Below are 114,618 nucleotides of genomic sequence, written 5' to 3' on the forward strand. Positions count from 1 at the left end.
CAGTATGAGAATGACTCCGAACGGGCAATCATGTCCAGTTTCGAACGATTGCGCCAGAGCAGTGATGCTCAGCGCAATGGTGAAGTAGATAACACCAACGAGATGGAAATGGGGCTATTGAATCATGGCAACAATACCACTCTGCAAGAAAACTCTGGTTTCTTCCAAAAATATAAAACCTCGCTGCGGGGTTATGGAGGCAACGTCTATAACGACAGGCAAAAGAGTAACTATGATTATGCCGCCAAGGCAGTAGGTGCCGTTGGCGCATTATCGGGCGCGGGGGCTACCTATGCGGCGATCGCCGCCGCTCAGGCAGCAGACACGCTGATGACCAATATCTATGTCCGCTATGCCATGACGACGATCGGCGCGACCGGTATCGTCAGTGCCGGCCTGTTGATGCTCAGAAACACCTTGTCCGAGCGTCAGCAGACGGATAATAAAGACTTGCTGGAAGCAACCAAAAGAACGGCCAAGGCGAGGATCAAGCTGATTGAGTTCGTTAACGAAACGCGGATAAAAATAATCAAGGATGAAGAAAAATGCCGCAGTAATGCCGAGCTGTATATGGGCAGACGTTATACGGACCAGGCCAGGGGCAATGCCGATCCCAATCTGGATCGCATTGAAACGCTGTTATTTACCACCCTGAACGAGCGATCCTCCCCGTTACAAGCCAAAATCCTGTTAACCAGTGAGCAGCAGTATGTCTCGGTAATCAGTGATAGCGGCACGACGAACATCTCCAAGGCGCATATGAAGTTAATGTATGAAATCGCCAGTACCTTCTAGCCAATAATATAGGGAACTGAGCCCGGTATTCGCCGGGTTCAGCCCCTTTCCTCTCCTTGACACCTCAGCACTTCCCCTTCCCTGCACCGCAAACTCAGCCTTTTTTCACCGTCTGGTAAATATCCAGGTCAAAGTAGCCATCCGCCTCGCAGTCATTAAGGTAGTGCTCATAGCTCCCCCCTTCTACTGGCAGATAACCGCTGGCCGGCAGTTCCCGCTGATAGAAATCCCCCCATACCCGCTCGAAATCCCCGTCGCTGACGCGCACGTTGTAAATCGCATATTGCCCGGCGGGCAGGGTTTGTAACGCAATCCCATCGCTGGCTGCCGTCGGCAATACGAAATCATCCGCCACGGTAAACACCACATCGGCCCGCAGTCGCTCGGGGGCCACTTCAGCCGGGTCGTCCCAGTACAGCACCAGCCATTTTCCTAATGGCACCTGGTGTTGCTGCTGCCAGGCCATCAGCCGCTGGCAACCCTGAGGGATGGTTTGTGGATAAGGCCCGACGACTCGTACCCCCACCACTTTCTCCGCTGATTTATCTTCAATTCTTAACGACATCGCCCTCTCCTCGCACTAATACGGGAAACCGTTCAGGCACCAATCTCGGTTCGCACATCCAGCAGTTCCGGGAAGAAGGTCAATTCCAGCGCCTTTTTCAGGAAGCTGACGCCGCTGGAACCGCCGGTGCCGGTTTTAAAGCCGATAATCCGCTCCACCGTTTTCATATGGCGGAAACGCCACAGGTGGAAGCTCTCCTCAATATCCACCAGCTTCTCGGCCATTTCATAGGCTTCCCAATACTTTTGCGGGTGGTCGTAAATCTCTTTAAACGCCGGCAGCAGGTCCGGGTTGCGCTGGTAAGGCTGGGTCCAGTCACGTTCGATGCACTCCTGCGGAATAGGCAGGCCGTGGCGTGACAGGTAGAGCAGGTATTCATCGTACAGGCTGGGTGCCTCGAGGATCGCCTTCAGCGCGGCGTGTTTATCTGCATCGTTGCTGAACACTGCCAGCATGGCGGCATTCTTGTTGCCCAGCAAAAATTCAATCGAGCGATACTGATGGGATTGGAAGCCCGATGAGTTGCCCAGCACGTCACGGAATTCAACGTATTCCGACGGTGTCAGGGTTTCCAGCACCGCCCATTGCTCAAACAGCAAACGCTGGATCTGTTTGACCCGGGCCAGGATTTTGAAGCAGTGGCTGAGTTTGTCCTGCTGCACCAGCATCCGCGCCGCTTGCAGCTCATGCAGCATTAACTTCATCCACAGTTCAGAGGTCTGGTGCTGCACCACAAACAGCATCTCATCATGATGCTGTGGGTTGGACAACGGATGTTGGCAGTCCAGCAGTTGGTCCAGGCACAGATAGTCGCCGTAACTCATGCGTTTGGAAAAATCGGTGACAATAGCGCTTTCTAATTCCCGTTTGTTCATCAGTTCTCTCCGCTGCGCTCACGACCGGAAGCGGCGTGTAGCGTGCTGCAAACAGAAAACATAGTACAGAACCCCCAGCCCTGAAGGACTATCAACCAGAGTTGCCACGCAGATCTCAGGCTGGGCAACAGCGCTTTCATTCATTGGTTTTTTCTGCTCATCCCCGCTGCGGTGATCAACGGGAATGAGCCAGGCATTTATTCCTGCGTGGATGAAGATTGGGCAGCAATATAATCCCGCCGCATAACCATAAATGACCGCTCAAAAGTAATCACCGTCTCACCGGTGGATTTGATACCCAGGGTTTCTACCGTGACAATGCCTTTATTCGGCTGGGATTTTGAAGGCCGTTTTGCCAGGATTTTGCTGGTGGCATACAGCGTATCGCCGACAAAAAGCGGATCTTTCAAACGCACTTTTTCCCAGCCCAGATTAGCCACGGCTCGGGCAGACAAGGCTTGCACGGTCATGCCGCTGACCAACGCCAGGGTAATGCTGCTGTTCACCAATACGCGGCCGTATTCAACCTGAGCGCCATAGGCCTGATCGAAATGCAACGGGTGCTGGTTCATGGTCAGCAAGGTTAGCCAGGTGTTGTCGGCTTCGGAAAGCGTGCGCCCCGGCCAATGTTTGATGGTCATGCCTGGTTCGAAATCCTCGTAGTCGCCACCGTGTTCTTCAACGTACTCATTTTCGCCAACTCGTCTTAGCATGGTCTCTTCTCTGTGGATGGATAGAGTGCGATCGCGGCGGCCGTGTCTTCAATCGCCAGCCCCACACTGCGAAACAAGGTTGTCTGTCCTTCCCCCGCAGCAGACTCGCCAAGAATGACAGCACCGAGCTCATTAAGATCTTCAGGCTGGAGGTAACCCTGCGTGAGAGCGGTTCGAACCTCCCCCGCGTCTTCCTTAGCGGCAGCGGCGGTTTCCACCACCACAAACGCCGTTTTCAGCAAGGCCGGATCAACCTCAATAGCCTCTTCATGGGTGCCGCCGATAATATTCAGATGTGCCCCCGGCGTTACCCAATCGGCCTCAATCAAGGGTTTGGAAGATGAGGTTGAAGTGGTGGTGCAGATGATATCCGCCCCCTGCACGGCTTCGAACACGCTATGGCAAATGGCAATCTCTGCCGTCGTCACCGTTCGCGCCCACTGCACGAACAGATCGGTCCGGGCCGGCGTACGGGAAAAAATTCGCACCTTGCGGATCGGGCGAACGGCAAGCATTGTCAGCAGCACTGCCCGGGCCTGTACCCCAGCGCCCAGAATGGCCAGGTTCCCGGCATCGGCATTAGCACACAGGTCGGTTGCCAAACCGGCCACTGCGCCGGTGCGTACTGCCGTTAGGCTTGCGCCATCAAGTAATGCCAGCATCTGACCGGTATTGATGTCGGTCAGCACCACCACACCGTGGATCAGCGGAAGACCATGTTCGGCGTTACCCGGCGTGAGCGTGGTAATTTTGACGCTGGCGACACCGCGTTTCAGCCAACTGGCCGGGCTGACCAGCATCTCTGAACGGCCATGATCCAGTAAGGTGCGCGGCGGCGATTGTTCTTTACCGCTGCGTAAATCCTGGAACACGTCACTCAGGGTCGTCATCACCTGTCGTAGACGATCAACCCCTGCCATTTCAGCGGCGTCGATGATTGGCAGGATCATGAAGCGGCCCTCTTCAGCTCGGCGACGACCTCTACAATCAGGTCTTCCTGTCCGGCAATAATTTGTCGTCGTCCCAGTTCGAAGAAGACATCGCGCGCATCCACCCCGGCGTTGCCGGCATGGTTTAGCACCGGGCTTTTGAAACCGGAAAAAACGCCGGCCAGACCGCTGACGATGCCCAGAGAGTCGATCATTGGCGGAACCACCATTAACTCTCTGGCGGCGAGATCGGCGGCATCAAGAAAATGATAGAGATCGATGCCGGTGTTGAAACCCAGGCGCTCCAATACCGGGATCAGCACTTCCAGTTGGGTATTGCCCGCCCCGGCACCGAACCCACGAGCGCAGCCGTCAATAATGCCGGCGCCTGCCTGAACGGCGGCCAGCGAATTCGCCACCGCCATGCCCAGGTTGTTATGCGCGTGGAAAATCAGCGGTACCTCTACCTGCATGCGCATGGCCGTAATACGTGCGGTGACATCCTGCGGCAAGAGACTGCCGGCCGAATCCATAATGCCGACCGCCTGCGCGCCGTAACCCACCAATAACTCGGCCTGCTCAGCCAACTCGGCCGGGCTTGCCATATGGCTCATCATCAGCACTGCATGAGCCTCCGCGCCGCGCTCCCGCAGCCAGCCCAGATGGCGTTCGGCCAGCGTAGCCTCGGTACAATGGGTACCAATGCGCACCACATCCGTGCCGTAAGCCAGAGCTTTGGACAAGTCGGCGATGGTGCCCCAGCCGGGCAACATAAACACCCCCATCTTGCTGTTTTGCAAAGACTCGCGCACGGTGGTCAGCATCTGTTCGTCACTCAATGCCGCACGGCCCACCTGATAGGAGGAAGCCCCCAGCCCGTTACCGTGGCCGACTTCAACTATCGCAACGCCGGTTTTGTCTGCCGCAGTGGCATAGCTTCGCAACTGCGCCGCAGTGAGTTGGTGTTTTACCGCATGCTGGCCATCGCGCAGGGTTGAATCGTTAATGAGAATAGTCATTGGCCACCTCCGCTTTATTTCGATAGTGCGCATACTGTTCGGCGACCAGAATGGCAGCGGAATTAATCAGGTCCAGGTTGCCCGCGTATTCAGGCATGACCTTGCTGCTGGCGGTCACCTCCAGCGAGATTGACGCTCGCCCTTCGGTCACCTGGATCGCCGTTAACCTATAGCCCGCCGAGAACTCCCGCACCGCCGCCGCCGCCGCAGTGACCACCGGGATTATCTGTTCTGCCGTCACGCCGGGGATATCGGCAAAAATAGTGACCCTGAACATGGCCGGTGGCGTTGCCGGGCTGATATTGAGGATCGCCTTGGTATTTGCCACGCCAGTGAAAGCGCTGAGCGCAATCTGGGTGGTTTCTACGTATTCGTCGATGTTGACTCGTGTCGCTCGCCCCAAAATATTGCTGGCTACGGTCGCCACCACCTCGATGTCGTTCATTTGAAAATGTCGGCTCAGGGCATGCAGGATGGGTATCGATGCCTGTCCACCGCAACTGATCAAACTGACATTGCGATCGGTCAGGGCTTCGGTACCGGTCACCGTGGGGACGATCATTTTCCCCAGGTGGCTGGGGGTCAGGTCGATCAGCAAAGTACCCAGCGGGCGAAGCAGCTCCCAGTGTTTGACATGCGACATGGCGTTAGTGGCGTCGAACACCACATCGAATGGCTTGGGAGCCGCCAAAATGGCATCTATACCCCCGGCACTGATCGGGCACCCCAGCTGAGTGGCGGCAGCCAAACCGGCTGAGTCCTTGTTGCGCCCTGCCACCAGCCCGCAATACAGCCAGGATGAGCGATATATTTTATTGACCAGATCCATACCTATGGCGCCGGTCCCTATCACTGCAACGGAGAGCGTCATGAGTTGCTCCTGTTAAAACGAGCAGCCCAGGCCTGGCCTAATCCCAGGGTGGTATGGGCCATGCGGGCGAAAGGTGGCCCCACCATATGACCATCCAGCAAGGCAATGCCCCCTTGCGCAGCCTTGACCGCCTCGGTAATGCGGCGCGCCGCCAATAACGCGCCCTCGTTAGGCCGTAAAGCTGAATTGATAGGTTCAAGTTCACTGGGGTGAACGGTAGCTTTGCCGTGGAAGCCCAGATCCCGGATGTTCTGGATTTCGTTAGCCAGCACCTCTGGTTCAGAAAGACGATAGTTGGCGGTATCAATGCAACCAATGCCGTGTCTGGCACTGGCCAGAACCATCGCCTGACGTGCCGCCAGCATCCCCGACCAGGTGATGGGCACGCCCAGCGTGGCCGCCAAATCCGCAGAGCCAAAAATCAGGCCATCGGCCACGGCCGCGACGTCATCGAGATCGGTAATGGCTTCAACGGTCTCTATCGTCAGGTAAATCTCCGGATATTTACCCGCAGAGGCAAAAGTCTCACGCAGAAAAACCACCTCGGCTGGTGACCTGACCATCGACATGACGATAAACCCCGGCGCGGTGCCGCCGCCACAAAGCATCACCAGGTCATGCAGCGCATCGACTGTACCCAGCGCGTTGATGCGCACGGCAATATTCGCCGACGGAGGGGCATTATCAAGCGCGGTGCGGCAGATGATCCGCCCTTGTGCCTTCGACGGGCCGGGAACCGAGTCTTCCAGATCGATCAGGTGGACATCGGCGTCATAAGTCAGCGCCTTGACTACCCGGTTGAGCGACAAGGCCGGCGTATACAGAATGCTGCGCGGAATAGCGCGTGTGTTATCCGTCATTGGGGAGCCCTTACTTCAGCCAGTATTTTGCACAAACGGCGAATTTGATCTTCTGTTTGCCCGGCACGCATCATGACCCGCAGACCGGCAGTGCCTTTGGCGACGATCGGGAAGAACACCGGTGAGACATAGAAACCGGCTTCAATCACCTGACGCCCTTCGCTGATCACCGTCTCATCGCTCATCGGCACCATTCGGATCGGATAGGTGTTGCCGCTCTGCTCGGTCGGGATCAGGGAGTCGAACAGCGCAATGTTGTCGTACAATTTCTTTTGCAGCGTCGGCAACTCTGCCGTGCGGTGAATTTCGGCAGAGGCCAGGCTGGCACCGATGGCCGCCGTGTTCAGATTTTGCGAATAGTTGAGCCCGCCGCCAAAGCGCTCGACCAGGCGTAACATCGGCTGTGAATAGCCGTTGAGCAGTATCGCCGCCCCGCTGGTGCCGAAAGCCTTGTTGAGCGTGACCACCATAACGGTATTCTCATTCAGAGCCGGGCTGTGTGAGCGAACGTAACCGATCCCACGTTCGCCATAGGCGGAAATAGAATGTGAATCATCGTAGAACACCATCAGCCCGTATTTGTCCTGCAGTTCGGCCAACTCTTTAACCGGCGCATAGCCGCCCAGGCTATCGCTGCCGTCAACCACGTAGCAGACCCGCTGGTATTTCTTGCAGCAGTCCTTAATGAACTCCAGATCGTGGTAATTGCAGGTAACGACCTCGGTTTCATCGGCACAGGCGGGTTTTGCCGCCGCCAACGACACATGAGCATGTTTATCGAAAATCATTAACGGCCGAACACCGTTGCCCAAATGTCCGGAGGCGATCAGCGGCAGCAACCCCCCACTGATGCTGCTGGCCGACACGCCACTGAGAACATCAGCCTGGAACAGTTCACCGAGCGATTCCTCCAGCTCTTTGAGCACCGGGAGCTGAACCCGGCTACGGGCGATGCAGTGATCCAGCACGCCGTAACGACGTACCGCATCGATAGCCCCTTCTATCACCTTGGGATGGGAGTCCAGATTCAGGTAAGAACAGCAGCTAAAATTGACAAATTGATGGCCACCCGGCGTGGACAGCAGATCGTTTTCAAGCCCGGCGACGATCCCTGCGAGTCCGTTCTGCTCTGACATATCCCAGAAGGGATTACCAATACCGATAGCTTTGTCGTTGTTGCGATATTGGTTGGTTGGCATGATCTTCTTGCGGCTGGTCATCAAATTCCTTCCTTCTTGGCAGGTTCGGGTTGATAGTTATAAATGCCTTTAAACTTACGATAGGCGGCCGTGTAGAGCGCGGAATACAAAACATAAGGCCTGCGCAGGATTTTCAGATCCCACAGCCAAAAGTTAACGTTGATATTCAGGTCGTCTAACGACTCGGCCTGATGCCACCAGCCCAGCGGCAAATACAGCATTTCACCGGGCTCCAGAATAAAATCGCGGCGCTGCGGGGATTTCGCTGCCAGCCGTGGGAAACGCTGTGGATCAATATTGTTAAAATCGAAGGCCTGCGATTTGTCGCCGAATCCCTTTAAGATAGAGCGCGGGTAATAATCGCGGCGGCCGGGTGGGTAAAGGATGAATCGTTTTCTTCCCTGCAGGGCAATATTAAAGTTTTCGAGTTCATCGAAGTGACTTTGGGTAAATACGCCGTGGTAACTTATCCATAAATTGGCCGCATTCAGACCACGACGGGAAGCCAGTAGAGAAAATGCATCGAAGCCGAGAAGAGTATTGATATCTTCTGGCCGGTGCATAATATTGGATACCACCCGGTACCAGGTGCTGTTGTCTCGCTGGTATTCTTCATTTTCCAAAAAACCACGAAGTTGAATTTTCGTGGTCTGCCATCGCTCGGTATTTTCCTTATTACTCGCTTCCCGGAATAATGTGACATTGTCATCACCTAACCGTTGAGCAATAAGATCATTAGCACTATTGCTGGTATCAAGCGGTAAATCAGTAATAATCACAGGAACGTCGGCTCGGAAAATAGCCTCCACTCCCATAGCGACAAATTGATTAAAGCTGATACGTGGAACGGGCATACCCGTGGTTAACTGGTTCACGATGGCCGTTTTCCTGTCTCGGTAATAAGAGTGAAAGAACCCGCTTAAATGGGGCTTGGCATGGATTTCTTACTGAGTAGTGATTGGCTGAACAGACTGGCTAATAAGGCGAGCATGCCGGCGGCCAGAGCGATCCAGGCGACCTGGGCAGCCCCTGTTTGATCTGAAAGTTGCCCGCCGACCGAAACGCCGAAGGAGAAACCCAGCCACCCGGCGCTTGAAAGCCAGGAAAACCCTTCGGATAAACAGCCTTTCGGCGTTAACGATTCCAACAGGTTACTGCAGGTGATTAATAACGGCGCCACCGATAGACCGGCAATAAATGCAGACAAACCCATAACGATCGGGGAACTGGTGAAAACCAGCGGAACAGTGCCTGCGAAAAGCGTGGCAGAAGTGAGCAACAGCAGCCGTGGCTGCGGGATAGACCAGTTCATGGCGCCATAGCAGAGCCCCCCTACCAGGCTGCCCCCGGCACAAATCGACAGCAGCACCCCGGCAAGAGTGGGATTGCCCACCTCTTTGGCAAAGGCGATCATCATTACATCAATCGAGCCAAGGAATATGCCTACCGCCGCATAGGAGACCATCAGGCTGCGCACCCAGACCATGCTAATAGCCCGGCGGTTTTTTTCGTCGACCTTCTGCACAATAACCGGCTCTGAACGTCGATGCAGCACCAGTGCCATCGAGCCACTGAAGGTGAAGATGGCACATAAAACCAAACCCGCAGCGGGGTGCAATACCGTGGCTAATACAATGGCGACCAATGGGCCCAACAAGAAAATAATCTCGTCGAGGACGGTTTCTAAAGCATAGGCGGTTCGCAGAGCCTCATCGGCGACCATCGCCGCCCAACGGGTGCGAATAAAGCCATCTACCGGTACTGATGAACAACCAATACCAATAGCCGCGGCCATAATCAGCCATAAATGGGCATTAAGAAACACCAGGGCAATCAGTAAAGCTATGGCGATAACGTGACAGCAACTGGTGACAATAAGCACTTTTCGCTGGCTGAATCGGTCAGCAAAGCCGCCCAGTATCGGGCTGGCCAAAGCCTGGGTAATCATTAAGGTTCCGGCGACGGTACCTGCGATCCACAGCGAATTGGTCGTGGCAGAAAGCAGCATAATGCAGCTGATAGATCGCATTGCTACCGGAAAGCGCAGCAATAAACCAAACAACGAAAGCGCAGCATGTCCGGGGCCGGACAGTAATCGGGTATAGGAGCCAAAACTGAATTTAGACTCGACGGCATTTGTTTCCATAAAGGACTCTCGTTAAAAATATCGCTTATACCCAGGCAATTAAATATACTCATTAGAATACATCCACCCACCTATTAGATTAAGTGCACGCAATAGAGATAATAATTTAATTATTCACACACAATGATCCGAGGGAGTGAAAACACGCCCCGAGATTAATTTCCCCCATACTAAATATGCACCCCAAGGTTTATAAATTTATTTAATACGATGGGCATTAAGAATTAGCAACGCTAATGAGTATTAGCAAGAGCATTTTTGCATCACATTAATGCGTTATTGCATTATCTAGATAATATAACCAGTTAGCGATAAAATAATGACCGAATATAATTTTTATTTCGTTAAACTCACCATTTTCGGCAAAACTTGTTGGCACTCTGGTGCATCGGAGTGCAAGGGCAAGAAACTGTGCTGTAATCGACAACTTTCTTATCTAATAAAGCCAAGTTTTGTTGCTGTGGTTTACTTATGATGAAGGTTTAGTGCGCAGGAACATTGGCCCTGACATTTGACACTATGCGAGGAGAAAAGCATGGCTACAGGCATTGGCGGTTGCACGACGCAACAGGCCCTGGAACAGTTGCAACCGTTAACGGACAATCCGCCTGAAATCGCCGCCGATGAGTATCGGCAACGCATTCAGCATGCACAGCGCCTGATGCGTGAAAACGGTATCGACGCCTGCTATGTCAACGCCGGCAGTAATCTACGCTATTTTACCGGCACTCAATGGTCGGCTAGCGAACGCATGGTCGGCGCGGTGATCCCGGCCGAAGGCGAAATCGCTTATATTGCCCCCTGGTTTGAGATTGGCACCTTCCAAGACGCCCAAGTGATTGAAGCAGAAATCTTTAGCTGGCATGAAGAAGAAGATCCCTACCGTTTGTTCTTCACCGTACTGGCCTCTCGCGGGCTGACGGGCGCATGCCAGGTGGCGATTTGCGAAACGGCTTCGGTCACCCTGTTCCTCGGCCTGCAACAATATGCCGGCGATATCCGGCTAATCAGTGCCCAGCCGATCACCGGCCACTGCCGCAGCCGTAAATCGGCGACGGAAATCGCGCTGATGCAAACCGCCAATAATATAACTCTGCGGGTGCAGCAGGCTGCGGCCAGCATATTGCACCCTGGCATCACCGCCAGCGAACTGATCGACTTCGTCGATAAGGCCCACCGTAAAATGGGCACCAGCGGCTCATACTTCTGTATTGCACTGTTCGGATCCGATAGCGCGTTTCCCCATGGCGTAAAGCAACCCAACCCGCTGCAAAACAACGATATCGTGCTACTCGATACCGGCTGCCGCTATAAGGGTTACCTATCCGATATCACCCGTACCTATGTGTATGGCGAGGCCAACGAACGGCAACGCTTCGCCTGGCAGGCGGAGCATGAGGCGCAGGCCGCCGCGTTTGCCGTTATCGCACCCGGTGTGCCCTGCCATAAAGTGGATGACGCGGCGCGCGATGTACTGGTCTCTTATGGCTTTGGGCCAGACTATCAGCTGCCGGGCCTGCCGCATCGTACCGGGCACGGTATCGGGCTGGATATTCATGAAGCTCCGTATCTAATCCGCAAACAGCAGCAACCGCTCGATGTCGGCATGTGCGCCAGCATCGAACCCATGCTGTGCCTGCCGGGTGAATTTGGTATCCGCCTTGAAGATCATTTTTACGTCACAAACGAAGGCGCACGCTGGTTTACCCCACCGGCCAAATCCATTGATAACCCATTTGATATAGCCGACTGATAATGCCCCGGGCGGCAATGCCGCCCGGATTTAAATATAATATTAATATCGAGCATGTTTAATAAAACCATTTAGTTATATAGCTTAGTGCAACCACTAATTAATTAAAGTTTCTCACCATTTGAGAAAAATAACTCTTGATATAAAAATAGTTGTGAGTTAAAAACTAATCGTCCCTTTCAAAAGTGAATATAACAATAAATTATACCCTCAAATGGAGTTGATGATGAAAACAATTGATATAGCTTTGCTAGACTCGATCGCCGGTGGCCGCGGTAATAATGGTGGTGACCGCACGGATAATGGCGGCAGAAACAGAGGCGGTCGTAACTCGAGAAACAATAATAATTCCGGTAATTACTATTCAAAGTATGGTAACGACGATTGTATTACCAGCATAATAGGCAACGTAGCCAAAGGTGCACTCGCAGGCCCATGGGGCATGGCTGCCGGACTGGCTTATGGGGCATTGACCGGCGGTTGCTTTAAAGAATCCGCTAAAGGCGGTGGTAATGTTGGCATGGGGCCAGGGGGCAACAAAAGCTCTGGCGGTTGCAAAGGGAAAGGCGGTTCTGATGGTTGCAGTTGGTAACCATCATTTTGTCCCCTTTTTATTTTAATTGAAAAGTTAATAACAAGCCTCATGAAAAGAACATACTGGACAATATCAGTTTTAATTGGGATGGTTTTATCCTCTATTTTATTGGCGGGTGCAGGCATCGGCGTTGATTATCTTTACTCTGCGCCAGAAAAAATATCAAAACTCATCGTTGCCGTGTTCTTTTCACTTTCCATTATTGTTTCTATATATAAAGTCATCTGTGTAGTTTTCAAAAAAGAATAGATAAAACCGCCCCATATATGAGAATATGCGTGGGCGGTTTATTTTTATGCTGAATAAATTAATGGAGCGAAACAAATGAGGAAAATAATCAGACCCGCAATTATCTTCCTGGCAATCATTGCCACGGCCCCTTTTCTTAGCGGTATCAGGGGCGAGACTTCTGCTTTAGGTTTCTCCGCTCCCTTGGGGGCCTCCACATTTGTCATTACTCTCGCCACCTTTTACGCTTTTGTCACCTTTTCATTAAAAGTCTTTGATTTTTTTGATAAAAAATAAGTTACCCCCAGGCGGTTACAGCAGCAGCGCCAGTTCCATTGCCGTGCGTTGCAGCTGTGGTAGCACCCGCTCGCGTAACTCCGCCGCCGAAATCTGCGAAGCATTGACCCCCACGTTCATCGCCGCCACCACGCCGCCCTTGCGGGAATGCATCGGTACCGCGATAGAGCGCAGGCCAATTTCCAACTGTTGATCGTTAATGGCGTAGCCTTGCCGACGCACTTTAGCCAACTGCTCACGCAGTTGATCGGCGTTGCTTACGGTGAACTCGGTCAGCGCTTCAAAACTCACCCGTGACAGATAATCGTCCAACTGTTCTTCATCCAGCGCGCTGAGCAAAACCAGCCCCATCGAAGTCGCGTAGGCCGGTAGGCGGCTGCCACGCCCCAGATCGATAGTCATAATACGTTTCACAGAAGCGCGGGCGATATACAGGATATTGTCACCGTCCAGCGTCGCCACCGAACAGGATTCATTCAGCAGCTTGCTGAGATAGTCCAGCGAGTTCTGCGCCGCTTTCGCCAGCTCGGAAGAAGAAAGATAGGCGTGCCCGATAGTCAGCACGCGTGGCAGCAGCCGGTAATGGCGGCCGTCAGGACAGTGCACAAATCCCAACGCACGCAGGGTATACAAGCAGCGACGCACTGCCGCACGGGGAATACCGGTAATTTGGCTGATTTCAGAAACCGACATTTGTGAATACTGCGGCTGGAAAGCCTGCAGCACCTCCAGTCCTCTGGCCAACGACGCCATAAAATTGGGATCGCCCTTATATTGATCGTTGCTTAACTCCCCGATCTCCTGCAACCGACGCAGTTCTCCAGCACCAGACTCCGACGCATCACTCATCCTGACCTCCGACTCAATATAGTTATCCGTATCACAGAATTGATAACCAAAAGATTAATGTTTCGATAATCGCACAATACGCTGATATTCGCACTTGTCGCTGTTTTTTTCATCCCTTAAGGTAAATCCAGGCCCATAAGCGTCACGCAGAAATGACCGTTGCACAATCAGGAGAGCAGATGATCGATAAATACGTGGCGTCCATCGATGCCGCCGTCGCCGATATTCCCGATGGCGCGACCATTATGGTCGGCGGGTTTGGCCCGGCGGGTCAGCCCTATGCGCTGCTGGACGCCCTGACCCGCCATCAGCCACGCGGGCTAACATTGATCAGCAATAATGCTGGTAACGGGGATTTTGGTTTGGCGGCGCTGCTAAAAGCCGGCTGTGTACGCAAGGTTATCTGTTCATTCCCGCGCCAGTCGGACTCCTGGGTATTTGATGATTTGTATCGCCGTGGCGAACTGGATCTGGAGCTGATCCCGCAGGGTAATCTGGCGGCACGCATTCAGGCCGCAGGTTCGGGGCTTGGCGGTTTTTACACCCCGACCGGCTACGGCACCGAGCTGGCGCAAGGTAAAGAAACGCGCGAGATCGACGGCAAACACTATGTGTTCGAGCTACCGCTGAAGGCCGATTTCGCGTTGATCAAGGCCGATAAAGCCGATCGCTGGGGTAACCTGCTATACAACAAAACCGGGCGCAACTTCGGGCCGATTATGGCCATGGCGGCCGCCTGCACCATTGCCGAAGTCAACCGCATGGTGCCACTGGGGGAGTTGGATCCTGAAAATATCATTACGCCGGGGATCTTCGTGCAACGCCTGGTGACTACGCCCAATCACTCTGCGCAACCCTCGGCTTAAGGAGCGCCCCATGACCAAACTCACTCATCAACAGCTGGCCGAACGTATTGCACGCGATATCCCGGAAGGGGCCTACGTCAACCTGGGCATTGGTATCCCAACCCAGATAGCCAACTACCTGCCGGCGGATAAAGAGATCTTCCTGCACAGCGAAAATGGCATTCTCGGCATGGGTCCGGCACCGGCGGCCGGTTTGGAAGATCCCGAACTGATCAACGCCGGCAAACAGCCGGTCACCCTGCTGAAAGGCGGCTGTTTTTTCCACCACGGCGACTCTTTTGCCATGATGCGCGGCGGTCACCTGGATATCTGCGTACTCGGTGCTTATCAGGTCTCTGAACGCGGTGACCTGGCCAACTGGAGTACCGGCGCACCGGGGGCGATCCCGGCGGTCGGCGGTGCGATGGATCTGGCGATTGGTGCCCGTCAGGTGTTTGTGATGACCGAACACCTGACCAAAAAAGGCGAATGCAAAATTGTTCGCCATTGTACCTATCCCCTGACCGGCGTCGGCTGTATTGATCGCATCTACAGCGATCTGGCGGTGATGGACGTGACTTCTCAGGGTCTGGTGGTCCGCGAAATATTCGGCGGGCTGACCCCGCAGCAATTGCAAGCAGTCACCCCGGTCGAACTGACCTTTGCCCTTCAGCATGGAGAACCGCCGCATGATCCCCGCCTACCTGTGTGACGCCGTCCGCACGCCTTTTGGCCGATTGAACGGCACCCTGGCCAGCGTTCGCGCCGACGACCTGGCCGCCCTGCCGCTCAAAGCGTTGCAGGCACGCCACCCACAACTTGACTGGGCGGCAGTGGACGACGTGCTGCTCGGCTGTGCCAATCAGGCCGGAGAGGATAACCGCAACGTGGCGCGCATGGCGTTGCTGCTGGCCGGGCTGCCGGTACAGATCCCCGGTTGTACCCTCAACCGCCTGTGCGGCTCCAGTCTGGACGCCGTGGCAATGGCGGCCCGTGCGATCAAAACCGGCGAAAGTGAACTGATGATCGCCGGCGGCGTAGAAAGCATGTCCCGGGCCCCTTTCGTGATGGGCAAGGCGGAAAGCGCCTTCAGCAGAATGATGAAACTGGAAGACACCACCATGGGCTGGCGGTTTATCAACCCACAGATGCAGGCGTTATATGGCGTGGAGTCGATGCCGCAAACCGCCGAAAACGTCGCCCTCAAGTTCGGAATTAACCGCCAGGATCAGGACGCCTTTGCCCTGCGCAGCCAGCAGCGCACCGGAGCCGCGCAGGAAAGCGGCTTTTTCGCCGAGCAGTTGATTGAAGTCAGCATTGCGCAGAAAAAAGGTGAACCCTTACTGTTCACTAAGGACGAACACCCGCGCGCCACCACGCTGGAAGCCCTGTCGAAGCTCAAACCGGTGGTTAACCCTCAGGGAACGGTTACCGCCGGTAATGCTTCCGGGCTGAACGACGGTGCCTGCGCGCTGCTGCTGGCCAGTGAAACCGGGATGACTCGCCACGGCCTGCAACCCATGGCCCGTATTATCGCCAGCGCCGTTACCGGTATTGAGCCTTCAATTATGGGCTTTGCCCCGGCTCAAGCGGTACGCAAGGTATTAAAAATTGCCGGGCTGAGCCTCGACCAAATGGACGTGATTGAGCTTAACGAAGCTTTTGCGGCGCAGGCATTGGCGGTGACGCGTGAACTGGGGCTGAGCGACGCCGCCGCGCAGGTGAATCCCAATGGCGGTGCGATCGCCCTCGGCCATCCGCTGGGTGCTTCCGGTGGCAGACTGGTGATGAATGCCGCCTGGCAATTGCAAAAGACGCGCGGCCGCTATGGCTTGTGCACTATGTGTATTGGCGTCGGCCAGGGCATTGCACTGATTATCGAACGAGTATGAAACGGAGAAACAGCATGGATATCGACTATCGCCTTGATGGCCGCGCCGGAGCGCCACTGCTGGTGCTGTCCAACTCGCTCGGTACCACCTTCGACATGTGGCAGGCGCAACTGCCGGCGCTGAGCGAGCACTTTCACGTCTTGCGCTATAACCAGCGCGGGCACGGTACCACACCCTTGCCAAGGCATCCGCTGCAGCTTGAGGATCTGGGCCGGGATGTGATCGCCCTGCTCGACCATCTGGATGCGCCAAGCGCCCACTTTTGCGGCATTTCGATGGGCGGGCTGACCGGGTTATGGCTCAACCGCTACCACCCGCAACGCATCAGGCGACTGGTGGTCGCCAATACTGCCGCCCGCATCGGCAGTGCCGAAGGCTGGCAACAACGCGCCCAGCAGGTTCGCCACTCCGGGCTGGCGCCGATCGCCGCGGCCTCTCCCGCTCGCTGGTTCAGCGAAGCTTTTTTACAGCAGCATCCTGAACGGGTTGCCCCACTGGTCGCCGGGCTGGCGGCCGGTAATGCAGAAGGTTATGCCGCCTGCTGCGATGCACTGGCGCTGGCGGATCTCCGCACGGAGGTCGTTTCCATGACGCGGCCAATGAGGGTGATTGCCGGGGAACTGGATCCGGTGACTACGGTGGCGGACGCCGAATTCCTGGTTGCCAACGCCCCCCATGCCGAACTGCAACGCTTGCCGGCTTCGCATATCTCCAATATTGCCTGCCCGGATCTCTTCAACCGCAGCGTTATCGAGTTCCTGTCTGAGAAGATTTGATACGGTGATAAGTATGCCGAAACGGCAGGTTAAGTTTTAGCTATCGAATCCATACGCCAAAGCGTCTGTTCATTATGTGCTCTTTGGTTACAATCGTTAGCACTGAAATCCACCGTTTCGAGGACTAACCACTATGTACAACTTCTCACGTTATCAGGCAAAAGAACTGGCGCTGGCTTATATGAGCGGCAAAAAACACGATCTGTCCCCGCAGGAGTTTCTGCAGCAACTGAAAAGCAGCGAGAAATCATTCGACTATCTGTTGAAGCACGGCAGCGAACAGCCGCGCGAAGTGTTGGTACAAAGCTTCTGAAAACCCACTCATAACCGCCCCCCCCGCTTCGCCGGTGGCGAGCCTTCTGGCCCGCGTATTCCCGGCTGAACAACTCAGACCAACCCACATTGGACTTCGTTTTTTCGCATTGAGAGACGAATAACTGAAGAATTCGTATCCAGATGCGAATTATTGACATATTCGTATTTAGATGCGAAATTTATCGGTAACTCTCCGCTTCAGAGCAGAAAAAACATGCCAGCCCAAGTCAGCGTGATCACCGGCGATCTGGTCAATTCCCGCCAGTCAGACACCACTCACTACCTTAGCGGCTTAAATGCCCTGCTTAGCCAACTGCAACAGGCTAAGCTTATTGAGCAGTTCGAGATTTTCCGTGGCGATGCCTTTCAGGCAGTGAGCGAACCGCAGTCTGGTTTACTGCTGGCGGTGTATATCCGCATCGCGCTCAAAGCCATGGACGCTCAACGCTGGGATGCCCGCATCGCTGTCGGTTTGGGGACAAAGCAAGCTCAGAGCGCCGGTTATGGCAGCGCCTTTGTGAATTCGGGTCAGGCGCTGGACGGCATGATGAAAAATTGCCGACTGGCTCTGAAAAATGATAACGATCAGACCAATGCCATTGTCAGCGATCTGTTGCCAATGTTAGATCATGTGGTTAGCCGCCTTTCGCAGACCGAAGCGCGGATAGTCCAGGCGCGTATCTTCGCCACCTCCAACCAGGAAGTGGCAGAGAAACTGCAAAAGGCCGCCTCTACGGTCTCCGCAACGCTCAAACGCGCGGCCTACGAGGAAATCATGCGATTTATTCACGCGATTAACAGGATCACCTGAATATGGATTTAAGCTACCTGCCCCTGCTGATCTGGTTGCTGATAGCCCACTTGCTTGCCGACTTCCCACTGCAACCGCGTAGTTGGGTTGAGGATAAAATACGTCATCGGGCAGGCTCTCGCTTCCTGCTGCTGCATGCCCTGCTGCACGGCGTGCTGGCCGCCTGGGTCGTGGCCGGTTTTGCTCTGTTGCATGGCGGGATCTCTTCTGCTCAAGTGCTGTTCGCCCTGTTGGTTATTGCCATCAGTCACTGGCTGACCGACCTGCTGAAAGTCACCCTGTTAACCCGCCTCAGCCAGGCACGCGGTTTTCTGCTCGATCAGGGCCTGCACCTGACGGTGATTGTTTTGCTGTGGCTGTTGCTGACGCCGAATGCCCTCGACCTGATTAGCGTGCTGGCTAGCGCCGCAGCGCGCTGGCAATCCGGGCTGGTGCTGCTGGCTTATTTATTGATTTATATGCCGATGGGCATTCTGATGGGGCAATTACTGGCGCGCTGGACGCCACAGATGCCGCCGTCAGCCAAAGCGGATAACGATTCACTGTTACGCGCAGGCAAACAAATCGGTTATCTGGAAAGGACGTTGATCCTGACCTTTGTGCTGATAGGGCAGATCCCGGCGGTCGGTTTTTTGCTGGCGGCCAAATCAATTTTCCGCTTTGGTGATTTACGCCAGAGTGATGACAAAATGCGTACCGAGTATGTACTGCTCGGTACGCTGTTTTCCTTTACGCTGACCATCATGCTGGGTCTGCTGGTGAAGAAACTGCTGTAGGGGCGCAGTAGACTGCGCCCGCAATAATTACAACCACTCACCAAAGCGGCGGATATAGAACCGCTTCATCAGCTGCGCGACTACGCAGTAGCTGATCAAGGTACCGGCCAGCCACGGGAAGTATTCCCAAGGCAATGGCTGCAGCCCAACCAGCGCGCCAAGCGGTGAGAACGGCAGATAAATCCCCAACGCCATCACCAAAATCGTGGTCAGCAGAACCGGCAATGCAGCGGTGCTCTGAATAAACGGAATTTTCTGGGTACGCAGCATATGTACCACCAGCGTTTGCGACAGTAACCCCTCAATAAACCACCCGGACTGGAACAGGGCCTGATGCTCCACGCTGTTGGCCGCGAAGACAAACCACATCAATGCATAGGTGGTGATATCGAAGATCGACGAGGTCGGCCCAATCCACAGCATAAAGCGGCCAATGTTTTTCGCATCCCACTTGCGCGGTTTACGCAGGAACTCTTTGTCCATCTTGTCCCACGGCAGCGACAGCTGAGAAATATCGTACATCAGGTTCTGGATCAGCAGGTGGATCGCCAGCATCGGCAAAAACGGAATAAATGCGCTGGCCACCAGCACGGAGAACACGTTGCCGAAGTTGGAGCTGGCGGTCATGTTCAGGTACTTGATGATATTGCCGAAGGTCTCGCGCCCCTTGATCACCCCCTCTTCCAGCACCATCAGGTTTTTTTCCAGCAAAATGATATCCGCCGACTCCTTGGCAATATCCGTACCGGTGTCCACCGAAATACCTACATCCGCATCGCGCAGCGCCGGGGCATCATTAATGCCATCACCGAGGAAACCGACGGTATGCCCATTCGCCTGCAACATTTTCAACACCCGCGACTTTTGCAGCGGCGTCAGTTTGGTAAAGACGGTGCGCTGCTCCACTTCGCGCGCCAATGTGGCATCGTCCATCTCGGCAATTTGCGGCCCGGAAAGCGGTTCGCCAGGCTCCAGCCCCACATCGCGGCAAATCTTGCAGGTGATCACCGGGTTATCGCCGGTTAACACTTTCACCGCCACGCCGTTTTCCTGCAGTGCGGCAATCGCTTCTTGCGCACTCTCTTTCGGTGGGTCGAGGAAGGTCAGGACACCCTGGATCACCATATCGCGTTCATCGGTCACGCTCAGCGGCAAGGCATTTTTCTGTTCCCCCAGCTCTCGGGTTGCCAGCACCAGCACGCGGAACCCATCCTCGTTATACTGGGCGGCCAGCGCCTGCAGTGCCTCACGACGCGCCGGATCCAGCGGTAAAATCTGCTGCCCTTCACGTACATGGGTAGCGATTTCCAGCATTTCCTCCACGGCCCCTTTACAGATCAACCGTTGTTGCTGGTTTTCATCCGCCACTACGATCGACAGGCGACGGCGCACAAAATCGAACGGCAACTCGTCAACCTTGCTGAAACGCCCCAGTGCTTCAATGCCCGGTTTGCCACGCCCAAAGCGGATCACCGCCTGATCCATCAGGTTTTTCATTCCGCTCTGGTGGAAGCTGTTCAGCCAGGCCAGATGCAACACTTCATTGTCTCTGACGCCACTGACGTCCAGGTGGTGTTCGAGGATGATGCGATCCTGGGTCAGGGTGCCGGTTTTATCGGTGCACAGTACGTCCATCGCGCCAAAGTTCTGGATGGCATTCAAACGTTTGACCACCACTTTGCGCCGTGACATGGCAATGGCGCCCTTCGCCAGATTGGAACTGACGATCATCGGCAGCATCTCTGGCGTCAGCCCGACCGCCACGGCCAAAGCAAACAGCGCCGCTTCACTCCAGTCGCCTTTGGTGAAGCCATTAATCAACAACACGATCGGCACCATCACCAACATAAAGCGGATCAGCAGCCAACTGACGCTGTTCACCCCGCGATCAAACGCGGTTTGTGAACGGGAACCGACTATCGACTTTGCCAGGGAACCAAAATAGGTGCGCCCGCCGGTCGCGACTACCACCGCCGTGGCGGTACCGCTGGCAACGTTGGTGCCCATCAGGCAGATGTTCGACAGTTCAAGCAGCGCATGTTCACTGGAAACTTCATCCTCGCTCGATTTTTGACTGACGTTGCCCATCGCGTCGTATTTCTCGATCGGGATCGCTTCCCCAGTCAGGATCGCCTGGCTGATAAACAGATCGCGTGAGGCCAGCAGACGCACGTCCGCCGGTATCATATCGCCGGCAGAGAGCTTAATAATATCGCCCGGCACCAGTTCGCGGATCGGTATTTCCAGCGTTAACGCCTGTGCGCTGTAACTGCTGCGGCGCAGTACCGTAGCGGTAGTACGCACCATCGACTTTAGGGTCTCCGCCGCCTTGTTGGTGCGGTACTCCTGCCAAAAACGCAGTAACCCGCTGAGTGAAACCATCACCAGTATGATGATCACGCCGGTAAGATCGGTTTCTTCACCGCGCCGGGCCGGCAGCCAGTAATCGGTAAAGAAACTGATCGCGGCCAGCACCATCAGCACATAGATAAACGGGTTGTTAAACGCGGCGAATAACTGAACCAGCGCATGGGGCGCCTTCTCATGAGCCACCTGATTAACGCCATACTGCTCCAGGCGTTCGACCGCATCGTCCTGGGTCAAGCCATTGCGATTACATTTTAAATTGGCCAGCGTCTGATCAACGCTGTTTTTCGCCTCTTGGGCGATGGCGTAAGGCGTCGTTTTTTTATCACGACGGCGTACGTTTTCATTAATATAGGTCATAACGCAATTCTCTTATTTTACTCTGCGCACAGGGTTACCCCGCCCGATTAATGGGTGAATAAACACAGAGTGGAATTTATTTAATTGACGTAATTAACGCGGTTTATTTCCACGCCAAAAACGCTGAATAATCAAACTTTCGGGGTCACCGTCCATGACGCCTCCTTATCACTGAATACAGTGAATATTAATCAATAACTAAACGGGTAATTCAGAAGCAATGCGCCAGCGCACGGCACTCACACTTTTTTCCAAACTGACACGGCAGACAATGCCCTCAATTTCTTTTTGCACCGAAGGATTCGCCGTTATTTCCGCACAAACTTCAAGTTGACCAGGAATGGAAATATCTGCACTGCGTAAGGATTGCAATCTTAATGCCACGCCATTGAGCGCCTGCAATATCAGGGTACGTACCAGTATTTCATCCTGCTCGCCGCAGGTGACCTGAATGCGATAACACACTTCCAGATCGGTCGCCTGCTGCTGGGGTTGCAGGTTGATGCGCTGTGCCGCTTCGCGCAGCAGGATATTCGCACACAGGATCACCAGCGTCGCCAATACCGCATTCCAATACTGGCCAAGGCCACATAGCACGCCAATCGCCGCAGAACACCACAGCGTGGCGGCGGTATTCAGCCCGCGGATGTTCAGACCTTCACGCATGATCACCCCGGCCCCCAAAAAGCCGATGCCGGAAACAATTTGCGCGGCGACTCGCCCGGCGCTGGAAGGATCGGTAGACATGGAGCTGAGAATAAAGACCGCGGCCCCGGTTGCCACCAATGCATTGGTGCGCAGGCCGGCCATACGCTGGCGCCACTGCCGTTCAGCGCCAATAACCGCGCCCAGGCTCATCGCCAGTAATAAATTTAAAACAAAAGGAGTCATAGCCATGACTTTCCCCTTAAATAACTGCAGGAGATAAAATCATGTGCTTTTTAGCACACGCGAAATCGCGCCGATAATAAATCAGCGGTTGAGCGTGTTAATGCCTGGAGGGAAAAGGCTGTGGCTGAAAGTGGCCATAATAGCGTCCAAATCAATTCACCCGCTGCCATTGGGCAACAGGGACAACAATAAGATTCGGGTTTGCACAGCTCGGAATAACTTGAGAGGGGTGCTGCCCGCCGTTTTCGGCAAGCAACAAATCAGAAGAGGATCGGTCAGCTTGCCTTGTTTATATCACCGCAACTAAAACTGTCCAATTGTGTTTCCTCACTGAAATTTTGGCTGAGTATAGTGACGCGGGGTGATGATGTAAAGGCCAAATTATTAAACAAAAACTAAACTCAATGAATTCGTCTATTTGACTCATCACACGATTATAGATAATTGCCGTTGGGCAGCCCGTTAATTCCCGATAAACTGAAAGTTCAGCAGGACAATCATCAGCAAGGACAACTATTCGATGAACATGCTTCGCCTCTCTATCAGCCTCGCCCTGCTTGCCGGCTTCCCCGCCCAGGCCCTGCTCTTGCAACAGGGTGAAGCCCGATATGAAATCGATCCGGCCACGCTGCAGATCACCGCAGGCAAGATTCAGGTCAACCAGGCGCAAACCCGTCAACCCGTAGCCGACCTGCAAAGCACGCCTGCCCAGGCCAGTTGGCAATGGCCCAACAGCGCCATGCAGCTAACCGCCAGGCTGGAAGGCAGCGATTTGCGCCTGAGCTTCAGCAGCAGCCGGGCGCAAACGCTGGATTGGTTCAGCCTGCCGTCACAGACCACCACTCTGCTGTTACCGATTGGCGAAGGCAGCCGTATCCCGTTGGATAATGCCGTCTGGCAGCGCTACCTGATAAAAGAGATGACGCCGCTGGATACCAACTGGGATCTGAAGCTGCCGCTGTGGAGCCAACAACAGCAAGGCAAGGTGTATAGCTGGTTACTGCTTACCCCGTTCAGTAATCAGGTCAGCTTCAGCAGTGCCAAAAACCGGCTCACCATGCGCAGCAGCCACCAGTTCAACCGTTTTAATCAACAGCAGGCCTTCGAGGTATTACTGCATGTGGGGGATAACCCACTGTCCGGTGCTCGCCGTTACCGCGAGTATCTACAGCAAAACGGGCAGTTCAGCAGCCTGCGCGATAAAATCCGTATCGCGCCGGAAGGTGAGAAACTGATAGGTGCCACCCATATTTATCTGTGGGGCGACAAGCTGTTGGCACCGGCCGACGTGAAGAATTGGCCGGGTCTGCTTGCCTGGCTGACATCGACAACCGGCAAAACGCTGTGGCAAAAAATGGACGCCGATAGCCAGAAAACCGTGCAAAAATTGGCAGGAAAAACGCCAGAAGCCTGGCAGCAACAAGCACTCGCTGACGCGGTTAATCAGGCATTGGTAGCGCTGACGCCGCTCAAGGCGACACCGGATGATGCCGGTTTCCTGCAGGCACAGCGCCAGCAAGCCGTTGACATCCGGGAATGGGCACAACGACAGCTTGGAGCCTACCTGGCACCGGCGGAGAGCTGGGGCCAGGGGCTGGCGGAGAGCTGGGGCCAGGGGCTGGCGAAACCGCTGGTCGAGGCGCTGCACCAGGCCGGCCTGCCCCGTTTGTGGCTGGGTACCGATAACTGGACCGCCGAATTCCTGCATCCGCAGGCGGTAGAAAGTGCTAAAAAATCGGGTTACCTGATTGCCAGTTATGACTCTTACGACACCGCGATCCCTCGCGGAATCAATGACAGTTGGCTAACTGCCCAACTGCCGACGGCGCTACGTGAAAAGTGCGCCATAGTCCGGGCCGACGGCAGTAAAAAACCCGGTTTCGGCAAGCAGGGCTACTACCTGAATCCGGGCTGCGTACTGCCTTACTCTCAGCAGCGCATGCGTGAACTGGTGCAATTGGCCGGGCTAAACAGCCTGTTTTTGGACGTTGACGGTACCGGGATGGTTTCCGACGACTATCAGCCCGATCACCCGACCGGTGCAGCACAAATGGCGCAGGCCCGCAATGCGCGGCTGGCCTGGTTCAGCAATACCCTTAAGCTGCCCCTCGGCTCCGAAGATGGCAACGCGGTGACCGCACGCCACATTATGTTTGCCCACGGCATGGAAACCTGGGGATTTGGCTGGGGGGACAAACAGATGAATCAGGACAAGTCCTCGCCTTATTACCTGGGTGCCTGGTGGCCCAATGCCCAGCCGGCCTTCTTCTTCAGCCCGGCCAAGGTAAAAGAGCCTTATCGCACGGTGGAATTTGATCCGCGCTATCGCCTGCCGATGTATCAGGCGGTCTTTCACGATGCGGTGATCAGCAGCCACCACTGGAATTACGACAACCTGAAGTTTAGCGATGTCAAAACCACCCGCAGCCTGCTGAGCATGTTGTACAACACCGCGCCGATGTTCCATCTCAGCCGCGCAACCTTGCAAACGCGCCTGCCGCAAATCAAACAGGCAGATGCGGCCTTCCGTCCGCTGCATCTGGTGCTGTGGGATAAGGCACTGACCGACTTCCAATGGCTTGATCAAGCCGGTTGGGTGCAGCAAACCACCTTCAGCGACGGTTCAACCCTGACGGCCAACTTTGGCCAACAAGCGTTCGACGGCATTGCCGCCCATACCCTGCGCGCCAAACTGGCGGACGGTCGCATCCTGAACATCACGCCATAGCAACTCCGGTCGGGGTGAACTAGGCTAGGCACAGTCCCCCCGACCGGCAACCTGGAGTTGATGATGGATACCCTTACTCAAACACTGCTCGCAGAAATCGGGCAAAGTTTCGGCCACAGCGACAACGCGCCAGCAATCCCACTGACGGTCGGTGGTGAAGGCAGTTTGAACAGCGCATTCCCGGTCAGCGAGCTGGCAACCGCCAGCCTGGGGGCCGCCGGGCTGGCCTGCTGCCAACTGCTACAACAAAATCAGGGCGGTGAACCGCAGGTGTTTGTCGATCGCCGCCTGGCATCGCTGTGGTTCGGCTGGACCTTACGCCCACTGGGCTGGTCATTGCCGGCCGCCTGGGACGCGCTGGCGGGAGACTACGCCACCAGAGATGGTTGGATCCGCCTGCATACCAATGCCCCCCATCACCGCAAAGCCGTAGAACAAGTGCTGGGCCCGCATCAGGATAAAAACGTACTGGCGCAAAAGGTGCTGACGTGGAAAAAAAGTGAACTGGAGCTGGCAGTGATCGAGGCCGGCGGCTGCGCGGCTGAAATGCGCTCGGTCGAGGCGTGGCGGCAACATATTCAGGGCAAGAGCGTTGCGCTGGAGCCGCTTTGCCATCAGCAACAACAAGCGGAAGCTCCGCCCCCCGGTTGGGCGTTACCTGCCGCCAGACCACTGCACGGCGTGCGGGTGCTGGACTTGACGCGAATTATCGCCGGGCCGGTAGCCACCCGTTTTCTGGCAGGGTTGGGGGCCGACGTATTACGCATCGATCCCTACGGCTGGGATGAGCCCGGCGTCGAACATGAAGTGATCCTTGGTAAGCGCTGCGCACGGCTGAATCTGACAAACCCCCACGATCGCCACACCTTCGAACATTTACTGAAAAACGCCGACGTTCTGGTTCATGGCTATCGCGCCGGGGCGCTGGAAAAACTGGGTTATGGTGCAGAACAACGCCGTACATTATCGCCGGGATTGATCGACGTTTGTCTCAACGCCTATGGCTGGAGTGGCCCGTGGCGAGGACGGCGCGGTTTCGACAGCCTGGTGCAAATGAGCTGCGGGCTGGCAGAGTCCGGTATGCAATGGAAAAACGCCGCCATACCCGTCCCCCTGCCGGTACAGGCTCTGGATCACGCAACCGGCTACCTGATGGCGACGGCGGTGCTGCACGGCATGCGTCAACGCCTGCGACAGGGTACCGGCTACAGCGCCCGATTATCCCTGGCGCGAACGGCACAACTGCTGTTTGATAATCCTTACCCGCAACAACATCCGTTAACGCCGCTGGCTGCAGCCACCGCGGCGGATGAAAACCCGGAAACCGAGCTGACCCATTGGGGAGCGGCGCAACGCCTTATCGCGCCGTTACAGTGGAATGGCACGGCACTGCTCTGGGCATTGCCCGCGACAACCCTTGGCAGTTCACAGCCGCAATGGCTACGCCGCTAAACTCAGGCCAATTGCCGCTGCAACCAGTGCAATAATGCTTCGACCGCCGGTGTCAATCCGGCGGCCTGCGGCCAAACCAGATAAAAGTCTATCTGATCAAGATGCCGTGCCGGTGCCAGTGCGGTCAACCGCCCCTCTGCCAGCGCATCATTCACCAACAGCTTTTTCACCAGCGCGATGCCAAACCCTTGCTCAGCCGCGCGGATCAACAATCCCGCATCATTGAATAACGCCAAGGGGCGGCCGGACTCCTTCTGCTGCTGAGCAGTGAACCAGCTACGCCACGGCGTAACGTCGTGTTCCAACAGCGGTATGCCTAACGCGCCACGGTCAAAGGCTGCCTGCCACTGTTCGGCCAGCGCCGGGGTAGCCACCGGCACCACCTCTCCGGAGGCTATCCACTGTGTCTGCATATCGGGCCATTGGCCATTGCCGAGGCGAATGGCTGCATCAAACCCTTTACGCACCAGATCCTGTACCGCCAGCGAGGCATCGATATCCAGTGCAATGTCGGCACAGGCCGCATGAAAAGATGGCAGACGCGGCATTAACCAGTAATGCGCGAAAGAAGGCAGCACGCTGATACGCAACGCCTGACTTTGCGCAATCCTCCTGACCCGACCGACGCCCTGCTGCAATGCCTGCAGCGCCGGTTCGGCAACGGCCAACAGCTCACGCCCGGCGCTATTCAGGCGCAGCCCGCGCCCCTGCCGTTCAAACAGCGGGCAGCCGATGGCCCGTTCGAGCTGTTGGATCTGCTGACTGACGGCACCATGGGTAAGATGAACTTGCAGGGCGGTAGCGCGCAAATTCTCTAACCGGGCGGCAATCACAAAGGTCGGCAGAATGTGCAGTGGAATCGAGTCATTTAACATTGGTTATCCAGACTATCCAAAAAGGCCATTTTTCATCGATTTTCGCCACAAAGCAAATGTTCTAGGCTGTCACTCATGCCCTTTACATCTGGAGTCAGTGATGCACCCACGTTTACAGCAGGACCTTGAGCAATTTCCACAGATACTCGACCGCACCCGGCAGTTGGCCAAAGGCTTCCTGACGGGTTTGCAACAACGCCCGGTTTGCCCTCCTCTGGCGGCTCAACAGCTACAGCCGGGGGACAATTTACTGGCAAACGGCGGCGATGGCGCACTGGCGGCACTGGACGATTTCTGGTTACGTTATGCCGAGGGTCTTTCTGCCAGCGCCGGACCGCGTTATTTTGGCTTTGTTACCGGCGGCTCGACCCCTGCCGCATTGGCCGCAGACTGGCTGGTTAGTGCTATCGACCAAAACAGTCAGCTGAGCCACGATACCGTGGCCGCGGCAATTGAACTGGCGACCATTGTGCAGCTAAAAGACTTGTTGGGCCTGCCAGAGGCATTCAACGGCAGTTTTGTTAGTGGGGCAACCATGGCCAACTTTGTCGGCATGGCTATCGGCCGCCAGTGGCTGGGGCAGCAGCGCGGCATCAATGTCGCGGAACAGGGGCTGACAGCGTTGGGGCCCATACAGGTGCTATCGGCGAATGCGCACTCCAGCAGCATAAAAGCACTCAGCATGCTAGGCATCGGTCGCGACGCATTGAAAATTATCGACAGCCTGCCAAACTCCGAAGCTATCGACCTGGCCGCGCTGGAACGGCATCTGGCCGCCAGCGTCGATGTACCGACCCTGGTGCTGGCCAGCGCTGGAACGGTGAATACCGTGGTCTTCGACGACCTGCAGCAACTGCTGGCGCTGCGCGAGCGTTACCCGTTCTGGTTACACGTTGATGCGGCCTTTGGTGGCGTGGCGGCCTGTTCACCGCACTATGCGCCACGGTTAGCCGGTTGGGAGCAGGCTGACTCGATTACCGTCGATGCGCATAAATGGTTGAACGTGCCCTACGACAGCGCGATCCAATTCAGCCGTCATCTGGCATTACAAATGGAGGTCTTCCAGAACCATTCGGCTTATCTGGAAGCGCCGACGCTGCGGCCAGACAACTATTTGCACCTGACGCCAGAAAACTCACGGCGTTTTCGCGCCCTGCCGTTGTGGATGGCGCTGAAAGCTTATGGTCGCGGCGGTATGCAAGATATGGTTGAGCGCAACGTGCGACTGGCACAGTTGCTGGGTGCCGAACTGATGGCCAGCGCGGGTTTCCACCTGCTGGCACCCGTCAATCTGAACGTAGTGTGCTTTGCACTCAAAAATGTCGAAGGTGACGCTACTGCGGCACGCGATCGCTTTATAGCCCGTCTCGATCGGCACGGCGTAGTGCGCTGTACCCCCACCCGTTATAACGGACAACCGGGGATCCGTGCCGCATTGGTTAATTGGATGACCGAGGAAAGCGATATCCATCTGGCGTTGAAATCGATGCGTCACTGTCTGGCAGAGCCTGGCTGATTGGGCAGGTCAAGGTAACGCCACACTATTGATTGCTGCCGGTGATTATTCTACGGCAGCAGTAACCCCGCAGCCGGGCAATGGATATTGGTGTCCTTGGGTACTGCCCAAATACTTCAGTAAAACCAATTAATCACTCGCTGACATTTATCACATTTGTCATAACAGCACGAATAATCACATCAACCCTTTGTTATAACGCCAATTTCCGTAACAAAAAGACCAACCAATGTTAACTCTGTGTGACTATTGGTTATCGCAAGTGATAAGGAATGGAAGAATTATCATTATCAAAAAACAACAAAAACAATATAACTTTATGATAATATTATTAAAAATAAAATCATTAAAACCTTGCAGCATTAGCGCTGATGAATAAATAGGCTAAGAAATGTTAAAAAAACAACACATGAATTTTTTTTAAGATTTTTCCTAGCAATCTAAAATTTCGTTTCGTGACATGATGGGCAGATTCAATGATAAAAATACCAGCGAGCACGCGGCTCAAGCACCAGTTGGCGTTGTTGCCCCGCAATCCTTGTGCCAGCAGATTATTCTGACTTAAGCTAAACTTATAGGTTCATGATGTTAATTAGTTTAGAAAGAAAATATCGTTGAGTACTACCGTATTTATTGATAGAACATTCCTAGATGTGACTCTTTTTGTTCTTTTTTGCCTTTTAGGCTTCAGGCTTTTTCTTTTTGTTACCGCGGTAAAACGGATTTAAGTGGGGGTGAGATATGCCAACGATCATTATGGATTCATGTAGCTATACCAGATTGGGTTTGACAGACTATCTGACAACGCACGGAGTAAAAAAACGCCAGATTAATGCTATTGGTGATATCGACGATCTGCATGAAAAATGCAGCAAGTTGAAGCCTAGCCTGGTGTTTATTAACGAAGACTGTTTTATACACGAAGCGAACGCGACGGAACGTATAAAAGGGGTGATTTCACTGCACCCTGACACCTTATTCTTCATCTTTATGGCCATCACCAACGTACATTTTGACGATTATTTATATGTTCGTAAAAATGTCATCATCTCGTCAAAATCGATCAAACCAGAGACTATGAATCAACTACTTAGTCACTATCTGGAAAGAAAAACGCCTCGCACTGAAAAAACTTCATTTGATCAGACACCGGTTACGCTCAGCCAAACTGAATCAAACATGCTGCGCATGTGGATGTCGGGTCAGGGTACCATCCAGATATCCGACCAGATGCAAATTAAAGCCAAAACTGTCTCTTCCCACAAGGGAAATATCAAAAGAAAAATTAAAACGCACAACAAACAGATTATTTACCATGTTGTTCGTTTGACCGACACGCTAACCAGCGGGATATTTGTCAATAGCCGCTAGGTTAAAAGCTTTGTTGTGTACTCTGCCAAACGTTGGTTTTAAATGTTGTTCAGCACAGGGTGCTGGAAACCACGCATTTAAATAACCTAAATACCTGCTCGCGACGAAAATCTCGGCCGCGGCGGGTATTCCCGCAGCAAAAAACAGATTATTCCTAGCGCCGTGAAATAATCACCCACCGTAAATCTTGCAAATTAAATTAACAAATTGGGCTATTTGGAGTCTGGAGCCTGAGAAGCGGCCTGTCGCAGTTCAACAAAGGTGCCGTCACGGCTGTCTATCTCGTTAAAGAACCAGACACCGGCAGGATAGTCAGGCAAAGAGACCAGATACATGACCCCTTCGTTAAACTCTTCTACCGCCAGAATCACGCCCTCACGCCGTTGCTCACCATCAGTTTTTACCGTTACCAGATCGTTAGCTTTCATGCCCTACCCCATCATTTATCATTGATGTCAGTGTATTACAAAATGTGGTGAGAAAAATACCCTACTCTGGCAGTAAATCCGCAGCTCACCAGCGCAGCGCCTTTCTACAAGCGTAGCAGCCCATCCGGGCTGTGGCATTTTCACTTTCTTAACGTTTTGTCCGCAGAATCTTAAGCGCGCAACGGGTAGTCTGTTCTCTGGTGCTTCCCCCCAGAGAAGTACCTGCAAATGAAGAAGTAACAAGGAACTTTTGCCCGCAGACTTGCGGGCTTTTTTTTTGCCTGCGCCGAATAACAGGCACAAAAAAACCCGCCTTGGCGGGTTTTTATTAATCAGCGAGAGGCCGATTAGATAGCGGTAACGTTAGCCGCTGACGGACCTTTAGCACCGTTCTCGATAGAGAACTGTACGTTCTGGCCTTCAGCCAGGGTCTTGAAGCCTTGATCCTGGATAGCAGAGAAGTGTACGAACACATCTTTGCTGCCGTCTGCTGGAGTGATGAAACCGAAACCTTTAGACTCGTTGAACCACTTCACTTGACCTTTGATCATGTTAGACATGTTTAATTCCTACAATATTAAATTTACGCCACCATGGGCAAGAAATAGCCGGTCATCAGTTACTTATGGAGGCACTAGAAAGGAAATTCGTCAGTGAAGAGCTATCTAGGATAACGCTTTAAATTTGAACTACTTTACTCAAAATGTCGTGCATAAATAGGTCTGTACCACAGGCCGAGAAGCATTAACTCACGATGGGACTTTAATAGCAACTCTTTTTATAAGCCCCTCATTAGAAACGAGGCTAAACGCACAGGATTTCACCCGATTCGCTTAATTCTTCGTCATTTGTGACTGTGTTTCCCGGCTAGCGGGGGTAAGGCACTGCCACAATATTTACAAAATATGGCCTCTGTCTCATGGCCACCTCTTTGACATTGCTCACAATTACGCCTTTCACGGTTACGCTGCAGCTCCTGCGACATATAGGCCGTCAGAATGCCGGTCGGCACCGCGATGATTGAATAGCCCAGCAGGATAAGCACCGAGGTCAGCAAGCGCCCCACCGGCGTATGGGGAACGATATCACCGTATCCCACGGTGGTCAGCGTCACTACCGCCCAATAGACGGAGGCCGCCAGGCTGGTAAAGCCGCCATTACCGCCCTCAATCGCATACATCAAACCGCCAAAAACGCACAGCACCACGGCGACAAAACCAAAAAACATCGCCAACTTGTGGCGTGCCAGCTTGATGCTGCGCCAGATCATGCCCATCTCACTCATGTAACGCAGCAGTTTCAGCACCCGTAGCACCCGCAATACCCGCACCACGCGCAGCAGCATCACGAATTCCACCGTCATATGCGGATACAGCCAGATGATGTACAGCGGCAACACCGTCAGCAAATCAATCACACCGAAAAAGCTCAAGGCGTAATGCTGATCGGCAGGCGTACACCACAGCCGTAGCACGTATTCAAGCGTGAAAATGACGGTAAAAATCACCTCGGCCCAGAGGAAAAGATAAACAGCCTCGCGACCAGGCGAGAACAATGCGCTGCCGCCTGGCTCAAGGAACAGCAATACCACGCTGAGCAAGGCGGTAATGACCCAAAAAGCCTCCATCCTGCGGCCGCTACGGGAGTGATTGTCGAACAACAGTCGGTAACTGCGTTGGCGTAAGCTCAACGCCGCAGTGTCATTGGTCATAGCCCGATGTCTTATAAGGGAAGTTATTCATAGAGTAGACCCGAACAAGGGCGCCGCCAATGCTTCACATTGTTATTAATTACCGGCTACAAATGATAGTAATTCTCGTCTGACTGTTTTATAGTTGCGCTGCGTAACTATAAAGGGAGATTGACCATGCTGAGATGGCATACGCTGGCAGCGTCCTGCTGCACCGCTCTGTTGATACTGAGCGCCCCCGCCCAGGCGCTGGACCTGTCCTACACCGCACCGGACCCCAGCATCAAGCCGGTGCCCGCACCGCAAACTGCCCTTGGCCCAGAAAAAAAAACCAAGCCACCGGTGGTATGGTCGGAAACAGAAGATAAAACCGGTTTTCGCGTTGATATGGAATGTGAACATCCCGGCTGCAGTCGCCCGCGCGCCAAGTCGTCTTCGTCGCTTAATTACGGCCCTAATCTCGGCCCGGTGAAAAAAACCGATCGCCGCCGCCAGTCGGATCCCTACTCCACCGATCAGGCATCTGATTACAATGTGAGCATGGGTTATCAGTGGTAACTCGGCTTTAAGAGTTATCCCTATATCGGCCGCAGCACAGTGTTCATACAATGACACTCTGTTCACCACTCCTCCTGGTGCTGAACACAACAAGCTGTGTTGCAATATTTTATGCGCCTCCCTATAGGCGCTTTTTTTATGTCTAAATATCAACCACCTGCCGACTTACAGAATGCTCTCATTGCTGCGTAACGTGATAGCTGTCACAAATAGCCACTCCTTAGCCATGCTTTATCGGAGGGTTGTCAGATGGCGACTGAATATTTATCTTTGCTGGCCGTATTAGCCGGCATCGCAGGATTCGCACTGTATAAGCACTTTAAATCACAGAAGAAAAGTACCCTGCTGCGTCCACACGATCGTTAATGCAAGCGTACAGGGGTAGGGCATTAACACCCTGCCCCTGGCCACAGAATCGCACTCTGTCATTTTTTTATCACAAAATTGTCACAATACAGCCATATCATGGTCGACGATTATCCGCACTGGCTTAATACCAAGGATTTCGTTATGACCACCATTAGAGCAACCAACCACCAGGAAGCCGAAAAGCTGATCCGCTACGGCACGGCAAAAAAAATCGAACTGGCCTATGACATCGACAGCGACGACTTTTTCCAGCTCGCCAGCCTGTGGTGTGATCGAGGCGCCAAAATCTCCAAAGGGAAAGAACATTTTATCGTCTCGCTAAAAGGTTTCCGCATCCCGCCTAATGACTGATCCCATGCCGCCCCTGCGGCGGCGCCCCACCTTTCCCCTTACGACCGCCCTATGATCCACATTCTCCCTTCGGCATTTCTGTAATATAAAACATGAATTACAGCAGGTGGTTACCTACACTGGTTACTGCGCCTGAACGCCAACTGAGGAGAATCACCATGTCAGCCAACCCAGCGCTGCCCAGCACCATGAAAGTCATCGAAATCAGCCAGCCTGGCGAACCAGAGGTTCTGATTAGCAGCCAAAGACCGCTGCCAACCCTGCAACAGGGAGAAATTCTGGTGAAGGTCGCTGCCGCCGGCGTTAACCGCCCTGATGTGTTGCAACGCCGCGGCCAATATGCACCGCCTGCTGGTGCATCGGATATTCCTGGTCTGGAGATCGCCGGTACCGTAGTCGCTACCGGTGTTGGGGTACAAAATTACGCCATCGGCGACGCGGTTTGCGCCCTGATTGCCGGCGGCGGCTACGCAGAATACTGCAAAGTGCATGAAAGCAATGCGCTGCCGGTCCCCGAGGGCTTTAGCCTGATTGAAGCGGCGGCGATCCCGGAAACCTTCTTTACGGTTTGGGTTAACGTGTTCCAACGCGGGCGCCTTAAGGCCGGAGAAACCGTGTTGATCCACGGCGGCACCTCCGGTATCGGCACTGTCGCTACCCTGCTGGCGAAAGCCTTTTGCGCCAAGGTGATCACCACCGTCGGCTCCGAAGAAAAACGCCAGGCCAGTCTGGCATTGGGTGCCGATGTGGCGATTAACTACCGCAGCGAAGATTTTGTTGAGCAGACCCAGCGCGCCACTAACGGCAAGGGAGCCGACGTGATTGTCGATTTGATTGCCGGTGACTACGTGGCGAAGAACTATCAGGCGGCGGCGATGGACGGCCGCATTGTGCAAATCGGCACCCAGAACGGCGTGGTGAAGGAACTGAACCTGATGCCGCTGCTGATCAAGCGCCTGACCCATACCGGCTCGACCTTGCGTGCACGCAGCGTGGAAGATAAAGCGCAAATTGCCGCTGATTTACACCAGAAGGTGTGGCCACTGCTGGAGCGCGGTGCATTAAAACCGCAGATATTCAAAACTTTCCCGCTGGATCAGGCCGCCGAAGCCCATGCGCTGATGGAGTCCAGTCAGCATATCGGTAAAATCATGCTGACTATCTAGCTCACGCGCCCCCCCGCAGTAGTGGTTGCGGGGGGACGTTTTCAACTGCCTGGGGTGTGTACTTCCTCCGGCGTAGAATCGGTATTGGCTAATTTCTCTTGCGCCAACGCTTCGTCTTCGCTGTCTTTCTCCAGGCTTTCCTGCTGTGCCCCCTGCTTCGGCGAGTACACCAGCTCCACCATGATCGGGAAATGATCCGAGCCGACGCTGGTTAAGCGGCGCAGTGAGCCAAGCACAAAATGATCGCTATGAAACACATGGTCCAGAGGCCAACGCAGGAACGGATAACCGGCGTGGAAAGTGCTGAACATGCCACGCCCACGGCGCGGATCCAACAGGCCGCTGACTTTCAGGAACAGCCGGGTGGTGGTCGACCAGGCCACATCGTTCAGATCGCCGGTCACAATCACCGGTAACTCCGATTTGGCCGCGCTTTTACCGACCATCACCAGTTCGGCATCGCGATCTTCCGACTCTTCATTCTCGGTCGGGCTCGGCGGCATCGGGTGCACACAGTGCAGGCGCACCTGCGGTCCTTGCGGTAAATGCACCATCATGTGCATCGATGGGATCTGCTCATCCACCAGATATTGTATTTGCGCATCGCTGAGTTTCAGCCGCGAATAGACATGCATGCCGTACAGGTTATCCAGCGGGCATTTCAAGCTGTGAGGATAGTCCTGTTCCAGCACCGACAGCTGCTGCTCCCACCAGGCGTCGGTTTCTACCGCCACCAGCACGTCCGGCCGTTCGGTCGCCACCAACGCCAGCAGTTTCTCCGCCTGGCGATTGGGCGTTAACACGTTGGACACCAAAATGCGGATACGCGGTTTCTTCTGGTAACCGGTAAAATCCAGCACCTGGGGTTTGCTCAGCCGGGTATAAGGGTAAATCCACGCGGCCTGATAAGCCACGCAGGCCAGGTTCACGGCCATCATGCCCCACACCCAGGGTGACAGCGGTACAAACAGCAGGTTAAGCAATAACACCAGCAGCGAGAGCGCCAGTATTTGCAGGCGGGGGAAATCCCACACCCGGATCCACCAGGCTGCATGCTTTGAAAGTGGCGCGATAGTCACCAGCGCCAGCAAAAGCGTCAGTATGGCAGTTATCCCTGTCACGGTTAATTCCTCATCATTGATCCGGGCCTGTCGGGGTGACGGCCTCCTGACTGCCGCTTCGTGCGGCAGCCAAAGATTGCCATAAAAAACGCCCGTCCCGCCAGCCGACTTAAGGAATTATCTTGCGACGGCGAAATTCGTCAAACAGCGTGAACAGCATCGCTTCGGTTTCGACAAATTGATGGAAGCCAAAACGGCGTGCCTTACTGCCATCGGCAAACATGTCGTAATCCCACGAGAAAACAAAATCGGCAAAACGCCAACTCGCCACCGCACGGTAATCCGTCTCGACCAAATCATGCCGTTGCGCCAACGTCTGCCACAGCTCACTTTTATCCGCCATCACCGACTCCAGCGGCATCGGCAACGGCGGCGCCACTTTCAGCTCAAAATAGCCGGCAATTTTCGGCCACAGCTCGCTCCAGCGGAACAGGTCACCGTTATTGATGTTAAATGCCTGATTAGCCGCCGCCGGCTCCGTCGCCGCCCACAAGGTAGCCCGCGCCAGTAACCCGGCATCGGTCATTTCCAGCAGGCTGTGGTAAGCCCCAGGTTTGCCGGGAAAGCGCAGTGGCAGCCCCAGCGCTTTGCTGATCGAGGCATAAACCGCCAGGGTCAGCGCCAGATTCATCGGGTTGCCCAGCGAGAAGCCGCCGACGACGCTGGGGCGAATGGCGCTCCAGTGCCAGTTTTTCCCCTGCTGGCGCTGTTCAAGATAGCTTTGCTGCTCCAGGTTGAACTCCGGCGGCATGTGCCCGGCATCACTCTCACGCGCCGGGGTTTTGAACGGCCCCAAATGGGCGCCATACACTTTATAGCCTTGCATCAGGCTAATGTGCTCCAGCCCGTGCGCCACCGGTTCCAACGCCTCCACCACGTTGCTTAACATCGCCAGGTTGGGCGCCACCAGCCCCGCCCAGTCCGGCGCATCCTGATAGGCAGCGTAGAAAATGTGGCTGACCTGGGTCAACGGACGCAAGGCATCACGCGTGGCCTGCGCATCCAACAGATCGACCGCCAGATAACGCACCTGCGACCGGTCAACGCCTCCGCGCCGCGACAGGCCAATCACCTGCCAACCTTGTTGTTCCAGCTCTTCAATCAGCTTACCGCCAATAACGCCGTTAGCGCCGACTACCAGCGCCAGTTTTTTGTTTTGCATGTTATGTCTCCGCTTCAGTATCTATTGAGACTTTCACTGTGATTGATTAGTTAAGCTTGCGGTAGAGGGGGTTTATGACTATCACTTATAAGAAAAATCTATAGATGGAGGGCCGATGGACAAGCTAAACGCCATGCAGACTTTTGTTCGGGTAGCCGAATTGGGCAGCCTGTCGGCCGCCGCTCGCGATCTGGGCCTGACACAACCGGCGGTCAGCCAACAGATCGCCGGCCTGGAGCAACAGCTGCACGCACAACTGCTGTTTCGCAGCACCCGCGCCGTTACGCTGACCGATGCCGGCGCGGGCTATTATCGGCAAATCAAACCGATTCTGGCGGCGGTGGATGAAGCGGAAGAAGTGCTACATGGCCAAAACCTGCGGCTGCAGGGGTCATTACGCATCCATGCACCAACAGGTTTCGGCCAACAACACCTGACGCCGCTGGCGATCGCCTTTCAGCAACAACATCCGCAGCTGAATATCGAGCTGTTGCTGGACGATCGTCGGGCGGATGTGATCGGTGAAGGCATTGACGTAGCGATCCGCTTTGGCGAACTGAGTTCGCCTGGCACGGTAGCGCGACGACTGGGAGAGTTACAACGTATTCTGGTGGCCTCGCCGGCTTACCTGGCAGCACAGGGTGAACCGCAAACTCTGGCAGAGCTGGCAACCCATCCACACATCCGTTACAGCGGCCTGAGTGACGCAGACACGCTGACGTTAATCGGCCCGCATGGCCCCGAGATGGTGGATCTGCGTCCGGTATTTCGTGCTAACAATACATTTTCACTGCTGGCGGCGATTGAGTCGGGGCTGGGTATTGGCGGCGCACAGCGACCGTTGATCGGTCGGCAATTGGCGAGTGGCACACTGGTGCCCATTTTGCCGGCCTGGCGTTATCCGCCGATGGCGCTGCATGCGGTTTATCCCGCTGCGCGGTTTATTCCCGGCAAGGTGCGGGCCTGGGTCGAGTATTTGCTGACGGCGTTGGGGAACATTGAAGGCATGACGTTAAACTATGCCCCCGACCAGGCGCCGGGGGCATAAATATTATTTGAACAGTTTACCGACCATATCGCCCAGTTCATTACTGTCCTGCTGCACTTCGCCATTTGGCGATGCGGCGTCAGCAACCGTTGGCAGGAACTGCGCAATAGTGGCGGATGCCTGAGCCGGATCGACGCCCAGCTTTTCGGCCAGCTGATTGATGGCATCGCTGCCCAGTGCCTGCTGCACATGGTCACCGTTAATCTGCTGGTTTTCACCGTTGCCCAGCCATGAACCGACCACATCGCCGAATTGCCCCTGACGGAACTTGTCCAGAATCGCCTGCAGGCCGCCCTGTTGCTCAACCCATTGCATGATGGCGACGTAATCGATGCCTTTACCGTTGGCGCCGCCGAGAATATTACCCAATACGCTATCAAACAGACCCATGGTAATCCCCTTCCAGTCGTCGGCTCAGGCCGCTCGACCCTTGTGATTTAACGAAAAAAGGGCCGCCGCAGCGACCCTGTCGATCAGTAACCGATTAGTTTCTGATCTTTCTGTAGACAAAAAGCACCACCAGGGCACCGATGACTGCGACAACAAAGCTGCCCAGATTGAAGCCATCGACACGACCCATACCGAAGAAGGTACTGATATAGCCGCCGACAACGGCACCTATGACCCCCAGGATAACGGTCATGATAAAGCCGCCGCCGTCTTTGCCCGGCATGATCCATTTCGCCAAAATACCGGCAATTAACCCAAAAATGATCCAGGAAATGATGCCCATTTTTACTCTCCCTATTACTTTTTGCCTTAAGAAAACCTATCACCAGACCCACGACGGCGCCTGCTCGCTACTTTCACACCTGCCCCTTCCCTTAACGGCAGAACGATACAGGGTAAATCTCGATAAACGCGCGTCTTTACACAATGACTATAGTCAAATATCAGCAGTTTACCCACTTCCGTCTGTCTGAATTTACCTGTGCAAAAATTAACCGCATTCATCTCGCTGTCATTTGCACCGGCTATAATAAAAAGAACGACAGGTGAGGCTTCACGCCGGAGACCGATCATGACCAACACGCCATTTATACTGATACTGGCCGCAATTTATGCCCTGGCTGCCGTCTGGGATGGCTCAGCTGCTCTGCTGATGTAATGTTACACATTCTTTGTCACTTTTTTGGCGATTTTAATTGTGTCTTGTTTTTACAGAACATTAATTGTCTGAAAGCCAACAAGAAATGCCACTGCGCTTGGATAAAAATCTCATTAACCGCCAGGCCTCAGGTTTCGCAAAACGGCTTGATTAACTGGCTGAACCATTCGGCAAAGGCGGTTAAACGCGCCGAACGCTGACGACGATGGGGATAAAGCAAAGCCATGCTCATTGCCGGTGGCCGGGCCTGCGGCAAGATCTCGCACAGGCTGCCGTTATCCAGGTAGTGTTGAACGTCAAAACGCGGTATCTGCATCATTCCCAACCCCACCAGGCAACAACCGATATAGTTTTCTACGTTGTTCACCGTCACCCGGCTACGCAGCGTTTTTTCAAAAAGCTGTCCATCCTGCTGCCACTGCCAGCTATCCGCCCCTGCCAAAGTCGGCTGTGCATAGCCCACAACCCAATGTTCTGCCAATTGGGCGGGATGCTCCGGCGTACCGTAACGCTGCAAATAATCCGGGCTGGCACAGTTGATCATACTCAGGCGGCCCAGCGGCTGGCTGACCAGGCTGCTGTCGCTGAGGCTACCGACACGGACCACGCAGTCGATCCCTTCCTGGATCAAATCGACTGAACGGTCGCTGGCGCTGAGAAACAGTTGAATTTCAGGGTACTGCTGGAAAAAGTCCGGCAGCGCCGGCACGATCATTCGCCGGGCGATGCGGCTGGGGACATCAACCGTCAAGCGCCCCCCGATCGGGCCGTTTTGCCGGTGAAACAGACTTTCCAATGCCTGCACGTCAAACAGCAGGCTGCGTGCTTTTTCGAGCAACAGTTCACCGTCGCTGGTCAGTTGTACCCGGCGAGTGGTGCGATGAAACAGGCGGGCGCCCATTTCATGTTCCAATTGCTGTATCGCGGCCGAAACCGTGGTTTTTGGCATCAGCAGGATTTGCGAAGCCCGGATAAAACTGCCCACTTCGGCCACCTGGATAAAGACCCGCAATCTCCCTATTTTATCCACCGGCAGTGCATCCTGTTAAACAGGCTGCGGCACCGGCCGCAGCAAAATTGATATTAACGGGTAGTATAGCCACCGTTGGCAAACAGCGTCTGCCCGGTGATCCACCAGCCGTCGGTGACCAGAAATTTGACGATCGGCGCGATGTCCTCAATGTCGGTCAGGCCGGTTTTTGAGAACTTGCTCAGCGCAGCGGCACTGCTGTGATACTCCACTGCCTCTTTGCTTTCCTGACCGTAGAAGAACGGCGTATCCATCGGGCCAGGGCCGATGGCATTCACGCTGATGCCCCGCTCGCCAAACTCTTTGGACGCGGCACGAGTAAAGTGCTCCACCGGTGCCTTGCTACCCGGATAGACGGCATAAAACGGCGTATAAGCCGCCAGCAGCGAACTGACAATGGACACAATCCGACCGTTGTCGGCCAAATGCTTGCCTGCCTGCTGGATAAAGAAGAAAGCCGCCTTGGAATTGATGTCAAAACTGCTGTCGTAATCCGCTTCGGTCACCTCGGCAATCGGTTTTTTGATCACCAGACCGGCGGTATTGACGGCAATATCCACTTTGCCGAATGCCTTGACCGCTTGCTCAAACAGCTGCGCCACGTTAGCGGGCTGAGTCAAATCGCCCTGTACCGCTATCGCCTGGGCGCCCGCCGCGTGAACCGCCTTCAGCGTTTCCTCCGCTGCCGCCCGGGTTGCGTCGCTGTTGTAATGCACCACTATCGCTGCTGCCCCACTGGCCGCCAGATCGCGCGCCACCAGGCCACCCAGGTTCTTCGCACCGCCAGCGATCAACACCACTTTTCCATTCAAAGATTGCTTGCTCATTACAGTGACTCCGTTAGTGAAGGTTGTAACGAGTATAGGAACTGTGACCGCTCAGATAATCTGTCCAAATCGGGATGAACCATCCCGGTTTTTCGGTCAATACTTCCAAGTGTACAAAAAATACCCACAGCGTGATCGGCAGCCAAACATTCAGCGGAAATCGCACTACACTTGTAAGTTTCCAACAGCAATAGTCGCAATGAGAAACTATTGTTTTCCGCCCGCCGTAGGCCGCTAAACGCCCAGACGGGCCATAACAGAGGTCAATGTCATGGTGATTCAACCCTATTTATTCTTTAGCGGTAACTGTGAGCAGGCAGTGAACTTCTACGTGCAGCAGTTGGGTGCCACGCTTGAAATGATGATGCGTTACAAAGAGATGCCCGAGGAAGCCAAACAGGGCAACCCTCAAGATGTCAATCCGGAGTCCATCATGCATGCCCGGCTGCTGATAGGGGAAACCGCGCTGATGGCCTCGGATGGCTGCCCACAGGATGGCGCCGACGCATCACACAAGGGATTTGCCCTGTCGCTCAACCCGAGTACCGTGGATCAAGGGCGCGAACTGTTTGAAAAACTGTCGCAGGGCGGCCAAGTGACCATGCCTTATCAGTCCACCTTCTGGGCCAAAGGTTTTGGTATGTTGACCGACCAGTTTGGCGTCAATTGGATGATTAACGTTGAATAGTTCGTCATCCCGCTGCGGTGTCCGCCTCTGATAGCGGGCACCCTGGCATCCATCATCCGTTGTAGTGATACCAGTCATAGGCCGCCATGGCGAACAGCACAAACAGCGCCGTCAGCAGCACCAATCCCAAACGCCAGTACGGTGATTTACGCTGCCGCCAGGCAAACAGGATCATTAACGCCAGCACTCCCAGCGTCACCGGGTAATAAACCGCCAGCGTCAGCAAAGTAATAATGATGTAGTCAGACATGCGAGCGATCCCTGTATTCTCTCCGTAGGTTTAATGCGGAGGGTATAATCGGAGCCAATATATTCTTCCTCTGCCCTCAACAACTTATTCATTTTCACCGTTTAAGGTGTAGTGGTCCAGGTGATTAACGAATAAGATGTAGGATTGTTCTTACCTCGATTTAAAGATTGTACAGCAAGGGTGACATGACACAGCAGCAACTGCAGGATGCCGAACGGCCTCGCAACGGTAAAAACTCCCCGTTATTATTTCAGGCCGGCGTGTTTGTCGTCATCGTTGCCGTTACGCTGATCCTGTTTAACGCCTGGCAAATTTGGAATGCCCATCAGCGCGACTTGCAAAGTGCCGAGTATGAATCGGCCAATTTGGCCCGTGCGCTGGCGCAGCATGCCGATGACACCTTTATGCAGACCGACAGCACGCTGTCCGACCTGAGTGAACGCATTCAGGTTGACGGGCTGGCCAGCCCACAGCTGTTACGATTGCAAAAAGTGATGCAAACCCAGGTGGGTAACCTGCCGCAACTGCACGGGCTGTTTGTGTACGATGCACAAGGCAATTGGATCGTCACTTCATCAGGCCGCTTTGTACAAAATGCCAACAATGCCGACCGGGAATATTTTAAATATCACCTCGAGCACAACAGCAATGCCGTTTATATCGGCAAGGTGGTGCGCAGCCGCTCTACCGGTGATTTGATCATTCCGGTATCACGCCGTATCAACCACCCGGACGGCAGCTTTGCCGGGGTCGTGCTGGCCACATTGTATATCAATTATTTCCGCCAGTTTTACGATACCTTTGCGCTAAACAGCGATGCTTCACTCAATCTGTTATTGGCGGATGGCACCATCCTCTACCGTCGCCCTTATTCCCTGGCGGCCATCGGCAAGAATATTTCCGAAGGCGTGCTGTTCCGGGAAATATTGCCACACTCCGAATTCGGCAATGCCACCATTACCTCGCGCTACGACAAGGTAGAACGGATTTACGGCTATTCGCGGGTTAACCGCTATCCGCTGGTGATTGCCGCCGGGTTGTCGAAAAAAGATGTGCTGGCTGATTGGCGCAACGACTCCGGCCTGTTTGCCCTGGGGGGGGCCACTCTGCTTGCCATCCTGTTGGCCATGGGGCTGGTGTTGATGCGTCAGATTAACCACAGCGTGCGCACCGAAGCCGAGCTGATGCGCACTCGCGATCAGCTCACCAGCATCAACCGGACCCTGGAAGAACTGGCCTTGCTGGACGGCCTGACCGGGCTGGCCAACCGCCGCCAGTTTGATATCGCCTTAAAGAATGAGCTGATGCGCGCCTCACGCAACTACCGCAGCGTGGCGCTGTTGATGTTGGATATCGACTATTTCAAGCAGTATAACGACATCTATGGCCACGTCGCCGGTGACCAGTGTCTGCAACAGATCGGACAGATGCTCAAGGGTATGGCCAGCCGCAGCAACGACATCATGGCCCGCTACGGCGGTGAAGAAATGGCCATCATATTGCCGGATACCGACGCTCAGGGCGCACTGATTTTCGCCGAGCGCGTCATCGAAGCGGTGCGCGCGCTAAAAATACCTCATGACGGCAACCCCCATGGCGTCATCACCATCAGCATAGGGATCTACGCCAAGGTGCCGCATATGTATAACGACACGCCGATGAGCTTTATCAATCAGGCTGACAGCGCACTGTACCAGGCGAAAGCCCAGGGCAAAAACCGCATTTACTCCGCTTGACCCGCGGGGCCGCCTTTAGCAAAAGGCGGCCCGGATAAAATCAAGCCACAGAGTAAAATCATCATGCCTATACCCTATAGCTTTCAAGTTGCAGCTAGGCGCCCAGCTCGCTCATCCCCAGGCGCTTACTTTAGTAAGTAACTGGGGTGAGCGACAAATCTGTCGGGAACAGATTTGAACGCTGCTTGCAGCGGCCCTGAAAGGGCAAGGCCCATGGATGGGCCTTGTAAGCAGGTAACAACGCTGCGGCTTGAAAGATGACGGGTATAATCGATGCTTTTGATTTATTACCAATAAACCCATTAATTCCGCTTAAATCTATTTTTACCCATTCGTGCGATTAGCACATCGTTTAATCTCTGTTTAGTGTTTGGCGAATTTTAATAATGCTACCATTATTAAAGTCAGCTTATTACCCACTAATTCAATTCGCGAATAATTCCCGCGGGTTATAAATTCCATTCAAATAAAAAAATCAAAAGAACCCTACTTTGCAAGGAGATTGGATGCTTATGGATAGCCTTATGCCGGAACAGGCGTTGATGACATTGCCACAACGGCTGTGGGACAGTGCCCCTCTGCCTGTTGCCCACACCGCCGTTGAGGCGCTGGAGCAAGGAAAAGTATTGTTTTTACCCGAATTGAAATTTCCATTGTTAGCCGATGAAATAACGTTATTGGATCCCGCACTGGTGGATATAAAACGTAAAAACATCAGCTATTGGCCAGAAAGCCAAAAATTATCTGGCGTAGCAATAGCGGCGCAACGGCCGCAGGTACAGGCATTGCTGGAACGTTATTATCAGGCCAGCCGACAGTTAATCGCCGGTTTACTGCCTCATTATCAGCAGACCTTGCATTCACCGGTTAACACGCTGCGCCTGCACCCGGTTTCAGCCTGGCGCGCGACCAGTTCATGGCGCAAGGACGACAGTCGTTTGCACGTTGACGCCTTCCCGTCACGCCCCAATCAGGGGGAACGCATCCTGCGTATTTTTACCAACATCAATCCGCACGGCGAGCATCGCCAATGGCGCGTCGGCGAACCCTTTCCCCAATTGGCACGACGTTTTATACCGCGCCTGCCGCGCTATTCGCCATTGAGCAGTTGGCTACAGCATACAGTCGGCATCACCAAGCGCCGCCGCAGCCATTACGACCACCTGATGCTGCACCTGCACGATGCGATGAAAGCCGACCAAAACTACCAACAGCAAGGCCCCCAGTTGGCACTCGACCTGCCGCCGGGCAGCAGTTGGATCTGTTTTTCCGATCAGACGCCGCATGCAGCGATGGCCGGCCAGTTTATGTTGGAACAAACCTTCCTGCTGCCGGTCAGCGCGATGAAAAATCCACGCCAGTCGCCGCTAAAAATGCTGGAAACGCTGCTGCGCAAACCCTTGATTTAATCCGCGGTTAGCAGCAGGGTTTCCCCCTGTTGCTGCGCCAGTTGATAATGCGTGACCAGGCTGTGGCGGCCAATCAGTTCGGCCAATTGTGGTGAATGGCTGGTGATCCAAAGTTGGCTGTATCGGCTGGCCTCGGCGATCAGCATTGCCAGTGCTGGCAGCAACTGCGGATGTAGACTGTTTTCCGGTTCGTTAAAGGCCATAAATGCCGGTGGCCGCGGGCTGAGCATCGCCACCGCCAGGCAGAGAAAACGCAGCGTACCGTCCGAAAGCTCGGCACTGTCCAAAGGCCGTAAAATCCCGGCCCGATGCATCAATAGCTGAAAGCGCCCCTGCGGTGCCTGTATTTCAAACTCACTGTCCGGAAAGGCCTGCCCCAGGATCTCATGCAACAACTCCCCGTTGCCTATCTCGCAAACGGTTTCAAAAGCGGCGGCCAGATTGCTGCCGTCATGCGCCAGCACCGGCGCGCGGATACCCACCTGCGGCGCACGCAGTGGCGAACCGGGCCAAACGGCAAACTCATGATAAAAACGCCACTGGCGCAGGTTTTCCCGTACCTGCGACACTTCAGGATACAGATGAGGGTCGGCAAGCTGACCAAACACCGACTCCTCTGCATGCAAACTGGCGGGATAAGTCGTGCGTTCGCCCTGAATATTGGTCAGGAATGCGCTTTGATTACGCCGCTCCAGCACCCGCGTCGACGGGCGACGGCCATGGCCGGTGATCCACAGCGATTCCTCTTTGACCAGCGGATCGAGTTGAAACAGACTGTCGGTAGGATCGGGGAACCCCAGCTGCAACTGATAATCGAAGTCCTCAAGGGTGGCAGACAGCAACATCCGTTTCGGATCGCCCCGCCGCTCGCCCGGGCGCAATCCTCCGGCCCACATCGCCTTCTGAATGCCGCCCTCCTCGGCCAACGCCGTAGACAAGCGCCCACATGCCGCCTCGTGGATCAGCCGTACCGCTTTATACAGGTTGGATTTACCGCAGCCGTTCGGGCCGCTAATCACATTCAGGCGGCCCAGTTGCAGTTGCAGGTTGCGGATAGAACGGAAGCCACTTAGCTGGAGTTGTTGGATCGTCATAGGCACAATTATTAGTCAGGGGGATGGCGCATCTTAACATAGCTGCCATCCCCTCCGTCTTTAGCTTGCCGCCTCAAAATCCCCTTGCTGGCGGGCTACCAGCGTCAGAATACTGTACAGCGCCACCGCCTGCTGATGCTGATTAAGCACCTGCACATCCCACACCACCACGCCATGCGGACGATCTTCCGCGGTTTTCTGCGGCTTGCGGATTTTCTTCTTGCAGGTCAGCCGCACCTGGATGGTATCGCCAATTTTCACCGGCTCGATAAAACGCAGGTTTTCCATGCCGTAGTTAGCGATCACCGGCCCTACCCCCGGGTCGACAAACAAACCGGCAGCGGCAGAAACTACAAAGTAGCCATGCGCGACCCGTTCGCCAAACAGGGATTCGGCGGCACCGATTTTGTCCATATGAGCATAAAAATGGTCACCGCTCAGACAGGCAAAGTTAACGATATCGGCTTCGGTCAGGGTACGCCGTGCGGTGAGCAGGCTTTCACCCAGCCGCAGTTGTTCAAAGTATTTACGGAACGGATGAACCGGATCCTCAATCACCGTCGCCCCGCGCACCCACTCGCGGCCAATCGCCGCCAGCATCGCCGGGCTGCCCTGGATCGCCGTGCGTTGCATATAGTGTTTTACCGCCCGTAACCCGCCCAGTTCCTCACCGCCCCCCGCTCGCCCTGGCCCGCCGTGCACCAGCATGGGTAACGGGGAACCGTGGCCGGTAGACTCCACCGCCGCCTGTTGATCCAAAATCAGCATACGGCCATGGGCGCAGGCCGTCGCGCGGATAAACCGCGTTGCCAAAGTTTCATCGGCGGTCACCAGCGATCCCGCCAGGCTGCCCTGGCCCATTAACGCCAGTTCGATCGCCTGTTCGGTGTGCTGATAAGGCATCAGCGTCGCCACCGGGCCAAAGGCTTCGGTACCGTGCACCGCCTGATGGGTGAAGGGATCGGCGCAGTACAACAGGGTGGCCGGGTAAAATGCGCCGTTATTCGCATTTTCGCCCATCACTGTCAGTTTATCCGCCACGGCACCGCACAAGGGTTCACAGCCGTTATGCAGCAGGAAATCGACCTTTTGCTGCACGTCATTGCGTTGTTCGTGGCTGACCAGCGCCCCCATGCGCACCTGTTCCAGTTTAGGGTCACCCACCGTGACCCCGGCCAGGCGTTGCAACAGCGCCTGCTGCACTTCTGCCACCCGCTTTGCCGGCACGATAATCCGCCGGATGGCGGTACATTTTTGCCCGGCCTTGGCGGTCATCTCGCGGCACACTTCTTTGATAAACAGCGCAAACTCCGGCATTTGCGGTGTCACATCTTCCCCCAACACACAGCAGTTGAGCGAATCGGCCTCCATGGTGAAGGCAATGGATTTTTCCAGCAGGCGCGGATGGGCCCGCAACTGCTGACCGGTCTGCGCCGAGCCGGTAAAGGTCACCGCATCCTGATAATCGAGATGCTCAAACATGTCGCCGATACCGCCGCACACCAGTTGCAGCGCGCCCTCCGGCACCAACCCGCTGTCGATAATCAATTTGACCATCGCCTGCGTTAACTGCGCGGTGGCGGTTGCCGGTTTGATGATCGCTGGCATCCCCGCCAGCCAGGTCGGTGCCAGCTTTTCCAGCATCCCCCAGCAGGGGAAGTTAAAGGCATTGATATGCAAGGCCACGCCAGGACGTGAAGTCAGCACATGGCGGGCGGCGAACTGCGACTGTTTGGACAGCGGGATCAGTTCGTCTTCCGGCCACAGGGTATCGTCCGGCAGTTCACGGCCTGCCAGACCGGCATAGGCAAACAGCGTGGCGATACCGCCTTCAATATCCACCCAGCCGTCACTGCGGGTCGCGCCGGTCTGGTACGAAATTTCATACAGCACTTCTTTATGGGCCAGCAGGTGTTTGGCCACCGCTTTCATCATCTGCGCGCGCTGCTGGAAAGTCATCTGCGCCAGCGCCTTGCCACCCCGGCTGCGCGCATACTCCAGGCTGGCGGCCAGCGGCAGCCCGTCGGAACAAACCTGATACAGCGGTTCGCCGGTAACGGCGTGATGGATTTCGCGGGCGATGCCCTGGCCGAACACCCAGCCGCCTGAAAGGTAACTGTGTAACTGCTGCATTTGCTCCTCCGGAATTCATAAATTTACACCACAATGATTAATTACGTATCAGGTATTGTCCAGTTTTCTCTTGAACGCAATTTAACAAAAACAAAACATCACGGCTTTTAAGCTCGAAAAACAGGCTATTTTTCGTTGCCAGCAATTTTAAAATATACATAAATAACAACAAAATATAAAAAACACCTGTGATTGCCATCGCAAAACCACATAAATGTCGTTTGATCTTTTTGTTATCAGTTTGTAGCCTTATGGTTAGTTAACGTGATTCACATTTTTATATTTAATGTGAAAAATACGAATCACCAAGAGGCAAGCATGACAACTGACGCGCAATATCAACAACACTTCGACGACAAGATTGCGGCGGATACCTCCATTGAGGCCAAAGACTGGATGCCGGATGCCTACCGTCAAAACCTGATCCGTCAGATTGGCCAACACGCTCATTCCGAAGTGGTGGGCATGTTGCCGGAGGCCAACTGGCTGACGCGAGCGCCGACGCTGCGCCGCAAGGCGGTGTTACTGGCCAAGGTGCAAGACGAAGCCGGACACGGCCTGTATCTGTACAGCGCCGCCGAAACCCTGGGCTGCTCTCGCCAGGACATCTACCAGAAAATGCTCGACGGCAAGATGAAATACTCTTCGATCTTCAACTACCCGACGCTCAACTGGGCGGATATCGGGGTGATCGGCTGGCTGGTCGACGGCGCGGCTATCGTCAATCAGGTAGCCCTGTGCCGCGCTTCTTATGGCCCCTACGCACGGGCGATGGTGAAAATTTGCAAGGAAGAGAGCTTCCACCAGCGCCAGGGATATGAGGCGGTGATGGCGATGGCCAACGGCAGCGAACAGCAAAAAGCCATGCTGCAGGACGCGATTAATCGCTTCTGGTGGCCGGTGCTGATGATGTTCGGCCCAAGCGACACCGATTCCCCCCACAGCGCGCAAAGCATGGCCTGGAAGATCAAACGCCACAGCAACGACGAGCTGCGGCAGAAGTTTGTCGACAATACCGTGCCGCAACTGGAAGCCCTGGGGATGAGCGCCCCGGATGCCGATTTGGCCTGGGATGAAGCCAGCGGCCACTATCGCTTCGGCGAAATCGACTGGAGTGAACTGCACGAGGTGATTAAAGGCCGCGGGCAATGCAACCACGAACGGCTGCAGGCCAAACGCCGCGCCTGGGACGAAGGTGCCTGGGTGCGTGAAGGCGCCCTGGCCCACGCGGCCAAAAACACCTCAACCGCCGCATAAAAGGAACCGATGATGACACACGTTGAATGGCCGCTGTATGAAGTGTTTATCCGCAGCAAACAAGGGCTGGCGCACCGCCACGTCGGCAGTCTGCACGCTGCCGATGACCAGATGGCACTGGAAAATGCTCGCGACGCCTATACCCGCCGCAACGAAGGCTGCTCAATCTGGGTGGTGCAGTCCAGCCATCTGATCGCCTCACAGCCGGAAGATCGTGAAGCCTTCTTCGATCCGTCCGATGACAAGATCTACCGTCATCCGACGTTTTACACCATTCCCGACGGCATCAAGAACATGTAGAGGCGGCCATGACCCTTAACGATCCTCTAATCACCTATGTCCTGCGTCAGGGCGATACGCCACTGATCCTCGCCCAGCGGCTGTGTGCCTGGTGCGGCCACGCGCCGGAGCTGGAAATTGACCTGGCGCTGGCGAACATCGGCCTGGACCTGCTCGGTCAGGCGCGCAACTTCCTCGGCTACGCCGCCGAACTGACCGGGCCGCATTGCAGCGAAGACCGCCTGGCCTTTGGCCGTGACGAACGCGAGTTTCACAACCTGCTGCTGGCGGAACAACCCAACGGCGGTTTCAACGATACCCTGGTGCGCCAGTTCCTGATTGACGCCTACCACGTGCAACTGCATCAGGCATTGAGCAACAGCCGCGATGCACAGTTGGCCGCCATCGCCGCCAAGTCACTGAAAGAAGCCCATTACCACCTGCGTTTCAGCCGTGGCTGGATGATTCGCCTGGGTGACGGCAGCCCGCTCAGCCGGCAAAAAATTCAGCAGTCACTGGATAGTCTGTGGCGCTTTACCGCCGAGCTGTTCCACGCCGATGAACTGGAACTGCAACTGGCAGAGCAGGGCATCGCAGCCGATCCACGCCAATTTGAAGCCCCCTGGCTGGCGCTGGTGAGTGACACGCTGCAACAGGCCGGCCTGCAGTTACCGAGCGAACAGGCCTTCCGTCACGGTGGCAAACAAGGGCGGCACAGCGAGCACCTCGGCCCGTTATTGGCGGAGATGCAGTTTCTGCAACGCGCCTATCCCAACGCGAACTGGTAGGAGGCCGTCATGAACATTACCCGGCTGCAAGCCGCCGAAATCCCGCAAATCTGGCACTGCCTGCAACAGATCAGCGATCCGGAACTGCCGGTGCTGTCGATTACCGATCTGGGCATGGTGCGCGACGTAGCCGCCGACGGCAACGGCTGGCGTATTACCTTTACGCCGACCTATTCCGGCTGCCCCGCTACCGAGTTCCTGCTCGAAGCGATCGAACAGCAGTTAGCCGCGGCCGGTTTCAGCCCGGTAAAAGTGGATATCCGCCTCAGTCCGGCCTGGACTACCGACTGGATGAATGCGGCTGCGCGTGAGCGGCTGCGGGAATATGGCGTCGCACCGCCACAGGGCCACACCTGCGACAAACCCCAGGCGCACGGCCCGGTGCCCTGCCCGCGATGCGGCAGCACCCACAGCGAGAAAATCAGCGAATTCGGCTCCACCGCCTGTAAGGCGCTGTACCGCTGTTGCGATTGCCGTGAACCCTTCGACTACTTCAAATGCATTTAGGAAAAGCCATGACGGTCTTCCATCGCCTGAACGTCGCCGCCATCGAGCGCGAAACGCCGGACGCCGTAGCCATCACTCTGCGGGTGCCCGAAGAACTGAAAAGTCACTATTGCTACACGCCCGGCCAGCACCTGACGTTGAAGGCACTGGTCGACGGCGAAGAACTGCGCCGCTGCTACTCCATTTGCAGCTCGCCGCAGGAAGGTTTACTGCAGATCGGCGTTAAAGCCATTCATCAGGGCCGCTTCTCCTCGTTCGTTAACCGCATGTTGAAGGTCGGCGATGCGCTGGAGGTGATGGTGCCGCAAGGACGATTCGGCTACCAGCCACAGGCGGAGAACAGCGGTAACTATCTGGCGATTGCGGCCGGTTCCGGCATTACGCCGATGCTGTCGATCATCAAGGCCACGCTGCAACTCGAGCCAAACAGCAGTTTCACGCTGATTTACGGCAACCGCAGCAGCCGCTCGGTGATGTTCAAAGAAGCGCTGTCCGATCTGAAGAACCGCTATCCCCAACGCTTTCAGCCACTGTACCTGTTCAGCCAGGAAAATCTTGATAGCCCACTGCTCAGCGGCCGCATCGACCGTGAACATCTGCTGGCAATCGGCGGCGCATTACTCAATTACCGCGACTATGACCACGCCTTTATCTGCGGGCCTGAAAGCATGATGGACGATGCCCAGAGCGTACTTGAACAGGCGGGCGTGCCTGCCGGGCACATTCACAGCGAACGTTTTAACACCAGCGGTATGGTTGCCCGGCCGGTCAATGACGCCAACCGCAACGCCACCCGGGTCGAGATTTTGCTCGATGGCCGTCGGTTGAATATCGAGGTGGGCGCTCAGGATGACAGCATTCTGGATGCGGCACTGCGCCAGGGTGCCGACCTGCCCTACGCCTGCAAAGGCGGTGTGTGCGCTACCTGTAAGTGCCAGCTAAAGGCCGGTCAGGTGGATATGGCGGTCAACTACAGCCTGGAGCCGGATCAACTGGCGGCGGGTTACGTATTGAGTTGCCAGTCGTGGCCACGCGGCGACGGTGTGGTACTGGACTTTGACGTATAGGAGCCGCCGATGGAAACCCCTTTTGTCCTGCGACAGCAACACCAGCGAGTGGTGACACTGACACTGCATCGCCCTGAGGCACGCAACGCCCTGAACACTCAGTGCCTGGAGCAGTTGGTTTATTTACTGGAACAGGCCGATACCGATGCCGGCGTTGGCGCCGTGGTGATTACCGGCGCGCCCCGCTTCTTTGCCGCCGGTGCCGACCTGCACGAGCTGCAAAAACAAGACTTGCCCGCCGCGTTGACGGATCGCCGTCCACTGTTGTGGCAGCGGCTGGCCCAGTTCAGCAAACCGCTGCTGGCCGCGGTCAACGGCTATGCGCTGGGCGCCGGTTGTGAACTGGCATTGGCCTGCGACATGGTTATCTGCGGCGAAAGCGCCCGTTTTGGCCTGCCGGAAATCACCCTCGGCCTGATGCCGGGGGCCGGTGGCACCCAGCGTTTGATCCGCTGCGTCGGCAAGTCTCGCGCCAACCAGATGGTACTGACCGGTGAGGCCATCAACGCCAATTGCGCACTGCAAAGTGGCCTGGTCAGCGAAGTTTGTGTCGATGCGCTGACGCTGGAACGCACGCAACAGGTTGCCGAACGCATCAGCCTGCAGGCGCCGCTGGCATTACGCGCCGCCAAACAGGCATTGAAACAGGCTGAAGAAACCGGCCTGAGCCAGGGGCTGGCCATCGAGCGCCAGCAGTTTGTCACCCTGGCCGCCACCGACGATCGCCGTGAAGGCATCGCCGCCTTCTTCGAAAAACGTACGCCAAACTATCAGGGGCGCTGATTTATGGATAACGCATTGATTCTCACCCATCTGGAAGCCGGGGTGTTGACCCTGACCCTTAACCGGCCCGATCGGCTCAACAGTTTTAACGACGAGATGCACCGCCAGCTTGCCGAAGCGCTGACCCTCGCCGAGCGTGACGAAACCGTACGCTGCCTGCTGATCACCGGTGCCGGGCGTGGTTTTTGCGCCGGGCAGGATCTCAACGATCGCAACGTCAGCGTTGAGCAGCAGGCGCCGGATCTCGGCCTGTCGGTAGAACGTTTCTACAACCCGCTGATCCGCCGCCTGACCGCCTTGCCAAAACCGGTGGTGTGCGCCGTCAACGGCGTGGCCGCGGGTGCCGGGGCCGCATTGGCGCTGGCTTGCGACATCGTCATTGCCGCCGATAACGCCAACTTTATCCAGTCGTTCTGCCGTCTGGGACTGGTGCCGGACTCTGGCGGCAGTTGGTTCCTGCCGCGCCTGGCAGGCCACGCCCGCGCCATGGGGATGGCGATGCTGGGTGACAAAGTCAGCGCCCAGCAGGCGCTGGCCTGGGGCATGATCTGGCAGGTGGTGGCTGCGGATGAACTGGCCACCACCAGCCAAACGCTGGCACAACATCTGGCCACCCAGCCGACCTATGGGCTGGGACTGATTAAAAAAGCCCTCTACAGTTCGGCCAATAACACCCTCGACCAACAGCTGGATTTGGAACGCGATCTGCAGCGTCTGGGCGGTCGCAGCGACGACTACCGCGAGGGCGTCAGCGCCTTCTTCGCCAAACGCGCACCAAATTTCAGCGGGAAATAACCATGAACCAGCCGAACTTAACCCTCAGGGTGGCGGTGATTGGTGCCGGGACCATGGGCATCGGTATCGCTCAGGTGGCCGCCGCCGCCGGGCATCAGGTACAGCTGTTTGATATTGCCGCCGATGCTGCCCGGCAGGCACTCGACGCACTCGCCCAGCGGCTGCATCAGCGTGTTGCGGCCGGCAAGGCCGATACCACCACCACCGAAACCCTGCTGGCGCGCATTCAACCGGCAGAGTCGCTTAATTCGCTGGCCGACAGCGGTCTGGTGATAGAAGCGGTGGCGGAAAAGCTGGCAATCAAACAAAGCCTGTTCCGTGAGCTGGAAGCCCTGTGCTCCCCCGCCACGCTGTTTGCCAGCAACACCTCCTCACTGTCGATTACCGCCATCGCCGGTGCGCTACACCATCCACAGCGGCTGGCCGGGCTGCACTTCTTCAACCCGGCACCGCTGATGAAACTGGTGGAGATCGTCAGCGGGCTGGACACCAGTGCCGAAACCGTCGCCACACTGCAAAGGCTAACCCGGCAATGGGGCAAACAAAGCGTGCTGTGCCGCTCCACTCCGGGGTTTATCGTCAATCGGGTAGCGCGGCCGTTTTACGCCGAAACCCTGCGCGCACTGGAGGAACAGGTCGCCGACGCCGCCACGCTGGATGCGGTGATGCGCGACGCGGGTGGCTTCGCCATGGGGCCGCTGCAACTGACCGACATGATTGGTCAGGATATCAATTACGCCGTGACCGAATCGGTGTTTCAGGCATTCTTCCAGGATCCCCGTTTTACCCCGTCGCTGGTACAGCAGGAACTGGTGGCGGCCGGGCGCTTGGGCCGTAAAAGTGGGCGTGGTTTTTATCGCTATGGCGATCATCAACTGCCGGTGGCTGCGGTTCAGCCGGAGTCCACGGCGGAATTGCCGCGCAGCATCACACTGCATGGCGATGCCGTCGGCATCGCGCTACTGAACGAATTACTGAGCGGAAATGCGCAGTCGATCAAACAATCTGGCCAGACCAGCGCCTACGCCCGGATCGATGAAGTTACACTTATGTTAACCAATGGTAAAACAGCCAGCCAGGTGGCCGAGGAAACCGCAACCCCTGTGGTGCTGTTTGATCTGTCTGCCGACTACTCGCAGGCCAGCACCGTCGCTATCAGCTGCGCAGCGCAAAACGAGGCCCGGCACAACGCCACCATCGTGCGTTTGCTGCAATCTCTCGGCAAGAAGGTGATCGTTTTGCCGGACTATCCCGGCCTGTTGGTGATGCGCACCCTCGCCATGTTGGCCAATGAGGCGCTGGACGTGGTCAACAAGGGCGTCGCCAGTGCCGGGGATACCGACCACGCCATGCGCTGCGGCGTCAACTACCCACGCGGCCCGCTGGAATGGGGGGCGGCCCTGGGTTGGCGGCAAATCCTGACCACGCTGGAAAACCTGCAAAGCCACTACGGTGAGCCACGTTACCGCCCGATGCCGCTGCTGCGTCATTACGCATCCCTCTCTTCAGGAGCCCGACCATGAACGCCAATACGCCACAGGCACTGGCGCAACGCTGCGCCGAACAAATGTTTCAACAGGATACCTGTGCTCAGGCGATGGGGATGCGGGTAGATGCGGTTGATGCCGGATTCGCTCAGGTCAGCATGACCGTCGGCCCGCAGATGCTCAACGGCCACCAGACCTGCCACGGCGGCCAACTGTTCAGCCTGGCGGACACCGCCTTCGCCTATGCCTGCAACAGCCAGGGGCTGGCGGCGGTGGCCTCTGGCTGCAATATCGAGTTTATTCGCCCGGCGCTGGCCGGCGATCGCCTGACCGCCAGCGCCGAGGTACGCCATCAGGGCAAAACCACCGGGCTGTATGACGTCGAGATAGTCAACCAACTGGGCAAGACCGTCGCCTGGTTCCGCGGGCGGGCACATCGCCTCGGCCATGCCATTTTAGGAGAACATCCATGAGTCAGGCGTTTATCTGCGATGGCGTTCGCACGCCGATTGGCCGCTACGGCGGCGCTTTGGCCAACGTGCGTGCCGATGATTTGGCCGCGCTGCCGCTGCGTGCCCTGTTGGCTCGCCACCCCCAGGTGGACTGGTCATTGGTCGATGACGTGATCCTCGGCTGCGCCAATCAGGCCGGGGAAGACAACCGCAATCTGGCCCGTATGGCGGCCTTGCTGGCAGGCCTGCCGGTGAACGTTTCCGGCACCACCGTCAACCGCCTGTGCGGTTCGGGGCTGGACGCGCTGGCGATGGCGGCACGCAGCATCAAGGCCGGTGAAGCCGGGCTGGTGCTGGCCGGCGGCGCAGAATCCATGACCCGCGCCCCGCTGGTGATGGGCAAAGCCGACAGCGCTTTCAGCCGTCAGGCACAACTGTATGACACCACTCTGGGCTGGCGCTTTATCAATCCGCTGATGGAGGCGCAGTACGGCACCGACTCGATGCCGGAAACTGCCGAAAACGTGGCGGAAAAATTCAACATCAGCCGCGCCGATCAGGACGCCTTCGCGCTGCGCAGCCAGCAACGTGCAGCACAGGCGCAAGAACTTGGCTTACTGGCGCAGGAAATAGTGCCGGTCAGCCTCAGCGGTAAAAAAGGCGCGGTGACGTTGTTCAGCCAGGACGAACACCCGCGCGCAGACACCCGGCTGGAACAATTGCAGGCGCTGAAAACGCCGTTCCGCCAACCCGGAACCGTGACCGCCGGTAACGCCTCTGGCCTAAACGACGGTGCAGCGGCGCTGATTGTCGCCTCCGAGGCGATGGCCGTCAGCCAGGGGTTGACACCACGAGCGCGCATCGTCGCCACCGCCACCTGCGGTGTCGAACCCGGCTTGATGGGTATCGGCCCACTGCCGGCCACCCGCAAGGTACTGGAATTGGCCGGGCTAAGCCTGGCGCAAATGGACGTGATCGAACTGAATGAGGCCTTTGCCGCCCAGGCGTTGGCGGTACTGCGCCAGCTTGGCCTGCCGGACGACGCTCCCCAGGTTAATCCCAACGGCGGCGCTATTGCCCTTGGCCACCCGCTGGGAATGAGCGGTGCACGTCTGGCGCTGGCCGCCTTGTTTGAACTGGAACGGCGTTCCGGCCGCTACGCGCTTTGCACCATGTGCATCGGCGTCGGCCAAGGCATCGCCATGATCATTGAGCGAGTTTGACCCCGAGGCTAATAATGATGACTACCAATCCACCGCCACTCGACGCCATTGAGTTCGCCTCGCGTGATGAAATTGAAGCGCTGCAGCTGGAACGGCTGAAATGGACGCTGCACCACGCTTATAACAATGTGCCAATGTATAAACGCAAGTTCGAGCAGGCGGGCGTGCACCCGGACGATCTTAAGCAGTTGAGCGATCTGGCGCGTTTCCCCTACACCACCAAACAGGACTTACGCGACAACTACCCGTTCGATACCTTCGCGGTCCCCATGGAACAGGTGGTGCGCATTCACGCCTCGTCGGGCACGACCGGCCGACCTACCGTGGTCGGCTATACCCAGCGGGACATCGATAACTGGGCCGATATCGTCGCCCGCAGCCTGCGCGCCGCCGGTGCCACGGCCAAAGACAAGGTACACGTGGCCTACGGTTATGGCCTGTTCACCGGTGGGCTGGGCGCTCACTACGGCGCGGAGCGGCTGGGGGCCACGGTGATCCCGATGTCCGGCGGCCAAACCGAAAGACAGGCGCAGCTGATCCTGGATTTCAAACCCGACGTGATCATGGTGACGCCCTCCTACTGTCTAACGCTGATCGACGAACTGGAACGCAAAATGGGCGGCGATGCCCGTGGCTGCTCATTACGTCTCGGGGTGTTTGGCGCAGAGCCCTGGACCGAAGCGCTGCGGCATGAAATTGAAAGCCGGATGGGCATCAAGGCGCTGGATATTTACGGCCTGTCCGAAGTGATGGGGCCGGGAGTGGCGATGGAGTGCGCCGAAAGCGGCGGTGGCCCGACTATCTGGGAAGATCACTTCCTGCCGGAGATCATCTGCCCGGAAACCGGCATTGCCCTGCCGGATGGGGAGCACGGCGAACTGGTGTTTACCACCCTGACCAAAGAGGCGCTGCCGGTGATCCGCTACCGTACCCGCGATCTCACCCGCCTGCTGCCGGGCGATGCACGCCAGATGCGCCGGATGGGAAAAATCACCGGTCGCTCCGACGACATGCTGATCATCCGTGGCGTCAATGTGTTCCCGTCGCAGGTGGAAGAACAAATTATGCAGTTCGAACAGCTGTCGCCGCATTATCAGCTGCAGGTCAGCCGCAGTGGGCACCTGGATACGTTAGCGGTACGCGTTGAATTAAAAGAGGCCGCGCTCAGCCTCAGCCATCAGCAGCGCTGTGAGATTTGCCACCAGTTGCGTCACCATATCAAATCGATTATCGGCGTCAGCACCGACGTCAGCATTGCCAACTGCGGCGATATCCCGCGTTCGGAAGGCAAGGCCCAGCGGGTGGTCGACCTGCGCCCCCGTTGATTCCCTTGGCGTCACGGATGACGCCTCAAGAATTTGTGGTAATGTTGTGTCTCACCGTCGGCTAACCCATGGAAAAATATGGAACATAAACTGGATGAGTTTATCCGCCATGCTATAGACGCCCAGCCGATCAGCGGCACTTCATTGATTATCTCCCTGTACGGCGATGCGCTGAGTCATCGCGGTGGCGAAGTGTGGCTCGGCAGCCTGAGCGCACTGCTGGAGGCGCTGGGTTTCGGCGACCGCTTTGTGCGCACCTCGGTATTTCGCCTGCAAAAAGAGGGCTGGCTGGAGGTCGAAAAAATCGGTCGCCGCAGCTTCTATCGGGTGACCGAACAGGGCATGCGCCAGTTCCGCCACGCCGAGTCGAAAATCTACCTCAGCGAGCCACCGGCCTGGGACGGGAAATGGGATCTGCTGTTGCTGGAAAGCGCGGAGAAAAGCGAACGGGCACGGCTGAAAAAAGAGCTGGGCTGGCTGGGTTTTGGCCAGATAGCCAATAACCTGATGGCGGCCCCTACCCATGCACAAACCGACGTCACCGCCCTGCTTGGCGAGCTTAATGCCAGCGAGCAAGTGATCTATTTTCGTGCCGACTACCCCTATAACCGCTCCGAGCAAACCCTGCAGCAGCTGGTGGCCAACTGCTGGGCACTGGGCGAAGTCGCCGCCGATTATCATGAGTTTATCGTCTCTTTCCGCCCGCTAATGGCGCTGCTGCGCGAAACCGACGATGCCCTGCTGACACCCCAGCGCTGTTTCCAGATTAAGCTATTATTGATCCACTTCTTCCGCCGCGTGGTGCTCAAAGATCCGCTGCTGCCGGACGCCCTGTTGCCCGTCCAGTGGGAGGGGCAGATCGCCCGCAACCTGTGTATCAATATTTATCAGCGGGTAGATCGCGCCGCGACCGAGTATGTCAGCACGCTGGCGGAAACCACTATCGGCGCTCTGCCCGCCCCGGCAGCCGGCTATTACCGGCGCTTTGGCGGCCTGCCGCGCGATCCTTCACTGTAGGTTATGTCCCACAATAGGACGTGGCACCGTCGCAGACCCAAAAGCCCGTAATCAAGGCGGAGGGTGCAGGGCATAGTGGGCCTATGTTCAAGCCTGACAACGCAGAGTACGGGCTTTTGGGGCGCGACCCGAAGGGCTGGGGCCATTTGAACGCGCACCTGTGTTACGAGCCGCTTATTTGGCCCACCAAACCTCACGACCCGCGCCTTGCTGCGCGCTCAAATGACCGCCAGCGGCGCTCACGTACTATTATGGGAAACAACCTTAGGAGTTTTTGCTATGCCCGTGTATCAGATTGATGGCCTGACCCCAGTAGTAGACCCCAGCAGTTATGTGCACCCGACCGCGGTATTGATTGGCGATGTGATCGTCGGCAAACAGGTGTATATCGGCCCCAATGCCAGCCTGCGCGGCGACTTTGGCCGTCTGGTGATTGGTGATGGCGCTAATATCCAGGACAACTGCGTGATGCACGGCTTTCCGCAGCAGGACACCGTGGTGGAACAGGACGGTCATATCGGCCACGGCGCGATATTACACGGCTGCCGTATCCGCCGTAACGCCATGGTCGGCATGAATGCGGTGATTATGGACGGCGCGGAGATCGGTGAAAACAGCATCGTCGGTGCCATGGCGTTCGTTAAGGCCGCCGCGGTGATTGAAGCCAACAAGCTGGTGGTCGGTAGCCCGGCAAGGGTATTGCGCGACCTGACCGAACAGGAGCTGGCGTGGAAAGTGGCCGGCACGCGCGAATATCATGATTTGGTACTGCGCTGTAAATCTTCACTGCAAGAAGTCGCCCCACTGAGCGAAATCGAACCGGGCCGTCAGCGCTTAAGTTTTGGCGACCACCTGATACCAAAAAGTCAGCTTTAAGCATCACGAAATACGCTATTTCGGTAAAAAGTGGTTTACAGTGAACACCCTGTTTAACTCTTTTTATCTGGACCGGAATAGATGCCAAGAACGGCCAAAACGGTTGAAGTCCCCGCCATCGGCGAGCTTGATCGCCAGGCGGGGCAGCTTAGCCTGCAGCTTGCTCAGGCGTTGCGGGCAGCCATCAACAGAGGCGAGCTGAAACCTGGCGATCTGTTGCCCTCCACCCGCGTGCTGGCAGCTGCGTTGCAATTGGCCAGAGGCACGGTGCTGGCAGCCTTCGAACAACTGACGGCCGAGGGCTTTCTCGAAGCGCTGCCCGGCTCGGGCACCCGCGTCGCCCTGTCACTTCATCGCCAGCCCCCGGCACCACTCAATCCGGCTGATATTTGTGACATTCCCCTTTCCAGCCAGGCGCAGGCATTGGCGCAATTTGCCGGTCAGTTACGGCCACTGCCACCGATCCCCTTCACCGTCTCGGTGCCCATCAATGATACCGCGCCCGATGACGTCTGGCGTCGTCTCGGCAACCGCATTCGCGCCCGTGGGCCAGGTGCTCCGGCAGGCTATGGCGAACCGCTGGGGGCACTGCCGTTGCGCAAGGCGGTCTGTGAATACGTCCGCAAATCCCGTTCGGTACTCTGTACGCCGGAACAGGTGATTATCACCTCCGGCACTCAACAAGGGCTGTATCTGGCGACGCAAATTCTGCTGGACGCCGGTGACACCGCCTGGGTAGAAGATCCGGCCTATCACGGCATTACCGCCATCTTTAACAGCGTCTTTAGAGACCGGCGAATGGTCAGAGTGCCGGTGGATGCCGAAGGAATAGACGTGGTGGCAGGCAGTAAAATCGCGCCACAGGCCAAAGCCGCCTTTGTCACCCCTTCTCACCAGTACCCGCTGTGTATGCCGATGAGCATGACGCGTCGGCTCGAGCTGCTGGCCTGGGCCAAAGAGAGCCGGGCCTGGATTGTCGAGGATGATTACGACAGTGAAATGCGCTATTCCGGCCACCCGTTTCCGTCATTGCAGGGGTTGGATCCGGCCAGAGTGGTCTACCTTGGTACCTTCAGCAAGATCCTTTTCCCTTCATTGCGGCTGGGTTACGCCATTGTCCCCAGGCCGCTGGTGGATGCCTTTTGCGGCGCACGCGTGCTGATGGACCGCCACCCGCCCAGCGCCGATCAGCACGTGCTGGCCAGCTTTATGGCGCAGGGGCATCTGGATCGTCATATCCGCCGTATGCGCGGCGTGTATGCGGAAAAACGGCGGGTATTAACCGCAGCAATCAATACCCATGTTTCTGCCGAGCTGGCGACGCTGCACCCCAGCGATCAGGGCATGCATATGGTGTTGTGGCTGAAGGCAGGGCTGGACGACCGACAGGTAGTTCGCCGTGCTGCCGAGGCTGGAGTGGCGGTAAGCGCGCTTTCGCCGATGTATGGCGTCGGCAGCGGGAAAAGCGGATTGATACTCGGACTGGGCGGCTACGATGATCTGCAAATCCATCAAGCCGCCCAACGGCTGAATCAGGTGCTGATGACGTTATCCGATACAGCAATCCCCTCTCCATTGGGAGAGGGTTAGGGTGAGGGGAAACATGCAACACAGAGGCTTAAGCCCTTCTCCCAAAGGAGGGAGACGCTCACTTAAGCCCGATTCAGCGCGAAAACCGTTTCGCGCCGTACACGCAAACCAACACTCCGGCCATAACCGCAATCATCGAAGGCTGGATGGTTTCATGCAGCACCCACGCGGCCAGCGCCAGACCAAAGAAGGGTTGCAGCAGTTGTAACTGGCCCACGGCGGCAATGCCGCCCAGCGCCAAACCGCGATACCAGAAGATAAAGCCAATCCACATGCTGAACAGCGAAATATAACCCAGAGAAAGCCACGCCCCGACGCTGACCTGTGGCCAGGCCGATGGTGCGGCCCAAACGGCAACCCCGGCCGTCAGTGGCAAGGCTACCACCAGCGCCCAGGAGATCACCTGCCAGCCACCGAGCTTACGCGTCAGCATCGCGCCTTCCGCGTAGCCCAGGCCGCAAAGCAGTATCGCCGCCACCATCAGCAGGTCACCCACCCAGGAAGCGCCCGCCCCCTGGCTTAGCGCAAAGGCCCCCACCAGCAGACTGCCCAACACCGAGAACAACCAGAAAGCGATTTTCGGACGTTCTCCCCCGCGCAGGACGCCAAAACAGGCGGTAGCCAGTGGCAATAGCCCGATATACACCAACGCATGCGCCGAGGTGGTGTGCTGCAAGGCCAACGCCGTCAGCAACGGGAAACCGATCACGACCCCGATCGCCACCATCACCAGCGGCACAAAATCCTGCCGCTGCGGCCAACGTTGACGCATTAGCCCCAACGCGCCAAGCGCCAGTATGGCTGCCAGCACCGCCCGCATCGCGGTCAGGAAAAGCGGATCAAATTCTTGCACCGCCAGACGCGTGGCGGGTAAAGAACCGCTAAAAATCAACATCCCCAGAAAGCCGCTAACCCACCCCTGTGCCGAATTATCGCTTCGGCCGACAACCTGAAATTTTTCTGTCTCACTGCTCATGGCAACACCACTCTATACCGGCGAAAGACCCCTTATTCTCCGGTTAAAGTGGTTTATTACCAGAGCCAGATAACGACATTATCAGCAAACCACTTTACTCTAACTCCGGCGTTTCCATCGCAGCGGGCAGCGGCTGATGGCGGCTATAGAAGAAGTAGATGGCCACCAGCAGCAGAGTGAACGGGATACCGAACCACAGCGTCATCTTGAAAAACTCGGTGAACGCCGTCGAGATCAGCAGTGCGGTCATCAGTCCGGCACCGGCCAGCGTGGTGTAGGGGAAGCCCCACATGCGGAATTTCAGGTGGGTTTGGCGATGCTGGCGGCGGAAAAACAGGTGAGTGACGAAAATCATCAGCCAGGTAAAGCAAGCGCCGTACACCGAGATCGACATCATGGCGGCAAAGGATTTCTCCGGATAAACCAGGCTCAGCACGATCGACACCACAATGCCAATGCACGACATCGCCAGCGCGCTCACCGGAATGCCGCGTTTGCTGACCCGACCCAGCGCAGCCGGGGATTGCCCGGCACGCGACAGCGAGAACATCATACGGGTGGTGATATACAACTGGCTGTTCATCGCCGACAGTGCGGCCACCAGCACAATAAAGTTGAAGATACCGGCGGCGGCGGGCAAGTGGATCACATTCATCGCCATCAGGAACGGGCTTTCGCCGGTACCCGACTGCCGCCAGGGAACGATCGCCAGCATCAGCGCAATCGACAACATATAGAAAATAAACAACCGCAAGATGGTGCCCTTGAAGGCAGTCTTTACCGCAATCACCGGGTTTTTGGCTTCACCGGCGGCCACCGCGATCATCTCAATACTCAGGTAGCTGAAAATGGACACGATCACCGCGAACCACATGCCCTTGACGCCAAACGGGAAGAAGCCGCCATTAGCAGTAAAGTTGTGAATACCGTAGGCCGGGTTGGCGGAAAACACCAAAATGCCGACGCCAATGGCGATAAAGGCCGCGATGGCCACCACCTTGATGGTCGACAGCGCATACTCCACCTGGCCGAAGGACTTGACGCCAATCACATTGATGACAATTACCGCCGCAGAAAACAGCAGCACCCAGGGCCAGATCGGCGTGGTCGGGAACCAGAACTGCATATACATACCGATAGCGGTCACCTCGGTACCCACCGCCAATACCACGCAGGACCAGTAGGAATAACGCACCAGAAAACCGAACAGCGGACTGATATAAAACTCGGCATAGTCACCAAAAGAGCCCGGCGTCGGGTGTTCTGAGGTCATTTCCGCCAGGCACCCCATCAACAACAACGCCACCACGCCGCCGATAAAATAGCTCAACAGGACGCTGGGGCCGGCCATCTGAATGGCATAGGCACTGCCGAGAAACAGCCCGGTGCCGATCGCCCCCCCTATCGCCAGCATGGTCATCTGCCCGGCGGTGAGTTGTTTCTTCAAACCGCCCTGCCGCCGCGCAATTTCTTCAAAACCTTTCATCTGTTTCATGGCAGTCCTACCTTGTTCACGCAGTACGGGTGACATCCAGAATGGCGGCAGTAACGTAGTCGACATTATTTTGATTCAGGCCGGGCAAACACATGCGGCCGGGCGCCACCAGATAGATGGCGTAATCTTGTCGTAGCCGCTCGAGCTGCTGCGGGTTCAAGCCGGTGTAACTGAACATGCCTTTTTGGTCGCGAATGCGCCGGTAGTCCAACGGCGATCCGCCCTGCTCCAGCCCGTTAGCCAGCGTTTGACGCATCTGTTTGATACGTTGGCGCATACCGGCCAGTTCGCTTTCCCACTGTTGGCGCAAGCCGGCATCCGCCAACAGGGTTTCCACAATCTGGCTGCCGTGGGTCGGCGGGCAGGAATAGCTGCGGCGGATCAAGGTTTTCAATGCGCCCTTAACGTTGGTCGCACTCTCCGGGCTGGCGCAGCGGACCGAAAGCCCCCCCAGCCGCTGGCCATACAGCGCGACATTTTTTGAAAATGAATTGGCAACCAAAAATTCCAGATCGGTTTTCAATGCCTCACGCAGCGCGAAACAGTCCTCGTCCAGACCGTCACCAAAGCCCTGATAGGCAATATCGAACAGCGGCAGCAGGCGGCGGCGCTGTATGACCTCCAGCGTGGCACGCCACTGCGCCGGGCTGAGATCGGTACCGGTCGGGTTATGACAGCAAGGGTGCAGCAGCACCACGCTGCCTTCCGGCAGGCTGTCCAGCGTATCGAGCATGGCGTCAAAACGCAGGCCGCCGTTGACCTCATCAAAATACGGGTAGGTATGCACCTTCAGCCCGGCGCCCTCGAAAATCGCCCAATGGTTGGCCCAGGTAGGATCTGACACCCAGATGTCATGGCGGGACAGGTAGTGATGGATAAAATCCGCCGCCAGCTTCAAAGCGCCGGAACCGCCGACGGTTTGTACCGTACTAATCGACGCTGACGCCGCTTCGCCGAACAGCAAGCTCTGCACCTGCTGGGCAAACAGCGCCGTACCTTCGATCGGCGGATATCCATGCGGGCGACGCTGCTCAAGCAATTGCCGTTCAGCGGTCTCAACCGCTTGCATCAGCGGGATCCGTCCCTGCTGATCGTAATAAAGACCAATACCCAGATTAACTTTCTGCGTATTTTCATCTCGTAAATAAGCTTCCATCAACGACATAATAGGATCGGCCACCGAACGGCCAATGTGATTAAACATAGCGATTCCTTAATTCATTATTTAATGAATTTGCAGGTGAGGATTGTAGTTATATATTTCAGGCAGTAGCAGTGACGGTTATTTCTATTTTCATGCCCGGCACCACCAGCTTGTCAACAATTACCGTTGAACGATTGGGGTAAGGATAATTAAAATATTGCTTATAAATTTCATCGAGTAATTTAACGTCGTTCACATCGGTGAGATAAACAATAACCTGTAGCACATTATCGCTGTGGCTATCTGCCGCCTTTAACGTCCGGGCCAGATTATCAAAGGTCAGGGTAATCTGTTTTTCCGGCTCGCCGGTTTCAATGCTGCCATCCGGCCTGACCGGGCCATGGGCGGTGAACAGCATACCACCGCCTTTGGTCGCCCAGGAAAAGGGTTGGCCAATCTCCGGCAAGCCGGTATCGATAATGGTACGCATGGTTTATTTCTCCGTAGTGGTTAACTGGCGGATCAACGCCCCATCCCTGGCGAACAGTGAGTCCAGCACGTTGTAATGGTTGGCACCGTCGACCGCAACCAGGCGGACGGGCAGCTGTTTTTCTTGTAGCGCAGCATAATAATGCCGCGACTGGCCAATCAGTTCCGGCAGTTCGGCAGCGCCGTAAAATAGCGTCATCGGTTTGATGCGTTCAGGTATATTGCGCGCCGGGCTTAACTGCGCAATTTGCTGCTGGGTCAGCTGTAATTGCCGGTTAACGTAGCTGCTTAACAAGGGTTCCAACTCGAAAATACCGCTGATCGGTAACACCACGTCGACCATAGGATGATGCTGCCAGAAACTGGCCAGATGCCCCCCGGCGGAATGGCCGCACAGATAAACCGGTGCCAGTTTATTGGGCGCAAGCCGTTGTTGAATGGCGCCTAGCGCCACACCGGTTTGCCGACAAATATCGTCAAGCGAGGCCTGTGGTGCCAGCGTATATTCCAGCAGCACCACGTCAAAACCCAATGCCAATGGCACGGTGGCAATAAAGGCAAAGTCATCCCGTGAACAAAATTGCCAATATCCTCCGTGAATAAATATTAATGTTCCCTGATGCGGCTTGTCAGAATATAACCAGTCGAAAACTTCCCTGGATGAATCCCCATAGGCAATATTACGTTCGCTGCGGACTTGCTGATAAACCGCCTGACTTCGGGTTTGGAACGAGGTCAGAATTTCATCCTCATTGTCCACCGTCGAACCGTTATCGTAACTGCCCGCCAAAAGTTTCATATATTAAACTTCGTTTATTATTTAAGATATGCGTTAACTATTAGCACCGGGAATAATATTGTCAAGAAGGGAACAACAGCAATGCGTGCAGGGTAATATAAATCTTTTTTGCGGCTCAATAAGTTTAACCAGTGAAACTTATTGAGCCTTAATCGCTATTTTAACGGTGGCTGAATTTGCGCCAACTGATTTAATTCCTGCCAGGCATAATCCCAGAAGGTACGCACCTTTAGCGGCATGCGTTGGCTATGTTGCGCCACCAGCTGCACCGGCATCGGCAAGGGTTCAAACGTCGGCAGCAGACGCACCAGCGTCCCCGCCGCCAGGTCATCTGCCACCTGATACGACAGCAACCGGGCGATGCCCTTGCCTGCTCGCGCCGCCAGCAACTGGGTTTCAACGTCATTGAGCAGCAAGCGCGGCGTCAGCCTTACCCGCTCACCGTTTTCCTGTGGGCCAAACCGCCACTCGCGCAGCGACGCCCGCTGGGTGCCGACGATGGTGTCATGATCGACCAACTGTGCCGGCTCCAATGGCTCGCCGCGTAGCGCCAGATAGGCCGGACTGGCGACCGTCACCCGGGATACCTGCCCCAACCGACGCGCCACGCGAGAAGAGTCCTGCAAATGGCCGATGCGCACCGCCACGTCCAGCCCCTCGTCGATCAAATCCAGGTTGCGATCGTTGAGCACCATTTCAATTTGCATCTGCGGATAGAGATCGAGAAATGCCATCACCACCGGTGCCACATGCTTGCGCCCAAACTGCACCGGCGAGGTAATGCGCAGCAGGCCGCTGAGCTGGCTATCCGCCGTATCCAGTACCGCCGCCTGGTATTCATGCAGCAGTAAATGCGCACGCTCCGCCAGCCGCAGTCCGGCTTCGGTCGGGGCCAGCCGCCGGGTGGTACGTTCAACCAACCGCGCGCCAAAACGCTGCTCCAGCGAGGCGATGGCCCGGGTCACCGCCGGGGCGGAACGTCGCAGTTTGCGACCGGCGGCGGCCAGGCTGCCATGCTGGATCACCGCTACAAAAATCGCCAGTTCGTCCAACCGATCCATAGACTGTTCCATAAATTGAAATTATCAATTTCCAGATTGCCGGATTTCGCTCACCGACTGCAAGAGTATGCTGATTAAAATCCTTCAGGAGTGTGATTATGCAAAAGCTAAAACTGTACGGTACCCCGCTTTCCGGCCACGTCCACCGCGTGGCGTTGCTGTTGCGGATGCTCGAGCTGCCGTATGACTTTATCGAAGCCCCCGCAGCGGTGCGCCAAAGCGAAGCCTTTCTGCGCCTGAACCCTTTTGGCCAGATCCCGCTACTGGTGGATGACGAGCTGGCGCTGGCCGACAGCAACGCCATTTTGGTGTACCTGGCCAAGCGCTATGCGCCGGATAGCCATTGGTTACCCGAAGAGCCCGTGGCCGCGGCCCAGGTGCAGGAATGGCTGTCCAGAGCTGCGGGAGAAGTCCGCTATGGGCCGGCTTCCGCTCGTTTGAACGCCCAATTCGGCGTGCCAGAGGATTATCAGACCGCGCAGGCCGTCAGCGCGCGCTTCCTGCCTCACATGGAGCAGCATCTGACCGACCGCCAGTTTCTGGCGACGGCACAGGCCACCATTGGCGATCTGGCCTGCTACAGTTATGTGGCGGTAGCGCCGGAAGGTGGCATTTCGCTGGCCCCTTACCCGGCAATCCAGCGCTGGGTCGCACGCATTGCCGCATTGCCCGGCTTCTTTGCCATGCCACCGCTGCCGTACCCCGTCGAGAGGTAAATCCGATGATCCCGCAGATGTTCCACCCCGATGAACTACGTGCCCAGACCCTGGCCGGATTTGACCAGGTGGGCGGCGGTATTTTCCCCAGCATGCCCGACCAGCACCGCAAGTTTTTCGAAGCGCTGCCTTACCTGTTTGTCGCCACGCTGGACGAGCAAGGTTGGCCGGTGGCTACGTTGTTTAGCGGCCCGCCCGGATTTTTGCGTACGCCGGATAGCACCCACCTGCGTATCAGCACTCCACGCCGCAACGACGATCCGGCGCAGGCGGCACTGCAATCCGGCCTGCCGGTGGGAGCACTGGGGCTGGATTTTAGCAATCGACGCCGTAACCGCGCCAACGGTGTGATTGGACGTACCGACAAAAACCGCATTGAGATCGAAGTCAGGCAAAGCTTCGGCAACTGTCCGCAATATATCCAGCGGCGCGAGCTGTATCCGGCCCCCGCCAACCCTGCGCCAATTGAATATCTCACCACGCTGGATGCAGCCGCACAGGCGTTGATTCGCAGCGCGGATACCTGTTTCGTGGCCAGTGCTGCCCATACCCAGCTGGCACAAGGCGGCGTGGATATTTCGCACCGCGGCGGAAAACCGGGATTTATTTATCTGGAGGGAAACACTCTGTGGATACCGGATTTTCGTGGCAATCGCTATATGAATACCCTGGGCAACCTGTTGGCGCAACCGCGGGCGGCGTTGCTGTTTATCGATTTTGAACGCGGGGATGTTTTACATTTGCTGGGGGAAACGCAGATCCTCTGGCAAGCAGAGAGGGGCCAGGGTGTGGCGGGTGCAGAGCGCTATTGGCGCTTCGATATACAGCGCGCATGGCGTTTTTCACAGGCCCTGCCGTGGCGCGGCCGCAATCTTGAGTTCTCCCCGGCAACGCTCAATACCGGGGTGTGGTCGGAATAAATCTGCACAGATATGCGGATGAACTTCCCCCTCTCCCAGGGGAGAGGGCCGGGGTGAGGGGTTTTAACATTGCTGCTGCCTGTATCCCCTCACCCTAACCCTCTCCCAAAGGAGAGGGAATACTCGGAGTTTATACGCTGTGTTCTACCGTTGTGGCCGCCTGATAAAGCTGGCGGAAATAGCTCAGGCGCTCAAAGAACAATTGGCTTTGCGACTCCGACATATTACCGGCCACTTTGCCGGCGTCTACCTCTCGCCCCTGCCACTCCATCAACGCAATGCTGGAAGCCAAAAAATCCATTTCTCCGCCGCCATAAAGATGTCTGTCCACTGATTTCATCATTTGCACACTCCTTTTAATCACATCGAAAAGGGTCATATGCCTGCTGGTTTCAGTATCGTCCCGACGGCGGATGTTTTTTGTACAGAAGGTGCTCATGGCAGCAAATTGATTAGTTGCCATGGATCGGGCAAATAGAGGCGGAAAAGTTTGCTAGGGTAAAGGGGTGCCGTTTGGGATAGGTCACCCTGTGTTGAATTCTGAAAAAGGAAGATAACCGATGAGCAATCACTTCTCTGCCACCCTCAAAGATCCTGCGCTGTTCCGCGAGGCCAACTATATCGACGGGCAATGGCTGCCGATCAAAGGCGACCAGAGCATCAAGATCCACAATCCCGCCACCGGCGAACTGGTCGGTCAGGTGCCAGCGTTGGGTGCCAAAGAGACCGCGCTGGCGATCGCCGCCGCGAAAAAGGCCCAGCCGGCCTGGCGCGCATTAACCGCCAAAGAGCGTGCCGGCAAACTGCGCCGCCTGTTCGAGTTGATGATGGAGAATCAGGACGATCTGGCGCTGATCATGACCGCAGAACAGGGCAAGCCGCTGGCGGAAAGCCGGGGTGAGATTGCCTACGCGGCGTCCTTTATCGAGTGGTTTGCCGAAGAGGGCAAACGCGTCTACGGTGACACCATTCCGCAGCCCCAGGCCGGGCGCCGCATCATCGTGCAGAAAGAGCCGATTGGGGTATTTGCTGCCATTACGCCGTGGAATTTCCCGGCGGCGATGATCACCCGTAAAGCGGGCCCCGGCTGGGCTGCGGGCTGTACCGGGGTGATCCGCCCCGCCAGCCAAACCCCCTTCTCTGCACTGGCCATCGCCGTGCTGGCCGAGCGTGCGGGCTTGCCGGCCGGAGTTTGCAACGTAATCACCGGCCCGAGCCAGGCAATAGGGGCGGAACTGACCGCCAACCCGGACGTACGCAAGCTCTCCTTCACCGGCAGCACCGAGGTGGGTGCGCAACTGCTGGCGCAGTGTGCCCCAACCATCAAAAAGACCAGTATGGAACTGGGCGGCAACGCGCCGTTTATCGTATTTGACGATGCCGATCTGGACGCCGCCGTGACAGGCGCCGTAGCTTCCAAATACCGCAATGCCGGGCAGACCTGCGTGTGTACCAACCGTTTTCTGGTGCAGGACGGCATCTACGACGCCTTCGCCGAAAAGCTCAAAGCGGCGGTAGAGAAGCTGAAGGTGGGCAACGGCCTGGACGAAGGCGTGACTATCGGCCCGTTGATTAACCCGGCCGCCGTGGAAAAGGTCAACGAGCATATCGCCGACGCTGTGCAGTTGGGTGCCAGGGTTCTGCTCGGAGGCAAACCCCATGCGCTGGGCAATAACTTCTTTACGCCGACCATTCTGACCAACGTGCCACGGCAGGCCAAAATCTTCCATGAAGAGACCTTTGGCCCGGTAGCGCCGTTAATCCGTTTCAATAACGAAGCCGAAGCCATTGAGCTGGCCAATGACACGCCGTTTGGCCTGGCCTCGTACTTCTACAGCCGGGATATCGGTCGGGTCATGCGCGTCGCCGAAGCGCTGGAATACGGCATCGTCGGCATTAATGAAGGGCTGATTTCCACCGAAGTCGCCCCCTTCGGCGGGGTTAAAAACTCCGGGCTGGGCCGTGAGGGGTCAAAATACGGCATCGAGGATTATCTTGAGATTAAGTACCTGTGCCTTGGTGGGCTAGGGAGCTAATCACCCGATGTCTTTATACGGCCCGCACGGTGCGGGCCAGTAAAAGATTATTGGAATTCGGGATCGGGTTTGCCGGTGATGCGGTTACGGATATCACGACGGAAGATCTCAATGGTCCACATCCACAGAATATGACCCAGCGTTTCGGAAAATATCTCGTCAACCGGTAGATCCCAGGCAGGTGGTGCCCAGCCACCTAACGGCAGCACCACTCCATGGAACATCAGCGTAATCAGCAGGCCAAACGCCACGCCTTGCCACAGTTTGATTTTGGGGAAAATCTCCGCCAGGAAACAATACGCCATGGCAAAAAAGATGGAGAACAAATGGTGAACGCCAGCCACGCCCCAATTGACCACATGCCCGGAATACTGATAAACCAGATCGCCGGTTTTAATGCCCAAATCATTCAGCATCTCCATCGGGGGAATGGCTCTGTCCGGCGTACGCGGCGGCAATGGGTTTTCGGTGCCCCACTTCACAAAGCTGGCGACATTTCCGCCGACAAAACCGGCGAACAACGCCGCCCGATAATTACGTACATTTTTCCTTGTCACTGCCAACCAATAGTCCATGTCATTCCCATCCCTGTTATCAATAATGTGGTTGAATGATAAACCGCGACACATTGAACCGTCTGTAGCCGAAAGACGATTATGTATTGCGATTCCTCTGACATTATAGTGGCTCTTCTGACAGTCGTTTAAGTGAGGGCCGTAATGGAATTATCCGCCGCTATCCCCATTCTTCGCATCTTCTCGGTTGAAAAAGCCAGGGAGTTTTATCTGGATTTTCTCGGTTTCACGCTGGATTGGGAGCACCGTTTCAGTGAAGACCTGCCGCTGTATATGCAGATCACCCGCTCCGGCCTGACGCTTCACCTCAGCGAACACCACGGTGACAGCACGCCGGGTTCCGCCCTTTTCATTCCCACCCAGGATATCGACGCACTGCACGCCGAGCTGTCGGCCAGGCAGTATCGCTATGCCAGGCCGGGGGTTGAAACTGTCGACTGGGGAAAAGAGCTGAACATCGCCGATCCCTTCGGTAATCGGCTGCGGTTTTGTGAGCAGATTGGCAATGCTTGACGATCGAATGCCGGTATTACTTTTGGTACTGCGCGTCGCTGACCTGCTCCAGCCAATCTACCGGGCTGCCGTTTAATGATTCGGCGATGGCAATGTGGGTCATGGCGGTGTCCGGCGTCGCGCCGTGCCAGTGTTTGACGTCCTCCGGGATCCAGACGATATCGCCCTGATTCATTTCCTGAGTCTCCTCGCCCCATACCTGGATCCAACCGCGCCCCTGGGTGACAATCAACGTCTGGCCGAGCGGATGGGTGTGCCAGGCGGTACGCGCGCCTGGCTCAAAGGTCACGGTAGCACCGCCCACGCGGGCCGGCTCACTGCCGGCAAACGGCGCATCGATCCGCACCTTACCGGTAAAATAGTCTTCTGGACCCGGACGGGAGGGTTGGGAACCACTGCGTTGAATTTTCATTTGTTGCTCCGTTTCGGCCAAAGTGGCCGACGCTAATAGGGACAGAATAATTGTAGAGGCTGCCAGTCACTTCACCGGGTAATTCCTAACGGGTGACGGGTGATGAAGAGGCGCGCTTGGCAAACACCTCTTTGGCGACCGGTACGGCGGACATGGCGTTGGGCCAACCGACGTAAAAAGCCAGATGAGCAATAGCTTCGCCAGCCTGTTGCTGGGTCAGGCCGTTGTCCATTGCCTTGTTGAGATGGAAGGTTATTTGCGCCACCTGCCCGTTGGCCACCAGTGCGCTCACCGTAACCAAACTGCGATCGCGGGGTGCCAGGGCCGGCCGGAGCCAAAGATCGTGAAACAGCACGTCCGAGGTGTAGGCAACCAGCCCAGGGAATTGCTCACTGCCGACCGCGTTTTCCACCGCACTGGCCCGCAGTCGTTCCGCCGCCTCATCCAGCGGCAGCCGTTGGGGATCCGCCGCCGGCAATTCGGCAGCGTTAATGCCGCGCCGTTGAAAAACCTCACGCGCAGCCTCTACTGCCGTCATAGCATTACCCCAGCCGGTATAGAAAGCCAGATGGGTGATAATCTCCGACAGTTCAGCGGCTTTCACGCCGTTGTCCAACGCCTGGTTGAATTGATCTGCCATCAAGGCGTTTTGGTTGCGGGCGATAACCGCTGCGACGGTGATCACGCTGCGGTCGCGCGGCGAAAGCTCCGGACGCAGCCAAAGATCGCCCTGTAATGTGTCACGCTGAAATTGAGCCAATGCCGGTGAAACGCTTTTAACCCGCTGTTCCGACTCCAGAGTTTCTGCCCCGGCACTGCCGGAAATCGCCATCGACATAGAAAGGGCTGTGGCTGCAAAATATTTCATTCATTTATCTCCCGATAATGGTGGCGCGATAGACAAAAGATAACGTCGCTCCCGCATCCGGACTAGACGGCAAAATGCGCAAGGAGCTATGAGCTGAATTCATTAATTGTCGCCACTGCCGGCAAACGGCTAGAATATCGCCATCAATTCTGCCCATGCTGTGAGGCCGGGATGTTAAAAGAGAACTTTAACGATTTGATTTCGTTTCTGATGGTCGCCCGCGAGCGCAGCTTCACCAAAGCGGCGGCGAAGCTTGGCGTATCCCAATCGGCATTGAGCCACGCTATCAGAGGGCTGGAAGAACGGCTCGAACTGCGTTTACTGACCCGAACCACCCGCAGCGTGGCGCCTACCGAAGCCGGAGAAAGGCTGCTCAACAGCATAGGGCCGCGCTTTGCCGAGATTGAAAGTGAACTGGACGCCCTTGGTGAAATGCGGGGGCGGCCAGCGGGGAATATCCGCATCACCGCCGGCGAACATGCCGTCGACTCGGTGTTATGGCCAGTGTTGAAATCATTTCTGGCGGATTACCCGGATATCAATGTCGAAATCACCCTGGATAACGCTCTGACTGACATTGTCGCGGGCCGTTTTGATGCGGGTATTCGCCTGGGTGAACAGGTCGCCAAAGACATGGTTGCGGTACGCATCGGCGCGGATATGCGCATGATCCCCATCGCTTCCCCGGCCTATTTTGCACAATACGGCACGCCAAATACCCCGCAGGAGCTGCAAAACCATCGCTGCATCAACATGCGTTTACCCACCATGGGCGGCCTTTACGCCTGGGAATTCGAAAAAGACGGACGCGAGATTAAAGTGCGGGTCGAGGGGCAGCTCACCTTTAACAGCCTGCGCCAACGCATTGACGCAGCACTGTTAGGCTTCGGTATTACCTTCGTGCCTGAAGATACCGTCACCCGTGAACTGGCCGAAGGGCGTTTGGTCCAGGTGCTCGACGAATGGTGTCCGCTGTTCCCCGGCTATTATCTCTATTACCCCAGTCGCAGGCAGCACACCACCGCCTTTGCGCTGTTTGTCGAGGCCATGCGTTACCCGCGCAAAACCTGAACCGCCTCCTGCCGACGGCTTATGGCAGGAGGCGCCGGATCAACGCCCGACGTTTTGTTGCAGATGCGCCGGGTAGCGATCGCCTTGCACCTTAATGGCAGCCAGCGTCCCTTCAATACTGTGCAATTCGTCCGCCGTCAGTGCCAGCGCCGCCGCTCCCAGGTTCTCTTGCAGGCGATGCATTTTGGTGGTCCCTGGAATAGGGACAATCCAGGGTTGCTGTGCCAGCAGCCAGGCCAGTGCTATTTGCGCCGGAGTGACCCCTTTTTGCTGCGCGATTTTCCCCAATACATCCACCAGCGTCTGGTTGGCTTTACGCGCCTCGGTACTGAAACGCGGCACGACATTGCGGAAGTCACCGCTGTCAAAAGCGGTATTTTCATTGATCGCCCCAGTCAGGAACCCTTTCCCCAACGGGCTGAAGGGCACAAACCCAATGCCCAATTCTTGCAGCGTCGGCAAAACTTCCTGTTCGGGCTCACGCCACCACAGTGAATATTCACTCTGCAACGCCGTCACCGGCTGCACGGCGTGGGCCCGGCGAATAGTCTTTACCCCGGCCTCGGATAAACCAAAGTGTTTCACCTTCCCTTCCTGGATCAGCGCTTTCACCGTACCGGCAACATCTTCAATCGGCACCTCAGGATCGACCCGGTGCTGATAAAGCAGATCGATAGTTTCGATGTTCAGACGTTTCAGCGATCCCTCCACGGCCTGGCGGATATGCTCCGGCCGGCTGTTGAGCACCTGTTTGCCATCCGGCTGCGGCAGCTCAAAGCCAAACTTGGTGGCGATCACCACCCGATCGCGTACCGGTGCCAAAGCTTTCCCCACCAGCGTCTCATTGGTAAACGGGCCATAAATTTCTGCGGTGTCGAAAAAGGTCACGCCCTGATCTACAGCGGCACGAATCAGGTTAGTCGCCTGCTGTGGGTCGGTTGCCGGGCCATAACCGAAGCTTAACCCCATGCAACCCAACCCCAATGCCGAGACTTCCAACCCACTGTTACCCAGCTTACGCTTTTGCATTTTGCCTCCGAAAGTTTCGCACCGACGGCCACTCATGCAGCGGCAGTCAAAGTGTGATTACTGTAGGGGGCCGCAGGGTAAATAACTATGCGTTAAATCCGCTTGAGCTTATGAATCAGATTCATAAAGCCAACAAAAAACCGCCGAAACAGCACAAGGTATGCAACGAAAGGATAACAATTAGAGTAACCTAGCGGCGCTTCAGGCGGAGCGGGCACCAGCCTCTCAATGAACAGGCAAAACGCTACGCCGGATTCAGTGCTTTTTACTTTCGTCCCCAATGACAGAGTTATTCAATAAGCCAAAACCAGCCTCACCATTTTAACTGCCACTGCCTTTTAGCCTTGGCGCTGGAGAGGGTTTGCCGAACGCACGGGATGGATTTTTAGGGAGAAACCGCGTGTTTTTTTGGATATGGCTTAATCTCTAAATCGGGGACTTTTCATTTTGGTAAGGATAATACTATGCAAAATAAAGCATCATTGTCGCCGCTCATCATCATCACGGCGCTATTTGCCGCGTTGAGCGGACTCTATCTGCTGGGAGGCGGCATCTGGCTGGCCAAACTCGGCGGTTCGCTGTACTACATCATTGCCGGCCTGGTGTTGCTGGTTACCGCCTGGCTGTTGGCTCGCCGCCGCGCCACTGCCCTGCTGCTGTATGCCGTATTTTTACTCGGCACCACCATTTGGGCACTGTGGGAGGTCGGCCCGGACTTCTGGGCACTGACGCCGCGTCTGGACGTCACCTTCTTCTTCGGCCTGTGGCTGGTATTGCCGTTTATCTATCACAAGCTGATTGCCAGCGGCAAGTTGGCCTACAGTGCACTGAGTATCGCGCTGGTGTTCACCGTCGCAGTACTGGCCTATGCCGTATTTAACGATCCGCAAGAGATCAACGGCACCCTTGAACCGGCCCAGGTGAAGGTTGCCCCTCAGGCATCAGACGCCGATTGGCCGGCCTATGGCCGTACCCAGGAAGGCACGCGTTATTCCCCACTGAGCCAGATCAACGACAAGAACGTCGGTCAGCTCAAGGAAGCCTGGACCTTCCAGACCGGCGACCTGAAAACCGCCAACGATCCGGGGGAAATCACCAACGAAGTGACCCCGATTAAAATCCGCGACACGCTCTATCTGTGCACCCCGCACCAGAAGCTGTTCGCGCTGGATGCGGCCACCGGTAAGCAAAAGTGGCAGTTTGATCCTCAGTTGAAGTTCAACCCAACCTTCCAGCACATCACCTGCCGTGGCGTCTCTTATCATGAGACCCCTGCCGCCGCAGGCAACGCCACCGACGCCTCTCCGGCACAGTGCGCACGCCGCATTATCCTGCCGGTGAATGATGGCCGCCTGTTTGCTTTGGATGCCGAGACCGGCAAGCCTTGCGCCGATTTTGCCAATAACGGCGAACTCAATCTGCAAAGCAATATGCCGTATGCCACTCCGGGCCATTATGAGCCGACCTCACCACCGGTGATCACCGATAAGGTGATTGTCATTGCCGGTGCGGTGACCGATAACTACTCCAATCGCGAACCTTCGGGCGTGATCCGCGGTTTTGACGTCAACAGCGGTAAACTGCTGTGGGCATTTGATCCGGGTGCAGATGATCCCAACGCCATCCCGGCGGATGAACACCACTTCACACCGAACTCGCCAAACTCCTGGGCGCCTTCAGCCTACGATGCCAAGCTGGATATCGTTTACCTGCCAATGGGGGTAACCACTCCGGATATCTGGGGCGGCGATCGCACGCCGAACATGGAGCGCTACGCCAGCGGCCTGCTGGCATTGAACGCTTCTACCGGCAAGCTGGTGTGGTTCTATCAAACGGTGCACCACGACCTGTGGGACATGGACGTACCGGCCCAGCCAACGCTGGCGGATATCACCGACAAGAGCGGCAACAAGGTGCCGGTGATTTATGTGCCGACCAAGACCGGTAACATCTTCGTTCTTAACCGTACCAACGGTGAGCTGGTAGTTCCTGCACCGGAAAAACCGGTTCCGCAAGGCCCGGCCAAGGGCGACCGCCTGTCACCGACTCAGCCTTTCTCTGAGCTGACTTTCCGCCCTGAGAAAAAACTGACCGGTGCAGATATGTGGGGCGCCACCATTTATGACCAACTGGTTTGCCGGGTGATGTTCCACAGCCTGCGTTATGAGGGCACCTTCACCCCGCCTTCTGAACAGGGCACTTTGGTGTTCCCGGGTAACCTCGGCATGTTCGAATGGGGTGGCCTGTCTGTCGATACTGACCGTCAGGTGGCCATCGCCAACCCTATCGCACTGCCGTTTGTGTCAAAACTGATCCCACGCGGCCCAGGCAACCCAATCGAGCCGCCGGTCGGCGATAAAGGCGGCAGCGGTACCGAAGCCGGCGTCCAGCCGCAGTACGGTGTGCCGTTCGGCGTGACCCTGAACCCGTTCCTGTCACCACTTGGCCTGCCGTGCAAACAGCCTGCCTGGGGTTACATTTCCGCGGTGGATCTGAAAACCAACGATATCGTGTGGAAAAAACGCATTGGTACCGTGCGCGACAGCTCTCCTCTGCCGTTACCGTTCAAAATGGGTATGCCGATGTTGGGCGGACCGGTCTCAACCGCCGGGAATGTGTTCTTTATTGGCGCAACGGCGGACAACTATCTGCGTGCCTTCAGCGTGACCAACGGTGAAAAACTGTGGGAAGCACGGTTACCGGCCGGTGGTCAGGCGACGCCAATGACCTATGAGGTCAACGGCAAGCAGTACGTGGTCATTTCTGCCGGCGGCCATGGTTCATTTGGCACCAAGCTGGGCGACTATATCGTTGCTTACGCGCTGCCAGATGAAAAATAATCGTCGAGAATAGCCCTATCACCGAGCACGCCATCCGGCGTGCTCTTTTACGATAAACACCCCGCAAAACCTTTCCCACAATAAATTTCACCTCATACATTGATAATGATTATCATTCGCAATATTATGACTGAGTTGGCCCCGGCAGTGGCTGACAATCATCTCGATATAACAGGCAGTGAACCGGCGGCCGCCTTCGGGCGGCCCTCTTTGGAGACATATGATTGAACACCGTGGCAGACAAAAAATCGCTATCGTCCCCCCCATCCCTACCGGTACGGAGGAACTTGCATGAGCCAACAACCTCTGACCGCCATGCTGATGCTGATCTATGTGCTGCTGATGGTGCCGGCGCTGTTTGCGATCGACAACCGCCTGAGCGCTACCCGCTGGGGTCAGGGCCGTCTGATCCGCAAAACGCTGCAAACCGGGTTTATCATCGCCCTGACATTGTTGTTCTTTAGCCTCTTGACGTTATTGTACTGATTAATTGGCCGCCACCGGCAGTACGCCCTCCTGTTTTACCACCGCGACCTTGCCGCTCAGGGCAAAGGCCGAGATCAGGGTAAACAGCAAGGCAATGCAGCCGAGGATCAGATACGAGGTTTTAAAGCCGTAGTTGACGTACATCAGGCCCGCCGCATAGGACATGCCGATGGCCGATAGCTGCTTGAAGAAGCAGAACCCCCACAGGTAAATCGAGGCGGAAAGATTCACGTTAAACTGGGTGGTAATGTATTTGAAAATGCCCACCAGCAGGAACGGCACCTCAAACATGTGCAGGGTTTTGAGGAAAATCACCGCAGTCACCGAGTCCGCCTGAGACGAACCGATAATCCGCACTGACATAATTACCCCGGCAATCAACAGCGCGTTTTTGCCGCCAATGCGGTTGATGATCAATGGCGCAAAGAACATGATAAAGGCGTTAAGGAACTCACCCAGCGTGGTGACATAGCCAAACGCCTGAGTCCCGGCATGTCGGTCGCTGAAAAACGAAGTGAAGAAGTTGGCGAACTGCTGATCGAACACGTCGTACACGCAGGCCACCCCAACGATATACATCACCAGGCACCAAAACTTGCGCATTTTCAACAGGCTCAAAGCCGCTTTCAACTTGATCGGTTTATGGTTCAGCGCCAACCCGTCCGCCACCGCCAGCGTGTTGTTTTGCTCAGGTTTGAACATATAAAGCAGGCCGGCCAACACCAATGCAAAACTCGACGCCAGCCAAAACGTAAACTGGTTGTTGATGGTAAACATATAGCCGACGATCGACGCGCAAATCGCCCAGCCGATGCAACCAAACAGCCGGGCACGGCCATATTCAAACTGGCTGCGGCGGCTCACCTTCTCAATATAGGCTTCAATCGCCGGCGAGCCTCCGCTGCACACCAACCCCAGGTAAATCCCGCACAATAGCGCCCCGAGCACAAAGTTGGTTTGCAACAGCGGCGAGAAGACATAAATAAACAGCGGCGCCAGAAACAGCAGCAGGAAAATGATCATCCACAGCAGGTGTTTCTTCAGGCCAAATTTGTCGGTGACAAAACCAAAAATCGGCTGGAACACCAGCGCAAACAGCGCCATACAGGCGAATACCAAACCGGTTTGTTGCTGGTCGAGTTGGTTGACGTCATGCAACCAGATCGGGAAGAACGGCAGCACCGCCCCCATGATAAAGAAATAGAAAAAACAGAAGGCACCGAAGATCCAAAAGTTCTTGTTCTTTAAATAAAACATGGCTCACCATCCCATTTATGACGGCGCAGGAAGCCCTGCGCCTTGTGCGTTTTGAGGAGGTAATACAGTTAGTTCAGCGATCAGTGGTAGGCGGGAAGCCAGTTACCGTGGGCCTCAATCAGTTCATCGCAGAGTTTACGGATATCATCAATCGAAAGCTCGGCTGAAGTATGCGGATCCAGCAGTGCCGCGTGGTAAATCGCCTCGCGTTTATGGGTGACCGCCGCTTCGATAGTCAGCAATTGGGTATTGATATTGGTGCGGTTGAGCGCCGCCAGTTGCTCCGGTAAATGCCCCACGTAACATGGCGAGATCCCCTGCCCATCCACCAGGCAAGGCACTTCAACGCAGGCCTCGGCAGGCAGGTTGGTAATTAAACCGGTGTTGAGCACATTGCCACCAATCTTGTACGGGCGATCGGTTTCCATCGCTTCAATAATGTAAGACGCATACTCATGAGTGCGGGTATGAGTCAGGTTGGCGTCATTGGTCAACGCCAGCTTGCGTTGCTGCCATTGTTCAATCTGCTCAATACAGCGGCGCGGGTACTCGTCCAGCGGAATGTTAAAGCGCTCAATCAGTTCCGGATAGTTGCGCTTGATCCAATAAGGCATGTACTCGGCGTTATGTTCCGAAGACTCGGTAACGTAATAGCCAAAGGTTTTCATGATTTCATGGCGCACCATATCATCATGCTTGCCTTGCAGCGCATTGGCACGACGCTTGATTTCCGGGTACAGATCCTCACCATGGCGGCGAACGTCCAGCAACCAGGCCATGTGGTTAATGCCTGCGATGTGGAACTGGACATCATCGGTTGGCATATCCACGCTTTTCAGCAGCGTTTCTGCACAAACCTGAACGCTGTGACACAACCCCACCGTTTTCACTTCGGTATGGCGCAGCATGGCACCGGTTAAGGCCGCCATCGGGTTGGTGTAGTTCAGCAACCAGGCATCCGGACATACCGCTTCAATATCCCGGGCGAAGTCAAACATCACCGGAATGGTGCGCAGTGCCCGGAAGATGCCGCCTATCCCCAGGGTATCGGCAATGGTTTGCTGCAGACCATACTTTTTAGCAATATTGAAATCGGTGATGGTGCAAGGATCGTAACCGCCAACCTGAATGGCGTTAACCACATAGTTGGCATTTTTCAACGCCGAACGACGATTTTCAACCCCGAGATAGGGGGTGATCTTCGCCCTGCCAGCGTTAATATTGCGGTTGATATTGCTCAGCATGGCAAAAGACTCATTGAGACGGGCGCTATCAATGTCGTACAGCGCGATATCCACCTCTTTCAATGCCGGCGTTGCCATGATATCGCCGAGTACGTTCTTGGCGAAGATGGTGCTGCCTGCGCCCATAAAAGTGACTTTAATCATCCTGTTTCTCCACTGCACTGGTTTTCGATAGGCTGAAATTACCCTGCAATCCCGAACCCGGATATGGATGAATGTGACCTCATTATGGCGAAAAATGACGCAGCACAAAAACTGTGAGCCAGGTCTGGATTTGGCGTTTACCTACTCAACGCATGGCAGCTACACTGTTAGCGTGGACAAGAAAACCGGGACAGTGACTGATGCATAAGAGTTTTACCCTAAGCCGCACCGACAATATTGAGCTGAATCTGTACCAATATGGTGAGGAGAATTGTGATAAGGGGCATAGCTTTGGCCCGGCGGTCCGTCAGCACTATCTATTCCATTATGTGATAAGCGGAACCGGTGTACTGCACAGCGAATACGGTGCATTTCCGGTGGTTGCCGGAGAGGGTTTTCTGATCCATCCGCACGACGTAACCACCTATCGCGCCGATAAAAAAGATCCCTGGCATTACATGTGGCTGGAGGTCGACGGACTGGTGGCCGGCAAGATTTTCGAAGAGTGCCGCCTGAGCCGCCAGTTCCCGATTTATCGCCCCCGCAGAACTGACGATACTCCCCAGGCTCTGCGCTATCTGCGACGCATCGTCACTCATGACGACGAGCACCGCCTGCAAACTCTCGGTCTGTGCTATCTGTTTTTTTCTGCGTTGATCGACAACGCGCTGCAGGGCAGCGACGAACACCCCAGCGACAAGGCACAACATCTGCACAAAGCGGTCAAACTGATTGAAAACCGTTATCACGAGCATCTGACCATTGAGCGCCTGGCAGCCTACTGCAATATCAACCGCAGTTACCTGTGCCGGTTGTTCAAGGGGGCTTACGGTATCGGGCCAAAGGAGTATTTGCTTAACTTTCGCATGACTCTCGCCACCAGCCTGCTGCGCAACAGCCGGACGGCAATCAAAGTGGTGGGAATTTCGGTCGGCTATGAAAACCAACTGCACTTTTCCAAAGCCTTCAAACAGGTTCATGGCGTATCACCGGCCCAATGGCGGCAGGAGAATAATCAGCCAGGGTTTGCTGACAGCTAAGGGTCACTTCACCACGGTTTTTTCCTCAGCGGTGCTCGATTTTATCCGCGGGTACTTCCACAGCCAACGCCCACTGACCATGCGCCAATAGAACAATGCGCCACGCACCGCCCAATCCATAAACATTCCCAGCCAAACGCCGACCACCCCCATTCCCAAAAGAATGCCCAGTGTATAACCAGCCACGACGCGGCAACCCCACATGCCCAGCATCGACACCCACATGGCAAAACGAGCGTCACGCGCCCCTTTCAAACCGGCGGGTAATACCCAGGAAGCGGCCCAGATTGGCATAAAGGCGGCGTTAAGCCAGATAAGCACCTTCACCACCTCTTTCACGTCATCCTGTTGGCTATAAAACGAGGCAAATACTCCTGCCAACGGCGCGGTGCCCCAGGCGATGACCGTTAACCCAAGGGTCGCCAGCCAAAATATATGACGCAGCTGCCGTTCCGCCTGGGCTATCTGCCCTTTTCCCAGGCGCTTTCCGACAATAATGGTCGACGCCGATCCCAGGGCATTGCCCGGCAGGTTAATCAGTGAGGCGATAGAGAACGCGATAAAATTGCCAGCGATAACATTGGTGCCCATACCGGCGACGAACATTTGCGTCAGTAATTTACCGCCGTTGAACAGCACCGACTCAATGCTGGCGGGGATGCCGATGCCCAGAACTTCCCACAGAATCGTCAGTTTTAACGGGCTAAAATAACTCTTCAGCGTGATATGCAGCGCCGGGTTAAAACCGATCATCAGTACGTAAATAATCGCGATCGCACCGATATAGCGCGAAATGGTCAGCCCCAGCCCGGCACCGACGAAACCTAGCCCATGCCAGCCCAACATGCCATAAATCAGGATGCTGCTGATGATGATATTCAGGATATTCATGCCGCCGTTGATCAACAGCGGGATCTTGGTATTACCGGCACCGCGCAACGCACCGCTGCCAATCAGCGCAATGGCCGCCGCCGGATAGCTCCAGACCGTGGTTTGCAGATAAGAAAGCGCCAGCGCTTTTACCTGCGGCGTGGCGGCACCGGCGATCACATCGATAATTTGTTCGCCAGCCAGATGGATCACTACAGCCAGCACCAAAGCCACCAACGTCATCAACACCAGTGACTGGCGCGCCGCCGCCCGCGCTCTTTTGCGATCCCGTTTGCCCAGGCTGAAGGCCACCACCACCGTGGTGCCCAAATCCACCGCGGCAAAGAAAGAGATAATCACCATGTTGAAGCTGTCTGCCAGCCCGACTCCGGCCATCGCCTCCTTGCCAATCCAGCTAACCAGAAAGGTGCTCAGCACTCCCATCAGCAGGACACAGGCATTCTCCATAAAGATCGGCACCGCCAGCGGCGTGATCTCTCGCCAAAACAGGACGCGGTAGCTTTTGCGTTTGGGGTACCAGGGAGTATTTTCCACACGCTGGCGCAGGGCAGCATATAAATTCACGATCGGCTCATGGGATAAAAGTGAAACAACATTTCAAATAATGAGCGACAGATGCTTATCCTGCAAAGAATATTTTAGCCGCAGACGCGGATTGGGATAGGGCGGGCGCAGCATGCGGCGCCCGTGGAGGCGGGGATTACTCCATGTAGTCTTCCTGATCGGACTTGGCTGCGGCAACAAAATTGGCGGTGTGAGTGTTCATCACGGCACATTTGTCCGTCAGCAACTGACGATCCTCCAGTATGGCCAGATAACGTGCCTGGGCCAGTGCCGGCAACTGTTGATAACCCGGGGCCTGAGTGTCCCAGCCACGATGCTCCGCCACCCGCATCGCCGTGCGTTGCAATTTGACGTCGTCTGGAATGTCCGTGCGGTTGCAGTTTTGCCGCAGGAAGTGGCTGCCTGCCAACATGGCTGAAAGCCTGTCCAACTGCGCTTGCAGCGGCGGTGGTGGCTGATGTGCCTTTTGCTGACAACCCGCGAGGAATAACAAGGCCGCCGCGCCCAAAACGGAAGTGCGTAACACAGTCAACATAGCGATTACCCATAAAAAAGTGATGGTTGAAATCAGCTTAGGCGAGCAGTGAAATACTGCAAGGCGGCCGGCGGCCTGAATCCTGGAGAACCGCTTATTTCACCGGTAGCGCCAAGACCTGATCGGTGGTTTTGATTTCAGCAAACACATCGGCTACCCCAGCCAAAGCGGCACGCTGCAACGTGGTGTGACTGACAACCTGATTATCCCAGGTCGCCAGATCGCGGGTGGCGGTGGCATCCTCAGGAATAATCACCTCATAGCCAAGTGGCACCGCATCGCGGGCCGTTGAAGAGACACACATATGGGTCATCAACCCACTCACCACCAGCTTCTTGATACCCGCCTGCTTAAGTTGCTTATCCAGATCGGTGCCCACAAATGAACTGGGGGTGGCTTTGGTGATCACCCGATCATTGCCGGACGGCTGCAGATCCGGATGGAACTCGGCGAACTTGCTGCCTTCGGCAAACAACGGCCCATTTGCCGGGCCAATATGCCGCACAAAGAACACCGGCATCTTATGCTGATGAGCGAAACTGACCAGCCGTTGCGTGTTCTTTAGCGCTTTGCTCCCGTCGGGGATTGGCATCTTGCCGGTGAAATATTCATTTTGAAAATCAATCACCAGTAGCGCTGTGGCATTAACCGGCAAAGATGAGCTGGCCTGTGCCCCACTCATGGTGCGAATGGTGGGCGCCCTTTGCTTATCATCGGCAAAACCCAGGCTGGAGGTGGCCATCGAGAGTGCCAGTGCAGTGCCGGTAATCAGTTTTTTCATTTTGGCTTATCCTTGTGAGAACAAAAAACAGCAAATCATCTCCTGCTGCGGTCGAGTTCAATTCTGCAGGTTGCAGTGATATGGCAACAGGTAGTCTAATAACCAAAAGCGATATCATCGGGCCAAATTGTCCACATAGGGTTAATGATGAAAAGGAAGCAGTATGGCGCCACTTAAAGTGGGTATCGTGGTTTTTAACAACATCATCCCGTTTCACCTTTCGGTGCCCTGTGCGGTGTTTGAGAAAGCACTGAACAGCAACGGAGAACCGGCCTATCAGCTGTTGATTTGCGCCACCGACCCCGGCCTGTTAAAGACCAACGCCGGTTTCTCGATAGTTGCAGATCATGGATTAGCGGCGTTGGCGCAAGCCGATATGGTGATAGTACCCAGTTGGTGCAATCCCGAAGTCCCTCCATCACAACAACTTATCGACGCCCTGCTAGACGCCCATGCGCGTGGTGCTACCCTGGTCGGTCTGTGTGTCGGAAGCTTCGTTTTGGCGGCGGCCGGATTACTCAACGGCCGGCCAGCAACCACCCATTGGCAATGGATGGCGGATTTTCTGCAACGATATCCCCAGGTATCGATAGACAAGAATGTGCTGTACGTGGATGACGGCGATATCGTTACTTCCGCTGGCACCGCCGCCAGCATCGACTGCTGCCTGCACCTGGTACGCAAGCACTGTGGTGCGGAGAGCGCCAACGCGGTGGCCAGGCAATTGGTGGTACCGCCACACCGTCAGGGAGGCCAGGCACAGTTTATCGAGCAACCGGTGTATAACACTGCGGGCGGTGACCGTTTTATTCAAACTCTGAATTGGGCAACGGAAAATCTGCAGCAACCGCTGACGCTGGATGCACTGGCGGACAAAGCCTGCATGAGTCGCCGCAGCTTTACCCGGCGCTTTCAGCAAACCACCGGCACCACGGTGATGCAGTGGCTACTTAACCAGCGTCTGGCTATGGCGCAACGTTTTTTGGAGAAAACCGATCAGCCCGTCGAGCGCATCGCGCAAGCCGCAGGTTTTTCCACCGCGCTGTCGATGCGTCGCTATTTCCAGCGGCAGTTCAAGACGTCGCCGTCTTTATATCGCAAGGAGTTTCGCGTTACGGAAAAATAAGTCGGTCATTCTTACTGGCACCGGTGGAATTCGGTGATGCTGTGAAAGGCTATCTGTGACGGGGATCGTTGAAAGAATTTTATCTAAGTGATTGAATAATGGCGGAGAGAGGGGGATTTGAACCCCCGGTAGAGTTGCCCCTACTCCAGTTTTCGAGACTGGTCCGTTCAGCCGCTCCGGCATCTCTCCTTCAAGTGCTTGCTATCATGCCCCTTTTTGCGGCATTTTTACAGAGTTAGCCTCCAGCCGAATGTTCAAGTGACGACTTTACGAGCAATCTGATGATGAAATGGCCGTGGAAAACGCATCAACCGCAGGCGGAGACGCTTGCCCAGTGGCAGGACGCACTGGCAATTCCCCTGCTCTCTCCGCTCGATGAGCGGGAACAACAACGGCTGATCGCCGTTGCCGGGCAGATCTTGCAGCAAAAAAACATCGTCCCGTTGCAAGGGCTGGTGCTGACCTCGCAAATGCAGGCGCGTATTGCCCTGTTGTTCGCCTTGCCGGTGCTGGAACTGGGGGCCGAATGCCTCGACGGTTTCAATGAGATCCTGCTCTACCCTACGCCGTTTGTGGTGGAGGATGAATGGCAGGACGACTTTGGCCTGGTGCACTCCGGGCCGGTGGTGCAATCCGGCCAAAGTTGGGAACAGGGGCCGATCGTGCTCAACTGGCAGGACGTGCAGGACTCTTTTGATCTTTCCGGCTTTAACCTGGTGATCCACGAAGCGGTACACAAGCTGGACATGCGCAACGGCGGCAGCGCCACCGGCATCCCGCCGATCCCGCTACGCGATATCGCCGCCTGGGAACACGACCTGCACGCCGCGATGGAGAACCTGCAGGACGAGATAGACATGGTCGGCGAAGAGGCCGCCAGTATGGACGCCTATGCTGCCACCGATCCGGCCGAATGTTTCGCGGTACTGTCGGAGTACTTTTTCAGTGCGCCCGAACTGCTGGCCAACCGTTTTCCGGTGATGTACCAGCATTTTAGTCGCTTCTATAAGCAGGATCCGCTCGCACGTTTACAGCGACTTCAGGTCGAAAACGGCGCAGAACTCCCCTAATCCAGCCCGTATTGCTCAGATGCTGAGCAGTCGCACCGAATAGGTGAATTTAGCGTTGACACATTCTGGGTGGCTGGATATGATGCGCCCCGTTCAGACAATTCCTCTGTAGTTCAGTCGGTAGAACGGCGGACTGTTAATCCGTATGTCACTGGTTCGAGTCCAGTCAGAGGAGCCAAATTCGAAAGACCCGCTTAAGGAGACTTAGGCGGGTCTTTTGCTTTCATGCGTAAAATTATTGCTGACAGTTTATCGTCACCCTTCCAGGAAAAGCACTCGCATCAATGAGTCTGCCTAAACCGCCTGATTTATCTCTGTCCGTACTGTAGCAAACTGTCATATATAAAAAATGCTGTTTCAGAGACTATTCTCATTTATAAAAAAATCGTCTTAGCTGATAATAACCGGGTCAAGTAAGTCGACGAGAAATAGAGTATTTGTAGCACGCACGACAGTCTGAAAAGAGAGCGGACAGATCACCCTTCAGATAAAATATTTTTCACTGGCAGCTGAATAATAAAGCGCATGCCTCCTTCAGGATGAATATTAACCACCAAATTCCCATCATGCAGTTCACAAATGGCTCTGGCAATTGACAGCCCCAGCCCACTGCCACCAAAATTACGTGCTCGGGATCGGTCTTCCCTGGAGAAACGTTCAAACATCAACGGAATAAACTCATGGCTAACGCCAGGCCCATGATCGCGGAAAGTGATAGCCACGTGATCCTGATAATCATGCAGTGTGATATCCAATACTTTGCCTTCGGTAGCGTAACTCAAGGCATTGTCCATCAGAATGGTAAAAACCTGTCCCAACCGGTAGGGATCGACAATAACAATTAAAGGAAAAGCCGCACGCGAAGTAATATTAAAAGAAAAACCGGACGTCTCCGCTCGTGGCTGTAACCAGGCCTTTCTTTCCCGCAACAGTTCCATGATATCGACCGGAGACTTGTCTAGCGTCAACTGCCGCGCCTGTGCCATAGACAAAAGGTTCAGGTCGTCAATCAAGCGGTTCAAATGCGTGAGCTGATTCATGATTATTTCAAGATGATGCATTTCCGGCGGAAATACGCCATCGATCACCCCGTGAAGCCGCCCCATAGCGGCGGTCAAAGGGGCGCGCAACTCGTGGGCCATCGCAGCATGTGATGTTTTCAGCTCACGATCGTAATAAGAAAGACGTCCTGTCATGGTATTAAAATCGGCAGTCAGTTTGATAAGTTCCGCCGGCGCATTTTTTGTCAATCCGGCCCGAGTGGTAAATTTACCTTTGGATACCGCACGCGCCGCTATCGCCAAACGAGTAAACTGTTCGGACAGTGGCCTGGTGGTATATAACCCCATGATAATAATAAAAGGGACAATCACGCAGCCATAAGCGGTTAACAACTCCCAGTCAATGAGATAGGAGAAAGGATTGGAAAAATTAACGCCATACCAGGCATCAATAATGTCATGAAAACGCTGTGGGTTACTTTCGGGGTGTTTAACCAAAACCAGAAGCTCTTGTCTGAGCGCTTCCGGCATCTGCCGGAGTATCCTATAGTTAAGTATGCTATACCACGACCACATGCAGCCAGCGATCAGCGAAATGGTGCCTACTGCCACCAGCAATATCCGCGTCGTAATCCAGCGCCACAAAGAGGGTCGTTTTTCTGGCTTATTCATCGTTGACAATCCCCTTGGTCAATCGCAATCCGGTTTACAACAGCGTCTGAAGCAGCACAACTTTTCAGACCAGCGTCGCTTTTAATAGCGTAGTGTGGAAAAACAACCTGCGCTAAAATTTAGCAAATGAACGGGACGGCTAATCCCCAGTTTAAAATAGGCCTTACGCTTATGATTTGAAACGGTTTTTATACTTAGCTCCATTTTCCTGGAAATGCTGACCGGGGACAGGCCAAGCATCAGATCCTTCATCACCGTTTTTTCTCTTCGGGTCAGCAAGTTCAGTTTATCGGCCCATTGCTTCGCTTTTCCCATCGCCAAAAACTGTTGGCACCAATGACTGATCTGCCGCTCCTTCTTCATGCCAAGAGCAATCAACCGTTCAACCTCCGCCAACCGGTCACGTTTATGAATCAGCGTGTAAGGCAAAGAAAGATGCAGGACCCTGGTCAGGCAACCGGTGTCGCCCAGCATAATTATTCCCCGTGTTTTTGGGTTTTTAATATAAAATTTTGTAATCAGATCAATTTCATCTGCCTGAGAGCAAATATTACCGCTCAGATAAAAAAACACCACCGAAGTGAAACAGTTATTTTTCACAAAAAAATCCAATGTTTTAAAATCTGGATTTGAAAGATTAATAAACGAAACCTTAAAAGCAGTGCAGGCCTTCAAAAACTCCTCGATAGCCTGCCCCATACCACCATTAAGATCTGCCAATATAACTTTGCTAAAACCTTCCCTAATCATAAACCACCCTGTAATTTAATACATCAGTCCATTAACTGAAAAATATAATATTCAGAGTTTCACTGCTGATAACTGTTAATAACGGTTTATTGAGCATCAAGATGCTCAATTATTGCATCAAATCCTGCCAGCGTATAAGCATCTACCTCAGCATTATCCGGCAACGGCAAACTGGACTGTTTAACGATCACAACCTGTGATTTCGGATCTATATATAACCATTGCCCGTAAATACCAATTGCCGTATAAGCCCCATGGTCGTTATTGCGCATCCAGAATAGATTCTTATAGCTCCAGTTGGCCATACCGGACTGACTTTCTTCTCCCCTGGCGAAGGTTTGCAAATCCCCACCGGTGGAGATATTTTCTACCGTGGCGGAAGGTAGTATGCGTTTACCATTAAACATTCCTTTGTACATCAACATGACACCAACTTTGGCCAGATCTATCGCAGTAGCGTTTAGCCCCCCACCGCACACCGCTGTGCCCTGAGCATCGACGACAGTATAAGCATCACGACTCATCCCTAATTTTGACCAGATTTGAGCGGCAAACAGTTGTTCGAAAGGCTGTCCTGATGCCTTCTCAGTAAGCCAACAGGCGAGATCGGCATTCGGGGTCACGTAATGAAATTTTTCACCATGTCGCCCTTTACGCTGCAGCTTCATAATAAAATCGTGAATATTTTTTGGTTCTGAAGCCCGCTGGCTGCCATGACTAAAAACTCTTTCATAGGCTACGATTTCAGAGTGCGGATCCAGATAGTCTTCTGAATATTTTACCCCGGCAGTCATATCAAGAACCTGGCCTACCGTAGCATCGGCATAGGCGGAGTGTTTTAATTCCGGGATGTAATCAACGACCTTTTTATCCCTGCTCAATAAACCTTCGGTGCTCAGATTTGCCGCCAACAGGCCTACCATTGATTTTGTTACCGACATCATCAGATGCCGGGTACGGCTTGTTTGCCCATCAAAGTAACCTTCGTAAGCAATCTCACCATTTTTTAAGACAATAAACGCATCGGTTCTGGTTTGGTGCAGCATATCTGCAACCGTTTTCTTTTCATTCTGCTGAGTAACAGAATTATGAAATGAAAAACTGATAGCATCAGGATCCAACTGGACCGGCGTCTGTTTGAACAAAAAAAGCGGATTATTAGATGCATCGATAGTTTTAACAGGCAAGAACTCTTCGATATGCTTAAAGGCATATCTGTTCTTGTCCCCTAAAAGTATGTTGTCTTTATTAACCCCCAATTCGACACGCGTTTTACCCGCACTGGACACTGTATCATCAAGCCCGATCACAGATGTCTGCGATACAGCATGGGTTGAATAAAATAAAAATACTGAAACACCAAGAAATAAAGTTTTCGGCTTCACGCTGATTCTCCTGAGAAATTCAGCTCAAGATTAAACAGATCAATTATCCAGAGACCATGCATGAATTATCAATTTTGCATCAACACTTACTAACCAAATGGAATAACTTATGCCATTTTCTTATCTGCGATGTGTAATAACCCCGGCCAACTATGAAGGAAATCTGCAAGGCCGGGCCAAGAAACTCTTCTCCAGACGGTAATGGCCTATAACGGTTTAAATCGATAACCGATCGCTCTGACCGTCAGCAGTACATTGGTGACGCCAACATTTTCCAGTTTTTTCCGTAGGTTATAGATATGAGTATCCACCACTCTCTCCAGCGCATCGCTTTCCGGCAGGCATTTTTCCAACAGTTCCTGCCTTGAAAAAGCTTTGGTTGGTGCACGCAAAAAAGTGGCTAACAGGGTGAATTCGGTCGGTGTCAGTGTCAAAAACTGGGTTTCTCCACTGTCCATTTCTACCGATGCCGCCATGGCCTCGGTATCCAACTGGAGCGGGCCGAATGACAGGCTGCCATGGGCTTCGACGCGATCGGAGTAGCGACGCATCACCGCATGCACGCGCGCCATAACTTCGCCGGGATTGTAAGGTTTCACAATGTAATCATCTGCGCCGTAGCGCAAGGCACCGATTTTGTCAGAGGCATCGCTCATCGCGGATATCATGATAACCGGCGTATCATTTTTTTTACGCAACCGGTTGAGAACTTCCGTCCCCGCAATCCCGGGCAGTAAAACATCCAACAGGATCAGGTCCGGACGCCACTGTTGCGCCATATCCAGCCCCTGCAGTCCATCGGTCGCGATGGAAACCGCAAAATGCTCCCTCACCAGGTAAGCCTCCAGCACTTCCGCTGCATCCATATCATCTTCGATGATCAGCACCCGTTTTTTATTCATGGTAAGTCTCGTTTACTTAGCTACTGGAGAAAAACAAACAACGCCACGATGGCTCTAATTATATCAAAAACCGTCTAAACCGCCTGGCAAGCACTGACAGCGGCAGAAACGGCATAATTTTCAGGTAGTCGACAATCGGCAATCTCATTATCCCTAAAAGATGACATCACACATCATCGCATTTAAATCAATTTAAAGTAATGTTAAAAAAAGGATGTTTCTTAAGTTACACACATTTAAAAATGAAGAGTATTCTTAATTAATTCACATAAAGTGGCGAAATATATGAAGTAAAAACAAATAACCAAGACAATTCCCAATTAATGAAAATTTATTTATTAACTAACCCACTATTACTTTTACGTTTTCAGCATCAGCACTCAGGATAAAAAATGCTGTTGTCGGCTCCGATTATTTTCGTCTATGCCGCCACGTTGAATATTGTCTCTCCCTAACGGCCTTTGTCAGGCACCGCGAATGGTGCCACGCCAGACAAAATCGGCATGATACAGCCGGGTTTCACCCGGCATCTCCTGCCCCAGCGCCGGCATCATGCTCTCTTCCTTCTTCTCTTCGGCCACCAGCCAGGCAACCGAATCCTGAGCAAATAACGCCACCGGTTGGGTAAAGGTGGTGAGATGGTAAGAAGACCAGGCCGCCTGCGGAATATCATCGTAGCCCGCGACACAAAGATCTTCAGGAATACGCAGCCCAAAGCGGTGCCGAGCCTCATCCATAAAGCCGCAGGCCAATAAATCCGTGACGCAGAACACCGCATCAGGCCGCTCGCGCCGGGTCAACAAGCGGTGCGCCAGGATCTGCCCGCTCTCATAGGAGGTGGTGCCGAAACGCTCGACGCTCACCGGCAACCCCGCCGCTTCCGCTGCCTGCAGAAAGCCCCGTTCACGCGCCATCAGGCTGGGCGTACCGGCCAAAGAGTTGGCAAAGGCAATGCGTTGGCAGCCCGCGCGGGCAAACGCCATCACCACCCTGCCCGCCGCCTCTTCGTTATCCAGCCGAATGCTGAGTGAGCCGGGCAAGGTGTCATCACGGTTAATCAGCACCAGCCGCTGGCCGTGCCGGTGACACAGCCGGGCAATGGCGCTGTCGGGCATGCCGGATAGCACAAAGGAGGCATCCGCCCGGAAGTTTATCGCCTGTTGCAGCGCCTGGGAGACGCTGTCATCGGAGCGATCGGTGTTAATCAACATGGCGATTTTGCCCGCATCCTGCAAATGCTGGGTCAGCAAGCGCACCAGGCTGGCCCGGTAAGGGGTCGCCAACTCTGACACAATCAGGCAAACAATGCCGCTGCGGTTACGTACCAATCCCCGGGCCAAATGGTTAACGTGATATCCCAGTTCTTCAGCCGCCCGCATCACCTTCTCGCGGGTGGCCGCCGACACGCTGGCACCCGACGTATAAGTCCGCGAGACCGCCGATCGGGAAACCCCAGCCAATTCCGCCACGTCTTTCGCACTGATCATCGCCTTGTCCAACGCCATCTTCATATCCATCCATTTTCTGCTCTGCGAAAAGTTTGCCGCACTTTGCAAAGCTGTGCAAATTTTTATCGGTAGAAATGTTTCATTTTTGTGACGAGAAGGTTGAATTGTTTCACTGCACGATTGACAGCACAATTTTTATCCTCTAGTTATTTGCACACACGTGCAAAAAGAATAGGCGACAACGTATCGCCACCCTACACAACCAAGGAGAACACCATGCATCGCGTTACTCTGATAGCGGTCCTCGCCGCTGGCTCTGCACTCTCTGCTTCACCTGCTTTCGCCGCTGGGAAATTGAACATGATCTGCTCCGCCGATGTGGTGGTCTGCGAACAGATGACCAACCTGTTCGAGCAACAGCATCCGGATATCAAAGTCAGTATGGTGCGCCTCTCCGCCGGAGAAGCCTACGCACGTATTCGTACCGAAGCCCGTAACCCGCGCACCGATATTTGGTGGGCAGGCACTGGCGATCCGCATATGCAGGCCGCCGACGAGGGGTTAACTCAGCCTTATAAGTCCCCGTTGCTTGATCAACAGCACGACTGGGCGCGCAAACAGGCGGAAAGCGCCGGTTACCGCACCGTGGGTGTTTATGCCGGGGCGCTCGGTTGGGGTTACAACACCAAGCTGTTGGCGGAGAAAAAACTCAAGGTGCCCGCCTGCTGGAGTGACCTGCTGGACCCGGCCTACAAAGGCGAGATCCAGATGGCTAACCCAAACTCTTCCGGCACCGCTTACAACACCCTCGCCACGCTGGTGCAGATCATGGGAGAAGAACCGGCCTTCGACTACCTGAAAAAACTCAACGCCAATATCTCACAGTACACCAAATCCGGCTCGGCGCCGGTGAAGGCAGCGGCACGCGGCGAAACCACCGTCGGTATCGTGTTTATGCATGATGCCGTCGCGATGCAGGTCGATGGCTTCCCGATCAAAGCCGTTGCCCCGTGCGAAGGCACAGGTTTTGAAATTGGTTCGATGTCGATCGTCAAAGGCGCCCGCAACCTCAAGGAGGCCAAGGTGTGGTACGACTGGGCGCTCAGCGCCGATGCGCAATCGCACATGAAAGATGCCAAATCCTTCCAGTTGCCGTCAAATCGTAACGCGGCGATTTCCGAGTACGCGCCACGTTTTGAGAACATCAAACTGATCGATTACGACTTTAAAACCTACGGCGCGACGGAAAAACGCAAGGCACTGCTCAGCCGCTGGGATAAAGAGATCGGCGCCAGCGCCCAATAACTCACCTCCTTTTTCTGCCGTATGTGATGCGCTCTGCAATAAAGCGGGCGAGGAAACCCTCGTCCGTGCAACAGCGCAGTGACGGAAATATGAACTCTCGAGGTTATGATGAATGCTCAAAACCGCCGCCTGGACGGGGCCCTCGTGCTGGGCGCACTGGCCGTATTGCTACTGCCCTGGTACAGCCAGGAAGCCGGGTTCTTCGACTTTGGCTGGCTGAGTACGCTGTGGCGGGATCAGGCCAGTGCGCCCGCGCTGTGGCAAATACTGACCTTTCAACGCCCCTGGCTGCTGATTGCCCTGCTGATGCTGCTGGTTAGCGCGCCGACACGCCTGCTGCCGGTGAGCCGCCTGCGCTCGCAACTGTTGATGTGCGCCAGCGTCGTCGGCATCCTGTTTTTGCTGTTTGAAGGCCACGCCATCGGCTACAGCGGCTGGAACTGGCAGTGGAGCGAACAGCTGTTTGGCACGCTCAGCGACGGCCAACCCGCCTTTGGTGCCGGTGCCATTTTGCTGATCACCACTTTTTTACTGCTGTTCTCTTTCGCGTTGGCTGAACGCGGCGTGCTGAAGGGGGATGCCTTTGTGGTGGCGGCCATTGTGCTGCTGGTCGCGCTGGTGACCACTTTCGTGCTTTATCCGGTGCTGAGCATGTTTGTCTCCTCGGTACAGGACGTGGACGGTTCGTTTAAACCCGACGGCCTGATCGCCAATATGCAGGATCCGGCCATCTGGAGCCTGGGTTGCCTGAAAGGCGGCAGTTGCGGCACCGCCTGGCGCACCCTGGCCCTGGCGTTGATGACCGCCAGCGGTTCCACGCTGCTCGGCCTGGCTTTTGCCTTGGCCGCTACTCGCACGCCACTGCCGTTTAAAAAAGGGCTGCGCCTGCTGACCGTGCTGCCGATCATCACGCCGCCGTTTGTGATTGGCCTGGCGCTGATGCTGCTGTTTGGCCGCGCCGGGGTGGTCACCGAACTGCTCGCCAGCCTGTTTGGCATCGAGCCAGGCCGCTGGCTGTATGGCCTGACCGGCATCTGGATAGCGCAGGTGCTCTCCTTCACCCCGATTGCCTTCCTGGTGCTGATTGGCGTGGTCGAAGGGGTCAGCCCCTCGCTGGAAGAAGCCTCACAGACGCTGCGCGCCAACCGCTGGCGCACCTTCCGCTATGTTTCACTGCCGCTGATGGCCCCCGGCCTGGCCAACGCCTTCCTGATCAGCTTTATCGAAAGCATGGCGGACTTCGGCAATCCGATGGTGCTGGGGGGGAGCCACGGCGTGCTGTCGACCGAGATCTTCTTCTCGGTGGTGGGCGCGCAAAACGATCCAAGCCGTGCCGCCGTACTGGCGATCATCCTGCTGTGCTTCACCCTCAGCGCCTTTATTTTGCAGCGTCTGTGGCTGGCGGGGAAAAACTTCGCCACCGTCACCGGCAAAGGGGATTCCGGCACCCACTGCGGGCTGCCACGCGGCTTGCGCTATGGCGTGTACGCGTTGGTGATCCCCTGGGGTCTGTTCACGCTGGTTGTCTATGGCATGATCCTGATCGGCGGTTTTGTGCAGTCCTGGGGGCTGGATAACAGCCTGACGCTGGGCCATTACGCCCGCGCCTTCGGTTTCCAGTGGAACAGCGGCCAGATAGTCTGGACCGGTGTCGCCTGGAACTCGTTCTGGACCACGCTGGAGATCGCCCTGATCGCCGCCCCACTGACCGCCATCGTTGGCCTGCTCACCGCCTGGCTGATCGTGCGGCAGAAGTTTGCCGGCCGCCAGACCTTCGAGTTTATGTTAATGCTCAGCTTTGCCATCCCCGGCACGGTGATCGGCGTCAGTTACATCATGGCGTATAACCTGCCACCGCTGGAAATCACCGGTACCGCACTGATCCTGGTGGCCTGTTTCGTGTTCCGTAATATGCCGGTCGGCGTGCGCGGGGGCATCGCCGCCATGAGCCAACTGGATCGCAGCCTGGATGAAGCCTCGCTGACGCTACGCGCCAGCAGTTTCCGCACCCTGCGCAAAGTGATCCTGCCGCTGCTGAAACCCGCCATTAGCGCAGCACTGGTTTATGCCTTTGTGCGGGCCATTACCTCAATCAGCGCGGTGATCTTCCTGGTCAGCGCCCAGTACAACATGGCCACCTCCTACATCGTCGGGCTGGTCGAAAACGGGGAGTACGGCGTGGCTATCGCTTACTCCTCGGTGCTTATCGTGGTGATGCTGGCGGTGATCCTCAGCTTCCAGTTGCTGGTGGGCGAACGTCGCCTGCGCCGCGCAATAACTGCTACCCCGCCGGTGACGCCACCCGCGGCCTTACCTCAGGAGAATGCCCTATGACTGCCATTCGATCCGGCTCGGTGGTGTTTGAGAACGTTACCAAACAGTTTGCCGACTTCACTGCCCTGCCCGGCCTTTCGCTCACCGTCGAACCCGGCACGCTGGTGACGCTGCTCGGCCCTTCGGGCTGTGGCAAAACCACCACCCTGCGCCTGCTGGCCGGTCTGGAACACCCCACTTCAGGGCGTATTCTGATCGGCGGCAAAGACGTTACGCATCTGCCGGCCAATGAGCGCGACGTCGCCATGGTGTTCCAATCCTACGCGCTGTTCCCGCACATGAGTGCGCTGGACAACGTTATGTACGGCCTGCTGGCCAGCGGCCTGTCGCGTAAAGAAGCGCAGGATCGGGCGCGTGAGGGGTTAAAACTGGTCGGCCTGGAAAACATGGGCCAACGCCTGCCCGCCGAGCTCTCTGGCGGCCAGCAGCAGCGCATTGCCGTGTCGCGCGCGCTGGTTTTGGAACCCCAGGTGCTGCTGCTCGACGAACCCCTGTCCAATCTTGACGAACGGCTGCGTCGCCGGGTGCGCACCGAGATCCGCGACTTGCAGCAGCGTCTCGGCTTTACCGCGGTATACGTCACTCACGATCAGGAAGAGGCGTTGGCGGTCTCCGATAAGATTATCGTCATGAAAGAAGGGCATATTGCTCAGCAGGGTGCGCCGCAGGAGCTATATCACTCACCGGCTTCGGTGTTTATCGCCGACTTTATGGGCGAGGCCAACATTCTGCCTTGTGACATTGAGCGGGTGGATAACGGCGAGGCGCTGATCACCCTCGGCAGCCGTCAGTATCGGGTGCCGGGCGCTAAAGCCCGCCCCGGTGCCGCGCAGCTTTCGGTACGGCCACAGTTTATTACCCTGCAGCCAGAGCAGGCCGGGGCGTTAAATGGCGAAGTGACCCACAGCGCCTGGCTGGGCGACCATATCGAATATGAAGTGAAGACCGATCTCGGCGCGCTGTTTATTGTCGATGTGCAGATGGAGCGCCAGCTGACGCCGACCACCCGCGTCGCCATTGATTTCAAATCTCAGGGGCTGGCGCTGATTGCCCAGTGAGCCTCGAATCTTAAGGAGCTAAAATGAATGAGCTGATTTCCCAACGCCTGGCGCTGGCCGAACAGGCTGCGCGAGCGGCCGGCGACAAAGCGCTGGACTACTTCAACCGCCGTGAAAGCCTGGTGATTGAAACCAAGCGCGACGCGCAAGACGTGGTATCGATAGCCGACCGCGAGGTTGAACTGCTGATCCGCGAGCAAATCGCCCGGCAGTTCCCGAACGACGGTTTTTTGGGGGAGGAATTTGGCCTGCAGCCCGGTGATTCCGGCTACACCTGGGTGGTGGATCCGATCGACGGCACCAGCCCTTTCGTTAACGGCATGCCGAACTGGTGTGTGTCGATTGCGGTTATTCATCAGGGTGAGCCAGTAATCGGGGTGATCGTCGCCCCCTGCCAGCAAGAGTGCTTTGTTGCGGCACGCGGTGCAGGTGCCACGCTTAATGGCAAACCGCTGCGGGTGGATCCGCAACGCACCATGCAAAACCATGTTACCGGTTTTGGCGCCAACAGCTATGTAACGCCCGAGCGCGTTGGTGAAATAGCCGCCGCGATCACCGCCGTGGGCGGCAATTTCTTCCGCAACGGTTCCGGTGCCATGATGCTGGCCTGGGTCGCCGCCGGAAGACTGGTCGGTTATTACGAGCCTTATATGCACGCCTGGGATTGTCTGGCGGGTTACTGCCTGGTCAATGAAGCCGGTGGCTGGACCCATCCGTTTAATACCGACGGGGAAAATCTGCTGCGCGGCGGGCCGGTGCTGGCGGTCGCGCCAGGGGCCAAACAGGATTTAATGCGGATCGCGCAACTGTAATTCAGACTACCAGCAAATCTGTTTAAGGGCTAAACCAGTAGGGGTCGAACATGTTCGACCCGATTTAACCCATTGATTATGCTATAGGGCGCAGCATGCAGCGCCCTACTCTTCTACAAACCGCGTTTTTCCATCAGAACCGCCAGATCCACCAGCCGGTTAGAGAAGCCCCACTCGTTGTCATACCAGGCGAGGATCTTGACCAAGTTGCCACCAATCACCAGCGTGGAAAGCCCGTCAATCACCGATGAACGCGGGTCACCTCGATAATCGCTGGACACCAAAGGCTCATCGCTGTAGCCAAGAATATCCTTGAGAGGGCCGGACTCGGCGGCCTGGCGGAAAGCCGCGTTGATCTCTTCGGCCGTCACTTCGCGTTTCAGCGTGACCGTTAAATCCACGATAGACACCACCGGTACCGGCACCCGCAGCGAGTAACCGGTCAGGCGACCGTCCAGCTCCGGGATCACCTTGCCGAGCGCTTTGGCGGCGCCGCTGGAATAAGGCACAATCGACTCCGCTGCGGCACGGGCGCCGCGCAGGTCTTTTTCCGGTTGGTCGTGCAATGCCTGACTGTTGGTGTAAGCATGGGTGGTATTCATCAGGCCGTATTCAATACCGAAAGCCTGGTGCAATACCTGAGCGGCAGGGGCCAGGCCGTTAGTGGTGCAGCTGCCGTTGCTGACCACAAAATGTTTGGCCGGATCGTAGTGCTGATGGTTAACCCCCAGCACCACCGTAATATCGTCATCCTTGCCCGGTGCCGAGATAATGACTCGTTTGGCCCCGCCTTTAGTGATGTGCACTTCAGCCTTGGCTTTGTCGGTAAAGAAGCCGGTCGCCTCAATCACCACCTCAACCCCGACGCTGCTCCATGGGATGGCCGCCGGATCTCTTTCGGAGAAAACATGAACCGGCCGACCATCGAGCAACAGCTGGTTCTCACCGGCTTCGACGCTGGCTGCCAGAGTGCCTGAAAGCGAATCGTATTTCAGCAGGTGCGCCAGGGTTTTGCTGTCGGTCAAATCATTGATTGCCACCACCTGAAAATCACTGCGACCTAACGCCGCACGCAACACGTTCCTGCCGATCCTGCCGAATCCGTTAATGCCTACTTTGACCATGATCTACTCCTTCATTATTGGCTCTGTCACCAATCTAAACCGAGGGAGAGATGTCGTAAATGACGTTTATAGATCAATTTAGGCCAACATGCGGGAATGAAAACGCTCGCGATACTCGGTAGGCGAGAGTTGCAAATGCCGTTCAAAAACGCGCCGCAGATTGAGGCCATTGCCAAACCCGCAATTGATAGCGATTTGCTCAATACCTTCCGCACTTTGCTCCAGGCGTTGCCGGGCCAGATATAAACGCCCTTCTTCGACAAATTTGGCGGGAGAGATCCCGGTCTCACGCGTGAACACCCGGGTAAAGTTACGCGGACTCATGGCGACCCGCTCCGCCAACCGCTCAACGGAAAGATCTTCCGCCAGGTTTTCCAGGATCCACGACTGAAGATCGCGGATTGGGCCAGGGGTTTTAGCCTGATTTAAAGGGTAACGACTGAACTGCGCCTGACCGCCGGGCCGACGCAGGAACATCACCAGATCTTGCGCCACTTCGCGTGCCTGAACAAAACCATAGTCGTCTTCCACCAGCGCCAGGGTGAGATCGAAGCCGGAACTGACCCCGCCGGAAGTCCAGACAGAGCCATCCTGTATGTACAACGGCCCATTTTCGACCTGCACTTTTGGGAAACGCGTCTGCAAGGTTTCCAGCAATCGCCAGTGGGTGGTGGCACGGCGTCCATCCAGCAAACCGGCTTCGGCCAGCAGCAATGCCCCACCGCAAACCGACGCAATACGTCGCGCCTGGGGTGCGGCACGCCGTAGCCAGTCGACAACGTAGGCACTTTCTTCTTCGGTCGCACCTTTTCCGGTCACTATGATGGTGTCGCGTTCCTGCTCAGGGTCGAGATCCGAGAGACGATGGTCGGCCAGCAGATTCAAGCCGGACGACCCATGCACTACCCGGTGAGACTGCGTGGTGGCCAGCGACATCCGGTAGAGCGGAGCGTCGTTGGGCCTCAAGCGGTTGGCCTGCATCAGAATGTCGGCGATACCTGCCGACTCAAATAACATGCCCCCTTCGGGGACGATAATCAGAAAGTTATGCATGTCCTTAAAATACAAAATGAGCAAAATAAGTCAAGCCCGCCACCACAGAGGCTGGCAGGCTTTGGGTTAGCAACTTATCAGCGCCAGTCCAGCGCCGGTGCAATATGCTTGAGGATCGACTCAATCACATGGGCGTTATATTCAACGCCCAACTGGTTTGGCACGGTCAACAGCAAGGTGTCCGCTTCGGCAATGGCTTCGTCCTGCGCCAGCTGTTTGATCAACAGCTCCGGCTCGGCGGCATAGCTGCGGCCGAATATCGCCCGGGTCTGATCGCCGATGTAACCCACCTGATCGCCTTCCTGCCCGCTATTGCCGAAATAGTTGCGGTCCCGCTGATCCATCAGCGCAAAGATGCTGCGGCTGACCGACACCCGTGGCTCTCGTTTATGTCCTGCTACCTTCCAGGCCTCGCGGTAAGCGCGGATCTGTTTGGCCTGCTGCACGTGGAACGGCTCGCCGGTTTCGTCGTTTTTCAGCGTCGAACTTTGCAGGTTCATCCCCAACTTCGCGGCCCAAACTGCCGTGGCGTCTGAGCTGGCCCCCCACCAGATGCGATCCCGCAGGCCGGCGGAGAAGGGTTCAACGCGCAGCAGGCCAGGAGGATTAGGGAACATCGGCTGCGGGCTGGGTTCGGCAAAGCCTTCGCCACGCAGCGCGTCAAGCAGCACTTCGGTGTGGCGACGGGCCATATCGGCTTCGGTCTCGCCGTCGGCAGGCGTGTAACCAAAGTAACGCCAGCCATCAATCACCTGCTCGGGAGAACCGCGGCTGATGCCAAGCTGCAGACGTCCACCTGAAATCAGGTCGGCGGCTCCGGCGTCTTCAACCATATACAGCGGGTTTTCATAGCGCATGTCGATCACGCCGGTACCAATCTCAATACGCTGGGTTTTGGCACCGATGGCCGCCAACAGCGGGAATGGCGAGCCAAGCTGGCGGGCAAAGTGATGCACGCGGAAGTAGGCTCCATCCGCCCCCAGCTCTTCTGCCGCGACGGCCAGGTCGATCGATTGCAGCAACGCATCGCCGGCCGAGCGGGTGCCCGACTGTGACGAAGGCGTCCAGTGGCCAAAAGAGAGAAATCCAATTTTCTTCATGGGTTGTTTCCTTAGGTTCAATTATGACCGGATTACAGTGACAAATATGCCCCCGATCAAGCCAGAAAAATTGTCTTCGACCGCACTAAACGAACCGTTTTGGGCGGAGAAATTCCTCCAGGTTTCCCCCCGCCCAAGCATTGTAATCAAAAAGTAAATATCGTATAACAGGCTCCTCCGAGGGGTGTCCTGTAATGGGCTGAGATGGCGCAAGCCGAACCCTTTGAACCTGATCTGGGTCATGCCAGCGAAGGGACGGGTCGGCAATAACGCTATCAGTCATTGCCTGTTCATACCTCAGCGCGCCCGGATCTCCACTTACTTTTGGAGGTCCCATGTTTACTCCCCAATTCGACGACGGTCTTTACGGACAACTGCGCCAGCGCGCCGGTAGCCACTGGCAGAACTATGTCGCTCACCCCTTTATTCAGCAACTGGCCGCCGGTACGCTGCCCGAATCCGCTTTCCGCCGCTATCTGACCCAGGACTACCTGTTCCTGATCCACTTTGCCCGCGCCTACGCCCTGCTGGTCAGCAAACTGCGCACCCTGCCGGAGATGCGCACGGCCACCGCTTCGCTCAATGCAATTGTGGCCGAGCTGCCTTTGCACCTGGCCTATTGCGCCGACTGGGGCCTCAGCGAGCCGCAGATTGCCGCCGAGCCAGAAGCAGCAGAAACCCTTAATTACACCCGCTATGTGCTCGATATCGGTCACTCCGGGGATGCGCTCGACCTGCTGGCGGCGCTGTTGCCCTGCGTCGCCGGCTATGCCGAGATCGGCCTGCGACTGTTAGGCGATCCTGCCACGGTGATGGAAGGCAACCCTTACGCCTCGTGGATCCGCAACTATGGCGACCCAGGCTACCTGGCCGGTGTGCAGGCCGCTCTCGACCTGCTGGAAAACGTTGGCCGCCAGCGCGGTGCAGAAAGCCGCCTGGCCGAACTGTCAGAAATTTTCACCACCGCCACCCGGCTGGAATCCGCCTTCTGGCAAATGGGGCTGAATGCCCAATGAGTATAGGCAACGCTCAGCACCCTGGCGTGCGGCCGGGTATTCAGGTGCGGGATTTAACCCTGCGCTTTGGCCAACGGGTGATTTTCGACCGGCTTAGTTTCGATATCGCAGGCGGCAGCTTTGTCGCCCTGCTCGGTGCCAGCGGTGCGGGCAAAACCAGCCTGTTGAAGATTATTGCCGGGCTGGCAAAACCCACCTCCGGCTCAGTCATCGGCAGCGATGACCTGCCGATTGCCGGGCGCATCGCTTATATGGGGCAAAAGGATTTGCTCTATCCATGGCTGACCATTGACCAGAACATCAGCCTCGGTGCGCGACTGCGCGGTGAAAAGGTCGATCGGCCCTGGGCCGAGCACCTGCGGGAACGTGTGGGGCTGGGCGGTTATGGTAATGCCTTGCCTGCTGCACTGTCCGGTGGCATGCGTCAGCGCGCCGCCATCGCCCGAACCCTGTATGAACGCCAGCCGATCGTGCTGATGGATGAGCCTTTCTCGGCGCTGGACACCATCACCCGCGCCATGATCCAGCAACTGGCCGCCGAACTGCTGGCGCAGCACACCGTATTGTTGATTACCCACGATCCAATGGAAGCCTGCCGTCTCAGCCATCACCTGCTGGTACTGTCCCGTTATCCCGCCGGGATTGACGATAGCCATGTTATCGAAGGTTTGCCGCCGCGCGCACCGGACGATCCTCAACTGCTGAAAAGCCAGAGCGAGCTGTTGCTGCAACTGGTGAGAGCCGCCGGATGAACCCCCAGATTGAAAGCCGTCTGTCACGGATGCGCCGTAGCCTGACGGTGTTTGCCGGTCTGCTCTTGCTGTGGGGACTGGTCACGCTGGGCGATATTCCGGCTTTTCTGCTGCCCTCACCTTCCGCCGTAGCGCAGGCGCTGTGGAACGACCGGGCTTATCTCGGTTACCACACGTTGATCACCGCCGCTGAAATCGCCTGCGGCCTGCTGGCCGGGGTGTTGCTCGGCACCGTACTGGCGCTGGGCATGATTTATTCCCCGCGGCTGCAACGCTGGCTGATGCCGCTGGTGCTGACCAGCCAGGCAATCCCGGTGTTTGCTCTGGCCCCCTTGCTGGTGCTGTGGTTTGGCTTTGGTATGAGCGCCAAGGTGGTGATGGCGGTGCTGGTGATCTTCTTCCCGGTCACCTCGGCCTTCTTCGATGGGCTGCGGCGGGTCAATAACGATTATCTCGATCTGGCCCGCACCCTGCGCGCTTCTCCCTGGGCGCAACTGCGGCACGTGCGCCTGATGGCGGCGCTGCCGGCCTTTGGTTCCGGGCTGCGCATGGCCGCCGCCGTCGCCCCGATTGGCGCGATTATCGGTGAATGGGTCGGCTCGGCGGAAGGGCTGGGTTACGTGATGCTTAACGCCAACGCGCGCATGCAGACCGACGTCTGTTTCGCCGCGCTGTTTATTCTGGTGCTGATGACCGTCCTGCTTTGGGTGACGGTGGACGCACTGCTGCTGCGCCTGATCGACTGGGCGCCGGAAAATGACTGATAACAAGGGATCGACAATGATTAAGCATACCCTGTGCGGACTGCTGCTCAGCACCACGCTGGCCGGGCAAGCCACCGCTGCTGAAAAACTGACGCTGGTGCTCGACTGGTACATCAACCCCGATCACGCGCCGATTATGGTGGCCGAGCAGATTGGCGCCTTCAAGGCCGAGGGCCTCGACGTCAAGATAGTGCCGCCTTCCGATCCGGCATTGCCGCCACGGCTGGTAGCGGCTAAACAGGCCGATCTGGCTATTACCTATCAGCCGCAGCTGCATTTCTTTGCCGATCAGGGCCTGCCGCTGATGCGCGTGGGTACCCTGATTAATTCACCGCTCAATACCGTGATGACGCTGGATAAAAGCATCACCAGCCCGGCGGGGCTGAAGGGTAAGAAAATCGGTTACTCGGTCAGCGGCATCGAACAGGCCACGCTGGCAACCATGTTCAAGCATGAACACCTCAACCCTGACGACGGTAAGTTGATCAACGTTAACTTCCAACTGACCAGCGCCCTGCTGGCAGGCCAGGTCGATGCGGTGATCGGCGGCTACCGTAATATCGAAGCGCTGGAGCTAAAGCTGCAGGGCAAGGATCCGGTGGTGTTTAACGTGGAAGACTACGGCGTTCCGGCCTACGACGAACTGATTATCGTCGCCAATCGCGACGCGGTAGGCGAGCCGAAAATCAAAAAATTCCTCACGGCGCTGAAAAAAGGCAACGATTATCTGCAGGCCCACCCGCAGGAAAGCTGGCTGGCGTTCGCCAAGGCCCACCCGGAACTGAATACCGAGTTGAACAAACAGGCCTGGCAGGCCAGCCTGCCGCTGTTCGCCCGCGATCCGGCCAGGCTGGACAAGCCGCGCTATCAGGCCTACGAACAGTTCCTGTTCGACAACAGGCTGATCAAGAAAATCACCCCGGTAGAGCAGTATGCGGTGGAGCTGCATTAAGGGAGCGCATTATTGGTCTGTCTCCCCTCATCCAGCCCTCTTCCGCAAGGAGAGGGTCAGGGTGAGGGGAGACAGACGTGATTAATGTCACAGTAATGTCACAAAAAAACGCCAATCGCACTCTGCCGCTGCTGGGCAGTGCAAACACGCATTGACCCTGATGCTTTCAATGCGCTATACCCTTCCTCTTTCGCGCTGTGCGCGGCTTAATAGCGTTTGTCAGAGCAGTTAAGATTTTCTTTTTAATCAGACAGGGTACGGTGGATGGTTTCAGCATTAATTTCGTTTGCACTTTTTTTAGCCTCAATTCTCATCTACCGGACCCGAGCCGCCGCCAACCGCTGGTGGCTTGCCGCCCTGCTGACGCTGCTTGGCAGCTATCTGATCCTTAACGTGGTGCTGATCGCCAGTAACTATTTTACCGGCGACGGCATTACCGATGCGGTGCTCTACACCCTCACCAGCAGCCTGAAGGGCGCAGGCATCGGCAAATACCTGCTGCCGTTTATCGGCCTGTTGGCGGTGCTGGCGCTGATCTTCGCCGTGCTGACCTGGAGCCTGGTGCGGCGCAAGGCAAAAAGCAGCAGCGTGGTTTACAGCGTACTCGCGGTGTTGCTGGCGCTGTTTTCCGTCGGTACCACCCCGGCTTTTCAGGATATCTCCCTGCTGGTCAGAAGCCAGATTAGCGGTGATACCGCCGACTTTGATACCTATTACAAAGCGCCGAAAAAGAGCGTACAGGGTAAAGCGCCGAACCTGGTGTATATCTATGCCGAAAGCCTGGAAAGAACCTACCTGGATGCGGATCTCTTCCCCGGTCTGACCGATGAACTGAACCAGCACCGCGCAAACAGTATCGATTTCAGCAACACCCAACAGTTGCCCGGCACCGGCTATACCATTGCCGGAATGGTGTCCTCGCAGTGCGGCATCCCACTGTTTGCGCCGTTTGACGGCAACGCCTCCAGCGCCGTTTCCACCTTTTATCCGGAAAACGTCTGCCTGGGCGACGTGCTGAAATCCGCCGGCTACGACAACTACTTTTATCAGGGTGCCGAACTGGCCTTCGCCGGCAAAGATACCTTCCTGAAATCGCACGGCTTTGACCATGCTTACGGCTTTAAAGAATTGCGCGGGCAGGTCAGCGACCCGAGCTACAAAAATGACTGGGGCTGGTACGACGATACCGTGCTGGATCTGGTGTTCGACAAGTTTGTCGAGTTGTCCAAGCAGAATAAAAAATTCTCGCTGTTTGCGCTGACCGTCGACACCCACCACCCGGACGGTTTTATCTCCGCCAGTTGCAGCAAAAAGTCGTTCAGTTGGCAGAACAAAGAGAACCGCTCGCTAAGCGCGGTGGCCTGCAGCCAGCAACACATCGCGGCGCTGATCGACAAAATCAAAGCGTCCGAGTACTTCAAAAACACCGTTATCGTGGTGTCTTCGGACCATCTGGCGATGAACAACACCGCCTATGACATTTTGACCAAACAAAAACGCCGCAATCTGTTCTTTATTATCGACGGCACTCACCCGCAGGCCGCACTGCATAACGAGAAGCGCAGCACGCTGGACAACGGTGCCACGGTGCTGGATGTGATGGGCGGCGATAACTACATTGGCCTTGGCCGCAGCAGCCTGTCCAGCCCGACACTGGCGACGGTGTTTCTGAATATCGATGAGAAAATCAACGCCTGGAAACCGGCGGTGGTGAAGCAATGGGGCTTCCCCAACAGCATCAGCAACTTTAGCCTGGATAATCAGGGCAGCCGTTTTAGCTTCTCCGGCATTACCTTTAAGGTGCCGTTTATCCTGAAGGTGACGGACAACAAAATTGAGCCAATGTTTAACGTCTATCTGTCCACGCCGCTGAAAAAACAGCTTGCCGGTTTGGGGGCGGGAGAAAAATTCGTCTGGGTCGACAAATGCTATGAAATTGGCCGGGTGTGGGCGCCTGAACTGGCACTGAGTACCGAGACCTGCGTTGCCTCAGGCAATCTGGCCGCCCCGCCGCAGATCGTGCAGGCCAAAGGGGGCAACTATCGCGGCAAGATCAACTTTAGCGGCCCAGAGGCGGACAGCGTGGCCGCTTATCAGAGTGCCGTTGAGCGGCTGAAAGTGGATGATGCCGCCGTTAAATATCACGCGGATGCCATCGCATTTATGCTGCCGGGCATGCCGGAGCAGGTTAAGGCGATCACCGGTGTTGCCGCCGTCGAGGATTGGGGCCGCTGGTCGGACGCCAATCTGGCCCCGACGGTGAACATCGACTACGTCGACCCACTGCCATCGGCCTTCGATCTGGTGCTACGCGCACGTGCCTATGGCAAAAACATCGGCGAACCGATTTCGGTGCGCGTCGGGGATCAGGAACAGTTTGTGACGCTCAGCGAGCAAGACACTACCGTGACGCTGCGCTTTGATAACCCTGGCGGCGCGCAGAACATCAGCATCACCCCTCCGGCACCGACCGAGCCACAGGAAGGGGCCAGCGGCGGCTTTACGCCGAAAAAACTGGGTATTGGTCTGGTCTCGTTGAAGGTCGAACAGGCCGCCCCCGCCTCCTGATAATCACCTGATAAGGGCTAAACCTGTAGGGGTCGAACATGTTCGACCCGATTTAACCCATTGATTATGCTATAGGGCGCAGCATGCAGCGCCCCTACCATGAAACAACAGAGCACTTTTTCTACGGCCTGAGGGGCGAATTTATTCGCCCTTACCTTTTCTCAAAAGCTTTTGCGCCCATCTTCAGCTAACCTGTTGCTGTGAATTGATTTCGGCATCCGCCTGCCTCCCGCCACAGAGCCGGGAGAACCAAGGAGAAAGTATGATCAGTCAGCAATCCGGCACCGGCCTTACCCCCACGCAGGCGATCGATAAACTGGAAGCGCTGTATGACGCCTCGGTTGAAGCGCTGCGTCAGGCAGTGGGCGATTTTATCAGCCATGGCGGCCTGCCCGACATGCAGGCTCGCACCAGCGGGCTGTTTGTTTACCCGGAACTACGCGTCAGCTGGGACGGCGCCTCGCCCGGGCAAACCAAAACTCGCGCCTACGGCCGTTTCACCCATACCGGCTGCTACACCACCACCATTACCCGTCCGCAGCTGTTTCGCCACTATCTGACCGAACAATTGACCCTGCTGGCGAATGAGTACAATGCGCATATCGAAGTACGTCCATCACAACAGGAAATTCCTTTCCCCTACGTAATCGACGGCTCCAACCTGATGCTGGATCGTTCGATGAGCGCCAGTCTGGCACAGCATTTCCCCACCACCGAGTTGGCGCAAATTGGTGACGAAACCGCTGACGGCCTGTTCAACGCCACCAGCACCTTCCCGCTTTCGCATTTTGACGCACTGCGGGCCGATTTTTCGCTGGCGCGGCTGCGGCACTACACCGGCACCCCGGTGGAACATTTCCAGCCGTTCGTGCTGTTCACCAACTACACCCGCTACGTGGATGAGTTTGTGCGCTGGGCCTGCGCCGAGATAGCCGATCCGGCCAGCCCCTATATTGCGCTGTCCAGCGCCGGTGGCATCTATATCACGCCGGAAACCACCGCGCCGGATCAGGCGGTATCTGACCTGGCCTGGAAGAACCACCAGATGCCGGCCTACCACCTGATTTCTCGCACCGGCCAGGGCATCACCCTGATCAATATCGGCGTCGGCCCGTCCAACGCCAAGACCATCTGCGACCATCTGGCGGTGTTGCGCCCCAGTGCCTGGCTGATGATTGGCCACTGCGGCGGCCTGCGCGAAAGCCAGTCGATTGGCGACTACGTGCTGGCCCACGCCTACCTGCGCGACGATCACGTGCTCGATTCGGTATTGCCGCCGGACATCCCAATTCCGAGCATTGCCGAAGTGCAACGTGCGCTGTACGACGCCACCAAAATGGTCAGCGGCATGCCCGGTGAAGAGGTCAAACAACGTCTGCGTACCGGAACGGTCGTCACCACCGACGATCGCAACTGGGAACTGCGCTATTCCGCTTCGGCGCTGCGCTTTAACCTCAGCCGCGCGGTGGCGGTAGACATGGAAAGCGCCACCATCGCCGCGCAGGGTTACCGGTTCCGGGTGCCTTACGGCACATTACTGTGCGTGTCCGACAAACCTCTGCACGGCGAGATCAAACTACCGGGGCAGGCCAACCGCTTCTATGAAGGCGCGATCTCGGAACACTTGCAGATCGGCATTTGCGCCATCGATCTGCTGCGTGCCGAGGGCGACCGTTTGCATTCCCGCAAACTGCGCACCTTTAACGAGCCGCCTTTCCGCTAACGGCAACCCCGCCGCCACTGCCGATCATTTCTTGGCAGTGCGCGGCGGGGTCAAGCCTTTCAGGTCATAACTCAGCACGGTGAAGGCCTCTACGCCACGCGGCAACGGCAGTGTGCCGTAGACCGATTTGGCCAACGCATAGGCCTGTACTTCGCTACCTTCTCCCAGTAATGGCAGGGCCTCACGCACCACCGCAGGCATTTCGTCGGTCACCGTCAGCACTAACTGTGGCAAAGTGCTGACCGTACGCCCATCAGCGATAGCCTCGGTCAGCGACAGCATCACCGGTGCATCCGGATCGGTAATCGTCTTGCCTTTTTTCACCACAAAATAGGTAATGCCATCCACCTGTTTCACCGGGGTGCGCCCCCGGCTCTTTTTGGCGATTAACGCTTCGCCGTCACTGACCTGCTTGCTCACCTGCTGCTGCAGTTTGGTGGCGAACTGGAGATAAACCGCATCCATATCGGCCTTTTTCATCTGCATGCTGCCCTTCAGGCCATCGCTGATCCCCGCCAACAGGCCGCGCTGGTCCAGAGTCAACCCGGCGCTGGTGTAACTTTGCAGCCGTTCACGCAGGCTGGCGGCAATGCTTTGCCCCACCACATAATCCTGCTTGCCGTTGGCGGTGGTCAGGTCGGCCTGCGGGCCGACAGGCCTGGTGCGTAACTCGGTCAGTGCCGTTTGCGCGCTCGCCAGCTCCGCGGTGCGGGCGGCCAGCTGTTTTCGGTTATCGCCGGCCAGGGTCAATTGGGACTGCAGCGCTTCCAGTTGCCGCTGTTGCACCCGCAGCTGGCTGTCACGCTCTTTGAGCGCATCTTTGGTGGCGGCAAGATGCCCGGCCGCCGCGCGCTCTTTGGCCAGTTGGCTCTCCAGCTGCTGTTGCAGCGCGGTTTTATCGGCCGCCAACGTGGTGCGCGCCGCTTCGCTGTCCGCCAGCTTTTGGTCATCCCGGCTGCCGGAAGCCACCTGTGCGTTCAACGTCTGCAGTTGGGTCTGCAAGGCGGTTTTTTCACTCACTGCCGCCTGTTGTTGTGCCTGACTTGCCGTCAACTGTTCCTTAAGACGCGTAATTTCCGCCTGCAACGCACTGGCCTGTCGGCGAGCGGACTGGGCCTGACGCGCCGCCGCGGCGGCAGCAGAGACCGACGCCGGTGCCGGTGTCGCAGCGGTTTTCTTTTCGTTCCCCCCTTTTTGCTGTTGCGAGGCGATCAATGCGCCCAAACCATAGCCGTTATCCTGCTGCGGCCGCACCAAAGCATCGACCGAAGACAGCGGCTCCGGTGGGGTGTAGGCCGCCGTCGCCGCCCCAGCGAAGCACAGGGGCACCAGCAACAGGCTACGCGTCGTTATTGACCACGCCGTCATCATTGCCCACGCCCCTGCGGGATATCCGCCTGCGACATCAGCGATTGCGACAGCGCATTACGAATACGCCAGCACAGGCTGGCCATGCCGTACTGGTAGCGCGGTGTCATGATGTCATTGATATCGTTACTGATACCGGCCTGCACGTCCATATAGCGCCGACCACTGGCCACCAGATGATCCATCTCGCTGCGGTAACGGGCATAGTGCGCGGCATTCACCGTCTTAAGCGCCGCCAGCTCGTTATTGCACTGAGCGACCTTGCTGTCTTTCTCCGGGGTCGGCGGCGCTTCCGGGGTTAGCGCGGGTTTGGCGGCAATCGTGGACACCTTCATCGCCGCCGCCATGCCGGACTCCCCCTGCGGGCGCAGCCGTGACTCCGGCGAGGTGGTACAACCACCAAGAAGAAGAAAACCGCTGACCATTCCCATCATCACACTGCGACGCAGGGCGCCGGACCTAAAGTAAGCATTCATATTCTGGTTAAAGCCCTTGTTGATTCTCGATAATTAACGTTCTAATTTTTGCCACCCGCTATCGCCATGCGCGACGTGATGTACGGGCGGCGGTAAACAGGCCAACGGCAGCGGGTAACCGGCCGAAGTCAGGCGGAAAAACTCGTCCATCAGTGAGAACAGCAGCATCATTTCCCGGCCACCGCGAATGTGCAGGCGTTTAAAAACATCCACCTTGTGGCCGCTGACCGTTTTTTCATGAATTTGTAGCCGCCGGGCAATGTCCTGCTGTTTCACGCCCTGGCGCAGCAGGCGCAATACCCCCCGCTGACGAAAGCTGAGATCAATATCGGCCCTGGGCTGCGGAGGCAGGTAAAGCGCCCGAGCCAAAGAAGGGTTCATCAGCGCTGACAGTATCTTGCGCGCAAGGTCACACGCCATATGCGAGTCCAACACCGTCAGGCTGGGTATGCGCTGCGTCACCGCCGCAAACAGCGGTTGCAGTTCATCGGTCATTACTACTTGCCGACCAAAGGGGCATAAATCGGCCACCTGTTTGAGGGTGGCCAGTGCCCCCTGCAAGGAGGCGACACCATAGGAATAGGCGTATATCACCAGTACCGGCAGCTTGCTGTTTTTGACCTTACGCGCCACGTCAGCCAGCGTAGAGACCACCATCGGTTTCGCACCGTCGGGCAGCAACGGCAGAGTCAGGGCCTGCAGGCCCTGCTGCCAAAAAGCATCTTGCGAATAAATCACCACCCGTGTGAGGGCATCGGCATCCGGCAGATGTCCTTCCGCAGTGGGTTGTCGATAGATAAGGTTCATGATCGTGCTCCATGATTAACGGGCTCCCTGCTCACCGCAGATTTGGCCTGCGGCGAGTCACTCTGCGTTCACTGCGGGTTATTGCTCGGATACCACCAGCGTGCCGGAGGCGCTAAAGTCCCCAGTGGCAATATCCAGCGCCTTGGTCTTCGGGTTGCGCAGCACCGAGAAGCCGAGGGTTGTGCTACCCGAGCCGGTGACCTTCATGGCGAACGATTCCCCCAACTTGGCCACGGTTCCGCCTACGGTGACCTGCACCCCCAGGTCGGGGTTGCTGGTGGCCAACTGTGAGGTCGACCAAGAAGTCGGGGTCATATTAAGCTTGACGGAGAAGTCGTGAGTTTCACTGCCGACACAAGATAGAGTAAATGCTTTGGTTTGTTCGGTAGCGCCAGTGGTGGAGATTTCGCCGCGCTCTACCTGTCCAAAATTGACATTTATAGGTTCACCTGTAGTCATACGGCAAATTGAAGTGTTCACATTGACGTCATTACTTGAATAAATCTCCCATGTATAATAATAAGTTTCCCCTATATTATTCCTCATAATAAAACCCACGCTCCCTATGAAATCACCAGCTTTTATACTTATTTGCCTTCCAAAATTATTACTAAGACGGAAATACATTTTCATAGGTAATGGTTTGGCGTATTTTTCTCCCGGATCCCATATTGGATCAAAATTCCTAATATGCACCTCCGATACTGGAATGTCATAATCCACACCATTTATCGTGATACCACCAGACAATCCAGAGAATATCTTATCATTAAGTTTCACCTTACCTGGGTTACTATACAAAGAGTCAATATATCCACCATCATTCCAACATTTTATTTGCGTTGCCAAATCGATAAATGTATTTTTACCATCTTGCAGAGTA

At 55.9% G+C, this 114,618-nt stretch carries 110 protein-coding genes, 2 tRNA genes and 1 riboswitch (2 of these 113 only partly in view); of the genes, 57 read left to right on the forward strand and 55 right to left on the reverse strand.

What is annotated here, in order from left to right; all coding sequences use genetic code 11:
• On the forward strand, positions 1-795 hold the 3' portion of the coding sequence (locus FCL49_RS11050; protein WP_174353625.1) for a hypothetical protein. Its footprint begins 117 nt before the window's first position; 795 of the gene's 912 nt are visible here — the last part of the coding sequence; its start codon lies beyond the left edge, outside the window; its stop codon occupies positions 793-795.
• A gap of 94 nt (positions 796-889) precedes the next feature.
• Here FCL49_RS11050 and sbmC read toward each other — a convergent pair whose 3' ends face one another.
• From sbmC to FCL49_RS11100, 10 genes are all read right to left on the reverse strand, one after another.
• On the reverse strand, positions 890-1,360 hold the full coding sequence (gene sbmC, locus FCL49_RS11055; protein ID WP_174353626.1) for a DNA gyrase inhibitor SbmC: 471 nt from the start codon (positions 1,358-1,360) through the stop codon (positions 890-892).
• 32 nt (positions 1,361-1,392) lie between these two features.
• Positions 1,393-2,235, reverse strand: coding sequence for a tryptophan 2,3-dioxygenase (gene kynA, locus FCL49_RS11060; RefSeq protein ID WP_174353627.1), 843 nt, complete (start codon positions 2,233-2,235; stop codon positions 1,393-1,395).
• Between the two features lie 197 nt (positions 2,236-2,432).
• On the reverse strand, positions 2,433-2,948 hold the full coding sequence (locus FCL49_RS11065; protein WP_174353628.1) for a MaoC family dehydratase: 516 nt from the start codon (positions 2,946-2,948) through the stop codon (positions 2,433-2,435).
• The gene (locus tag FCL49_RS11070) at positions 2,942-3,898 is read right to left on the reverse strand and encodes an ornithine cyclodeaminase family protein (RefSeq protein WP_174353629.1); all 957 of its coding nucleotides are present in this window, start codon (positions 3,896-3,898) and stop codon (positions 2,942-2,944) included. Before FCL49_RS11070 ends, FCL49_RS11065 begins: the two co-directional genes overlap by 7 nt.
• A complete protein-coding gene (dmpG, locus tag FCL49_RS11075) occupies positions 3,895-4,896 on the reverse strand; it encodes a 4-hydroxy-2-oxovalerate aldolase (protein ID WP_174353630.1) in 1,002 nt (333 codons plus the stop codon). The genes FCL49_RS11070 and dmpG overlap by 4 nt, the downstream gene beginning before the upstream one ends.
• Positions 4,880-5,767, reverse strand: coding sequence for an acetaldehyde dehydrogenase (acetylating) (locus tag FCL49_RS11080; protein ID WP_174353631.1), 888 nt, complete (start codon positions 5,765-5,767; stop codon positions 4,880-4,882). Before FCL49_RS11080 ends, dmpG begins: the two co-directional genes overlap by 17 nt.
• Positions 5,764-6,627, reverse strand: coding sequence for an HpcH/HpaI aldolase/citrate lyase family protein (locus FCL49_RS11085; protein ID WP_174353632.1), 864 nt, complete (start codon positions 6,625-6,627; stop codon positions 5,764-5,766). Before FCL49_RS11085 ends, FCL49_RS11080 begins: the two co-directional genes overlap by 4 nt.
• Positions 6,624-7,847, reverse strand: a complete 1,224-nt coding sequence (locus tag FCL49_RS11090; RefSeq protein WP_174353633.1) for an 8-amino-7-oxononanoate synthase family protein — start codon at positions 7,845-7,847, stop codon at positions 6,624-6,626. Before FCL49_RS11090 ends, FCL49_RS11085 begins: the two co-directional genes overlap by 4 nt.
• Positions 7,847-8,701 (reverse strand): cupin-like domain-containing protein, encoded by an 855-nt coding sequence (locus tag FCL49_RS11095; protein WP_206194280.1) that lies wholly within the window; start codon positions 8,699-8,701, stop codon positions 7,847-7,849. Before FCL49_RS11095 ends, FCL49_RS11090 begins: the two co-directional genes overlap by 1 nt.
• 44 nt (positions 8,702-8,745) lie before the next feature.
• On the reverse strand, positions 8,746-9,972 hold the full coding sequence (locus tag FCL49_RS11100) for an MFS transporter (protein WP_174353634.1): 1,227 nt from the start codon (positions 9,970-9,972) through the stop codon (positions 8,746-8,748).
• Positions 9,973-10,507: 535 nt separating this feature from the next.
• On the opposite strand from FCL49_RS11100, the gene FCL49_RS11105 reads away from it, so the two are divergent.
• The 3 genes from FCL49_RS11105 to FCL49_RS11115 all read left to right on the forward strand — a co-directional run bounded on the left by FCL49_RS11105 (position 10,508) and on the right by FCL49_RS11115 (position 12,845).
• Positions 10,508-11,725: a M24 family metallopeptidase gene (locus tag FCL49_RS11105; protein WP_174353635.1), complete on the forward strand. Its 1,218-nt coding sequence runs from the start codon at positions 10,508-10,510 to the stop codon at positions 11,723-11,725.
• Between the two features lie 223 nt (positions 11,726-11,948).
• Positions 11,949-12,317 carry a hypothetical protein gene (locus tag FCL49_RS11110; protein ID WP_254611066.1) on the forward strand — a complete coding sequence of 123 codons (369 nt, stop codon included), beginning with the start codon at positions 11,949-11,951 and terminating at the stop codon, positions 12,315-12,317.
• A 327-nt stretch (positions 12,318-12,644) separates the two neighbouring features.
• The gene (locus FCL49_RS11115; protein WP_174353636.1) at positions 12,645-12,845 is read left to right on the forward strand and encodes a hypothetical protein; all 201 of its coding nucleotides are present in this window, start codon (positions 12,645-12,647) and stop codon (positions 12,843-12,845) included.
• 15 nt (positions 12,846-12,860) lie between these two features.
• Here FCL49_RS11115 and FCL49_RS11120 read toward each other — a convergent pair whose 3' ends face one another.
• Positions 12,861-13,694, reverse strand: a complete 834-nt coding sequence (locus FCL49_RS11120; RefSeq protein WP_174353637.1) for an IclR family transcriptional regulator domain-containing protein — start codon at positions 13,692-13,694, stop codon at positions 12,861-12,863.
• Between the two features lie 179 nt (positions 13,695-13,873).
• On the opposite strand from FCL49_RS11120, the gene FCL49_RS11125 reads away from it, so the two are divergent.
• From FCL49_RS11125 to FCL49_RS11155, 7 genes are all read left to right on the forward strand, one after another.
• Complete coding sequence (locus FCL49_RS11125; RefSeq protein ID WP_174353638.1) at positions 13,874-14,560, forward strand: 3-oxoacid CoA-transferase subunit A; 687 nt, start codon at positions 13,874-13,876, stop codon at positions 14,558-14,560.
• Between the two features lie 10 nt (positions 14,561-14,570).
• Entirely contained in the window at positions 14,571-15,251 is a 681-nt protein-coding gene (locus FCL49_RS11130; protein ID WP_174353639.1) for a 3-oxoacid CoA-transferase subunit B, read from the forward strand.
• Entirely contained in the window at positions 15,229-16,431 is a 1,203-nt protein-coding gene (pcaF, locus tag FCL49_RS11135) for a 3-oxoadipyl-CoA thiolase (RefSeq protein WP_174353640.1), read from the forward strand. The genes FCL49_RS11130 and pcaF (FCL49_RS11135) overlap by 23 nt, the downstream gene beginning before the upstream one ends.
• A 14-nt stretch (positions 16,432-16,445) precedes the next feature.
• Entirely contained in the window at positions 16,446-17,207 is a 762-nt protein-coding gene (pcaD, locus tag FCL49_RS11140) for a 3-oxoadipate enol-lactonase (RefSeq protein ID WP_174353641.1), read from the forward strand.
• A gap of 133 nt (positions 17,208-17,340) precedes the next feature.
• Positions 17,341-17,520 carry a hypothetical protein gene (locus FCL49_RS11145; RefSeq protein ID WP_012145763.1) on the forward strand — a complete coding sequence of 60 codons (180 nt, stop codon included), beginning with the start codon at positions 17,341-17,343 and terminating at the stop codon, positions 17,518-17,520.
• Positions 17,521-17,736: 216 nt separating this feature from the next.
• Complete coding sequence (locus tag FCL49_RS11150) at positions 17,737-18,333, forward strand: hypothetical protein (protein ID WP_174353642.1); 597 nt, start codon at positions 17,737-17,739, stop codon at positions 18,331-18,333.
• Positions 18,334-18,335: 2 nt separating this feature from the next.
• On the forward strand, positions 18,336-19,109 hold the full coding sequence (locus tag FCL49_RS11155; protein ID WP_174353643.1) for a DUF3307 domain-containing protein: 774 nt from the start codon (positions 18,336-18,338) through the stop codon (positions 19,107-19,109).
• Between the two features lie 27 nt (positions 19,110-19,136).
• Here FCL49_RS11155 and mgtA read toward each other — a convergent pair whose 3' ends face one another.
• A complete protein-coding gene (mgtA, locus tag FCL49_RS11160; RefSeq protein WP_174353644.1) occupies positions 19,137-21,836 on the reverse strand; it encodes a magnesium-translocating P-type ATPase in 2,700 nt (899 codons plus the stop codon).
• A gap of 198 nt (positions 21,837-22,034) precedes the next feature.
• Positions 22,035-22,733 (reverse strand): MgtC family protein, encoded by a 699-nt coding sequence (locus FCL49_RS11165; RefSeq protein ID WP_174353645.1) that lies wholly within the window; start codon positions 22,731-22,733, stop codon positions 22,035-22,037.
• Between the two features lie 514 nt (positions 22,734-23,247).
• Here FCL49_RS11165 and FCL49_RS11170 point away from each other — a divergent pair.
• Both FCL49_RS11170 and FCL49_RS11175 read left to right on the forward strand, forming a co-directional pair.
• Positions 23,248-25,455, forward strand: coding sequence for a glycoside hydrolase (locus FCL49_RS11170; protein WP_174353646.1), 2,208 nt, complete (start codon positions 23,248-23,250; stop codon positions 25,453-25,455).
• A gap of 63 nt (positions 25,456-25,518) precedes the next feature.
• The gene (locus tag FCL49_RS11175; RefSeq protein WP_174353988.1) at positions 25,519-26,907 is read left to right on the forward strand and encodes a CoA transferase; all 1,389 of its coding nucleotides are present in this window, start codon (positions 25,519-25,521) and stop codon (positions 26,905-26,907) included.
• A 2-nt stretch (positions 26,908-26,909) separates the two neighbouring features.
• Here the strand turns inward: FCL49_RS11175 and FCL49_RS11180 are convergent, their stop codons facing one another.
• The gene (locus tag FCL49_RS11180; RefSeq protein WP_174353647.1) at positions 26,910-27,782 is read right to left on the reverse strand and encodes a LysR substrate-binding domain-containing protein; all 873 of its coding nucleotides are present in this window, start codon (positions 27,780-27,782) and stop codon (positions 26,910-26,912) included.
• A gap of 100 nt (positions 27,783-27,882) precedes the next feature.
• On the opposite strand from FCL49_RS11180, the gene FCL49_RS11185 reads away from it, so the two are divergent.
• Together FCL49_RS11185 and rcsA are read left to right on the forward strand one after the other, a co-directional pair.
• Positions 27,883-29,298 carry a pyridoxal phosphate-dependent decarboxylase family protein gene (locus FCL49_RS11185; RefSeq protein ID WP_174353648.1) on the forward strand — a complete coding sequence of 472 codons (1,416 nt, stop codon included), beginning with the start codon at positions 27,883-27,885 and terminating at the stop codon, positions 29,296-29,298.
• 741 nt (positions 29,299-30,039) lie between these two features.
• Positions 30,040-30,669 carry a transcriptional regulator RcsA gene (gene rcsA / locus FCL49_RS11190; RefSeq protein WP_174353649.1) on the forward strand — a complete coding sequence of 210 codons (630 nt, stop codon included), beginning with the start codon at positions 30,040-30,042 and terminating at the stop codon, positions 30,667-30,669.
• A 212-nt stretch (positions 30,670-30,881) separates the two neighbouring features.
• On the opposite strand, the gene dsrB is transcribed toward rcsA, so the two are convergent.
• The 3 genes from dsrB to FCL49_RS11205 form a co-directional block, all read right to left on the reverse strand.
• Positions 30,882-31,097: a protein DsrB gene (gene dsrB / locus FCL49_RS11195; RefSeq protein ID WP_174353650.1), complete on the reverse strand. Its 216-nt coding sequence runs from the start codon at positions 31,095-31,097 to the stop codon at positions 30,882-30,884.
• A 347-nt stretch (positions 31,098-31,444) separates the two neighbouring features.
• A complete protein-coding gene (gene cspE / locus FCL49_RS11200; RefSeq protein WP_004946278.1) occupies positions 31,445-31,657 on the reverse strand; it encodes a transcription antiterminator/RNA stability regulator CspE in 213 nt (70 codons plus the stop codon).
• 284 nt (positions 31,658-31,941) lie between these two features.
• Entirely contained in the window at positions 31,942-32,808 is an 867-nt protein-coding gene (locus tag FCL49_RS11205; RefSeq protein WP_174353651.1) for an ion transporter, read from the reverse strand.
• Between the two features lie 156 nt (positions 32,809-32,964).
• Between FCL49_RS11205 and FCL49_RS11210 the strand changes: the two genes are divergently transcribed.
• From FCL49_RS11210 to FCL49_RS11220, 3 genes are all read left to right on the forward strand, one after another.
• Positions 32,965-33,345: a hypothetical protein gene (locus FCL49_RS11210; protein WP_174353652.1), complete on the forward strand. Its 381-nt coding sequence runs from the start codon at positions 32,965-32,967 to the stop codon at positions 33,343-33,345.
• A gap of 510 nt (positions 33,346-33,855) precedes the next feature.
• Positions 33,856-34,065 (forward strand): hypothetical protein, encoded by a 210-nt coding sequence (locus FCL49_RS11215; protein WP_012145776.1) that lies wholly within the window; start codon positions 33,856-33,858, stop codon positions 34,063-34,065.
• Positions 34,066-34,223: 158 nt separating this feature from the next.
• Entirely contained in the window at positions 34,224-35,231 is a 1,008-nt protein-coding gene (locus FCL49_RS11220; protein WP_174353653.1) for an NAD(P)H-quinone oxidoreductase, read from the forward strand.
• Positions 35,232-35,272: 41 nt separating this feature from the next.
• Here the strand turns inward: FCL49_RS11220 and FCL49_RS11225 are convergent, their stop codons facing one another.
• Positions 35,273-36,352: an endonuclease/exonuclease/phosphatase family protein gene (locus FCL49_RS11225; RefSeq protein WP_174353654.1), complete on the reverse strand. Its 1,080-nt coding sequence runs from the start codon at positions 36,350-36,352 to the stop codon at positions 35,273-35,275.
• Positions 36,353-36,461: 109 nt separating this feature from the next.
• On the reverse strand, positions 36,462-37,514 hold the full coding sequence (locus tag FCL49_RS11230; RefSeq protein ID WP_174353655.1) for an SDR family oxidoreductase: 1,053 nt from the start codon (positions 37,512-37,514) through the stop codon (positions 36,462-36,464).
• Between the two features lie 115 nt (positions 37,515-37,629).
• On the opposite strand from FCL49_RS11230, the gene FCL49_RS11235 reads away from it, so the two are divergent.
• Positions 37,630-38,562, forward strand: coding sequence for a LysR family transcriptional regulator (locus tag FCL49_RS11235; protein WP_174353656.1), 933 nt, complete (start codon positions 37,630-37,632; stop codon positions 38,560-38,562).
• Positions 38,563-38,565: 3 nt separating this feature from the next.
• Here FCL49_RS11235 and FCL49_RS11240 read toward each other — a convergent pair whose 3' ends face one another.
• From FCL49_RS11240 to FCL49_RS11255, 4 genes are all read right to left on the reverse strand, one after another.
• Positions 38,566-38,952, reverse strand: coding sequence for a YidB family protein (locus tag FCL49_RS11240; protein WP_174353657.1), 387 nt, complete (start codon positions 38,950-38,952; stop codon positions 38,566-38,568).
• 94 nt (positions 38,953-39,046) lie between these two features.
• The gene (locus FCL49_RS11245) at positions 39,047-39,295 is read right to left on the reverse strand and encodes a GlsB/YeaQ/YmgE family stress response membrane protein (protein WP_135317107.1); all 249 of its coding nucleotides are present in this window, start codon (positions 39,293-39,295) and stop codon (positions 39,047-39,049) included.
• Positions 39,296-39,797: 502 nt separating this feature from the next.
• Positions 39,798-40,700, reverse strand: coding sequence for a LysR family transcriptional regulator (locus tag FCL49_RS11250; protein WP_174353658.1), 903 nt, complete (start codon positions 40,698-40,700; stop codon positions 39,798-39,800).
• A gap of 53 nt (positions 40,701-40,753) precedes the next feature.
• Positions 40,754-41,527 (reverse strand): SDR family oxidoreductase, encoded by a 774-nt coding sequence (locus FCL49_RS11255; protein ID WP_174353659.1) that lies wholly within the window; start codon positions 41,525-41,527, stop codon positions 40,754-40,756.
• Between the two features lie 271 nt (positions 41,528-41,798).
• Between FCL49_RS11255 and FCL49_RS11260 the strand changes: the two genes are divergently transcribed.
• A complete protein-coding gene (locus FCL49_RS11260; protein WP_174353660.1) occupies positions 41,799-42,215 on the forward strand; it encodes a VOC family protein in 417 nt (138 codons plus the stop codon).
• Between the two features lie 52 nt (positions 42,216-42,267).
• Here the strand turns inward: FCL49_RS11260 and FCL49_RS11265 are convergent, their stop codons facing one another.
• The gene (locus FCL49_RS11265; RefSeq protein WP_174353661.1) at positions 42,268-42,465 is read right to left on the reverse strand and encodes a hypothetical protein; all 198 of its coding nucleotides are present in this window, start codon (positions 42,463-42,465) and stop codon (positions 42,268-42,270) included.
• A 185-nt stretch (positions 42,466-42,650) separates the two neighbouring features.
• Here FCL49_RS11265 and FCL49_RS11270 point away from each other — a divergent pair, with 185 nt between their 5' ends.
• Entirely contained in the window at positions 42,651-44,201 is a 1,551-nt protein-coding gene (locus FCL49_RS11270) for a sensor domain-containing diguanylate cyclase (protein WP_174353662.1), read from the forward strand.
• A gap of 512 nt (positions 44,202-44,713) precedes the next feature.
• A complete protein-coding gene (locus FCL49_RS11275; protein ID WP_174353663.1) occupies positions 44,714-45,610 on the forward strand; it encodes a Kdo hydroxylase family protein in 897 nt (298 codons plus the stop codon).
• On the opposite strand, the gene FCL49_RS11280 is transcribed toward FCL49_RS11275, so the two are convergent.
• Both FCL49_RS11280 and paaZ read right to left on the reverse strand, forming a co-directional pair.
• Positions 45,607-46,704, reverse strand: coding sequence for an AAA family ATPase (locus FCL49_RS11280; protein ID WP_174353664.1), 1,098 nt, complete (start codon positions 46,702-46,704; stop codon positions 45,607-45,609). The two genes, FCL49_RS11275 and FCL49_RS11280, sit on opposite strands and share 4 nt — an antisense overlap.
• 60 nt (positions 46,705-46,764) lie before the next feature.
• Positions 46,765-48,837, reverse strand: a complete 2,073-nt coding sequence (gene paaZ, locus FCL49_RS11285) for a phenylacetic acid degradation bifunctional protein PaaZ (RefSeq protein ID WP_174353665.1) — start codon at positions 48,835-48,837, stop codon at positions 46,765-46,767.
• Between the two features lie 318 nt (positions 48,838-49,155).
• Here paaZ and paaA point away from each other — a divergent pair, with 318 nt between their 5' ends.
• The 14 genes from paaA (at position 49,156) to FCL49_RS11355 (ending at position 62,283) form a co-directional block, all read left to right on the forward strand.
• On the forward strand, positions 49,156-50,094 hold the full coding sequence (gene paaA, locus FCL49_RS11290) for a 1,2-phenylacetyl-CoA epoxidase subunit PaaA (RefSeq protein WP_206194281.1): 939 nt from the start codon (positions 49,156-49,158) through the stop codon (positions 50,092-50,094).
• Between the two features lie 12 nt (positions 50,095-50,106).
• A complete protein-coding gene (paaB, locus tag FCL49_RS11295) occupies positions 50,107-50,394 on the forward strand; it encodes a 1,2-phenylacetyl-CoA epoxidase subunit PaaB (RefSeq protein WP_017893307.1) in 288 nt (95 codons plus the stop codon).
• A gap of 8 nt (positions 50,395-50,402) precedes the next feature.
• Complete coding sequence (gene paaC, locus FCL49_RS11300; protein WP_174353667.1) at positions 50,403-51,161, forward strand: 1,2-phenylacetyl-CoA epoxidase subunit PaaC; 759 nt, start codon at positions 50,403-50,405, stop codon at positions 51,159-51,161.
• Positions 51,162-51,170: 9 nt separating this feature from the next.
• Positions 51,171-51,668 carry a 1,2-phenylacetyl-CoA epoxidase subunit PaaD gene (paaD, locus tag FCL49_RS11305; protein ID WP_135317117.1) on the forward strand — a complete coding sequence of 166 codons (498 nt, stop codon included), beginning with the start codon at positions 51,171-51,173 and terminating at the stop codon, positions 51,666-51,668.
• 8 nt (positions 51,669-51,676) lie between these two features.
• Positions 51,677-52,735, forward strand: a complete 1,059-nt coding sequence (gene paaE / locus FCL49_RS11310; RefSeq protein ID WP_174353668.1) for a 1,2-phenylacetyl-CoA epoxidase subunit PaaE — start codon at positions 51,677-51,679, stop codon at positions 52,733-52,735.
• Between the two features lie 9 nt (positions 52,736-52,744).
• Positions 52,745-53,518, forward strand: coding sequence for a 2,3-dehydroadipyl-CoA hydratase PaaF (gene paaF / locus FCL49_RS11315; RefSeq protein ID WP_174353669.1), 774 nt, complete (start codon positions 52,745-52,747; stop codon positions 53,516-53,518).
• A 3-nt stretch (positions 53,519-53,521) separates the two neighbouring features.
• On the forward strand, positions 53,522-54,313 hold the full coding sequence (paaG, locus tag FCL49_RS11320) for a 2-(1,2-epoxy-1,2-dihydrophenyl)acetyl-CoA isomerase PaaG (protein ID WP_174353670.1): 792 nt from the start codon (positions 53,522-53,524) through the stop codon (positions 54,311-54,313).
• A 2-nt stretch (positions 54,314-54,315) separates the two neighbouring features.
• Complete coding sequence (locus tag FCL49_RS11325; protein ID WP_174353671.1) at positions 54,316-55,836, forward strand: 3-hydroxyacyl-CoA dehydrogenase; 1,521 nt, start codon at positions 54,316-54,318, stop codon at positions 55,834-55,836.
• Positions 55,833-56,273, forward strand: coding sequence for a hydroxyphenylacetyl-CoA thioesterase PaaI (gene paaI / locus FCL49_RS11330; protein WP_135317122.1), 441 nt, complete (start codon positions 55,833-55,835; stop codon positions 56,271-56,273). Before FCL49_RS11325 ends, paaI begins: the two co-directional genes overlap by 4 nt.
• Positions 56,270-57,475 (forward strand): 3-oxoadipyl-CoA thiolase, encoded by a 1,206-nt coding sequence (pcaF, locus tag FCL49_RS11335; protein WP_174353672.1) that lies wholly within the window; start codon positions 56,270-56,272, stop codon positions 57,473-57,475. Before paaI ends, pcaF (FCL49_RS11335) begins: the two co-directional genes overlap by 4 nt.
• 17 nt (positions 57,476-57,492) lie before the next feature.
• A complete protein-coding gene (gene paaK, locus FCL49_RS11340) occupies positions 57,493-58,800 on the forward strand; it encodes a phenylacetate--CoA ligase PaaK (RefSeq protein ID WP_174353989.1) in 1,308 nt (435 codons plus the stop codon).
• Between the two features lie 78 nt (positions 58,801-58,878).
• Positions 58,879-59,817 (forward strand): phenylacetic acid degradation operon negative regulatory protein PaaX, encoded by a 939-nt coding sequence (paaX, locus tag FCL49_RS11345; RefSeq protein WP_174353673.1) that lies wholly within the window; start codon positions 58,879-58,881, stop codon positions 59,815-59,817.
• Positions 59,818-60,096: 279 nt separating this feature from the next.
• Positions 60,097-60,693 carry a phenylacetic acid degradation protein PaaY gene (paaY, locus tag FCL49_RS11350; protein ID WP_174353674.1) on the forward strand — a complete coding sequence of 199 codons (597 nt, stop codon included), beginning with the start codon at positions 60,097-60,099 and terminating at the stop codon, positions 60,691-60,693.
• A gap of 81 nt (positions 60,694-60,774) precedes the next feature.
• Positions 60,775-62,283, forward strand: a complete 1,509-nt coding sequence (locus FCL49_RS11355; RefSeq protein ID WP_174353675.1) for a PLP-dependent aminotransferase family protein — start codon at positions 60,775-60,777, stop codon at positions 62,281-62,283.
• A gap of 73 nt (positions 62,284-62,356) precedes the next feature.
• On the opposite strand, the gene FCL49_RS11360 is transcribed toward FCL49_RS11355, so the two are convergent.
• From FCL49_RS11360 to FCL49_RS11385, 6 genes are all read right to left on the reverse strand, one after another.
• Entirely contained in the window at positions 62,357-63,259 is a 903-nt protein-coding gene (locus tag FCL49_RS11360; RefSeq protein WP_174353676.1) for a DMT family transporter, read from the reverse strand.
• Positions 63,260-63,353: 94 nt separating this feature from the next.
• Complete coding sequence (locus FCL49_RS11365) at positions 63,354-64,754, reverse strand: amino acid permease (RefSeq protein WP_174353677.1); 1,401 nt, start codon at positions 64,752-64,754, stop codon at positions 63,354-63,356.
• 16 nt (positions 64,755-64,770) lie between these two features.
• A complete protein-coding gene (locus tag FCL49_RS11370; protein ID WP_174353678.1) occupies positions 64,771-65,958 on the reverse strand; it encodes an amino acid aminotransferase in 1,188 nt (395 codons plus the stop codon).
• A 58-nt stretch (positions 65,959-66,016) separates the two neighbouring features.
• The gene (locus FCL49_RS11375) at positions 66,017-66,388 is read right to left on the reverse strand and encodes a RidA family protein (protein WP_115184349.1); all 372 of its coding nucleotides are present in this window, start codon (positions 66,386-66,388) and stop codon (positions 66,017-66,019) included.
• A 3-nt stretch (positions 66,389-66,391) separates the two neighbouring features.
• Positions 66,392-67,186: an alpha/beta hydrolase gene (locus tag FCL49_RS11380; protein WP_174353679.1), complete on the reverse strand. Its 795-nt coding sequence runs from the start codon at positions 67,184-67,186 to the stop codon at positions 66,392-66,394.
• Between the two features lie 155 nt (positions 67,187-67,341).
• Positions 67,342-68,247 (reverse strand): LysR family transcriptional regulator, encoded by a 906-nt coding sequence (locus FCL49_RS11385; RefSeq protein ID WP_174353680.1) that lies wholly within the window; start codon positions 68,245-68,247, stop codon positions 67,342-67,344.
• Between the two features lie 98 nt (positions 68,248-68,345).
• Between FCL49_RS11385 and FCL49_RS11390 the strand changes: the two genes are divergently transcribed.
• Positions 68,346-68,963 (forward strand): glutathione S-transferase family protein, encoded by a 618-nt coding sequence (locus FCL49_RS11390; protein ID WP_174353681.1) that lies wholly within the window; start codon positions 68,346-68,348, stop codon positions 68,961-68,963.
• A 5-nt stretch (positions 68,964-68,968) separates the two neighbouring features.
• Positions 68,969-69,883 (forward strand): pyridoxamine 5'-phosphate oxidase family protein, encoded by a 915-nt coding sequence (locus tag FCL49_RS11395; RefSeq protein WP_174353682.1) that lies wholly within the window; start codon positions 68,969-68,971, stop codon positions 69,881-69,883.
• Between the two features lie 130 nt (positions 69,884-70,013).
• Here FCL49_RS11395 and FCL49_RS11400 read toward each other — a convergent pair whose 3' ends face one another.
• Positions 70,014-70,226 carry a glycogen synthesis protein gene (locus FCL49_RS11400; protein WP_174353683.1) on the reverse strand — a complete coding sequence of 71 codons (213 nt, stop codon included), beginning with the start codon at positions 70,224-70,226 and terminating at the stop codon, positions 70,014-70,016.
• 217 nt (positions 70,227-70,443) lie between these two features.
• Here FCL49_RS11400 and gabD point away from each other — a divergent pair, with 217 nt between their 5' ends.
• A complete protein-coding gene (gene gabD, locus FCL49_RS11405; protein WP_174353684.1) occupies positions 70,444-71,919 on the forward strand; it encodes an NADP-dependent succinate-semialdehyde dehydrogenase in 1,476 nt (491 codons plus the stop codon).
• 47 nt (positions 71,920-71,966) lie between these two features.
• On the opposite strand, the gene FCL49_RS11410 is transcribed toward gabD, so the two are convergent.
• Complete coding sequence (locus tag FCL49_RS11410) at positions 71,967-72,494, reverse strand: YagU family protein (RefSeq protein ID WP_174353685.1); 528 nt, start codon at positions 72,492-72,494, stop codon at positions 71,967-71,969.
• A 144-nt stretch (positions 72,495-72,638) separates the two neighbouring features.
• Between FCL49_RS11410 and FCL49_RS11415 the strand changes: the two genes are divergently transcribed.
• Complete coding sequence (locus FCL49_RS11415; RefSeq protein ID WP_174353686.1) at positions 72,639-73,007, forward strand: glyoxalase superfamily protein; 369 nt, start codon at positions 72,639-72,641, stop codon at positions 73,005-73,007.
• 16 nt (positions 73,008-73,023) lie between these two features.
• On the opposite strand, the gene FCL49_RS11420 is transcribed toward FCL49_RS11415, so the two are convergent.
• Together FCL49_RS11420 and FCL49_RS11425 are read right to left on the reverse strand one after the other, a co-directional pair.
• Positions 73,024-73,419, reverse strand: coding sequence for a (R)-mandelonitrile lyase (locus FCL49_RS11420; RefSeq protein ID WP_174353687.1), 396 nt, complete (start codon positions 73,417-73,419; stop codon positions 73,024-73,026).
• An 85-nt stretch (positions 73,420-73,504) separates the two neighbouring features.
• Positions 73,505-74,287 carry a carboxymuconolactone decarboxylase family protein gene (locus tag FCL49_RS11425; protein WP_217434399.1) on the reverse strand — a complete coding sequence of 261 codons (783 nt, stop codon included), beginning with the start codon at positions 74,285-74,287 and terminating at the stop codon, positions 73,505-73,507.
• Between the two features lie 171 nt (positions 74,288-74,458).
• Between FCL49_RS11425 and FCL49_RS11430 the strand changes: the two genes are divergently transcribed.
• The gene (locus FCL49_RS11430; protein ID WP_174353688.1) at positions 74,459-75,358 is read left to right on the forward strand and encodes a LysR family transcriptional regulator; all 900 of its coding nucleotides are present in this window, start codon (positions 74,459-74,461) and stop codon (positions 75,356-75,358) included.
• Positions 75,359-75,397: 39 nt separating this feature from the next.
• Here FCL49_RS11430 and FCL49_RS11435 read toward each other — a convergent pair whose 3' ends face one another.
• Positions 75,398-76,387, reverse strand: coding sequence for an aldo/keto reductase (locus FCL49_RS11435; protein WP_174353689.1), 990 nt, complete (start codon positions 76,385-76,387; stop codon positions 75,398-75,400).
• A 464-nt stretch (positions 76,388-76,851) separates the two neighbouring features.
• On the opposite strand from FCL49_RS11435, the gene FCL49_RS11440 reads away from it, so the two are divergent.
• Together FCL49_RS11440 and FCL49_RS11445 are read left to right on the forward strand one after the other, a co-directional pair.
• A complete protein-coding gene (locus FCL49_RS11440) occupies positions 76,852-79,227 on the forward strand; it encodes a glucose/quinate/shikimate family membrane-bound PQQ-dependent dehydrogenase (protein ID WP_012145820.1) in 2,376 nt (791 codons plus the stop codon).
• A 291-nt stretch (positions 79,228-79,518) separates the two neighbouring features.
• Positions 79,519-79,713 carry a hypothetical protein gene (locus tag FCL49_RS11445; RefSeq protein ID WP_174353690.1) on the forward strand — a complete coding sequence of 65 codons (195 nt, stop codon included), beginning with the start codon at positions 79,519-79,521 and terminating at the stop codon, positions 79,711-79,713.
• Here the strand turns inward: FCL49_RS11445 and FCL49_RS11450 are convergent, their stop codons facing one another.
• Together FCL49_RS11450 and FCL49_RS11455 are read right to left on the reverse strand one after the other, a co-directional pair.
• The gene (locus tag FCL49_RS11450; protein WP_174353691.1) at positions 79,714-80,970 is read right to left on the reverse strand and encodes an MFS transporter; all 1,257 of its coding nucleotides are present in this window, start codon (positions 80,968-80,970) and stop codon (positions 79,714-79,716) included.
• An 80-nt stretch (positions 80,971-81,050) separates the two neighbouring features.
• Complete coding sequence (locus tag FCL49_RS11455) at positions 81,051-82,358, reverse strand: alpha-glucosidase/alpha-galactosidase (RefSeq protein ID WP_174353692.1); 1,308 nt, start codon at positions 82,356-82,358, stop codon at positions 81,051-81,053.
• Positions 82,359-82,558: 200 nt separating this feature from the next.
• On the opposite strand from FCL49_RS11455, the gene FCL49_RS11460 reads away from it, so the two are divergent.
• Positions 82,559-83,398, forward strand: coding sequence for an AraC family transcriptional regulator (locus tag FCL49_RS11460; protein WP_174353693.1), 840 nt, complete (start codon positions 82,559-82,561; stop codon positions 83,396-83,398).
• 3 nt (positions 83,399-83,401) lie between these two features.
• Here the strand turns inward: FCL49_RS11460 and FCL49_RS11465 are convergent, their stop codons facing one another.
• From FCL49_RS11465 to FCL49_RS11475, 3 genes are all read right to left on the reverse strand, one after another.
• Positions 83,402-84,853 (reverse strand): EmmdR/YeeO family multidrug/toxin efflux MATE transporter, encoded by a 1,452-nt coding sequence (locus FCL49_RS11465; RefSeq protein ID WP_174353694.1) that lies wholly within the window; start codon positions 84,851-84,853, stop codon positions 83,402-83,404.
• A 136-nt stretch (positions 84,854-84,989) separates the two neighbouring features.
• Positions 84,990-85,388 (reverse strand): type II secretion system pilot lipoprotein GspS, encoded by a 399-nt coding sequence (gene gspS / locus FCL49_RS11470; RefSeq protein ID WP_174353695.1) that lies wholly within the window; start codon positions 85,386-85,388, stop codon positions 84,990-84,992.
• Positions 85,389-85,482: 94 nt separating this feature from the next.
• A complete protein-coding gene (locus tag FCL49_RS11475; protein WP_174353696.1) occupies positions 85,483-86,169 on the reverse strand; it encodes a cysteine hydrolase family protein in 687 nt (228 codons plus the stop codon).
• A gap of 163 nt (positions 86,170-86,332) precedes the next feature.
• Between FCL49_RS11475 and FCL49_RS11480 the strand changes: the two genes are divergently transcribed.
• Positions 86,333-87,295, forward strand: a complete 963-nt coding sequence (locus FCL49_RS11480; RefSeq protein ID WP_174353697.1) for a GlxA family transcriptional regulator — start codon at positions 86,333-86,335, stop codon at positions 87,293-87,295.
• Between the two features lie 99 nt (positions 87,296-87,394).
• Here FCL49_RS11480 and FCL49_RS11485 read toward each other — a convergent pair.
• A tRNA-Ser gene (locus FCL49_RS11485) sits at positions 87,395-87,484 on the reverse strand.
• 92 nt (positions 87,485-87,576) lie between these two features.
• Here FCL49_RS11485 and mtfA point away from each other — a divergent pair.
• Both mtfA and FCL49_RS11495 read left to right on the forward strand, forming a co-directional pair.
• On the forward strand, positions 87,577-88,365 hold the full coding sequence (gene mtfA / locus FCL49_RS11490; protein WP_174353698.1) for a DgsA anti-repressor MtfA: 789 nt from the start codon (positions 87,577-87,579) through the stop codon (positions 88,363-88,365).
• 102 nt (positions 88,366-88,467) lie between these two features.
• A tRNA-Asn gene (locus tag FCL49_RS11495) sits at positions 88,468-88,543 on the forward strand.
• 298 nt (positions 88,544-88,841) lie between these two features.
• Here the strand turns inward: FCL49_RS11495 and FCL49_RS11500 are convergent.
• The 5 genes from FCL49_RS11500 to FCL49_RS11520 all read right to left on the reverse strand — a co-directional run bounded on the left by FCL49_RS11500 (position 88,842) and on the right by FCL49_RS11520 (position 94,580).
• Positions 88,842-90,038, reverse strand: a complete 1,197-nt coding sequence (locus FCL49_RS11500; RefSeq protein WP_174353699.1) for a sensor histidine kinase — start codon at positions 90,036-90,038, stop codon at positions 88,842-88,844.
• Positions 90,039-90,119: 81 nt separating this feature from the next.
• Entirely contained in the window at positions 90,120-90,788 is a 669-nt protein-coding gene (locus tag FCL49_RS11505) for a helix-turn-helix transcriptional regulator (protein ID WP_174353700.1), read from the reverse strand.
• Positions 90,789-90,874: 86 nt separating this feature from the next.
• Positions 90,875-92,173 (reverse strand): serine hydrolase domain-containing protein, encoded by a 1,299-nt coding sequence (locus tag FCL49_RS11510; RefSeq protein WP_174353701.1) that lies wholly within the window; start codon positions 92,171-92,173, stop codon positions 90,875-90,877.
• A 206-nt stretch (positions 92,174-92,379) separates the two neighbouring features.
• Entirely contained in the window at positions 92,380-93,075 is a 696-nt protein-coding gene (locus tag FCL49_RS11515; protein ID WP_174353702.1) for a response regulator, read from the reverse strand.
• A gap of 464 nt (positions 93,076-93,539) precedes the next feature.
• Positions 93,540-94,580, reverse strand: coding sequence for a LacI family DNA-binding transcriptional regulator (locus FCL49_RS11520; RefSeq protein WP_174353991.1), 1,041 nt, complete (start codon positions 94,578-94,580; stop codon positions 93,540-93,542).
• Between the two features lie 219 nt (positions 94,581-94,799).
• Here FCL49_RS11520 and FCL49_RS11525 point away from each other — a divergent pair, with 219 nt between their 5' ends.
• The 4 genes from FCL49_RS11525 to FCL49_RS11540 all read left to right on the forward strand — a co-directional run bounded on the left by FCL49_RS11525 (position 94,800) and on the right by FCL49_RS11540 (position 100,032).
• Positions 94,800-95,828, forward strand: coding sequence for an ABC transporter substrate-binding protein (locus FCL49_RS11525; protein WP_174353703.1), 1,029 nt, complete (start codon positions 94,800-94,802; stop codon positions 95,826-95,828).
• Between the two features lie 108 nt (positions 95,829-95,936).
• The gene (locus FCL49_RS11530) at positions 95,937-98,162 is read left to right on the forward strand and encodes an ABC transporter permease (RefSeq protein ID WP_174353992.1); all 2,226 of its coding nucleotides are present in this window, start codon (positions 95,937-95,939) and stop codon (positions 98,160-98,162) included.
• Entirely contained in the window at positions 98,159-99,220 is a 1,062-nt protein-coding gene (locus FCL49_RS11535) for an ABC transporter ATP-binding protein (protein ID WP_174353704.1), read from the forward strand. The genes FCL49_RS11530 and FCL49_RS11535 overlap by 4 nt, the downstream gene beginning before the upstream one ends.
• Before the next feature lie 23 nt (positions 99,221-99,243).
• A complete protein-coding gene (locus FCL49_RS11540; protein WP_174353705.1) occupies positions 99,244-100,032 on the forward strand; it encodes an inositol monophosphatase family protein in 789 nt (262 codons plus the stop codon).
• Between the two features lie 113 nt (positions 100,033-100,145).
• On the opposite strand, the gene gap is transcribed toward FCL49_RS11540, so the two are convergent.
• The 3 genes from gap to FCL49_RS11555 form a co-directional block, all read right to left on the reverse strand.
• Positions 100,146-101,156: a type I glyceraldehyde-3-phosphate dehydrogenase gene (gene gap, locus FCL49_RS11545; RefSeq protein WP_174353706.1), complete on the reverse strand. Its 1,011-nt coding sequence runs from the start codon at positions 101,154-101,156 to the stop codon at positions 100,146-100,148.
• A gap of 78 nt (positions 101,157-101,234) precedes the next feature.
• Positions 101,235-102,209 (reverse strand): GlxA family transcriptional regulator, encoded by a 975-nt coding sequence (locus FCL49_RS11550; protein ID WP_174353707.1) that lies wholly within the window; start codon positions 102,207-102,209, stop codon positions 101,235-101,237.
• A 77-nt stretch (positions 102,210-102,286) separates the two neighbouring features.
• Positions 102,287-103,309, reverse strand: a complete 1,023-nt coding sequence (locus tag FCL49_RS11555) for an LLM class flavin-dependent oxidoreductase (RefSeq protein WP_174353708.1) — start codon at positions 103,307-103,309, stop codon at positions 102,287-102,289.
• A 170-nt stretch (positions 103,310-103,479) separates the two neighbouring features.
• A riboswitch (TPP riboswitch) is annotated at positions 103,480-103,582 on the forward strand.
• 62 nt (positions 103,583-103,644) lie between these two features.
• Here FCL49_RS11555 and tenA point away from each other — a divergent pair.
• From tenA to FCL49_RS11585, 6 genes are all read left to right on the forward strand, one after another.
• On the forward strand, positions 103,645-104,325 hold the full coding sequence (tenA, locus tag FCL49_RS11560; protein WP_174353709.1) for a thiaminase II: 681 nt from the start codon (positions 103,645-103,647) through the stop codon (positions 104,323-104,325).
• Complete coding sequence (locus FCL49_RS11565) at positions 104,322-105,077, forward strand: ABC transporter ATP-binding protein (protein ID WP_174353710.1); 756 nt, start codon at positions 104,322-104,324, stop codon at positions 105,075-105,077. Before tenA ends, FCL49_RS11565 begins: the two co-directional genes overlap by 4 nt.
• Positions 105,074-105,841 (forward strand): ABC transporter permease, encoded by a 768-nt coding sequence (locus tag FCL49_RS11570; protein WP_174353711.1) that lies wholly within the window; start codon positions 105,074-105,076, stop codon positions 105,839-105,841. Before FCL49_RS11565 ends, FCL49_RS11570 begins: the two co-directional genes overlap by 4 nt.
• A gap of 16 nt (positions 105,842-105,857) precedes the next feature.
• Positions 105,858-106,793, forward strand: coding sequence for an ABC transporter substrate-binding protein (locus FCL49_RS11575; RefSeq protein ID WP_174353712.1), 936 nt, complete (start codon positions 105,858-105,860; stop codon positions 106,791-106,793).
• Positions 106,794-107,057: 264 nt separating this feature from the next.
• Positions 107,058-109,361, forward strand: coding sequence for a phosphatidylglycerol--membrane-oligosaccharide glycerophosphotransferase (gene opgB, locus FCL49_RS11580; RefSeq protein WP_174353713.1), 2,304 nt, complete (start codon positions 107,058-107,060; stop codon positions 109,359-109,361).
• A gap of 262 nt (positions 109,362-109,623) precedes the next feature.
• Positions 109,624-111,084, forward strand: coding sequence for an AMP nucleosidase (locus FCL49_RS11585; protein WP_174353714.1), 1,461 nt, complete (start codon positions 109,624-109,626; stop codon positions 111,082-111,084).
• 24 nt (positions 111,085-111,108) lie between these two features.
• Here the strand turns inward: FCL49_RS11585 and FCL49_RS11590 are convergent, their stop codons facing one another.
• The 4 genes from FCL49_RS11590 to FCL49_RS11605 all read right to left on the reverse strand — a co-directional run.
• On the reverse strand, positions 111,109-112,455 hold the full coding sequence (locus FCL49_RS11590; protein ID WP_174353715.1) for an FKBP-type peptidyl-prolyl cis-trans isomerase N-terminal domain-containing protein: 1,347 nt from the start codon (positions 112,453-112,455) through the stop codon (positions 111,109-111,111).
• Positions 112,452-112,928, reverse strand: a complete 477-nt coding sequence (locus tag FCL49_RS11595; protein WP_174353716.1) for a hypothetical protein — start codon at positions 112,926-112,928, stop codon at positions 112,452-112,454. The genes FCL49_RS11590 and FCL49_RS11595 overlap by 4 nt, the downstream gene beginning before the upstream one ends.
• A 33-nt stretch (positions 112,929-112,961) precedes the next feature.
• Positions 112,962-113,735, reverse strand: a complete 774-nt coding sequence (locus tag FCL49_RS11600; protein ID WP_174353717.1) for a helix-turn-helix transcriptional regulator — start codon at positions 113,733-113,735, stop codon at positions 112,962-112,964.
• Positions 113,736-113,813: 78 nt separating this feature from the next.
• Positions 113,814-114,618: the 3' portion of a fimbrial protein gene (locus FCL49_RS11605; protein WP_174353718.1), read on the reverse strand. It continues 287 nt past the right edge of the window; only the last 805 of its 1,092 coding nucleotides appear in the window; the start codon falls outside the window, past its right edge; it ends in the stop codon at positions 113,814-113,816.

The sequence above is a fragment of the Serratia proteamaculans genome (assembly GCF_013337185.1).
In the GTDB taxonomy this organism is placed as follows: domain Bacteria; phylum Pseudomonadota; class Gammaproteobacteria; order Enterobacterales; family Enterobacteriaceae; genus Serratia; species Serratia proteamaculans_D.

Bases quoted from the DNA above. Each gene is read 5' to 3' on its own strand.
- FCL49_RS11180 (WP_174353647.1), bottom strand. From the start codon at position 27,782: ATGTTAAATGACTCGATTCCACTGCACATTCTGCCGACCTTTGTGATT.
- paaX (WP_174353673.1), top strand. From the start codon at position 58,879: ATGGAACATAAACTGGATGAGTTTATCCGCCATGCTATAGACGCCCAG.
- FCL49_RS11420 (WP_174353687.1), bottom strand. From the start codon at position 73,419: ATGAAAATTCAACGCAGTGGTTCCCAACCCTCCCGTCCGGGTCCAGAA.
- FCL49_RS11230 (WP_174353655.1), bottom strand. From the start codon at position 37,514: ATGCAAAACAAAAAACTGGCGCTGGTAGTCGGCGCTAACGGCGTTATT.
- dmpG (WP_174353630.1), bottom strand. From the start codon at position 4,896: ATGACTATTCTCATTAACGATTCAACCCTGCGCGATGGCCAGCATGCG.
- FCL49_RS11370 (WP_174353678.1), bottom strand. From the start codon at position 65,958: ATGTTTAATCACATTGGCCGTTCGGTGGCCGATCCTATTATGTCGTTG.
- FCL49_RS11565 (WP_174353710.1), top strand. From the start codon at position 104,322: ATGAGTATAGGCAACGCTCAGCACCCTGGCGTGCGGCCGGGTATTCAG.
- FCL49_RS11240 (WP_174353657.1), bottom strand. From the start codon at position 38,952: ATGGGTCTGTTTGATAGCGTATTGGGTAATATTCTCGGCGGCGCCAAC.
- FCL49_RS11515 (WP_174353702.1), bottom strand. From the start codon at position 93,075: ATGAATAAAAAACGGGTGCTGATCATCGAAGATGATATGGATGCAGCG.
- FCL49_RS11235 (WP_174353656.1), top strand. From the start codon at position 37,630: ATGGACAAGCTAAACGCCATGCAGACTTTTGTTCGGGTAGCCGAATTG.
- paaE (WP_174353668.1), top strand. From the start codon at position 51,677: ATGACGGTCTTCCATCGCCTGAACGTCGCCGCCATCGAGCGCGAAACG.
- paaG (WP_174353670.1), top strand. From the start codon at position 53,522: ATGGATAACGCATTGATTCTCACCCATCTGGAAGCCGGGGTGTTGACC.
- FCL49_RS11125 (WP_174353638.1), top strand. From the start codon at position 13,874: ATGATCGATAAATACGTGGCGTCCATCGATGCCGCCGTCGCCGATATT.
- FCL49_RS11390 (WP_174353681.1), top strand. From the start codon at position 68,346: ATGCAAAAGCTAAAACTGTACGGTACCCCGCTTTCCGGCCACGTCCAC.
- FCL49_RS11525 (WP_174353703.1), top strand. From the start codon at position 94,800: ATGCATCGCGTTACTCTGATAGCGGTCCTCGCCGCTGGCTCTGCACTC.
- paaA (WP_206194281.1), top strand. From the start codon at position 49,156: ATGACAACTGACGCGCAATATCAACAACACTTCGACGACAAGATTGCG.
- FCL49_RS11085 (WP_174353632.1), bottom strand. From the start codon at position 6,627: ATGACGGATAACACACGCGCTATTCCGCGCAGCATTCTGTATACGCCG.
- pcaF (WP_174353640.1), top strand. From the start codon at position 15,229: ATGATCCCCGCCTACCTGTGTGACGCCGTCCGCACGCCTTTTGGCCGA.
- FCL49_RS11155 (WP_174353643.1), top strand. From the start codon at position 18,336: ATGGATTTAAGCTACCTGCCCCTGCTGATCTGGTTGCTGATAGCCCAC.
- FCL49_RS11130 (WP_174353639.1), top strand. From the start codon at position 14,571: ATGACCAAACTCACTCATCAACAGCTGGCCGAACGTATTGCACGCGAT.
- FCL49_RS11575 (WP_174353712.1), top strand. From the start codon at position 105,858: ATGATTAAGCATACCCTGTGCGGACTGCTGCTCAGCACCACGCTGGCC.
- FCL49_RS11415 (WP_174353686.1), top strand. From the start codon at position 72,639: ATGGAATTATCCGCCGCTATCCCCATTCTTCGCATCTTCTCGGTTGAA.
- gspS (WP_174353695.1), bottom strand. From the start codon at position 85,388: ATGTTGACTGTGTTACGCACTTCCGTTTTGGGCGCGGCGGCCTTGTTA.
- FCL49_RS11110 (WP_254611066.1), top strand. From the start codon at position 11,949: ATGATGAAAACAATTGATATAGCTTTGCTAGACTCGATCGCCGGTGGC.
- FCL49_RS11325 (WP_174353671.1), top strand. From the start codon at position 54,316: ATGAACCAGCCGAACTTAACCCTCAGGGTGGCGGTGATTGGTGCCGGG.
- FCL49_RS11170 (WP_174353646.1), top strand. From the start codon at position 23,248: ATGAACATGCTTCGCCTCTCTATCAGCCTCGCCCTGCTTGCCGGCTTC.
- pcaF (WP_174353672.1), top strand. From the start codon at position 56,270: ATGAGTCAGGCGTTTATCTGCGATGGCGTTCGCACGCCGATTGGCCGC.
- FCL49_RS11400 (WP_174353683.1), bottom strand. From the start codon at position 70,226: ATGATGAAATCAGTGGACAGACATCTTTATGGCGGCGGAGAAATGGAT.
- FCL49_RS11500 (WP_174353699.1), bottom strand. From the start codon at position 90,038: ATGAATAAGCCAGAAAAACGACCCTCTTTGTGGCGCTGGATTACGACG.
- FCL49_RS11270 (WP_174353662.1), top strand. From the start codon at position 42,651: ATGACACAGCAGCAACTGCAGGATGCCGAACGGCCTCGCAACGGTAAA.
- paaD (WP_135317117.1), top strand. From the start codon at position 51,171: ATGAACATTACCCGGCTGCAAGCCGCCGAAATCCCGCAAATCTGGCAC.
- FCL49_RS11380 (WP_174353679.1), bottom strand. From the start codon at position 67,186: ATGAAACTTTTGGCGGGCAGTTACGATAACGGTTCGACGGTGGACAAT.
- FCL49_RS11150 (WP_174353642.1), top strand. From the start codon at position 17,737: ATGCCAGCCCAAGTCAGCGTGATCACCGGCGATCTGGTCAATTCCCGC.
- FCL49_RS11175 (WP_174353988.1), top strand. From the start codon at position 25,519: ATGGATACCCTTACTCAAACACTGCTCGCAGAAATCGGGCAAAGTTTC.
- FCL49_RS11275 (WP_174353663.1), top strand. From the start codon at position 44,714: ATGGATAGCCTTATGCCGGAACAGGCGTTGATGACATTGCCACAACGG.
- FCL49_RS11215 (WP_012145776.1), top strand. From the start codon at position 33,856: ATGACCACCATTAGAGCAACCAACCACCAGGAAGCCGAAAAGCTGATC.
- FCL49_RS11255 (WP_174353659.1), bottom strand. From the start codon at position 41,527: ATGAGCAAGCAATCTTTGAATGGAAAAGTGGTGTTGATCGCTGGCGGT.
- FCL49_RS11165 (WP_174353645.1), bottom strand. From the start codon at position 22,733: ATGGCTATGACTCCTTTTGTTTTAAATTTATTACTGGCGATGAGCCTG.
- FCL49_RS11540 (WP_174353705.1), top strand. From the start codon at position 99,244: ATGAATGAGCTGATTTCCCAACGCCTGGCGCTGGCCGAACAGGCTGCG.
- FCL49_RS11455 (WP_174353692.1), bottom strand. From the start codon at position 82,358: ATGATTAAAGTCACTTTTATGGGCGCAGGCAGCACCATCTTCGCCAAG.
- FCL49_RS11205 (WP_174353651.1), bottom strand. From the start codon at position 32,808: ATGACCAATGACACTGCGGCGTTGAGCTTACGCCAACGCAGTTACCGA.
- paaI (WP_135317122.1), top strand. From the start codon at position 55,833: ATGAACGCCAATACGCCACAGGCACTGGCGCAACGCTGCGCCGAACAA.
- FCL49_RS11220 (WP_174353653.1), top strand. From the start codon at position 34,224: ATGTCAGCCAACCCAGCGCTGCCCAGCACCATGAAAGTCATCGAAATC.
- tenA (WP_174353709.1), top strand. From the start codon at position 103,645: ATGTTTACTCCCCAATTCGACGACGGTCTTTACGGACAACTGCGCCAG.
- rcsA (WP_174353649.1), top strand. From the start codon at position 30,040: ATGCCAACGATCATTATGGATTCATGTAGCTATACCAGATTGGGTTTG.
- cspE (WP_004946278.1), bottom strand. From the start codon at position 31,657: ATGTCTAACATGATCAAAGGTCAAGTGAAGTGGTTCAACGAGTCTAAA.
- FCL49_RS11435 (WP_174353689.1), bottom strand. From the start codon at position 76,387: ATGCAAAAGCGTAAGCTGGGTAACAGTGGGTTGGAAGTCTCGGCATTG.
- dsrB (WP_174353650.1), bottom strand. From the start codon at position 31,097: ATGAAAGCTAACGATCTGGTAACGGTAAAAACTGATGGTGAGCAACGG.
- paaY (WP_174353674.1), top strand. From the start codon at position 60,097: ATGCCCGTGTATCAGATTGATGGCCTGACCCCAGTAGTAGACCCCAGC.
- paaC (WP_174353667.1), top strand. From the start codon at position 50,403: ATGACCCTTAACGATCCTCTAATCACCTATGTCCTGCGTCAGGGCGAT.
- FCL49_RS11480 (WP_174353697.1), top strand. From the start codon at position 86,333: ATGGCGCCACTTAAAGTGGGTATCGTGGTTTTTAACAACATCATCCCG.
- FCL49_RS11280 (WP_174353664.1), bottom strand. From the start codon at position 46,704: ATGACGATCCAACAACTCCAGCTAAGTGGCTTCCGTTCTATCCGCAAC.
- FCL49_RS11105 (WP_174353635.1), top strand. From the start codon at position 10,508: ATGGCTACAGGCATTGGCGGTTGCACGACGCAACAGGCCCTGGAACAG.
- FCL49_RS11385 (WP_174353680.1), bottom strand. From the start codon at position 68,247: ATGGATCGGTTGGACGAACTGGCGATTTTTGTAGCGGTGATCCAGCAT.
- paaZ (WP_174353665.1), bottom strand. From the start codon at position 48,837: ATGCAGCAGTTACACAGTTACCTTTCAGGCGGCTGGGTGTTCGGCCAG.
- FCL49_RS11550 (WP_174353707.1), bottom strand. From the start codon at position 102,209: ATGCATAACTTTCTGATTATCGTCCCCGAAGGGGGCATGTTATTTGAG.
- FCL49_RS11360 (WP_174353676.1), bottom strand. From the start codon at position 63,259: ATGAGCAGTGAGACAGAAAAATTTCAGGTTGTCGGCCGAAGCGATAAT.
- FCL49_RS11145 (WP_012145763.1), top strand. From the start codon at position 17,341: ATGTACAACTTCTCACGTTATCAGGCAAAAGAACTGGCGCTGGCTTAT.
- FCL49_RS11450 (WP_174353691.1), bottom strand. From the start codon at position 80,970: ATGTTTTATTTAAAGAACAAGAACTTTTGGATCTTCGGTGCCTTCTGT.
- FCL49_RS11185 (WP_174353648.1), top strand. From the start codon at position 27,883: ATGCACCCACGTTTACAGCAGGACCTTGAGCAATTTCCACAGATACTC.
- FCL49_RS11570 (WP_174353711.1), top strand. From the start codon at position 105,074: ATGAACCCCCAGATTGAAAGCCGTCTGTCACGGATGCGCCGTAGCCTG.
- FCL49_RS11505 (WP_174353700.1), bottom strand. From the start codon at position 90,788: ATGATTAGGGAAGGTTTTAGCAAAGTTATATTGGCAGATCTTAATGGT.
- FCL49_RS11535 (WP_174353704.1), top strand. From the start codon at position 98,159: ATGACTGCCATTCGATCCGGCTCGGTGGTGTTTGAGAACGTTACCAAA.
- mgtA (WP_174353644.1), bottom strand. From the start codon at position 21,836: ATGACCTATATTAATGAAAACGTACGCCGTCGTGATAAAAAAACGACG.
- FCL49_RS11430 (WP_174353688.1), top strand. From the start codon at position 74,459: ATGTTAAAAGAGAACTTTAACGATTTGATTTCGTTTCTGATGGTCGCC.
- FCL49_RS11445 (WP_174353690.1), top strand. From the start codon at position 79,519: ATGAGCCAACAACCTCTGACCGCCATGCTGATGCTGATCTATGTGCTG.
- FCL49_RS11080 (WP_174353631.1), bottom strand. From the start codon at position 5,767: ATGACGCTCTCCGTTGCAGTGATAGGGACCGGCGCCATAGGTATGGAT.
- FCL49_RS11100 (WP_174353634.1), bottom strand. From the start codon at position 9,972: ATGGAAACAAATGCCGTCGAGTCTAAATTCAGTTTTGGCTCCTATACC.
- FCL49_RS11355 (WP_174353675.1), top strand. From the start codon at position 60,775: ATGCCAAGAACGGCCAAAACGGTTGAAGTCCCCGCCATCGGCGAGCTT.
- FCL49_RS11475 (WP_174353696.1), bottom strand. From the start codon at position 86,169: ATGAAAAAACTGATTACCGGCACTGCACTGGCACTCTCGATGGCCACC.
- FCL49_RS11210 (WP_174353652.1), top strand. From the start codon at position 32,965: ATGCTGAGATGGCATACGCTGGCAGCGTCCTGCTGCACCGCTCTGTTG.
- FCL49_RS11590 (WP_174353715.1), bottom strand. From the start codon at position 112,455: ATGATGACGGCGTGGTCAATAACGACGCGTAGCCTGTTGCTGGTGCCC.
- FCL49_RS11530 (WP_174353992.1), top strand. From the start codon at position 95,937: ATGAATGCTCAAAACCGCCGCCTGGACGGGGCCCTCGTGCTGGGCGCA.
- gap (WP_174353706.1), bottom strand. From the start codon at position 101,156: ATGGTCAAAGTAGGCATTAACGGATTCGGCAGGATCGGCAGGAACGTG.
- pcaD (WP_174353641.1), top strand. From the start codon at position 16,446: ATGGATATCGACTATCGCCTTGATGGCCGCGCCGGAGCGCCACTGCTG.
- FCL49_RS11410 (WP_174353685.1), bottom strand. From the start codon at position 72,494: ATGGACTATTGGTTGGCAGTGACAAGGAAAAATGTACGTAATTATCGG.
- FCL49_RS11120 (WP_174353637.1), bottom strand. From the start codon at position 13,694: ATGAGTGATGCGTCGGAGTCTGGTGCTGGAGAACTGCGTCGGTTGCAG.
- FCL49_RS11260 (WP_174353660.1), top strand. From the start codon at position 41,799: ATGGTGATTCAACCCTATTTATTCTTTAGCGGTAACTGTGAGCAGGCA.
- paaB (WP_017893307.1), top strand. From the start codon at position 50,107: ATGACACACGTTGAATGGCCGCTGTATGAAGTGTTTATCCGCAGCAAA.
- FCL49_RS11245 (WP_135317107.1), bottom strand. From the start codon at position 39,295: ATGGGCATCATTTCCTGGATCATTTTTGGGTTAATTGCCGGTATTTTG.
- sbmC (WP_174353626.1), bottom strand. From the start codon at position 1,360: ATGTCGTTAAGAATTGAAGATAAATCAGCGGAGAAAGTGGTGGGGGTA.
- FCL49_RS11065 (WP_174353628.1), bottom strand. From the start codon at position 2,948: ATGCTAAGACGAGTTGGCGAAAATGAGTACGTTGAAGAACACGGTGGC.
- opgB (WP_174353713.1), top strand. From the start codon at position 107,058: ATGGTTTCAGCATTAATTTCGTTTGCACTTTTTTTAGCCTCAATTCTC.
- FCL49_RS11265 (WP_174353661.1), bottom strand. From the start codon at position 42,465: ATGTCTGACTACATCATTATTACTTTGCTGACGCTGGCGGTTTATTAC.
- paaF (WP_174353669.1), top strand. From the start codon at position 52,745: ATGGAAACCCCTTTTGTCCTGCGACAGCAACACCAGCGAGTGGTGACA.
- FCL49_RS11115 (WP_174353636.1), top strand. From the start codon at position 12,645: ATGAGGAAAATAATCAGACCCGCAATTATCTTCCTGGCAATCATTGCC.
- FCL49_RS11595 (WP_174353716.1), bottom strand. From the start codon at position 112,928: ATGAATGCTTACTTTAGGTCCGGCGCCCTGCGTCGCAGTGTGATGATG.
- mtfA (WP_174353698.1), top strand. From the start codon at position 87,577: ATGATGAAATGGCCGTGGAAAACGCATCAACCGCAGGCGGAGACGCTT.
- FCL49_RS11520 (WP_174353991.1), bottom strand. From the start codon at position 94,580: ATGGCGTTGGACAAGGCGATGATCAGTGCGAAAGACGTGGCGGAATTG.
- FCL49_RS11460 (WP_174353693.1), top strand. From the start codon at position 82,559: ATGCATAAGAGTTTTACCCTAAGCCGCACCGACAATATTGAGCTGAAT.
- FCL49_RS11600 (WP_174353717.1), bottom strand. From the start codon at position 113,735: ATGAACCTTATCTATCGACAACCCACTGCGGAAGGACATCTGCCGGAT.
- FCL49_RS11395 (WP_174353682.1), top strand. From the start codon at position 68,969: ATGATCCCGCAGATGTTCCACCCCGATGAACTACGTGCCCAGACCCTG.
- FCL49_RS11440 (WP_012145820.1), top strand. From the start codon at position 76,852: ATGCAAAATAAAGCATCATTGTCGCCGCTCATCATCATCACGGCGCTA.
- paaK (WP_174353989.1), top strand. From the start codon at position 57,493: ATGACTACCAATCCACCGCCACTCGACGCCATTGAGTTCGCCTCGCGT.
- FCL49_RS11555 (WP_174353708.1), bottom strand. From the start codon at position 103,309: ATGAAGAAAATTGGATTTCTCTCTTTTGGCCACTGGACGCCTTCGTCA.
- FCL49_RS11070 (WP_174353629.1), bottom strand. From the start codon at position 3,898: ATGATCCTGCCAATCATCGACGCCGCTGAAATGGCAGGGGTTGATCGT.
- FCL49_RS11090 (WP_174353633.1), bottom strand. From the start codon at position 7,847: ATGACCAGCCGCAAGAAGATCATGCCAACCAACCAATATCGCAACAAC.
- FCL49_RS11425 (WP_217434399.1), bottom strand. From the start codon at position 74,287: ATGAAATATTTTGCAGCCACAGCCCTTTCTATGTCGATGGCGATTTCC.
- kynA (WP_174353627.1), bottom strand. From the start codon at position 2,235: ATGAACAAACGGGAATTAGAAAGCGCTATTGTCACCGATTTTTCCAAA.
- FCL49_RS11365 (WP_174353677.1), bottom strand. From the start codon at position 64,754: ATGAAACAGATGAAAGGTTTTGAAGAAATTGCGCGGCGGCAGGGCGGT.
- FCL49_RS11375 (WP_115184349.1), bottom strand. From the start codon at position 66,388: ATGCGTACCATTATCGATACCGGCTTGCCGGAGATTGGCCAACCCTTT.
- gabD (WP_174353684.1), top strand. From the start codon at position 70,444: ATGAGCAATCACTTCTCTGCCACCCTCAAAGATCCTGCGCTGTTCCGC.
- FCL49_RS11585 (WP_174353714.1), top strand. From the start codon at position 109,624: ATGATCAGTCAGCAATCCGGCACCGGCCTTACCCCCACGCAGGCGATC.